General features: G+C 53.7%; 104 protein-coding genes and 2 pseudogenes (2 of these 106 running past the window's edge). 51 read left to right on the top strand and 55 right to left on the bottom strand.

The window, feature by feature from the left end; translation table 11 throughout:
• The 4 genes from AC1MDE_RS02225 to AC1MDE_RS02210 all read left to right on the top strand — a co-directional run.
• Positions 1–426 carry the 3' portion of a LuxR C-terminal-related transcriptional regulator gene (locus AC1MDE_RS02225; protein ID WP_082678133.1) on the top strand. The gene continues 177 nt to the left of window position 1, outside the view, so 426 of the gene's 603 nt are visible here — the last part of the coding sequence; its start codon lies off the left edge, out of view; the stop codon is at positions 424–426.
• Between the two features lie 134 nt (positions 427–560).
• The gene (locus AC1MDE_RS02220; protein WP_058961215.1) at positions 561–1,283 is read left to right on the top strand and encodes a YoaK family protein; all 723 of its coding nucleotides are present in this window, start codon (positions 561–563) and stop codon (positions 1,281–1,283) included.
• Positions 1,284–1,488: 205 nt separating this feature from the next.
• Entirely contained in the window at positions 1,489–3,357 is a 1,869-nt protein-coding gene (gene bglF / locus AC1MDE_RS02215) for a PTS beta-glucoside transporter subunit IIABC (protein ID WP_479400009.1), read from the top strand.
• Positions 3,358–3,372: 15 nt separating this feature from the next.
• A complete protein-coding gene (locus AC1MDE_RS02210) occupies positions 3,373–4,767 on the top strand; it encodes a glycoside hydrolase family 1 protein (RefSeq protein WP_480344174.1) in 1,395 nt (464 codons plus the stop codon).
• Between the two features lie 30 nt (positions 4,768–4,797).
• On the opposite strand, the gene licT is transcribed toward AC1MDE_RS02210, so the two are convergent.
• Positions 4,798–5,661: a BglG family transcription antiterminator LicT gene (licT, locus tag AC1MDE_RS02205; protein ID WP_058961220.1), complete on the bottom strand. Its 864-nt coding sequence runs from the start codon at positions 5,659–5,661 to the stop codon at positions 4,798–4,800.
• Between the two features lie 340 nt (positions 5,662–6,001).
• On the opposite strand from licT, the gene fliD reads away from it, so the two are divergent.
• From fliD to AC1MDE_RS02185, 4 genes are all read left to right on the top strand, one after another.
• Positions 6,002–7,420 carry a flagellar filament capping protein FliD gene (gene fliD / locus AC1MDE_RS02200; protein ID WP_058961221.1) on the top strand — a complete coding sequence of 473 codons (1,419 nt, stop codon included), beginning with the start codon at positions 6,002–6,004 and terminating at the stop codon, positions 7,418–7,420.
• A gap of 146 nt (positions 7,421–7,566) precedes the next feature.
• Complete coding sequence (locus tag AC1MDE_RS02195) at positions 7,567–8,175, top strand: ATP-dependent Clp protease proteolytic subunit (RefSeq protein WP_058961223.1); 609 nt, start codon at positions 7,567–7,569, stop codon at positions 8,173–8,175.
• A gap of 25 nt (positions 8,176–8,200) precedes the next feature.
• The gene (locus AC1MDE_RS02190) at positions 8,201–8,515 is read left to right on the top strand and encodes an ArsR/SmtB family transcription factor (RefSeq protein ID WP_034822684.1); all 315 of its coding nucleotides are present in this window, start codon (positions 8,201–8,203) and stop codon (positions 8,513–8,515) included.
• A complete protein-coding gene (locus AC1MDE_RS02185) occupies positions 8,512–8,847 on the top strand; it encodes an SRPBCC family protein (RefSeq protein ID WP_268153037.1) in 336 nt (111 codons plus the stop codon). Before AC1MDE_RS02190 ends, AC1MDE_RS02185 begins: the two co-directional genes overlap by 4 nt.
• A 70-nt stretch (positions 8,848–8,917) precedes the next feature.
• Here the strand turns inward: AC1MDE_RS02185 and AC1MDE_RS02180 are convergent, their stop codons facing one another.
• Positions 8,918–10,120: an MFS transporter gene (locus AC1MDE_RS02180; RefSeq protein ID WP_479401711.1), complete on the bottom strand. Its 1,203-nt coding sequence runs from the start codon at positions 10,118–10,120 to the stop codon at positions 8,918–8,920.
• Between the two features lie 71 nt (positions 10,121–10,191).
• Complete coding sequence (locus tag AC1MDE_RS02175) at positions 10,192–11,829, bottom strand: methyl-accepting chemotaxis protein (protein WP_479401710.1); 1,638 nt, start codon at positions 11,827–11,829, stop codon at positions 10,192–10,194.
• A 290-nt stretch (positions 11,830–12,119) separates the two neighbouring features.
• Between AC1MDE_RS02175 and AC1MDE_RS02170 the strand changes: the two are divergent.
• Positions 12,120–12,526: pseudogene (locus tag AC1MDE_RS02170) on the top strand (type II toxin-antitoxin system RelE/ParE family toxin).
• Positions 12,498–12,836: a helix-turn-helix domain-containing protein gene (locus tag AC1MDE_RS02165; RefSeq protein WP_034822694.1), complete on the top strand. Its 339-nt coding sequence runs from the start codon at positions 12,498–12,500 to the stop codon at positions 12,834–12,836. Before AC1MDE_RS02170 ends, AC1MDE_RS02165 begins: the two are co-directional and overlap by 29 nt.
• Before the next feature lie 33 nt (positions 12,837–12,869).
• Here AC1MDE_RS02165 and glgX read toward each other — a convergent pair whose 3' ends face one another.
• The 5 genes from glgX to AC1MDE_RS02140 all read right to left on the bottom strand — a co-directional run bounded on the left by glgX (position 12,870) and on the right by AC1MDE_RS02140 (position 21,522).
• Positions 12,870–14,945, bottom strand: coding sequence for a glycogen debranching protein GlgX (gene glgX / locus AC1MDE_RS02160; protein ID WP_480344173.1), 2,076 nt, complete (start codon positions 14,943–14,945; stop codon positions 12,870–12,872).
• 41 nt (positions 14,946–14,986) lie between these two features.
• Positions 14,987–17,482, bottom strand: a complete 2,496-nt coding sequence (gene treY / locus AC1MDE_RS02155; RefSeq protein ID WP_480344172.1) for a malto-oligosyltrehalose synthase — start codon at positions 17,480–17,482, stop codon at positions 14,987–14,989.
• Positions 17,479–19,263 (bottom strand): malto-oligosyltrehalose trehalohydrolase, encoded by a 1,785-nt coding sequence (gene treZ, locus AC1MDE_RS02150; protein WP_480344171.1) that lies wholly within the window; start codon positions 19,261–19,263, stop codon positions 17,479–17,481. The genes treY and treZ overlap by 4 nt, the downstream gene beginning before the upstream one ends.
• 242 nt (positions 19,264–19,505) lie before the next feature.
• Positions 19,506–20,945, bottom strand: coding sequence for a glycine betaine/L-proline transporter ProP (proP, locus tag AC1MDE_RS02145; protein ID WP_097117767.1), 1,440 nt, complete (start codon positions 20,943–20,945; stop codon positions 19,506–19,508).
• A 334-nt stretch (positions 20,946–21,279) separates the two neighbouring features.
• Positions 21,280–21,522 carry a hypothetical protein gene (locus AC1MDE_RS02140; protein ID WP_058961235.1) on the bottom strand — a complete coding sequence of 81 codons (243 nt, stop codon included), beginning with the start codon at positions 21,520–21,522 and terminating at the stop codon, positions 21,280–21,282.
• 198 nt (positions 21,523–21,720) lie between these two features.
• Between AC1MDE_RS02140 and AC1MDE_RS02135 the strand changes: the two genes are divergently transcribed.
• Positions 21,721–22,194 carry a DUF1203 domain-containing protein gene (locus AC1MDE_RS02135; RefSeq protein ID WP_479400023.1) on the top strand — a complete coding sequence of 158 codons (474 nt, stop codon included), beginning with the start codon at positions 21,721–21,723 and terminating at the stop codon, positions 22,192–22,194.
• Positions 22,195–22,528: 334 nt separating this feature from the next.
• Positions 22,529–23,869 carry an MFS transporter gene (locus AC1MDE_RS02130; RefSeq protein WP_480344170.1) on the top strand — a complete coding sequence of 447 codons (1,341 nt, stop codon included), beginning with the start codon at positions 22,529–22,531 and terminating at the stop codon, positions 23,867–23,869.
• A 63-nt stretch (positions 23,870–23,932) separates the two neighbouring features.
• Here AC1MDE_RS02130 and AC1MDE_RS02125 read toward each other — a convergent pair whose 3' ends face one another.
• Complete coding sequence (locus AC1MDE_RS02125; protein ID WP_034822708.1) at positions 23,933–24,664, bottom strand: IclR family transcriptional regulator; 732 nt, start codon at positions 24,662–24,664, stop codon at positions 23,933–23,935.
• Positions 24,665–24,832: 168 nt separating this feature from the next.
• Here AC1MDE_RS02125 and AC1MDE_RS02120 point away from each other — a divergent pair, with 168 nt between their 5' ends.
• The 4 genes from AC1MDE_RS02120 (at position 24,833) to AC1MDE_RS02105 (ending at position 28,787) form a co-directional block, all read left to right on the top strand.
• On the top strand, positions 24,833–25,525 hold the full coding sequence (locus tag AC1MDE_RS02120; protein WP_058961240.1) for an RraA family protein: 693 nt from the start codon (positions 24,833–24,835) through the stop codon (positions 25,523–25,525).
• Positions 25,525–26,475 carry a hydroxyacid dehydrogenase gene (locus tag AC1MDE_RS02115; RefSeq protein WP_058961242.1) on the top strand — a complete coding sequence of 317 codons (951 nt, stop codon included), beginning with the start codon at positions 25,525–25,527 and terminating at the stop codon, positions 26,473–26,475. Before AC1MDE_RS02120 ends, AC1MDE_RS02115 begins: the two co-directional genes overlap by 1 nt.
• On the top strand, positions 26,472–27,404 hold the full coding sequence (locus AC1MDE_RS02110; protein ID WP_479400026.1) for an SMP-30/gluconolactonase/LRE family protein: 933 nt from the start codon (positions 26,472–26,474) through the stop codon (positions 27,402–27,404). Before AC1MDE_RS02115 ends, AC1MDE_RS02110 begins: the two co-directional genes overlap by 4 nt.
• Before the next feature lie 63 nt (positions 27,405–27,467).
• Positions 27,468–28,787, top strand: coding sequence for an MFS transporter (locus AC1MDE_RS02105; RefSeq protein WP_480344280.1), 1,320 nt, complete (start codon positions 27,468–27,470; stop codon positions 28,785–28,787).
• A gap of 43 nt (positions 28,788–28,830) precedes the next feature.
• On the opposite strand, the gene AC1MDE_RS02100 is transcribed toward AC1MDE_RS02105, so the two are convergent.
• From AC1MDE_RS02100 to AC1MDE_RS02070, 7 genes are all read right to left on the bottom strand, one after another.
• Positions 28,831–29,511, bottom strand: coding sequence for a fimbrial assembly chaperone (locus AC1MDE_RS02100; RefSeq protein ID WP_167347125.1), 681 nt, complete (start codon positions 29,509–29,511; stop codon positions 28,831–28,833).
• A 4-nt stretch (positions 29,512–29,515) separates the two neighbouring features.
• On the bottom strand, positions 29,516–30,802 hold the full coding sequence (gene stbD, locus AC1MDE_RS02095) for a fimbrial usher protein StbD (protein ID WP_058961285.1): 1,287 nt from the start codon (positions 30,800–30,802) through the stop codon (positions 29,516–29,518).
• Between the two features lie 36 nt (positions 30,803–30,838).
• A complete protein-coding gene (locus AC1MDE_RS02090; RefSeq protein WP_374754042.1) occupies positions 30,839–33,403 on the bottom strand; it encodes a fimbrial outer membrane usher protein in 2,565 nt (854 codons plus the stop codon).
• Positions 33,375–34,112 (bottom strand): fimbria/pilus periplasmic chaperone, encoded by a 738-nt coding sequence (locus tag AC1MDE_RS02085; RefSeq protein WP_479401705.1) that lies wholly within the window; start codon positions 34,110–34,112, stop codon positions 33,375–33,377. The genes AC1MDE_RS02090 and AC1MDE_RS02085 overlap by 29 nt, the downstream gene beginning before the upstream one ends.
• A 60-nt stretch (positions 34,113–34,172) precedes the next feature.
• On the bottom strand, positions 34,173–34,715 hold the full coding sequence (locus AC1MDE_RS02080) for a fimbrial protein (protein WP_058961250.1): 543 nt from the start codon (positions 34,713–34,715) through the stop codon (positions 34,173–34,175).
• 18 nt (positions 34,716–34,733) lie between these two features.
• On the bottom strand, positions 34,734–35,432 hold the full coding sequence (locus tag AC1MDE_RS02075; protein WP_237449301.1) for a LuxR family transcriptional regulator: 699 nt from the start codon (positions 35,430–35,432) through the stop codon (positions 34,734–34,736).
• A 648-nt stretch (positions 35,433–36,080) separates the two neighbouring features.
• Complete coding sequence (locus AC1MDE_RS02070; protein WP_480344169.1) at positions 36,081–36,980, bottom strand: LysR family transcriptional regulator; 900 nt, start codon at positions 36,978–36,980, stop codon at positions 36,081–36,083.
• 146 nt (positions 36,981–37,126) lie between these two features.
• Between AC1MDE_RS02070 and AC1MDE_RS02065 the strand changes: the two genes are divergently transcribed.
• The 5 genes from AC1MDE_RS02065 (at position 37,127) to AC1MDE_RS02045 (ending at position 41,925) form a co-directional block, all read left to right on the top strand.
• Positions 37,127–37,846, top strand: a complete 720-nt coding sequence (locus tag AC1MDE_RS02065) for a CoA transferase subunit A (protein ID WP_058961253.1) — start codon at positions 37,127–37,129, stop codon at positions 37,844–37,846.
• Positions 37,833–38,501, top strand: coding sequence for a CoA transferase subunit B (locus AC1MDE_RS02060; protein ID WP_479400031.1), 669 nt, complete (start codon positions 37,833–37,835; stop codon positions 38,499–38,501). The genes AC1MDE_RS02065 and AC1MDE_RS02060 overlap by 14 nt, the downstream gene beginning before the upstream one ends.
• Positions 38,498–39,682, top strand: coding sequence for an acetyl-CoA C-acetyltransferase (locus tag AC1MDE_RS02055; protein WP_058961256.1), 1,185 nt, complete (start codon positions 38,498–38,500; stop codon positions 39,680–39,682). Before AC1MDE_RS02060 ends, AC1MDE_RS02055 begins: the two co-directional genes overlap by 4 nt.
• 66 nt (positions 39,683–39,748) lie before the next feature.
• Entirely contained in the window at positions 39,749–41,140 is a 1,392-nt protein-coding gene (locus tag AC1MDE_RS02050; protein ID WP_058961258.1) for a GntP family permease, read from the top strand.
• Between the two features lie 14 nt (positions 41,141–41,154).
• Positions 41,155–41,925, top strand: coding sequence for a 3-hydroxybutyrate dehydrogenase (locus AC1MDE_RS02045; RefSeq protein ID WP_058961260.1), 771 nt, complete (start codon positions 41,155–41,157; stop codon positions 41,923–41,925).
• Positions 41,926–41,929: 4 nt separating this feature from the next.
• Here the strand turns inward: AC1MDE_RS02045 and AC1MDE_RS02040 are convergent, their stop codons facing one another.
• Entirely contained in the window at positions 41,930–42,565 is a 636-nt protein-coding gene (locus AC1MDE_RS02040; RefSeq protein WP_479414974.1) for a TetR/AcrR family transcriptional regulator, read from the bottom strand.
• Positions 42,566–42,812: 247 nt separating this feature from the next.
• Here AC1MDE_RS02040 and AC1MDE_RS02035 point away from each other — a divergent pair, with 247 nt between their 5' ends.
• From AC1MDE_RS02035 to AC1MDE_RS02020, 4 genes are read left to right on the top strand one after another with little or no spacing between them, the layout of a single operon-like run.
• Positions 42,813–43,964, top strand: a complete 1,152-nt coding sequence (locus AC1MDE_RS02035) for a Gfo/Idh/MocA family protein (RefSeq protein WP_479414973.1) — start codon at positions 42,813–42,815, stop codon at positions 43,962–43,964.
• 10 nt (positions 43,965–43,974) lie between these two features.
• Positions 43,975–44,808, top strand: coding sequence for a sugar phosphate isomerase/epimerase family protein (locus AC1MDE_RS02030; RefSeq protein WP_479414972.1), 834 nt, complete (start codon positions 43,975–43,977; stop codon positions 44,806–44,808).
• Between the two features lie 59 nt (positions 44,809–44,867).
• On the top strand, positions 44,868–46,109 hold the full coding sequence (locus tag AC1MDE_RS02025) for an MFS transporter (protein WP_097117783.1): 1,242 nt from the start codon (positions 44,868–44,870) through the stop codon (positions 46,107–46,109).
• Positions 46,110–46,125: 16 nt separating this feature from the next.
• On the top strand, positions 46,126–47,295 hold the full coding sequence (locus AC1MDE_RS02020; protein WP_479414971.1) for a dihydrodipicolinate synthase family protein: 1,170 nt from the start codon (positions 46,126–46,128) through the stop codon (positions 47,293–47,295).
• A gap of 253 nt (positions 47,296–47,548) precedes the next feature.
• On the opposite strand, the gene AC1MDE_RS02015 is transcribed toward AC1MDE_RS02020, so the two are convergent.
• The 5 genes from AC1MDE_RS02015 to AC1MDE_RS01995 all read right to left on the bottom strand — a co-directional run bounded on the left by AC1MDE_RS02015 (position 47,549) and on the right by AC1MDE_RS01995 (position 52,280).
• Entirely contained in the window at positions 47,549–48,304 is a 756-nt protein-coding gene (locus tag AC1MDE_RS02015; protein WP_166934148.1) for an ABC transporter ATP-binding protein, read from the bottom strand.
• Positions 48,305–48,307: 3 nt separating this feature from the next.
• Positions 48,308–49,330 (bottom strand): FecCD family ABC transporter permease, encoded by a 1,023-nt coding sequence (locus AC1MDE_RS02010; protein ID WP_479414970.1) that lies wholly within the window; start codon positions 49,328–49,330, stop codon positions 48,308–48,310.
• A 1-nt stretch (position 49,331) separates the two neighbouring features.
• Positions 49,332–50,303 (bottom strand): ABC transporter substrate-binding protein, encoded by a 972-nt coding sequence (locus AC1MDE_RS02005; RefSeq protein WP_479414969.1) that lies wholly within the window; start codon positions 50,301–50,303, stop codon positions 49,332–49,334.
• A gap of 181 nt (positions 50,304–50,484) precedes the next feature.
• Positions 50,485–51,375, bottom strand: coding sequence for an oxidoreductase (locus tag AC1MDE_RS02000; RefSeq protein ID WP_479414968.1), 891 nt, complete (start codon positions 51,373–51,375; stop codon positions 50,485–50,487).
• A gap of 155 nt (positions 51,376–51,530) precedes the next feature.
• The gene (locus AC1MDE_RS01995) at positions 51,531–52,280 is read right to left on the bottom strand and encodes a DeoR/GlpR family DNA-binding transcription regulator (RefSeq protein ID WP_058961276.1); all 750 of its coding nucleotides are present in this window, start codon (positions 52,278–52,280) and stop codon (positions 51,531–51,533) included.
• Between the two features lie 82 nt (positions 52,281–52,362).
• Between AC1MDE_RS01995 and AC1MDE_RS01990 the strand changes: the two genes are divergently transcribed.
• The 3 genes from AC1MDE_RS01990 (at position 52,363) to AC1MDE_RS01980 (ending at position 54,026) form a co-directional block, all read left to right on the top strand.
• On the top strand, positions 52,363–52,953 hold the full coding sequence (locus AC1MDE_RS01990) for an NUDIX domain-containing protein (RefSeq protein ID WP_058961277.1): 591 nt from the start codon (positions 52,363–52,365) through the stop codon (positions 52,951–52,953).
• Positions 52,950–53,324 (top strand): NUDIX hydrolase, encoded by a 375-nt coding sequence (locus tag AC1MDE_RS01985; RefSeq protein WP_058961278.1) that lies wholly within the window; start codon positions 52,950–52,952, stop codon positions 53,322–53,324. Before AC1MDE_RS01990 ends, AC1MDE_RS01985 begins: the two co-directional genes overlap by 4 nt.
• Before the next feature lie 69 nt (positions 53,325–53,393).
• Positions 53,394–54,026 carry an alanyl-tRNA editing protein gene (locus AC1MDE_RS01980; protein ID WP_058961287.1) on the top strand — a complete coding sequence of 211 codons (633 nt, stop codon included), beginning with the start codon at positions 53,394–53,396 and terminating at the stop codon, positions 54,024–54,026.
• A gap of 29 nt (positions 54,027–54,055) precedes the next feature.
• Here AC1MDE_RS01980 and AC1MDE_RS01975 read toward each other — a convergent pair whose 3' ends face one another.
• Positions 54,056–54,598 carry a carbapenem self-resistance protein CarG family protein gene (locus AC1MDE_RS01975; protein WP_058961279.1) on the bottom strand — a complete coding sequence of 181 codons (543 nt, stop codon included), beginning with the start codon at positions 54,596–54,598 and terminating at the stop codon, positions 54,056–54,058.
• 269 nt (positions 54,599–54,867) lie between these two features.
• Positions 54,868–55,617 carry an SDR family oxidoreductase gene (locus tag AC1MDE_RS01970; RefSeq protein ID WP_058961280.1) on the bottom strand — a complete coding sequence of 250 codons (750 nt, stop codon included), beginning with the start codon at positions 55,615–55,617 and terminating at the stop codon, positions 54,868–54,870.
• A gap of 131 nt (positions 55,618–55,748) precedes the next feature.
• On the opposite strand from AC1MDE_RS01970, the gene AC1MDE_RS01965 reads away from it, so the two are divergent.
• Both AC1MDE_RS01965 and AC1MDE_RS01960 read left to right on the top strand, forming a co-directional pair.
• Positions 55,749–56,654 carry a LysR family transcriptional regulator gene (locus AC1MDE_RS01965; RefSeq protein ID WP_058961281.1) on the top strand — a complete coding sequence of 302 codons (906 nt, stop codon included), beginning with the start codon at positions 55,749–55,751 and terminating at the stop codon, positions 56,652–56,654.
• A gap of 216 nt (positions 56,655–56,870) precedes the next feature.
• The gene (locus AC1MDE_RS01960; protein WP_374754043.1) at positions 56,871–57,737 is read left to right on the top strand and encodes a DMT family transporter; all 867 of its coding nucleotides are present in this window, start codon (positions 56,871–56,873) and stop codon (positions 57,735–57,737) included.
• 43 nt (positions 57,738–57,780) lie between these two features.
• On the opposite strand, the gene AC1MDE_RS01955 is transcribed toward AC1MDE_RS01960, so the two are convergent.
• The 4 genes from AC1MDE_RS01955 to AC1MDE_RS01940 form a co-directional block, all read right to left on the bottom strand.
• A complete protein-coding gene (locus AC1MDE_RS01955) occupies positions 57,781–58,674 on the bottom strand; it encodes an SDR family oxidoreductase (RefSeq protein WP_200572755.1) in 894 nt (297 codons plus the stop codon).
• A 269-nt stretch (positions 58,675–58,943) separates the two neighbouring features.
• Positions 58,944–59,114: a KGG domain-containing protein gene (locus AC1MDE_RS01950; protein ID WP_034827492.1), complete on the bottom strand. Its 171-nt coding sequence runs from the start codon at positions 59,112–59,114 to the stop codon at positions 58,944–58,946.
• A gap of 240 nt (positions 59,115–59,354) precedes the next feature.
• A complete protein-coding gene (locus AC1MDE_RS01945) occupies positions 59,355–60,455 on the bottom strand; it encodes an ABC transporter substrate-binding protein (RefSeq protein ID WP_479401700.1) in 1,101 nt (366 codons plus the stop codon).
• A gap of 49 nt (positions 60,456–60,504) precedes the next feature.
• The gene (locus AC1MDE_RS01940; RefSeq protein ID WP_479401699.1) at positions 60,505–62,634 is read right to left on the bottom strand and encodes a TonB-dependent siderophore receptor; all 2,130 of its coding nucleotides are present in this window, start codon (positions 62,632–62,634) and stop codon (positions 60,505–60,507) included.
• A 418-nt stretch (positions 62,635–63,052) separates the two neighbouring features.
• On the opposite strand from AC1MDE_RS01940, the gene AC1MDE_RS01935 reads away from it, so the two are divergent.
• A complete protein-coding gene (locus AC1MDE_RS01935; RefSeq protein ID WP_200572759.1) occupies positions 63,053–63,940 on the top strand; it encodes a MurR/RpiR family transcriptional regulator in 888 nt (295 codons plus the stop codon).
• A gap of 2 nt (positions 63,941–63,942) precedes the next feature.
• On the opposite strand, the gene AC1MDE_RS01930 is transcribed toward AC1MDE_RS01935, so the two are convergent.
• Complete coding sequence (locus AC1MDE_RS01930; RefSeq protein ID WP_058961761.1) at positions 63,943–64,860, bottom strand: DMT family transporter; 918 nt, start codon at positions 64,858–64,860, stop codon at positions 63,943–63,945.
• A 120-nt stretch (positions 64,861–64,980) separates the two neighbouring features.
• On the opposite strand from AC1MDE_RS01930, the gene AC1MDE_RS01925 reads away from it, so the two are divergent.
• The 3 genes from AC1MDE_RS01925 to AC1MDE_RS01915 all read left to right on the top strand — a co-directional run bounded on the left by AC1MDE_RS01925 (position 64,981) and on the right by AC1MDE_RS01915 (position 67,086).
• Positions 64,981–65,526: a GNAT family N-acetyltransferase gene (locus AC1MDE_RS01925; RefSeq protein ID WP_479401698.1), complete on the top strand. Its 546-nt coding sequence runs from the start codon at positions 64,981–64,983 to the stop codon at positions 65,524–65,526.
• Positions 65,510–65,953 carry an N-acetyltransferase family protein gene (locus AC1MDE_RS01920; RefSeq protein ID WP_479401697.1) on the top strand — a complete coding sequence of 148 codons (444 nt, stop codon included), beginning with the start codon at positions 65,510–65,512 and terminating at the stop codon, positions 65,951–65,953. Before AC1MDE_RS01925 ends, AC1MDE_RS01920 begins: the two co-directional genes overlap by 17 nt.
• Positions 65,954–66,171: 218 nt before the next feature.
• On the top strand, positions 66,172–67,086 hold the full coding sequence (locus AC1MDE_RS01915; protein WP_479400037.1) for an alpha/beta fold hydrolase: 915 nt from the start codon (positions 66,172–66,174) through the stop codon (positions 67,084–67,086).
• On the opposite strand, the gene AC1MDE_RS01910 is transcribed toward AC1MDE_RS01915, so the two are convergent.
• From AC1MDE_RS01910 to AC1MDE_RS01900, 3 genes are all read right to left on the bottom strand, one after another.
• The gene (locus AC1MDE_RS01910; protein WP_097117803.1) at positions 67,083–68,264 is read right to left on the bottom strand and encodes a Gfo/Idh/MocA family protein; all 1,182 of its coding nucleotides are present in this window, start codon (positions 68,262–68,264) and stop codon (positions 67,083–67,085) included. The two genes, AC1MDE_RS01915 and AC1MDE_RS01910, sit on opposite strands and share 4 nt — an antisense overlap.
• A 10-nt stretch (positions 68,265–68,274) precedes the next feature.
• Entirely contained in the window at positions 68,275–69,198 is a 924-nt protein-coding gene (iolE, locus tag AC1MDE_RS01905; RefSeq protein ID WP_058961757.1) for a myo-inosose-2 dehydratase, read from the bottom strand.
• A 205-nt stretch (positions 69,199–69,403) separates the two neighbouring features.
• Positions 69,404–71,572 (bottom strand): TonB-dependent siderophore receptor, encoded by a 2,169-nt coding sequence (locus tag AC1MDE_RS01900; protein WP_201785690.1) that lies wholly within the window; start codon positions 71,570–71,572, stop codon positions 69,404–69,406.
• A gap of 342 nt (positions 71,573–71,914) precedes the next feature.
• On the opposite strand from AC1MDE_RS01900, the gene AC1MDE_RS01895 reads away from it, so the two are divergent.
• The 5 genes and pseudogenes from AC1MDE_RS01895 (at position 71,915) to AC1MDE_RS01875 (ending at position 78,327) form a co-directional block, all read left to right on the top strand.
• Positions 71,915–73,105 (top strand): glycoside hydrolase family 5 protein, encoded by a 1,191-nt coding sequence (locus AC1MDE_RS01895; protein WP_236699780.1) that lies wholly within the window; start codon positions 71,915–71,917, stop codon positions 73,103–73,105.
• Positions 73,106–73,433: 328 nt separating this feature from the next.
• Positions 73,434–74,330 carry an ABC transporter substrate-binding protein gene (locus tag AC1MDE_RS01890; RefSeq protein WP_058961755.1) on the top strand — a complete coding sequence of 299 codons (897 nt, stop codon included), beginning with the start codon at positions 73,434–73,436 and terminating at the stop codon, positions 74,328–74,330.
• Positions 74,327–75,250 (top strand): amino acid ABC transporter permease, encoded by a 924-nt coding sequence (locus tag AC1MDE_RS01885; RefSeq protein ID WP_034827514.1) that lies wholly within the window; start codon positions 74,327–74,329, stop codon positions 75,248–75,250. The genes AC1MDE_RS01890 and AC1MDE_RS01885 overlap by 4 nt, the downstream gene beginning before the upstream one ends.
• Positions 75,243–76,004, top strand: coding sequence for an amino acid ABC transporter ATP-binding protein (locus AC1MDE_RS01880; protein ID WP_058961754.1), 762 nt, complete (start codon positions 75,243–75,245; stop codon positions 76,002–76,004). Before AC1MDE_RS01885 ends, AC1MDE_RS01880 begins: the two co-directional genes overlap by 8 nt.
• Positions 76,005–76,039: 35 nt before the next feature.
• Positions 76,040–78,327 (top strand): annotated as a pseudogene (locus AC1MDE_RS01875) (molybdopterin-dependent oxidoreductase).
• A 37-nt stretch (positions 78,328–78,364) separates the two neighbouring features.
• On the opposite strand, the gene AC1MDE_RS01870 reads toward AC1MDE_RS01875, so the two are convergent.
• Positions 78,365–78,748, bottom strand: coding sequence for a VOC family protein (locus AC1MDE_RS01870; protein ID WP_479401694.1), 384 nt, complete (start codon positions 78,746–78,748; stop codon positions 78,365–78,367).
• 158 nt (positions 78,749–78,906) lie between these two features.
• On the opposite strand from AC1MDE_RS01870, the gene AC1MDE_RS01865 reads away from it, so the two are divergent.
• From AC1MDE_RS01865 to AC1MDE_RS01850, 4 genes are all read left to right on the top strand, one after another.
• Complete coding sequence (locus AC1MDE_RS01865) at positions 78,907–79,131, top strand: hypothetical protein (RefSeq protein WP_058961751.1); 225 nt, start codon at positions 78,907–78,909, stop codon at positions 79,129–79,131.
• 148 nt (positions 79,132–79,279) lie between these two features.
• Complete coding sequence (locus AC1MDE_RS01860; RefSeq protein WP_058961750.1) at positions 79,280–79,843, top strand: fasciclin domain-containing protein; 564 nt, start codon at positions 79,280–79,282, stop codon at positions 79,841–79,843.
• A 43-nt stretch (positions 79,844–79,886) separates the two neighbouring features.
• The gene (locus tag AC1MDE_RS01855) at positions 79,887–80,441 is read left to right on the top strand and encodes an RNA polymerase sigma factor (protein ID WP_058961769.1); all 555 of its coding nucleotides are present in this window, start codon (positions 79,887–79,889) and stop codon (positions 80,439–80,441) included.
• Entirely contained in the window at positions 80,438–81,082 is a 645-nt protein-coding gene (locus AC1MDE_RS01850) for an anti-sigma factor (RefSeq protein WP_058961749.1), read from the top strand. The genes AC1MDE_RS01855 and AC1MDE_RS01850 overlap by 4 nt, the downstream gene beginning before the upstream one ends.
• A 5-nt stretch (positions 81,083–81,087) precedes the next feature.
• Here AC1MDE_RS01850 and AC1MDE_RS01845 read toward each other — a convergent pair whose 3' ends face one another.
• The 4 genes from AC1MDE_RS01845 to AC1MDE_RS01830 all read right to left on the bottom strand — a co-directional run bounded on the left by AC1MDE_RS01845 (position 81,088) and on the right by AC1MDE_RS01830 (position 84,958).
• Positions 81,088–81,783, bottom strand: a complete 696-nt coding sequence (locus AC1MDE_RS01845) for a helix-turn-helix transcriptional regulator (RefSeq protein ID WP_479400039.1) — start codon at positions 81,781–81,783, stop codon at positions 81,088–81,090.
• Between the two features lie 171 nt (positions 81,784–81,954).
• Positions 81,955–83,271: an MmgE/PrpD family protein gene (locus AC1MDE_RS01840; RefSeq protein WP_480344168.1), complete on the bottom strand. Its 1,317-nt coding sequence runs from the start codon at positions 83,269–83,271 to the stop codon at positions 81,955–81,957.
• Entirely contained in the window at positions 83,268–84,416 is a 1,149-nt protein-coding gene (locus AC1MDE_RS01835; protein ID WP_058961746.1) for an amidohydrolase, read from the bottom strand. Before AC1MDE_RS01835 ends, AC1MDE_RS01840 begins: the two co-directional genes overlap by 4 nt.
• Entirely contained in the window at positions 84,413–84,958 is a 546-nt protein-coding gene (locus AC1MDE_RS01830) for a GNAT family N-acetyltransferase (RefSeq protein WP_200572787.1), read from the bottom strand. Before AC1MDE_RS01830 ends, AC1MDE_RS01835 begins: the two co-directional genes overlap by 4 nt.
• A 329-nt stretch (positions 84,959–85,287) precedes the next feature.
• Here AC1MDE_RS01830 and AC1MDE_RS01825 point away from each other — a divergent pair, with 329 nt between their 5' ends.
• Genes AC1MDE_RS01825 through AC1MDE_RS01815 form a run of 3 tightly spaced genes read left to right on the top strand, consistent with a single transcriptional unit; the run spans position 85,288 to position 88,906 of the window.
• On the top strand, positions 85,288–86,358 hold the full coding sequence (locus AC1MDE_RS01825) for an iron-containing alcohol dehydrogenase family protein (RefSeq protein ID WP_480344167.1): 1,071 nt from the start codon (positions 85,288–85,290) through the stop codon (positions 86,356–86,358).
• 31 nt (positions 86,359–86,389) lie between these two features.
• Positions 86,390–87,688: an LLM class flavin-dependent oxidoreductase gene (locus tag AC1MDE_RS01820; RefSeq protein ID WP_479403085.1), complete on the top strand. Its 1,299-nt coding sequence runs from the start codon at positions 86,390–86,392 to the stop codon at positions 87,686–87,688.
• A gap of 18 nt (positions 87,689–87,706) precedes the next feature.
• Positions 87,707–88,906 carry an aminotransferase class I/II-fold pyridoxal phosphate-dependent enzyme gene (locus AC1MDE_RS01815; protein WP_480344166.1) on the top strand — a complete coding sequence of 400 codons (1,200 nt, stop codon included), beginning with the start codon at positions 87,707–87,709 and terminating at the stop codon, positions 88,904–88,906.
• Positions 88,907–88,958: 52 nt separating this feature from the next.
• Here AC1MDE_RS01815 and AC1MDE_RS01810 read toward each other — a convergent pair whose 3' ends face one another.
• The 3 genes from AC1MDE_RS01810 to AC1MDE_RS01800 form a co-directional block, all read right to left on the bottom strand.
• On the bottom strand, positions 88,959–89,360 hold the full coding sequence (locus AC1MDE_RS01810; RefSeq protein ID WP_097117820.1) for an H-NS family histone-like protein: 402 nt from the start codon (positions 89,358–89,360) through the stop codon (positions 88,959–88,961).
• Between the two features lie 217 nt (positions 89,361–89,577).
• Positions 89,578–90,942, bottom strand: coding sequence for a CitMHS family transporter (locus AC1MDE_RS01805; RefSeq protein WP_480344278.1), 1,365 nt, complete (start codon positions 90,940–90,942; stop codon positions 89,578–89,580).
• A 264-nt stretch (positions 90,943–91,206) separates the two neighbouring features.
• A complete protein-coding gene (locus AC1MDE_RS01800; protein WP_058961739.1) occupies positions 91,207–92,337 on the bottom strand; it encodes an L-dopachrome tautomerase-related protein in 1,131 nt (376 codons plus the stop codon).
• A 136-nt stretch (positions 92,338–92,473) separates the two neighbouring features.
• On the opposite strand from AC1MDE_RS01800, the gene AC1MDE_RS01795 reads away from it, so the two are divergent.
• Together AC1MDE_RS01795 and fhuE are read left to right on the top strand one after the other, a co-directional pair.
• Positions 92,474–93,355: a LysR family transcriptional regulator gene (locus AC1MDE_RS01795; protein ID WP_058961738.1), complete on the top strand. Its 882-nt coding sequence runs from the start codon at positions 92,474–92,476 to the stop codon at positions 93,353–93,355.
• A 362-nt stretch (positions 93,356–93,717) separates the two neighbouring features.
• Entirely contained in the window at positions 93,718–95,913 is a 2,196-nt protein-coding gene (gene fhuE / locus AC1MDE_RS01790; RefSeq protein WP_479401685.1) for a ferric-rhodotorulic acid/ferric-coprogen receptor FhuE, read from the top strand.
• Positions 95,914–96,036: 123 nt separating this feature from the next.
• Here the strand turns inward: fhuE and AC1MDE_RS01785 are convergent, their stop codons facing one another.
• Both AC1MDE_RS01785 and AC1MDE_RS01780 read right to left on the bottom strand, forming a co-directional pair.
• Entirely contained in the window at positions 96,037–97,035 is a 999-nt protein-coding gene (locus tag AC1MDE_RS01785) for a nickel/cobalt transporter (protein ID WP_480344165.1), read from the bottom strand.
• A gap of 188 nt (positions 97,036–97,223) precedes the next feature.
• Positions 97,224–98,372 (bottom strand): acyl-CoA dehydrogenase family protein, encoded by a 1,149-nt coding sequence (locus AC1MDE_RS01780; protein WP_480344164.1) that lies wholly within the window; start codon positions 98,370–98,372, stop codon positions 97,224–97,226.
• Positions 98,373–98,583: 211 nt separating this feature from the next.
• Here AC1MDE_RS01780 and AC1MDE_RS01775 point away from each other — a divergent pair, with 211 nt between their 5' ends.
• A complete protein-coding gene (locus AC1MDE_RS01775; RefSeq protein ID WP_480344163.1) occupies positions 98,584–99,642 on the top strand; it encodes an ABC transporter substrate-binding protein in 1,059 nt (352 codons plus the stop codon).
• A gap of 119 nt (positions 99,643–99,761) precedes the next feature.
• Here AC1MDE_RS01775 and AC1MDE_RS01770 read toward each other — a convergent pair whose 3' ends face one another.
• The 3 genes from AC1MDE_RS01770 to AC1MDE_RS01760 all read right to left on the bottom strand — a co-directional run bounded on the left by AC1MDE_RS01770 (position 99,762) and on the right by AC1MDE_RS01760 (position 103,008).
• Positions 99,762–100,811 (bottom strand): PLP-dependent cysteine synthase family protein, encoded by a 1,050-nt coding sequence (locus AC1MDE_RS01770; RefSeq protein WP_480344162.1) that lies wholly within the window; start codon positions 100,809–100,811, stop codon positions 99,762–99,764.
• 105 nt (positions 100,812–100,916) lie between these two features.
• On the bottom strand, positions 100,917–101,924 hold the full coding sequence (locus tag AC1MDE_RS01765; protein ID WP_479414956.1) for an ABC transporter permease: 1,008 nt from the start codon (positions 101,922–101,924) through the stop codon (positions 100,917–100,919).
• Positions 101,925–101,934: 10 nt separating this feature from the next.
• Entirely contained in the window at positions 101,935–103,008 is a 1,074-nt protein-coding gene (locus AC1MDE_RS01760) for an ABC transporter substrate-binding protein (RefSeq protein ID WP_479400044.1), read from the bottom strand.
• 208 nt (positions 103,009–103,216) lie between these two features.
• On the opposite strand from AC1MDE_RS01760, the gene AC1MDE_RS01755 reads away from it, so the two are divergent.
• Positions 103,217–103,993, top strand: a complete 777-nt coding sequence (locus tag AC1MDE_RS01755) for an ABC transporter ATP-binding protein (RefSeq protein ID WP_479401681.1) — start codon at positions 103,217–103,219, stop codon at positions 103,991–103,993.
• Here the strand turns inward: AC1MDE_RS01755 and AC1MDE_RS01750 are convergent.
• The gene (locus AC1MDE_RS01750) at positions 103,990–104,889 is read right to left on the bottom strand and encodes a LysR family transcriptional regulator (protein ID WP_479402048.1); all 900 of its coding nucleotides are present in this window, start codon (positions 104,887–104,889) and stop codon (positions 103,990–103,992) included. The two genes, AC1MDE_RS01755 and AC1MDE_RS01750, sit on opposite strands and share 4 nt — an antisense overlap.
• A gap of 150 nt (positions 104,890–105,039) precedes the next feature.
• Between AC1MDE_RS01750 and AC1MDE_RS01745 the strand changes: the two genes are divergently transcribed.
• Entirely contained in the window at positions 105,040–105,558 is a 519-nt protein-coding gene (locus AC1MDE_RS01745) for an SRPBCC family protein (RefSeq protein ID WP_479401680.1), read from the top strand.
• A 73-nt stretch (positions 105,559–105,631) separates the two neighbouring features.
• Here the strand turns inward: AC1MDE_RS01745 and AC1MDE_RS01740 are convergent, their stop codons facing one another.
• The 9 genes from AC1MDE_RS01740 to AC1MDE_RS01700 form a co-directional block, all read right to left on the bottom strand.
• Positions 105,632–106,702, bottom strand: a complete 1,071-nt coding sequence (locus tag AC1MDE_RS01740) for an ABC transporter ATP-binding protein (RefSeq protein WP_479401678.1) — start codon at positions 106,700–106,702, stop codon at positions 105,632–105,634.
• Positions 106,695–108,464 (bottom strand): ABC transporter permease, encoded by a 1,770-nt coding sequence (locus tag AC1MDE_RS01735; RefSeq protein WP_200572819.1) that lies wholly within the window; start codon positions 108,462–108,464, stop codon positions 106,695–106,697. Before AC1MDE_RS01735 ends, AC1MDE_RS01740 begins: the two co-directional genes overlap by 8 nt.
• Before the next feature lie 73 nt (positions 108,465–108,537).
• The gene (locus AC1MDE_RS01730; protein WP_058961728.1) at positions 108,538–109,626 is read right to left on the bottom strand and encodes an ABC transporter substrate-binding protein; all 1,089 of its coding nucleotides are present in this window, start codon (positions 109,624–109,626) and stop codon (positions 108,538–108,540) included.
• Between the two features lie 527 nt (positions 109,627–110,153).
• Complete coding sequence (locus AC1MDE_RS01725) at positions 110,154–111,008, bottom strand: VOC family protein (RefSeq protein ID WP_058961727.1); 855 nt, start codon at positions 111,006–111,008, stop codon at positions 110,154–110,156.
• A gap of 23 nt (positions 111,009–111,031) precedes the next feature.
• A complete protein-coding gene (locus AC1MDE_RS01720; protein ID WP_480344161.1) occupies positions 111,032–111,403 on the bottom strand; it encodes a peptidase dimerization domain-containing protein in 372 nt (123 codons plus the stop codon).
• Positions 111,404–111,405: 2 nt separating this feature from the next.
• Positions 111,406–112,509, bottom strand: a complete 1,104-nt coding sequence (locus AC1MDE_RS01715) for an alkylhydroperoxidase domain protein (RefSeq protein ID WP_479400392.1) — start codon at positions 112,507–112,509, stop codon at positions 111,406–111,408.
• Positions 112,510–112,521: 12 nt separating this feature from the next.
• Complete coding sequence (locus tag AC1MDE_RS01710) at positions 112,522–113,526, bottom strand: putative FMN-dependent luciferase-like monooxygenase (RefSeq protein ID WP_058961725.1); 1,005 nt, start codon at positions 113,524–113,526, stop codon at positions 112,522–112,524.
• Positions 113,523–115,133: a dipeptide ABC transporter ATP-binding protein gene (locus tag AC1MDE_RS01705; protein ID WP_058961724.1), complete on the bottom strand. Its 1,611-nt coding sequence runs from the start codon at positions 115,131–115,133 to the stop codon at positions 113,523–113,525. The genes AC1MDE_RS01710 and AC1MDE_RS01705 overlap by 4 nt, the downstream gene beginning before the upstream one ends.
• Positions 115,130–115,343, bottom strand: partial view of an ABC transporter permease gene (locus tag AC1MDE_RS01700; protein ID WP_058961723.1) — the 3' portion only. 644 nt of this gene lie beyond the right edge of the window; 214 of the gene's 858 nt are visible here — the last part of the coding sequence; its start codon lies off the right edge, out of view; its stop codon occupies positions 115,130–115,132. Before AC1MDE_RS01700 ends, AC1MDE_RS01705 begins: the two co-directional genes overlap by 4 nt.

Here is a 115,343-nt window from a genome sequence, read left to right as displayed (position 1 = left end):
GAATCTTCCTATGCGTTTTTACGCCTGTTGCAGGCACTTTATCCTTGTATCCGCGTGTTGGTACTGACCGACATTAATGATGCTGCGCTGCTTAATTTTCTTGCCCATGAATTTCACTCGGTTTTATTTCTGACAAAAAGATCCTCATTAGCCAGCATTGTTCAAAACGTCAGTACACTTGCTGAGAAGAGACCGCATACATCAACACGCAGCCGTGTTCCTTCGCTCTCGCTGCAAGAATTTCACATGCTGAAATGGCTTGCCCGATACAGCAGTCAGCAGGACATTGCCTTGCGTGTCAGACTGAATAACAAAACCATCAGTCACTATAAGCGATCGATTTACACTAAACTGAATTGTGAGAATAATGTTCAGTTTCATCAACGGCTTACGCAATACGGGTTTAATCGAACCCATGTCGATTAATACCTCTACTGACTGTATCCCTTGCTCATAACTCCCTGTTATGCCCGGTCAGTAAAGGGTGCTTTTTGCCTGAGGCTTGAGAATTCCGGCCCGCAGGAGGAAGATATTCCCCTTTGCCAGGGCCGGGAATAGCCATGCTGATCACCTCCGAAAACACGCGCACTTTTAATACGGATACCCGACTCGCCTGCACGCTGGCGGCTGTGGCGGGCGCGCTGAACACAGCTGCATTTGAAACCGTCGGTTTTTTCTCTGCCAACATGACGGGCAACGTCTCGTCACTTTCCGATCATCTGGCGAAAGCAAATCTGCATGTCGGATTGTTCTTCCTGCTCATCGTGCTGCTCTTTATAGCGGGTTCTTCTGTCTCGACCCTGATTATCAACTCCGGACGCAGGCGACAAATTCGCGGGATTTATGCCATCAACATCCTGCTGGAAGGCGTGGCATTATTCGCGCTGGGCGTCATTGAGAGTTGGTTCAGCTTTAGTGAATCGGGCGTATTGCTGGTGCTCAGTTTGAGTTTTTTGATGGGATTACAAAACGCCGTGGTGACCCGGATTTCCAACGCACGCGTGCGCACCACCCATGTCTCCGGTACCGCTACCGACATTGGCATTGAATTGGCCATGTTGTTTGATGTGCTACGCCGTAAAGAATCCCCGAAAGATGCGCCGCTCTATATCGAGCGTTTAAAACTGCACTTCTTCACGGTGATGGCATTCCTGTTCGGCGGCGTGCTGGGTATTCTGCTGCTGAACGCGCTGAGCTATAAACTGTTAATTTTGATTGGTGTGATGCTATCTGCCCTCGCTTTGTCAGCATTACAACGTGCCGGGCATGCGCTGCACTCCTGAACAATGATTGACGCGCTTCACATATTTCAGCGCGATTTTTGAAAACTGCTTGCTACTTTTTGGCAATGCTAAGCAAGATAACCAGCGTTAAGGATTGTTACTGTTCGGCAGGCAAAACCTGAGGCGCGCCCTTTCTCGATAGCAGAGGGCGCGCCTCAGGTTTTTTTTTGCGCGAAATTCGAGGCGTTTTGCAGGAGAAAGGAAGATGCAATATCAGGAACTGGCAGATGACATTGTGGCTGGCGTGGGGGGAAAAGATAACATTATCAGCGTGATGCACTGCGCAACGCGCCTGCGCTTCAAATTAAAAGAGAGCCAAAAAGCGCATACCGCCGAGTTGAAAAATAACCCAGGCGTGATCATGGTGGTGGAGAGCGGGGGACAGTATCAGGTGGTGATCGGCAACCAGGTTGCGGAGGTCTACCGCGCGTTAACGGCACGCTATGCCCTCGATCATGCCGATAACGTGGAGGACACTACGCCACAAAACCTGTTTGCCCGTTTTATCGATCTGGTTTCCGGCATTTTTACACCCTTTATTGGTGTGATGATTGCGACAGGCATCATCAAGGGACTGCTGGCGTTGGCGCTGGTGCTCGGTGTGATGGACGCGAGCAGCGGCAGCTACAAAGTGTTGTTTGTCGCCAGCGATGGCCTGTTCTATTTCCTGCCGATTCTGCTCGGCTACAGCGCCGGGAAAAAATTTGGCGGTAACCCCTTTGTCAGCATGGCGATTGCCGCAGCGCTGGTACATCCGTTGATACTTGAAGCGATGCAACAGCAGCAGGCAGGAAAGCCACTGACCTTTGTCGGCATCCCGCTGGAAATACTCAATTACAGCTCCTCGGTGATCCCGATTATCTTTGCTGCGTGGGTCTCAAGCCTGATTGAGCGTTGGGTACATCCGCGTTCACCCGGTGCGGTGCGTAACTTCACTACGCCGCTGGTGTGCTTGCTAATCACCGTACCGCTCACTTTTCTGGCGATTGGCCCGGCAGCCACCTGGCTCAGCCGCTTGCTGGCGGAGGGCTATCTGTGGATTTACAGCCTCAGCCCCATGGTTGCAGGTGCGGTGATGGGCGCCATCTGGCAAATCTGTGTGATATTTGGTTTGCACTGGGGACTGGTGCCGATCATGCTCAACAATCTGGCCAACTTCGGTCACGATACCTTACTGCCATTACTGATGCCGGCGGTATTAGGACAGGCGGGCGCGACATTGGGGATCTTCCTGCGCACGCGTGATATCAAACTCAAAGCGATGGCTGGCTCGGCATTCACTGCCAGCATTTTTGGTATCACTGAACCCGCAGTGTATGGCGTTACGCTGCCACGTCGTCGTCCGTTTATCTTCGGCTGTATCGGTGGCGCGCTGGGTGCCGCCATTCTGGGCTTCTGGCACACCACCATTTACTCCTTTGGCTTCCCCAGTATTTTCACGTTTATTCAGGTCGTGCCCAGCACGGGTATTGATGCCAGCGTGCTGGCGTCCTTTGCCGGTGCGGCGGTCGCGTTAGTTTTCGCCTGTGCCATGACCTATGTGTTTGGTTTACGAGAGTCAGCGCCACAACCCGCTGTGGCTGAACCCGTTGCCGTTCCCGCGCCTGCGACATTAACGCGCCGTGAAAGCGTGGTGAGCCCGATTGCGGGTGACGTATTGCCGCTGGATAAAGTCAAAGATGAAACTTTCGCCAGCGGTTTACTCGGCAAGGGCGCGGCCATTCTGCCGCACGGGGGCCGTGTAGTATCGCCGGTCAATGGCGTAGTTTCCTCCATGTTCCGCACCGGACATGCGATTGGCCTGACGTCAGATCAAGGCGCGGAAGTGCTGATTCATGTTGGACTCGATACCGTCAAACTCGACGGGCAATATTTCCATCCTCAGGTACAAAACGATCAGCCAGTGAAAGTGGGCGATGTGCTATTGGAGTTTGATATCGAGGCGATCAAAAACGCTGGATTCGACCTCACCACACCGGTGCTGGTGAGCAACAGCGATGAATTTATTGATGTAATAACCCTGAACAACAGCGCAGTGAGTGAAGGCTCGCCGCTGCTGGCCGTGCTGAAATAACCAAGGAGCAAGTAAATGACTACACGTTTCCCGGATGCATTTTTATGGGGTGGCGCCGTGGCCGCCAATCAGGTGGAAGGCGCCTGGCAGGAGGGCGGTAAAGGGCTATCGACCTCGGATCTGCAACCCAAAGGTATTTTTGGCGCGCGCGTTGAACGCAGCGGCAATGATTTTGGCATCAAAGACACGGCGATTGATTTCTATCATCGCTTCCCGGAAGACATCAAGCTGTTCGCAGAGATGGGCTTTACCGTTCTGCGCACCTCGATTGCATGGACGCGTATTTTCCCGCAGGGAGACGAAGCTCAGCCAAACGAGGAGGGGTTGGCCTTTTACGATCGTTTGTTTGATGAGATGGCAAAGTACAACATCACTCCGCTAGTGACGTTGTCACATTACGAAATGCCATACGGTTTGATCAAAAAATACGGCGGCTGGGGCAATCGCATCACTATTGATTGTTTTGAACGCTATGCGCGCGCGGTATTCACTCGCTTCCAGCATAAAGTGAAGCTGTGGCTGACGTTCAATGAAATCAACATGTCATTGCATGCGCCCTTTACTGGCGTTGGACTACCGGAAGAGAGCGATCAACAGGCGATCTATCAGGCGATTCATCATCAGCTGGTGGCAAGCGGCCGCGCCGTACAAGCCTGCCATGAGATTGTTAAGGACGGTAAGATCGGCAACATGCTGCTGGGTGCGTTGCTCTATCCGCTCAGCTGCCGTCCTGCCGATGTGTTGGAAACGTTGCAGCAGAATCGCGAGTGGTTATTCTTTGGTGATGTGCAGGTGCGCGGTGCCTATCCGGCTTACATGAAACGCTTCTTCGCCGATCGCGGAATCACCGTCAGCATCACGGATGAGGACAAACGCGACCTGCGCAACACTGTGGATTACATCTCCTTCAGTTATTACATGACCGGTTGCGTCACCACCAATGAAGAAGAGAACCAGAAAGCGCAGGGTAATATCTTGTCGATGGTGCCGAATCCGCATCTCGCCAGCTCAGAGTGGGGATGGCAGATTGATCCGGAAGGTCTGCGTATTCTGCTTAACATCTTGTACGACCGTTATCAGAAGCCGCTATTTATTGTGGAAAATGGCCTGGGTGCCAAAGATGTGGTTGAGGCCGATGGCAGCATCAATGACGATTACCGCATCCAGTATCTCAATGATCACTTAGTGCAGGTGCGGGAAGCGATTGAGGATGGTGTGGAAGTGATGGGCTACACCTGCTGGGGAGCGATTGACCTGGTCAGCGCCTCTAAAGCCGAGTTCTCGAAGCGTTACGGTTTCATTCACGTTGATCGTGATGATGCGGGCAACGGCACGCTGGAACGCTCGCGTAAAAAGAGCTTCTTCTGGTATCAGGATGTGATCCGTAGCCACGGCGCGGCATTGAAATAAACCCGCTAACGGGCGTGCTGGCGCCCGTTTTTACGCCTCGTCGGCATCTTCCTGCAACGCTAATGTCTCTTTGCGAACTCGCTCAATATGGATGGTGAGAAACATGCGCTCTTCCGCCGAGAGGGCATAGAGATATTTTTGCTGGATATGGCTGTCGATCTTCACCGCGCATTGATAAGCAATCGGATATTTGTCGCGCACCACATCATGCAATGACTCATCTTCACTGCACACGCCGCGTTTGCCCAGCATGCGCTGGGCAAAAAACTTCAAATGGTTAACGAAGCGGTTATAGCTCAGGCTGTCGGTGCGGTAATCCAGCTGCAACCGATACTTCACGATATGCAAAATCTCCTGCATAAATTGCGTCACATGAGAGACATCGGCAAAGTTGCTGCCCAGTTGCGCGTTGACTAAGTGCAGGGCGATAAAGCCTGCTTCATCGTCAGGCAACGCCACCCCGAGGCGTTTGTTGATCAAGGCCAGTGCTTCCATGCCAATCGCGAACTCTTTGGGGTAGAGCGTTTTGATCTCCCACTTCAATACATTACGAATCGGAATGCCTTGCTGATGGCGTTCAATCGCGAAATGGCAGTGATCGCACAGCGCAATCGAGAGGCTCTCATGCAGCGGCTGACCCAACTGTTGACGTGCGCTGGCGATGATTAACTCGCTGGTTGTGATGACTTCCAGCGGGATATCAGAAAGCAACTCGCTTAGCCTTCCTGTCAGGGTGTCACTCTGCAGTGCGAAGACTTTTTCAATCTGCTGCGCATCCAGCGCATCGCCCACACGCTTCTGAAAAGCCAGCCCGCGACCCATCACGACCTGTTCTTTGCCGTTCTCGCCCAGTACGACCACGACATTGTTATTGAGGATCTTCGCGATTTTCATTTTTATCAGCCCTGAAAAAGAAAAAACCTGACCCACCGGGAGGGCGGCGTGTCAGGTTTTGCCTGCGTTTGTGCGCAGTAACAATCTGGCGTGATCATAAGCCGCTCTGTGATTCCGACAAGCATACTGACCGTTAAATGTGAGACACATCATGTTTTATTGCGTCGCGAAGTGATGGAGGAAAAACAGGGCAATGGCCCCTGAAGCCGCGTCTGCACTGATGTTGTGCAAACTGTAAGGATATTCGTAAGGAAATAGTAAAGAAATGATCAGGTTTTCTTAAAGGTTTGCGTTAAGTCGCCGATAGTACCGTAACGTCAAAATAACAGGAGTTACGTACATGGCCGGGATTTCAACTTTAGGTGTGGGTTCAGGACTGGGTTTAAGTACCATTTTGGATAAGCTGACCGCCGCTGAAAAACAGTCACTGACACCGATTTCGAAGCAGCAATCTGCCGCCACGGCGAAGCTTTCTGCTTACGGCACACTTAAAACCGCGATTCAGGCTTTTCAGACGGCTAACACCAAATTAAAGGATGCGAGTCTCTATACCGCGACCAGTACCACTTCCAGTTCGAGTGCATTTAGCGCGGATACCAATGGCAGCGCGCTGGCAGGAAAATACACCATCAGCGTGGATCATCTGGCGCAATCGCAAACGCTGACCAGCGATGCGAAAACCGATGTCAAAGCGGCTTTAGGCAGCGATGCGGCATCGCGTACCCTGAAATTTGTCACTGCGGATGGCAAAGAGAAGAGCATTTCGTTAACCAAAGATCAGACATCCCTGACAGCGCTGCGTGACACCATTAATAAGTCCGATGTGGGGATCAGCGCCAGTTTGATCAAAGTGTCAGGAACAGAATACCGTCTGTCATTAACCTCGAAGGCGACGGGAACCGACCACGCAGTGACCTCTTTAAGCGTAACGGGTGATGATACGCTGCACGGTTTTGTTGGATTTGATAAATCCGATCAAGCTAACAGTCACATGGTTCAGAGTGTGGAAGCGCAAAATGCCAGCCTGACCGTCAACAATGTGGCAATTCAAAGCAGCAGCAACACCATTGAAGACGCCGTGGAAGGGATTACGCTCAAGCTGAACGATCAGACGACCGGCACTCAGACGTTGACCGTCAGCGCTGACACCAGCAAGGCGAAAAGCGCCATCACCGATTGGGTGAATGCCTACAATTCGCTGCAAGATACGATGGGCAATCTTACCCGCTACACAGCGGTGGATGCGGGTAAAGAACCGGACAGCAAAAACGGTGCACTGCTGGGTGACGGCACGCTGCGTAACATCCAGACCCAGTTAAAGAGCATTCTTGCCAACGCCTCTGGTTCGGGAGTTTACAAAACGCTCAGCCAGGCGGGTATTACCACTGATCCCACCGATGGGAAATTGAAGCTGGATGCGGACAAACTTTCCAGTGCACTGAAAGTCAGGCCTGACGCCATTCGTGATATGTACACCGGCGATGGTAAGAAAACCGGCGTCAGCACGGTATTGGATACCACTTTTACCGCGTTTCTCAGCAGTAAAGGCGTGATTCAGGGGGCGACGGACAGCATCAGTAAAAAACTGAACCAGCTGACCGATCAGTACAACACCACCAGTAAACGCATTGATGACAAAATCGCACGCTACAAAACTCAGTTCACCAATCTGGATAAAGTGGTCAGCGTACTGAATAGCACCAGCAACTATCTCACACAGCAGTTTGATAATATGACCAGCAGCAACAGCAAAAAATAATTATTCCCCGCCAATAGCGGCGTGTCAGGGCACTTTTCGGTGCCCTACTGATTAACATCGTCATCGATTGACGTTGCATCATATTCGCCTAATGGATAAGTAAGTGCTAATGTGTCTGGTGTCCCTATCTTTTGCGGAGTGATTCCATGCGCGACAGTAACACCGAACCTTCTGAACCGGCAGCACCGCCACTTAACCCATCGCTGATGGAACATCTGATCAACGCACGCAAGATTTTCATTACCGGCACCGTGGATGAAAAAATGGCCAAAGAGGTGGTTCAGCATCTGCACATCCTCGCCGCTCTCAGCGATCGACCGATCACGATCTTCATCAACTCTCCTGGCGGTCATGCTGAATCGGGCGATATGATTTTTGATGCCATACGCTTTATCACACCCGAAGTGATCCTGATTGGTTCTGGTTGTGTGGCCAGCGCAGGTGCGTTGATTTATGTTGCCGCCAACAAAGCAAATCGCTATGCGTTGCCCAACACCCGCTTCCTTCTGCATCAGCCTTCCGGCGGCATGCAAGGCCCCGCCAGCAATATGCAGATTTACAGCAATGAAATCGTGCGCATGAAAAATCGCCTCAATCATATTTTCGCGGATGCCACCGGGCAGGCGATTGAGAGGATTGAGCAAGATACTCAGCGTGATTTCTGGTTGAGTGCGGAGCAGGCGGTGGAATACGGTTTGGTGTCGAAAGTGATCGTCACCGAGCAAGAGATCGCTGCGCATTATCTTGCTGCTTAAATAAGCCAGTGCTAATGTCATCAGTATGATTGAAAATGCGATATTCAAAGCACTGGCGGATCCGACCCGCCGTGCCATATTTGAAAAGCTGTCGGTGGGGCGCATGAATGCCACGGCATTGCGCGACGGGATGGAGATCAGCCAATCGGCGATGTCTCAACATCTCGCGGTGTTACGGGGTGCGGGGCTGGTGCGTGAAGAGCGGCAAGGGCGCTTTGTGAACTATGAAGTCGACCCGGTTGGCATGACGTTTCTGGTCAACTGGCTAGCCAAATATCGCGCGTTTTGGCCGACACGCATTGATGCCCTGAAAAGTTTGCTGAAGGATATGGACCAATGAGTAAAGCCGAAAAATCAAACGAACTGGTACAAGAGTATCAACTGGATGCGCCGCCGGAGAAAGTGTGGCGCGCTATCAGTATTGCGGAGTACCGGGAAGCCTGGCTACCCAACGCCGTATTAACGCAGGCTGAACCTATTGCCAGCGATCCTGGAAAATCGATCCGTTACCGGTTACGTGATGACGCACCACCTTACCTGAAGAGTGACGTGACGTTTCTAATCGCGCCCGATGACGCGGGTGGCACCCGATTGACTATCGTCCATCGCCTTGCTGATCTGCACTTGCAGGCCGCAAATGATGAAAATGGTCGATTGATGCTGGCGGCATAGCCTCGGGCTAATTTTTTTAGCGCGCCTTATTCCCAAACGTACATTTCTGGCGGCCCGAAGGCCGCCAGCTTTACACGGGTTGATCAGCCTTATTCGCATCACGAGATCCTGCCGCGCCCGCACAAACTAACGCCAGCAGCACCATCACCAGCACCGGCAACATCGCCATGCGCAGACCCGCGTGTTCACCAATAAACCCCAGTCCTGGCGGTCCCACCAGAAAGGCCAGATAACCAAGCGTTGCGGCGATGGTCACGCGAATCGCGCTGTTTTTGCCATCGCCCGCAGCGGAGACGGTCAGTGGGAAGCCAAGCGAAGCGCCAATTCCCCAGAACAACACCGCCGCTGCCGCCAGCCACTGGTTGTTGGAGAAAATCACCATCGCCAGACCCAGGGCGGCTGAGAATGCGCTGGCGCGTAATACCAGTACACGGCCCAGGCGATCCACCACATATCCGCCGAGGAAACGACCCACCGTCATGCCCGCAGTGAAACCCGCGTACACCAGCGTGCTTTGCGTGTGATTGAGATTATGACCATCGATCATCAGTAACGGCAGCCAGTCATTGGCAGAACCTTCTGCCAGCGCCATCGCCAAAATCACCACCCCAAGGATCAGCAGTTGGCGATCGCGCAGCTCGCGTCCGACCTGAGCGAGGAAACCGCCGCTGTGCGCCTGTTCATGTCGTTCGCTGTCGCTGGTGGCGGGTAAATGACGCAGGGCTGCGGAGACAATCAGCAGGTTCGCCAGCACCACGAAGGCAAAGTGCCAGGTGATGCTGACATCAACTGCCGTCATGGCAAGTCCTGACAGCGCGCCAATCAGCGTGCCAAAGCTAAAGAAGCCGTGAATGGTGGTCATGATCGATTTGCCAATCAGACGCTCAAACGCTGCGCCTTCAACGTTTATCACGACATCGATTAACGCTGTCCCTCCGCCCAGTAACACCAGGCTGGCGAAGACACCGTACGCGCTGTGCAGTAGAAGGGCAGCTAACATGACTGCGACGCCACTCAACAGCAGCACAAAGCCATAACGCATGACACGGCTAGTGCCAAAGTGGGTGATGAGTTTTCCTGCCAGCAGAACGCACAGCATTGAGCCACAGGAAAAGCCGAACAGGATCATGCCCATCATTTCCGTGGAAGCATGCAGAATATCGCGCATGTAAGGTGTACGACTCACCCACGAAGCCCAGGTGAAACCGGGTAAAAACATCAGGCCGTAGATCGCCCATTTACCGCGTAGCTGTTGCTGTAAATCCATATTCATCCCCATCCATAAATTATCGGAAAGGGTAACAGAAAGGCTCCCCGCGTGCGCGACGCGGGGAGAAGCAGTGATTAAAAACTCTGCCAGTCGGCGTCATTAACCACCGCTAAACGCTGTGGCTTGGGGTGCGATGGCGTTCGGATGATGGTCTGTGGAACGTCAATGACATCGCTGACATGGAATTTACCGACCAGCTGATTCAGGTTACCCGCCTGCTCTTGCAGCGATTGCGAAGCGGCCGCGGCTTGTTCCACAAGGGCGGCGTTCTGCTGGGTAACATCATCCATCTGATTAACCGCTTGCTGCACCTGAACGATGCCCTGGCTCTGCTCCACGGCAGCCGCAGCGATCTCACTCACCAGTTGACTCACCTGGTGAATGGCATCATTCATCACGTCCATATTGCGGCCCACATCACTGGCTTGCGTGGCACCCGATTCGGTTAAACGATGAGATTCCTCAATCAGCACTTTGATCTCGCGCGCTGCGTTGCTTGAGCGCTGAGACAGGCTACGCACTTCACCGGCAACCACCGCAAAGCCTTTACCGTGTTCACCGGCGCGCGCTGCTTCAACCGCCGCGTTCAAGGCCAGAATGTTGGTCTGGAAAGCGATACCTTCTATGATCGAGACAATCTCAGTCACTTTGCGCGAGCTGCCACGAATCTCGTCCATGGTCGACAGCATGGTGGTGAGCGAGGTTCCATTTTTCTCTGACAGCGCGCTGGCATTGGCTGCCAGCTGGCTCGCCTGATGGGTGTTGTCCGCCGTTTGGCGCACCGTCTCACTGAGTTCCGTCATGCTGGCAGCCGTTTGCTCCAGCGATGCCGCTTGCTGTTCGGTGCGTGAAGAGAGATCTTCATTGCCCGCTGAAATCTGCACCGAAGCGCTGCTCACGGACTGAGACGCTTTACGCACTGAAGAGAGGGCTTCAGAGACGCGCTGCATCAAAATATTGAAGGAGTGTGCCATATTGCCCACTTCATCTCGCCGGCTCTCATCGGCGCTTAAAGTCAGATCGAGGTTCTCGCTGGCTGTCAGCATGACCTTGCCTACCGCGCCCAAACTGCGGCGAATACGCATCACGGTAAACAGCGAGAACAGACCGAAGATCACCACTGTCGCCGCGACACCTGCAACGGTGGCCCAAAAGACAAAATGGAAGGTGCTTTGATTGGTGGCGCGCAATGCGTCGCCCGCAGTAATATTGAGTGCCAACTGAGTTTGAAAATCAGCGATCATCTGACGAATGGCGGCACCCACACCACTATCTCCTTCCAGCAAACTCAGGCTCACTTCATTCTGGTGAGCACGTGACGCTGTGAGAAATGCAGGTAACTGCGATGCAACGCGCTGGATATTATCAAAAGCGACATTAGTCAGGCGTTTGTCTTCCTCATTTGAAATATCGTTCGCCATGTAGTAATCGGTCAGCGCTTTCAGTCCATTGATTTGCTCATCGATCTGTTTTTCTACGGCAGGCATGTTGCTGTCGTGAATCTGGCTCTGGTGTTTGTACAGCGTAATGGCCAGCTGGTTACTTTGGTCGATCAATTTGCCGATGTCCTTAATCGAAGGAATGGCGTTGGTTTGCACAAATTCAAAACGGTCCTGAAATCCTGACAGTAGCGAGAGTGCAAGAATCGCCTGCAGGATGATGGCGCCAAACAACATGGAAAGGGTCAGCAAGAGACGCTGGGAGATGTTCATCTAATTATCCTTAATCTAAAAGCACCCCTGGTTCAGGAAAATCAGGGAATAGGGCAGATTAATAACCATCGGCAGAATGCGAGATTTAGTTAATTATTTTTTATTGCACGGTGATGGAGATCAAATCATACGTAGCGAAGGCGCAACATTTTTAGCCATTCTCACGATCTTAAATAGATCCAGTGAAATATGTTGTGCGACAGATTCAGAAATCCTAACAAGCCGATATTGTCGCGAGGTCGTAATCGTTATTATAATAATCATTACGGGCAAAGGTTAAGGGCTAAGGAATGGCGATTTATGTACATAGACGTTTTGATCGGAATTTCAAAAAGGCCAGTCTTCATGATGCTGACCTTTGCCATGCTGCTCCGGAAGTCAAAAGGGGCGAGTTTGAAGCTGACCTAGGGGAGGCGTGATTAAAAAGCGTATAGCACTGAGTAAGGGGAAAAGTGGTGGTGCCCGGTCGGTGATTTTCTTCAAAAGAGGAAACGCACTATTTTTTTATGATGGCTGGACTAAAGGCGAGTTGCATAAGAAAAATGCCAAAGAGATCGAGGATGACGTGTTGGCAACGTATAAAATCCTTGCGAAAGGGTACTTACAAGCGAGTGCGGCAGACCTGCTACAGCTTAAAAATCGTGGGACATTCAGTGAGGTAAACTGCGATGAAAACTACACCAGCAACATTGGATGAGATGATTGAAGATGCGGAAGAGTTGCGAGGATTAGGCCTACTTTCTGATGAAGATGTCTCTCAGATTGCCACGCGAATCTCTGCAAGTGAGTATCGCAAGCGTGTTGCAGCTGTACATGATATGACCGGTCTGGAAATTAAACTCATGCGTAAACAGTATGGCCTGAGTCAGGCATTACTGGCTTATACCTTAGGCATGACAGTGGATAGCGTTTCAAAGTGGGAGCGAGGAGAAATCAAGCCGAGTGGCCCGGCACTGCGTATCTTAAATACACTGGCTGCTAAAGGCCCTGATGCATTTGTTGTTTAAAGGGGAAACTGCACTCCAGTTTCCCCTTTAAAATTATGGCCTTCTAAACAGCGCCATGCTGCGGCCTTCCAGTTCAAAATCCTTCTCTTTGGTAATCACCAGCCCTTTTTTAGCGGTATCGGAGGTGGTGAGTTCCAGCACCCAGCCGCCTTCGCCAAATTGTGGGATGCGGAAGGGCACGTTGCCTTCAAACGGATTGAACAGCATCAGCACATCGTGCCAGATACCTTCTTCGGTTTGCAGATCCGGACGACCGATATAGACGCCAAGCGTGCTGCCCTCATCCCATTGGTCTTCCTGCTGGAAGCCGCCGCCAGCGTTAAACCATTTTATGTCCATACCGTCGCGCCAGTTTTCACGGCGCAGCAACGGCTGTTTCGCCCTTAACGCCAGCAGATGTCGAGTGAATTTGCGTAATGCATCCGCGGACTCCGGCAAGTTTTCCCAATGCAGCCAGGAGATTTCACTGTCCTGACAATAACCGTTGTTGTTGCCCATCTGACTGCGGCCAAACTCGTCACCCGCCAGCAGCATCGGCGTGCCGTGTGAGAACAGCAGCGTCGCGAGGAAGTTACGCTTTTGCCGCTCACGCACCGCATTGATGCCTTCGTCATCGGTCGGGCCTTCCGCGCCGTAATTGTACGAACGATTATCGTTATGACCGTCATTGTTATCTTCACCGTTCGCGTCGTTGTGCTTCTCGTTGTACGACACTAAATCGTTGAGCGTGAAGCCATCGTGTGCGGTAAGGAAATTGATGCTGGCCCATGGACGGCGGCCACGTTGATCATAGAGATCGCCTGAACCGAGCAGGCGTGCAGCAAAGTCGGTTGAGACGTTGTCGCCTTTCCAGTATTCACGCACCGTGTCGCGATATTTATCATTCCATTCGGCCCAGCCTGGCGGGAAGCCTCCTACCTGATAGCCGCCGGGGCCGATATCCCAGGGTTCGCCAATCAGTTTTAATTTCGACAGTACCGGGTCCTGCGTCATGGCATCAAAAAAGCCGCCACGCTGGTCGAAACCTTCCGGTTCGCGCCCGAGAATGGTGCCCAAATCAAAGCGAAAACCGTCGATATGCATCGATTCCGCCCAGTAGCGCAGAGAATCCATCACCATCTGCAACACGCGTGGATGGGAGGTGTTCACGGTGTTGCCAGTACCGGTATCGTTGATGTAGTAGCGATGCTGCTCCGGCAAGGTGCGGTAATAGGAGAAGTTATCGATGCCTTTGAACGACAGCGTCGGACCCAGTTCATTGCCTTCCGCCGTATGGTTGTAAACCACATCGAGGATCACTTCGATACCGGCATCGTGGAAGGCGCGCACCATGTCACGAAAGCCCTGAATGCCACGCGGGCCAAAGTAGCGCGAGGCCGGGGCAAAAAACGCCAGTGAGTTATAGCCCCAGAAGTTTTTCAGTCCTTTATCAAGCAAATGCTGATCGTCCGGGAACCAGTGCACCGGTAGCAACTCAACCGACGTGACACCGAGGCTTTTAATGTACTCGACGGTGGCTTTGTTGCTCATGCCATCGTAAGTGCCGCGCATTTCAGGGGGCACTGCCGGGTTCAACTGGCTGAAGCCCTTAACGTGTGTCTCATAGATAACGGTCTGCGACCACGGGATAACCGGGCGATTGCGGTCCTGCCAGTCAAATTCGTTGGGATCGATCACCCGACATTTTGGCGTAAACGGTGCGCTGTCACGTTCATCGAAAGTCAGGTCTTTATCTTCATGCAGCAGGTCATAGGCAAAATGCGCATCGTTCCACTGGATGTCGCCGCGCAGTTCACGAGCATACGGGTCGAGCAGCAGTTTGTTGGCGTTGAATCGATGGCCGTTTTCCGGTTCAAACGGGCCATGCACCCGGTAGCCGTAAAGTGCACCGGGCTGCAGACCGGGAATGTAGCCATGCCAGACTTCATGGGTATTTTCCGGCAGATCAAAACGCGCGATTTCGTGCTGACCGCTCTCATCGTAAAGACACAATTCCACACGCTCGGCGAACGCTGAAAACAGGGCAAAATTGACGCCCTCGCCATCATAATTTGCGCCAAGCGTTTGACCCGAACCCGCGATAATTTCTAAAGGCTTTGCGTTAGACATTCATTCCTCTCCATCCCATGAACAGAAATACAGGCTTGTTATTAACTGGCAATCAGCACCAGTGGCGCGTAAGGCGGTAAGTTATCTAAAGAAAGTTGTTCGTTAAGCGCTAAGGTTGCACCACTTAACAGATTGCGATAGTGCCGGTGGGCCAGTGACTCAGGTAAGGGAATGGACGTTTCAGCCCAGGAAGTGCCCTCCAGCATTAATCGAGGCACCACAACGATGAGGCTGTTTTCACTGTCCTGTCGCGCATAGGCAATCAGGAGCTCTGGATGCGCGCCAGTGGCGTACAACGGTTGATAATCGCCGAAACGGAATAGCTGCGGCTTATCCAGGCGCAGGTGTAATAAGCATGCGATGACCTGCTGTTTGAGTTTGCCGCTGCGCCAGTCAGAGGGCTGAGTGAAATCAGGACGGCTGCGATCAACAAGTTGCGCCTCCAGCACGGCGTAATCGGGCTCACGGCGGTTATCGGGATCGACGAGGCTGAAATCCAGCGCTTCGCTGCCCTGATAAATATCCGGGACGCCTGGTGCGGTGAGCTTAATCACGGTCTGTGACAGGCTGTTAACCAGGCCGGCATCAACGAAAGGTTGAATGGCTGTGACGAAGTCCGTCAGGAATGCTGGGTTTTCTGCGGATAGCAGATGTTTTGCATATTCCAGCACCGCCTGTTCGTAGGTTTCGTCGCCATCCGCCCAGTCAGTACGAAGCTTGGCTTCACGCAGCGCTTTCTCCACAAACGGTATAAAGCGTGCCTCAAGGGTACGCAACCCGTCGTGGTCATCTGGTCGTAAGGTCGTGGGCCACGCACCGGCCAGCGCCTGATACAGCATCCATTCTACCGCCGGTTCGGGGGCCGGGCCTTCGTTCATAGTGAGCACTTTGGATTGATTCAGCTCCCGCCAGCGCGTGACGTTCTCTGCCCAGAGTGCGGGTGCTTCGCTCAGTGAATAGAGTCGGGCACGGGCATCTTCCCCACGTTTGGTATCGTGGGTTGACGTCGTCGAAAGTGCGTCGGGTTGATGATGTAACCGGGTTTGCATCTGCTGGTGGAAGTGTTCCACAGAGAAGGGGTGCGGCAGCGGTTCCGCGCCGACTTCGTTGATGGCAAGGATGGCGTGATTTCGGAAGAACAGGGTGTCTTCCACCGATTTCGCCATCAACGGGCCGGTGAGTTGCTGGAAGCGCGTACGGAATTCAGCGGCATCCGGTTCACTTTGTTCCGAGACCGCACCGAGTAATATGGCCTGCAGGAAGCTGAGTGCAGCGGGAAAAGCACTGAACTTCACCGCTTCCAGTACCTGTTGCAGCAGCGCTTCACCCGCCAAAGGCATGCCCGCCGGGCGACCATAGGTGCGGTAAACCGGGAAGGCGATCAGCATCTCGCGCAGGGCGACATGCAACTCAGCTTCGCCAAAATTGCGCTGTTCTAAATGTGCCACCCCGGTCAATATCGCCAGCAGGCGTGAAAATTCACCAGCGAAGTTACGATCAACCATCAATTCACGGGCGGCGCGCAGACCAGCACTGACATCATTCCGCTCTTCGGTGACGGCTTCATAGGCCAGATGCAACGCATCAATCTGGGTATCGTCGATCAACGCATGTGAAAGCGCAGCGATAAACTCATAGCCAGTGGTGCCGGAAATGGGCCATTCAACCGGAATCTGCTCCTCTTCTGCCAGAATCTTCTCTACCGTGATGTAGCAATCCGCACCTGCGGCTCTGCGCAAACGCTGAAGATAACCCTGCGGATCGGCCAGACCATCAATGTGATCGACACGCAAACCACTCACAGCACCGCTGTGAACCAGTTCCAGAATCAGTGCGTGTGAGGCGTTGAACACGGCTTCATCCTCGACCCGCACGCCGACTAGCCCAGTGATTTCAAAGAAGCGTCGGTAAGAGAGATCTTTTCGTGCGTCACGCCAGTTGATCAGCTGCCAGGGCTGCTGCTGATGCAATTCGGCAATCGCTGCGCGATCGTTGATGGCCAGCACCTCATCGGCGCGTCCTTGCCAACTGGCAGGCGTCAGCGGATAGAAGCTGTCGTAGTAAGCCAGCGCCGGATGGCCAGTTTGCGGATGGGGCTTAATGCTCAATTCGTCGTTTTGCAGCACGCGTTCAAAATCATCGCCGAGGAACGGCAATGTGAGGGGACGCGACCAGTCGATATCGAAATAGCGCGCATACTGACTGTTTTCTCCATGCTCAATCACATCGCGCCACCAGGCATTTTCCAGTGATGCCGCCATATGGTTTGGCACGATATCCAGAATTAAACCGAGGCCGGCCTGCTGTAACGCCGCCGACAGTCGATTAAAGCCATCACGTCCGCCCAGCGCAGGGTCGATCTCATTGGCGTCGGTGACATCGTAGCCATGCGTGGAGTCCGTGGTGGCAGTGAAAATAGGTGAGGCATAGAGATGGCTGATACCGAGCCGCTGCAAATAAGGTAACAAGGTGATGGCGCGGTCAAAAGTCATGCCGTTGCGGAACTGAATACGGTAGGTTGCTGAAGGAATTGTCATGCTTTTTCTCCCTGTGCCAGACGCACCACAATGGCATGTTGCGGCAACACATCATTCTCCTGCGGCCAGGCAAAGAGGGTTTTGCCTGCCATAGTGGGTAAGGGCTGCGCCTGCTTGCTGATATTCAGTGCCAGCGAGAGTTCACCCTGCGGGAACTGCCAGCTCACCGCGATAAAACCTTTGGCCGTTTTCAGCACTTTGCCACTGTGACCGCCTGCCGTGGCGAGCAGCGGCACAATGTGGCGCTGACGCAAGTCCAACAATTGCTGAGTGAACGCCAGCCAGGCTTTGCCTTTCTCACTTTCCAGCTTGCTCCAGTCGAGTTTCGAGCGGGTGAAAGTTTCTGCCGCGTTGGGATCGGGCACGCTGTCGTCATGCCCTGCATGGCCGGTAAACTCTCGGGCGCGTCCTTCACGTACCGCTTTAGCCAAATCACCATGAAAATCGGTGAAGAACAGGAACGGGTTGGTTTCGCCATACTCCTCGCCCATAAACAGCAGCGGGATATGCGGTGACAGTAACAGCGTGGCCAGCAGCACTTTGGTGCGATCGGCGCCTGCCAGCGTAATCAAGCGGTCACCTTGCGCACGGTTGCCGACCTGATCGTGATTCTGGATGAAATCAACAAAGGCAACCGGAGGCTGTGCCGCACTGGGCACGCCGCGCCGTTGACCGCTCTGCGGCGAGATTTCTCCCTGATAGGCAAAACCTTCCGTCAAAATGCGCGCGATCTGCTTTTCAGGTACGTCGGCGAAATCCTGGTAGTAGGCATGGGTTTCACCGGTGGCAAACACATGAATGGCATTGTGGAAATCGTCATTCCATTCGCCGGTAAACAGCGGCGCATGGCCCTGTTTGTCACGCGGGTGCAGGAAGGTGACATTGCGTGAATCTTCCGTGGTGAGGTGGATAGGGCGGTCCGTTATCTCACGACGAATACGTTCAGCAATCTCAATCAACGCATGTTTGCTGGAGGTATCTTCGATTTGATCGATGGCATCAAAGCGCAGGCCATCGAGGTGATATTCCTGCAACCAGTAGAGTGGCGCTTCCACGATGTAACGACGTGCGGCATCAACATCATATGCGATGCCCGCGCCCCAGGGTGTCATGCGCTCTTTGTGGAAGAAATCAGGGGCCAGCAGCGGCAGATAGTTACCTTCCGGACCAAAGTGATTGAGCACAATATCGAGCACCACCGACAGGCCGTGTCCATGTGCAGCATCCACGAAGGCTTTGAAATCATCCGGCGAGCCGTAAGCGGAGTGCGGTGCGTACAGCAATACGCCGTCATAGCCCCAACCGCGATTGCCCCCAAACTGCGACACCGGCAACACCTCAATCATGGTAATGCCGAGTGCCTGCAAATAGGGCAAGCGGGTAATGGCGGCCTCGAAAGTGCCTTCGGGTGTGAAAGTCCCGATATGCAGTTCGTACACCACGGTTTCTTGCCAGGCGTGTCCGCGCCAATCCGTGTGCTGCCATGCATAATGACGAGGATCGACGACCACGGAAGGGCCATTGACCCCGGATTGTTGCGCGCGAGCGGCGGGATCGGGCACCACCGTGCCATCCGCCAGTACAAAGTTGTAAGTCGCACCAGGTTGTATGCCGCCCAGTTGCCGTTGATACCAGCCATCGTCCGAGGCTGACATAAGATGATCGCCATCGGCGAGACGCAAGGTAATCTGTTGCTGACCCGGTGCCCACAAGCGGAATAGCACGCTGCCATCCGCCTGAATCTCAGCTCCCCAGGATTTCTTAAATGATCTGAATTCCATTCAATTGCCTCGTTTAACCCTCGCAAGGGCAATGGACGACATCAAGCGGTACACGTTCCGTTTAAAGATGCTGACTGAGTACGATATACAGTGGGACGACAAGAAAGACTGAGAACAGATCATAGTCGATATTTTGCGCTTTTCTGGCGCGAACAGATGGGTTTAGGAAATTATCGACGCCTTACGCTTCGCTAATCAGGAAGGTGAATAGAAGAAAGGCGACCTGATGGTCGCCCCGAAGATTATGCTGGTTTGTGTTGCTGTACCTTGCGGCCGCGTTGCTTACGTAATTTATCAATCAGCTTATGCGCCTCCGCTTTGGTGGCGACTGCAGGTGAAGAGCCTTTCAGCGGTTTACGCGCGGTTTCACTCAACGTTAGCACGGTAATCAAGCCGACAATTCCGGCGCCCATCATGTAATAAGCGGGCATCATCGCATTGTGCGTGGTGTCCACCAGCCATGCAGTGATTAACGGCGTAGTGCCGCCGAACAGTGACACGGAGAGGTTAAAGCCTATCGCTAATGCGCTGTAGCGAATATCGGTGACAAACAGGGCCGGTAATGTGGCGGGCATGGTGCCGCTAAAGCAGGTATGCAATAAACCTAATACCGCCAGACCGGCAAATACCAGCATCATATTGCCAGAACCAATCAGCATATAGCTGGGAATAGCCAGCAATATTAAGCCCAGAGCCCCTAAGCCAATGACCGGCTTACGGCCCATACGGTCGGTTAAATGTCCCCACATCAACGTCAATGGCATCATAATAAACATAATGACCATGACTAACATGAGCCCGGATAGTTCACTCATGCCCAATACGCCGGTTAAATAGCTGGGCATATAAGCAGTCAACATATAATTGGATACGTTAAATAACAGCACCAGGCCAATACATTTCAACAGCGGTTTACTCTGTACACGCAGCATCTGCAGCAAGGTCAGTTGAGGCTTATTGTGCTCAAGCTCTTCGCGCTTGTCCATGTGCTCTTTAAATGCCGGCGTCTCTTCCAGTTTCAGGCGAATATAGAGACCAAATAATCCCAGAGGTGCGGCCAGGAAAAAGGGAATACGCCAGCCCCAATCCATCATGGCTTGATGCGGTAATAGTGCGATCATGCCGGTGACCAGACTGGCACCGAGCAGATAACCCGCCAGTGTGCCGAATTCCAGGAAGCTACCCATAAAGCCACGGCGCTTATCGGTGGAGTATTCCGCGATAAAGGTCGCTGCGCCACCGTATTCGCCGCCGGTGGAGAAACCCTGCACCAGACGTGCCACCAGCAACAGGATCGGGGCGGCAATGCCAATACTGGCATAACTGGGAATCAGGCCGATGCAGAAGGTGCCAATCGACATCATGATCATGGTGAAGGCGAGCACTTTCTGCCGCCCAAAGCGATCACCTAACGGCCCAAATACCATTCCCCCGATTGGGCGAACTAAAAACGCAGCGGCAAAGGTGCCGAAGGAGGCGATTAACTGCGCAGTGTTACTGGCACCAGGAAAAAAGACCTGGCCGATAATCACGGCGAGATAGCTATATACGCCAAAATCAAACCATTCCATGGTGTTGCCTAACGCAGCAGCACTCACAGCGCGTTTTAATAATTTGTTATCGATGACCGTAATATCATCAACGGTTAAGTCAGATTGTTTAGAAATCGTTCCGGTGCTCATAAACCTCCATGAGTAAAATTAGAGCGATCTTATAGCTTTCGCAGCCAAAAAATTCACCTATGGAAATGAAAGCTATAAGAGGCTGAAAGGCGGATACCTTAGGTAATCTCTTTAAGATGTGCAAGTTTGTGACATATATCCTTGCATTAAAGCGTAGCGATGAAGGTATATTCTGTCAAAGTGCTTGAGGGGTGAAATAATTGATTGTGTCGTGGGGGAGGGGGTGGGTTTTATTCTGCGCTATATTATGCGGTGACACTGTGCTAGTGAGTTAATTATGCTGCAGTCATTCACGCCGCATAAGATTCAGCGGCACAAGGCTGGTGAAGGAAAATCATTTGAACAGCACATTCACGATGGAGGTAAATACTGACCCTGTAACGAAAGCATGATGAATAATATTGTCTTGATTTTGAACATCCGCTAACCGCTTTAACGCCGCTTCTGGCGTCGCTGCTTCGACCTCTTCATTTAACTTTTTATAGCTTTGTGAAATGAGCATTACGGCGCTCTCGACATCTGTTCTTTCAACAGTGGCAACGACCTGATCTTTTTTATAGAAAATGTAATCTGGCATGGTCAAATTCCCGTGTAAACATGCAAGTGCAGCGCTTGATACTTGATGTCCACTACTTTAGCAAACCCTGGCTGATTGAGCTAAGGCGGTGAATGCCATTGCGGTTGCGATCAATAATTCTCTGTCCGTTTCCAGCGAGCAAGGATGGGCTCGATAACGTTTACTGCTGATGAACCCATGTTATTAGCAGGAGGCAGTATGCATTACATTATTAGCGGATTGAATAGCAGCGATTTTGCACATTTATACGGAAAGGATGATGAGTACCTGGCACAGTACAGCGCACGCCGAGTGTTAGCTAGCCAAGCCTCGGCTTTGCCAGATCGTATTGGCTTGAAGGATGTTCCACCAGGAGCTCATGCAATCTTGCTTAATCACACCTATCAACCCGCGCAATCACCATATCAGGGAAAACACGCAATTTTCATTCATGAAGGTTGTATGCAGTCCGGCATCTTCTACAGCGAGATCCCGGAATATCTCGCTAAGCGTCAACTCTCACTGCGAGCCTTCAATCTTGAGCACTGCATTATTGCGGCAGAGCTGGTGACAGGTGATGAAGTGGAGCCAACCGTTTTAGATCTGCTACAGCGGCCAGAAGCCGTGTATATCCACGCCCATAGTGCGCGATTTGGCTGCTATTTGGCGGCAATCCACAAGCATCAAGACTAACTCTGCCTTTGACGGCCTGCACCAAAGCCATAGCGCTGACGCTGGTGCGCTGGTGTGGTGTAGCCGAAAGCCAATAGCATTTTCCGCCCGTCTCCGTATTAATGACCTGCTTAGCATCCAAAGGGAGCGAAGCAGGTTTTTTCGTTTTAAAGACCTGTCTTCGATCACAATTCAATCTACAGTCACTGGCGATTTTGTGATTGGCTCCGCATCCCCAATCACCGGACAGTTTGCTTCGCAGCGTTTCTGATAGTTTATATTGTACAACCTGGTTTTACAGAATAAAACAAAGCATCTTCTCCTGATAACCATAATCAGACCCTGCGAGGAAAGAATGACTGAACAAACCCTGAAACAGACGGCGGTCTCGGCGCTGGAACGCGAAACCATGCGTCGCGTGATCTGGCGCATCCTGCCGTTCCTGGTGGTGAGCTATCTGGTGTCTATTATCGATCGCGGCAATATCGGCATGGCCGCTCTCCAGATGAATGAGGATCTTGGTCTGAGCAAGGCCGCCTTTGGTTCCGCCAGCAGTCTGTACTTCGTGGCGTATTTCCTGTTTGAGGTGCCCAGTAATCTGGCGATGCAGAAGTTCGGCGCGCGCTTGTGGGTCCCGCGCATCATGATCAGCTGGGGCATAGTTTCAATGTGTATGGCACTGGTGGAAACCTCTTCGTCTTTATATGTGCTGCGTTTTTTACTTGGTGCGGCTGAAGCCGGCTTCTTCCCTGGCGTGGTGTTGTATCTGACCTGGTGGATCCCTGCGCGTTATCGCGCGCGTATTATTGCCTCGTTTATGGTGGCGATCCCGCTGGCGAACTTTATCGGCTCACCGCTTTCTGGCTTGATACTCACACTCGACGGATGGATGGGACTGCGCGGCTGGCATCTGCTGTTCATTATTGAAGGATTGCCTGCCGTATTGCTCGGTATTGCCGCCTATTTTGTCCTGAGCAATCGCCCACACGAAGCGCGCTGGCTCAGCGGTGAGCAGAAGCAGTGGCTGGAATCCACGCTGCAGGCCGAGCGCCAGAAGCAAAAAAATATCGGTCATATTTCTACCTGGCAATTACTGAAGCACAAACATATCTGGCTGATGGCACTGATCTATTCTGGCGCATCATCAGCCGGCACCACCCTCAGCGTCTGGTCACCTCAACTGCTGAAATCATTCCATCTTGATAATCTCACCACCGGAATGCTCAATGCGATTCCTTATGGTTTGGCGTCGATATTGATGATTGTGTGGGGAAGAAGCTCAGACCGCACGGGCGAACGACGCTGGCACACGGCATTAACGTTGTTCATGATCGCTGGAGGGATTTTCGCCGCGTTTGTCAGCCTTTCGTTACCGGCAACCATAATTATCATGTGTCTGATTCTGGTCGGCGCTTATTCTATGAAAGGGCCATTCTGGGCACTGGCGGCGGGCTGGATGAGCAGTCAATCCGCTGCGGCAGGGCTGGCGGCGATAGGGGCGATCGCCAACCTGATTGGTGGCGCGGTAATGGTCAATGCTTACGGCATCATCAATGAAAAGACCGGTAGTCACACTTTGGCACTGTTGCCTCTGGCTGCGCTTTGCCTGTCAGGGGGGATTGCAGTAGTGATGATGGGGCGTAATCTTTCGCAAGGCCAGAAGGCGGAAGGTCGCTTGTCGAGTCACTCATCCTGAACTGACTCAGTGTGAGACTTCCGGGCACACTGTGGTGAGCCCGGAAGCTATCTGACACAACGATCAGTTATCGGTTGTCAGTGCGTCTTCACCGTATTGCGCACTGCAAAACGGCTTTGATGCACCCAGTTTTAAAGAGAGTCGTGCGGCACTCTGGCTCATTTGCTGCGTCAGGCCATCATCACGGCGCGATTCCACCAGGCGCGAGGCCGGGCCGGTTAACGCTAAGGCAGCAATCAATTTATCGTTCACGCCAAATACCGGCATCGCGAAGGCGGCGGTATGCGGATCGCGTGCGCCTGAGGTATATAACGGCAGGCGTGGATGCTTATCAAACAGGGCTTCATTGAGCCCCCAGAAGCGCAGCACCTGACTAATCGCAGACTGATCGAGAGGGAAAATCGTGCCGGGCAAACGGCTGTGTCGTAATCCTTCCGAAGCCTCGGCGCGGAATAAGCACATGCGCTGGCCGCCTTCAATCACATACCAACTAGCACTCTCATGGGTAGCCAGCGCCAGTTGTTGCAGCTCGGGCTGTACCACGCTGGCCAGATGGAAAGATTGCTCATACAACTTGCCCAGATACAGCAAGCGTGGTCCCAGTCCATAGCTCCCATTTTCATGGCGCACCACGTAGTTCATTCGTTCGAGAGAATTCATCAGGCGATAAACCGTGGTTTTGTGGTAACCCGACGCCTGCGACAACGCAGTCAGCGTCAGGCTATCGTCGCCTGGACGGAAACAGTCCAGTAGCGCTAGCGCCTTCTCCACCGCAATAACGCCTTCATTTCCCATGCATTCCTCCTGTTTTGAACGACAACGAGTGTACCTGAATTTTTGTGAGTCACCTCGTGTTTACGTCACAAACGCCGATAAGGCTATGGCTAAATCTGCCTCGCCCTGGCTATAGTTGTTTTATATTGTACACACGTGTTTTACAGAGTAAAACAAAGCGAGGAAGAGATGAGCATTCACACTACTGCAATGATCCAACGAAATATCAGCCGCGTGACCCCGGAAGAAGTGCAACAAGCGGCTGAGTATCAGGCGGCGATCCTGGCTGATGTTGCCGGGCGTCGCGGCACGCTGCACGGCCGAATCAAACCGCTTTCACCACAGATGAAAGTGGCGGGTCCGGCCATCACCGTTGAGGTACGTCCGGGTGACAATCTGGCCATCCATGCTGCACTGGCGATTGCCCAACCGGGCGATGTGATTGTGGTGGATGGCAAGGGCGACCTCAGTTGCGCGTTGCTGGGGGAGATTATGGCGACCCAGGCAGAGGCTTCCGGCATCGCGGGCATCATCATTGATGGCGCAGTGCGAGATGCCGATATGCTAAGCAAGCAGTCATATCCGGTGTTTGCTGCGGGATTGAATCCTTGTGGCCCCACCAAACTGATTCCGGGGCGCGTTAATCATCCTATTTCCATTGCCGGAGCTCAGATTCAGGCCGGTGATTTGGTGGTGGGTGATGTTGATGGCGTGGTGGTGATACCGCGTAATGAAGTACAGGCCATCATTGCCTTAGCGAAGAAAAAGCTGGACGGCGAAACCCAGCGCATTGCCGCTATCCGAGCTGGCGATGCGCGCGCGCCATGGCTTGAGAACGCACTGCGCCAGGCAGGTATGCTGGCAGAAGGGGAGACGCTGTGATGGCTAAAGCCCCTGTCATTCTGATTACCGGCAGCGATCTGGCTGCCGACGCGGTAGCCATACTTCGTGAGTTTGAGTTGGTCTTTGCGGGAAAACAACCCACTGAGACGCAGTTGATTGACCTGTGCCACCAGCTCAATCCGGTCGCGATTCTGGTGCGTTACGGCAAGATCAACGCCGCCGTGATGGATGCCGCACCGGCCTTGCGGGTGATCTCCAAACACGGCAGTGGTATTGATGTCATTGACCAGCAAGCCGCCACCGCACGACAGATTCGTGTCTGTTCTGCACCAGGAGCTAATGCCGCGGCTGTGGCGGAACATACCTGGGCATTGATATTGGCCTGCGCCAAATCTGTGATGCCGCTCGATGCGCGCCTGCGTGCAGGATTCTGGGATAAATCGACACACAAATCGATTGAGCTGGAAGGACGTGTATTAGGGTTAATTGGCTTAGGTGCGATCGGCAGTCGCGTGGCTCGCATCGGGAATGCAATGGGCATGCGGGTCGTGGCTTATGATCCTTTTGCGCGTGAATTCCCCCCGGCCTGTGAATTGGTTAATAGCCTTGAATCACTTCTGGCACAGGCTGATGTGGTGTCGCTGCACTGCCCACTGACAGAGTCCAATCGTGAAATGATCAACGCCGACACGCTGGCGAACTGCAAGCCCGGCGCAATCCTGGTTAACACCGCGCGCGGCGGGTTAATCAACGAGGCGGCACTCGCTGATGCGCTGCAATCAGGCAAGTTACATTGGGCAGCATTGGACAGTTTCAGCGCTGAGCCGCTGACCGCGCCGCATCGCTGGCAGGGCATCAGTAACGTGATTCTTTCTCCGCATATTGGTGGCGTGAGTGATGCTTCTTACATCCGCATGGGAACGGTGGCGGCACAGAATATTTTGCAGGCACTGGCAGATACGCCGCTGGAAGAGGGCGTGTCACCATGATCAGTCTGACTCAACCGGAAATCCGCCAGGCCGAGGTGTTCAGCCGCTTGCCCGACCGATTCAGAAAACCCGATCCGGCGAATGCCTGGTCAGCCGCCAATCGCGGTGGTCAGGCTGTTGACTCCTTTCTGGAAGGGCCTGTCTGGCATCCTTCTGGCTGCCTTTACGTCACCGATATCCCGTACGGCAGAATCTTTCGGGTGGATAGGCAGGGCGAGTGGGAGTTGATCGTTCAGTATCAGGGCGAACCCAACGGTATGAAGTTGCTGGATGAGGACACGTTGCTGATCACCGATTACCAAAACGGATTGATGAAACTCTCCCTTAATGACCGAAGTGTCACGCCATGGCTGACGCGTCGCAACAGCGAGAGTTTTAAAGGCGTCAACGATCTGACGTTTGACCGTCATGGCAATCTCTATTTCACCGATCAGGGGCAAACGGGTCTGCACGATCCGACGGGACGCGTATACCGCTTATCGGTGGATGGGCGTCTCGATTTGTTGCTGGATAATTGCCCGAGCCCAAACGGGCTGGTGCTATCGCCGGATGAGAGCCTGATGTATGTAGCGATGACGCGGGGAAATTGTATCTGGCGCGTACCGCTGCAAAAGGACGGTTCGGTGAGCAAGGTCGGGCAGTTCTTCACTTCACACGGCCCAAGCGGACCCGATGGACTCGCCATCAACACCGAAGGCGAATTGCTGATTGCCAATCCCGGATTAGGCCGTCTGTGGTTATTGAATGCGATGGCGGAACCCATCCAAATCATTATCAGCCCAGCGGGTCGCTCAACCACCAATGTCTGTTATGGCGGAGCCGAGCGCCGGCGACTGTTTATCACCGAGTCGGTCACTGGCTCAATCCTGACCTGCGACATGGCTGTTCCCGGTGCCGCGCTGTCAGGTCGTTCCACTCCAGCAAGCTAACAACAACAGGTGCCACAGAGCACCATGGAGCATCGCATGACCCTGCATACCTTACCTGACGCCATGCCAGGCGCGCCCGCTGCGCCTGAGAAAACCCTGAATCCCCAAGAAATGGATCGCAGCGAACACGCGGCGGCTAAAGCATTCAGGCGAATCCTGCCTTTCATCTTTATCTGTTACGTGATCAGTTATCTGGACAGGACCAATGTCAGCTTTGCCGCGCTGGGCATGAATGCCGATCTAGGGATAACGGCGGAGCAGTTTGGTTTTGGCGCAGGGATGTTCTTTATCGGTTATTTCCTGTTTGAGATCCCCAGTAATTTGATTATGCAGAAAACCGGGGCACGCATCTGGATTGCGCGCATCATGATTTCGTGGGGGTTGATTTCGATGGCGACGGCGTTTGTGACGGGGCCAACCAGTTTTGCCGTCGCGCGTTTTTGTCTCGGCATGGCTGAAGCAGGCTTTACGCCAGGCATCTATCTGTTTTTCACTTACTGGTTTCCCGGCACCTGGCGAGCAAAAATCACTGCTGCGTTTTTGGTGGGCATCCCGGTGGCAAACATCATCGGTGCCCCTATTTCGGGGGCGCTGATGCAGATCACCAGCCATGAACACATCCATAACTGGCAGTGGTTGCTCTTGATTGAAGGCGTGCCAGCCGTGTTACTTGGCATCGCGTGTTTGTTCTTCCTCGACGATAAACCGGCTAAGGCGAAATGGCTGACTGACGATGAAAAAAGCCTGTTGCAACGCAGATTGGATGAAGAACAACAGCGCATCGCTGACAAACATGGCGACAGCATGCGGCACGCGATGCGTAATCCGCTGCTGTGGCTGCTGGCATTGATCAATTTTTGTGGGATAGTCGGTTCGATTGGTGTCGGCTTGTGGATGCCACAGATCATCAAACAGATGGGCGTCAGTCACACAGCGACCGGTTTTCTCACTGCTTTACCGTACGTTTGCGGGGCACTCAGTATGTTGTTCTGGGCACGAAGAGCAAACCTTTCACCACATCGCATTCGTTGGATCAGTGGAGCGTTAGTGATGGCTGCCATAGCATTATCTTGCGGCGCGGTGGTGTCAGAACCGGTGCTAAAAATGCTGGCACTTTGCATCACTGTCAGCGGCATTCTGGCCTTTCAGGCATCGTTTTGGGCGCTGCCATCGGGTTTTCTAACCGGCAATGCCGCAGCGGCTGGGTTGGCCGTGATTGTTTCAGTGGGCAATCTGGGCGGTTTCTTTGGCCCTTCACTGATTGGATACGTTAAACAGATGTCAGGCGGCTTTATGTGGGCACTGTTAGCAGTATCGGCAATATTGCTATTCGGCGCACTGGCGGTGGCTCAGGTTCGCGATCCTTACAAAAACGCCTCATGAATGACACAAGATTGCCGCGCCCTTCAGGGCGCGGCAAGGTAACTTAGGTGCCGGTATGGCTCTGATATCCCACCGGGTTACCGTTGTCGTCAAACACCTCATAAATCACGCTCTCACCCACCTGAACCGGTTGCGCTATTGGGAGGGTGACCGAACCAAACGGCGCCACCAGCACATCATCCACTTTAAGCTTATTGGCAATCTGTAATCTTAAGCTCATATACCACGCCGTTGGATTCTCTAGTGTTAGCTGGCGTTCGTGCACGATAAAACGCAGCTTCTGCACATCTTCAGGCTGAGGCACGCCCAGCGCCGCCGGTCGGATAAAAACCTTAAGCCGCAACCGCAGCGGCAACAGGATTTTTTGTTCTGCGCTGCCTGTTTGCCTGCTCAGCGCGGGAATCTGATAAATATTCAGCCAGTAAAGGCTCTCACGATCCTCCGGCAACGACTGGCGTGAAGTGAGCACCAGACGAATTGCACGCTGCTCATCAGGTGCGAGTTTCATCATCGGCGGCATGGCAAAAATGGGTGCACTGCTCAATTCCGGGGACTGCATCAAATCACCGTCATCGCTCCAGATCTGTACCACGGAGGGGGTTTCCGCACCGTTCTTTATATTTAGCGCCTGGCTGCTCTCACCGGCATTAAAAATGATGCGTGTTCTATCCACATTCACCACGGCCATGGCGTGAGCAGCGAATAACAGGCTGCTCAATGCCATTGTGTTACTGAAAACTGACCACCACTTGCAACTGCGCATTGACTGTCCCTGCTGTTACTGTTTGTCCACTTATGGCTTCGAGCGAAGCCAAAAAATCACCGCTGTAAATATTGCTGCTACCGGAAGAGACCAGCGAGGTGAGATCCGTATAGGCATACCAGCCGCGCGTATTCCCGGTGCCGGTGCTGGCGAGGTTAGGTAATAAGTTAATGGCAGAACCACTGGCGTTATAAATTTTGATGCCCACACCCGAGGCCACGCCGCTGCTGCCATATTGATTATCCAGCAGCCAGGTCAATCCGCCGCCGCTGGTGGTCAAACCCAACTGTGTCGCTTGTGACACCGCGTTAGGTTGATTCACCAGTAAGCCCATCGCGACATTGGCGGCAGTGCTGGTGGATGTGCTGGTGCTGGATCGCGCGCCCGATTCGCACTGCAGCGAGATCGAAAACGGTACCTGACTGCTACCGCCTGCTTTGAGCGCGTTCACACTGATGGTTGGCAGCAGCACCACAGACGGGTAATTCTGGACTTCACACAACGCGCCCCGCACATAGGTCACGTTGCGATACGTACTCCAGGCGGCGGGCCAGTTGCCGTAAAACCCGTACCAATAGCTGGCGCTGTCCTGGCCTACTGCCAGACTGTTGGTGTCCAGACCTGGGCCTTTAAATGCAATATAGCCGCGCGGCTGCGTCCAAAGATCGCTGTAGCGATTATCGCCATTGGCGTAATAGCTGGTTGAACTGATTTTGAACATTTCGTACAACACGTTGCTAAACGCGCTGGCCGGAATGTAAAGGTAGGTGCCGTCAGAGTACCAACTGTCGGCGGTAAACTGGCGTGACTTCCAGTAGCGGCTGTAATACTCACCGGTGGTCAGATTGGTCATGCGCACTGCCACGTTTTTCGCCACGTCGTAATAAGCGCCGCTAACCTCGCTGCTGGCATACATGCCAGCATAGGCGCTGTCACCGTTGGTGGCGTACATCTCATACAAACTGCCCGCATCCGCTACTGCACAGCGGTAGAGGATCTGATTCGGGCTGTAAGCGGTGTTGCTGGCGGAGGTGAGAAACGAACCGACTGAACTGGCCAGCAACGATCCTGCGGGCTGAAAGGATGTACCGCTGTTGATGCTGATCACCGATGGCAAACCCAGGTTGCCTGAACAGGTATCACAGGCACCCGTCCAGGACGATGCGGTGTAGCCGGCTGCCAGAGCGGCGGCTGAAAGCGATGAGGTGCTGGTGACTTTGATGCAGTTTGCCCATAACGTCAGCGGCAGCATCAGCAGCACAACGAGGAGATATTTAATTTTCACGAGTTATAGCGTCCTGCAAATACCATTGAGGAGGATAAGCGCCTGTTGCGTCTTTCCGGTGATTTGATAATTGACGGCACAGCGTTGGGTTTTGCCATCCCAGCTGATTTGCAGACTGCCGGAGTCATGTGGAACGCGTGCGTAAAGCTGGTTTCCCTGACCGACAACGCCAATCACGGTGTTGGAGGCATCACGCACTTCGGCGCCCATCGGCGGTGCCATCCCCTCGGTGGTATTCAGTGAAATCAACACCGCGGTGCCGCGTAAGGTGGCAAAACTCACCTGACTCACGGCACCGGCATAAGGAACCACACGCTGGCTTCCGCCGTTTAACTCAGCATCGGCGCGCATGTGCAACGTATTGAGGCTGACCGTGTTTTCACGATAAGGGGTGAGCGAGGGCAGCAGCGCATAACCGTTGTAGTCAATGACGGCTCCTTGTCCGTTTTGTACCGTCGCACCTTGGGCGCCCTCGGCATGGATCAACGCGAACGTATCGCTGGTGTAAGGCCCCGCAGTGAGACCGCCACGATGCAGCAGTAAAGTGCCAGACGTGCCTAAACCGACCTGGCGATAGTGATCTCCCTGGCCGTAGTTGGCGTGGATGGCGCCAAAACGGGTGTTTTGCTGCAGGTTGCCCCCAAAGGAGCTGGCTTCTCCGTTGACGCCATTGCGGTAATGCTCCGTTCCTCCGTAGAGCGAATAGGAGAAATCGCGCTGTTCGCCTGCCGAACCTGTTAGTGTCGCCATCGAAGACTGGCTCTGTTTTGACTGGTTGTAGTTGTAGGCCACAGATGAAAGACCCGCACCCCAGTTAAGCGGTACTGAAATATTCACTGAAAGGGTATTTTCGCTGTAGCGCTGCTGACGGCTGCTGTTGAGATTATCGTTGACGCTCACATTGCCTTGCTGGGTATTCCACCAGGTGCGTTGACGCGCCACATTGATACCGTAACTGATATTGCGCCAGCTGTTGCTATAGCCGAACTGCAACTGGGTGATACGCGACTGGTTGTTGTAATAGTCGGCGGTGCTGGCGCTTAAACTGACCAGGCCATACGCATCCATTGATTGGCTGAGTGTCGCCGATAAGCGATTACGCTGGTTGAGCGAGTCTGAGTAGTAGTTGATTTCCGCTTGTTGCTGGCGTCGAACCCCTAAAACATCCTGCAGGTCGCGAAATCCACGAGTCGAATATCGATAAGCGGCCAGGACCAGGTTGGTGCCAGTTTGAAAGGTTTTGCTGTAGCTTAACTCTGCGCGCCAGCCCGAGGTGCGCTGGTCATTTTCGGCCTTTGCCTGGGAAAACGTGGTGTTGAGACCAAATGCACCTGCGCCGGTTGCCCAGACACCTCCCAGAAGCCACGCCTGGTAATCTTCCGCCAGCCGTGAACCGACGGTTGCCGTCAAACTATTACTGACGCCGCGCTGCATCACACCCTCAAAAAAAGCGTTATTCACAGCGTAATATTGGCGCACACGGCCCAGCGCCAGCGAGTAATGCCAGTTGCCCGGACGCACCGAATCAGGAACCGAGGAGTAGGGCACCGTAAAGGTGGCGATTTTACCGTTGGCTTCAATTACCTCGACTTCAAAATCCCCCTGACTGCGGGTGTTGTTCAAATCATCAATGATAAACGGGCCAGGCGGCACCACGGTTTCATAGATGACCTTGTTCAACTGTTTCACAATAACACGGGCGTTAGATGAGGCGATGCCTCGAATTTCAGGGGCATAACCGCGTCTGCCTTGCGGCCACATACGTTCGTCAGTGGCGAGTTTTACGCCATTAAACGGCAGGCTGCCAAACAGCGAGCTGTCTGTGTAGCTATCGCCAAGGGAAAGCTGGCTATTGATCGACGTCAGTGGCCGTTGCACCCAGGTTCGTACCTTGTTGTAGCGATAGCTGCTACCACCCACACTGCTGCTGAGATAGCGAAGATTGCCCTGATGACGCAGCTGCCAGTTGGCGACATTAGTGCCTGCGGTGATCCCGCTCCACAAATATTGATAGCGGTAGGCAGCCGCGCTGTTTTCCGTCCAGGTGTAATTGGTGTTGTGGCGCAGAAATAACGCGGTCATCCCGCCATCCCACTGTTCGGGCGGAATATAACCACGCGGCGTGCGCTTAAGCGCTGACAGGGGCAGCGTGATATTCAGGCGTAACGCGGCGGCATCAAAAGCCCAGCTCCCTTGTGGCGTCCAGTCAGCAAGCGGGGCGCACTCGCGATTTATTGGCTGTGTTGGAACCTTTTTTAACGGCAACATTTTCACCAGGGAAAAGGGTAAGCATGGCTCGACCTCTTTTCCTTGTGCCGGGGGCAAAAATTCCAGCTTCACGCTGGATGACACGAGGGCATTATTGACATAAACATCGACCAGATAATGCCCCGCGGGCAACTCGCTTTGGTTGAATTGCGCGATGTTCTGACCGAAAGCAGAGCCTTTAAACAGCGACGGATCGAAATAATATTCTTCACTGTGCACGGCTGTTGAGAAATAGAATGAAACGGTCAGAAAGAATAAGGGGAATTTTAATTCATTGGGAGTTGATGGGGTAATTTTCACTTATTCTGGCTCCCTGATCGTTAATCGCGTCGAGTCTGACGCTGCCTACACCCTGTAAGCGTTGTTTGGTATGACTGAACCAGCAGGTATGCATGGAGAACGGGGCAACCATTACAGGTTCACACTCATAATTTTTTCCCGCGATACGCAGGGAAATAGCGACGAATGAAGCATGCCAGGGCTGCGCATTATCGATCTGTAATCCGCTGCCTTTTTGGGAATCGATTAGAGTGCGGACTTTAATACCCGATAAAATATTGCCCGGTTTGCCTATTGCCGCAGGGCGATAAAACAATTTCACCCGATTGCGCAGCATGACCGTCATGGCATTCTTATCGGCGGCAGCCTGTGATGCAGGCGGAATTTGCAGCATGTTAAACCAGTATACGGACTCTCGATCCTGAGGCAGTTTGTCTGGCTGGCTGACGACAATACGCGCGACCTGCCCTGATTTCGGCTGAATACGAAATACCGGCGGCGTAGTAATAAAGGGCACGCGATTAATCTGCTGTGGTTTGGCATCCATATCACCCTCATCAAACCAGGTCTGAATAACATAGGGAATGCTATCGTCGTTTTTAAATTGGATATTGATGGAGCTGGCGGGTGCCGGATAAATAATCCGACTGCCCAGCAGCGTGACGCTTGCTGTTGCCGTCGCTGACATCACGCTGATAAATAACGCGCCCAGGGCATTGCGTAAATACATACAGACAATCTCATGGCATGCAGCGCACGCCCGGATTTCCGAACGTACGCTGATTAATTATTACTGGTAAGTCACAGCGTATTGTAATGAAGCAGCCACGGTTCCGGCAGCGGCGACACCATTGGCATAATATTGTGCGTTATAAGTGGCCGAGGATTCGGTCTCATCGGCGGCAAGCGTCAGGTCGCCATCACCGGTATAGCCGCCCGTTAGGTTAATCACCGCGTCTTTACTGTCCACCAGTTGGACCTCCACATTTTTTGCGGTGCCGGTGTTCGCCAGGTTGCCATTGGCCGTCACGTTATTGCCGACAAATACCGTTGAAATTTTTGTTGAGGAAGCTGAGTTGCCGGTACAACCGGTCAAACCAACGGTAAAGGCGGTTTGCCCGGCGACATCACCGCTGGCAGCCAGATCGGATTTACTCACGGTGGGCATCAGCACCACCGGTGAGGCCGCATTGCCATTCACCGAGATGGAACAGGTTTCATCAGCCACTTCACCCTGGAAATTAATGGTGTTATCGGACGCTGCAACCGCAGAGGCCGAGAAAAGGGCACCGGTAATAACCAGTGAAAGCAGTGTTTTATGTGTTTGCGTCATTTCGTGTAATCCTTTTACTTAGTGACCCGAAATCAGCTGATTAAGGCTGGTACCGGTCTTTCGTCGAATCGAATCTTTGATGTTGTAAATTTTTTTCATCTCATGGTTCATTGCTATCGAAATGGCAGAAAGTGAATTCCCTTTTAAGGCTAAATCCAGAAAGGTCACTTCCTCATTCGACAGTGCATTAACTCTCCTTGTTGCGCCTCCTTTTAAACCATAATAGGTACTGTTAATCACCTTCTTGATATCCTCTAACCGGTCTTCACAATAAATAACGGAGTGGATTCCCTCTCTCTTTATCCAGTGTGCAGCCAGAGCGGCCAGCGGACGATCGGAGACTAAAACGATCGTTAGCCCGGTGGATTTCAGATAATCAATCCAGTTTTTATTGGTGAGATAACGTAAGTTTTCTCGCGAAAAATCAACGAATATACATCCCCGGCAAAACACACTTTCATAGCGGCCAGCGACTAATGAAAGTACACCTTTAATCAGGAAATGATTGTTCCCCGGCCAAATCGCAATTTTTTGTATTGGACAGCGATTAAGAATATCGTTGTTTCGGTTCGTCAGCTGGCAGCCATATTTGCAACTGGCACAGCGTAAGTCCTCTCGTGTGGTATTTTTCATAACAAACTCATCCGCTCCTGTAAGAGCTGCGGATATCCTGGCAGGATAATTGTTTTTATTCAACGAGTTAAGAAAATCAGTCATTTCTTACCCTCAGAAAAGTCTTAGGTTGTACGGGATGGTGATTTTTAAAATTCCATTGTCTTTTCTCAACTTGGCATGATCGTCATCGTTTCATACCCCTATAGAGTTAAGAACTTTCTAAATCCCCCAGGATTAATGGTGAAAATCGGCTTTTGGGATCAAAATTTAGATAGCATTAATTGCTAAATAATTGGATGTTCGTCAGTGTTGAGCCTGATTATCTTTGGTGTGAAAAGTGAGAATTCAGGATTTTTAATTTTTATTTGATGTAATGAAAACTGCCTCTGGTCTGTGGGTTGTGATGCGGCGAGGTAATTGAGTAATGAAGTTCACCTTGCGGAAGGGGATATTTATTTCTCTTAGGATTATTCTTACACCTAATGCAGGGTGGATTTGATCTTAAAATGTCCGCGCGGAGAAGATTTTTACATATCATTAGCAATCTTGTGACCGCTTTGATTAGTGCAATTAATCAAAGCGGATGAGGGTTCAGCTTACTGGCTATGATTTATCTACGAAATATTTTATTTGGCTAAATCAATTGTTAATGTCTGGTGTTTATTTAATTGATAAAAAAAGATTGTGCATTTAGGAAGACCAGGCGACAAATATTGTCTGGTTGAGGTTACGTTGTGAATTAACGCTGAATTATGAGTCGGGCCAGCGACATTCGTCACTCATGGTTTGTGCCAGTGCGGCGGCAGCATGGGAGAGCTGGTGCTGCTTCAAGCGCAAAATGCCCACTCGCCGCTCAATCAGTGGTGAGACCAGCGGCACACAGACCGCACCCAACTCGCGCATCTGCTGAATGCAGAGTGCAGGTACGGCGCTGGCCCCCAATCCACTGGCGACCATTTTTCCAACGGTGACCAATTGATGACTTTCGTAAGCGACGTCGAGTCTTCTTCCTGCCTGTGCCAGTGACTGCTCAAGCAGCAGACGCACCGCCGAAGGACGCTGCAAGGTAATGAAATCCAGATGCAGCAGTTCACGCCAGCTCAGCTGTGGCTTATCCGCTAACGGGCTATCAGCGGGCACCACGGCAACAAAGAGGTCGCTACCCAGCGGGGTGAAGTGCAGCGCATCGGCCAGTTCGGGTTCAAAGGCGACACCCATCTCCACGCGTCCCTCCTGCACCATCTCCAGCACCGTTTCATTGATCACGTCATGCACCGCGATATTGACGCCGGGATAGCGCTGGCGAAAAGCCTTCAGCACCGCAGGCAGCAGGTTGCCAGCAAAAGAGGGCATGGCGGCAATCGACACTTTCCCCAGTTGCAGCGTAAAACGCAGATGCATCGCCTCTTCGGCATTTTCCCAATCCGCCAGCAGCCGTCGTGCCATGGGAAAAAAGATCTCACCTTCCGGCGTCAGTGATACGTGGCGGGTGGTGCGCATAAACAACGGTCCACCCAACGCTTCTTCTAATCCGCTGATCGCCAGGCTCAGCGCCGGTTGCGAAATCGCCAGACGTTCGCTGGCCTGGGCAAAACTCAAAGTGTGAGCGACCGCTAAGAACGCGCGTAACTGCTTGATAGTCATTTTCATTTTTCTTTTTGTTAACTTTATGTAAAACAAAGATTAACAGAATATTAATAAGAAAAGTAAATGAAAGGCCAATAAAAACAAAATTAACAAATCATTTTTGTGACGCGAGGATGGCTTTATTCGGTGAGCTGAGGAGATGTACAGCAATGGCAGGATTAGACAAACGCGTCACCAGTTATCAGCAGGCGCTGGCTGGATTGCAAGACAACATGACGCTGCTGGCGGGGGGATTTGGCCTGTGCGGTATTCCAGAAAATCTCATCGCCGAAATTCGTCAGCAGGGCATTAAGGGGCTGACCGTGGTCTCGAATAACTGCGGGGTGGATGGCTTTGGCCTCGGGCTGCTGCTGGAGAATCGGCAGATCAAAACCATGATCGCCTCTTACGTCGGTGAGAACGCGTTGTTCGAGCAGCAGATGCTCAGCGGTGAACTGGAAGTGATTCTCACGCCGCAGGGTACGCTGGCGGAAAAAGTGCGCGCAGGCGGCGCGGGTATCCCCGCATTTTATACGGCCACCGGCTATGGCACGCCAGTCGCAGAAGGTAAAGAAGTCAGAGAATTCGATGGGCGCCACTACATTCTGGAACAGGCGATACGCGGTGACTTCGCCATCGTCAAAGGCTGGAAAGCGGACTGGTACGGCAATGTGATCTATCGCCACACCGCGCAGAATTTCAACCCACTGATGGCAATGGCTGCCCGTGTCACCGTTGTTGAAGTTGAAGAGATTGTGGCGCCAGGTGAACTGGATCCAGCAGCTATTCATACGCCGGGCATTTATGTCGATCGCCTGATACAGGGCAACTTCGAGAAACGCATTGAGAAACGCACCCTGAGTGAAGGAGGCGCACATGCTCACGCGTGAACAGATGGCGCAGCGCGTGGCACAGGAGCTACGCGATGGTGATTACGTCAATCTCGGCATTGGTATGCCGACGCTGGTGGCCAACTACGTACCTGAGGGCATGGACGTAATGATGCAGTCGGAAAACGGTTTGTTGGGCATGGGGGCGTTTCCCACCGAAGCCGAACTGGATGCCGACATGATCAATGCCGGCAAACAGACGGTGACCGCAAGAAAGGGTGCGGCAATCTTCGATTCGGCACAGTCTTTCGCCATGATCCGCGGCGGCCATGTTGATCTTACCGTGCTGGGCGCGCTGGAAGTGGACGTCAGCGGCAACATCGCGTCGTGGATGATCCCCGGAAAAATGGTCAAGGGCATGGGCGGTGCGATGGATCTGGTGGCGGGTGCGGAAAACATCATCGTGATGATGACGCACGCATCAAAGCATGGCGAATCAAAACTGCTGTCCGAATGCACTTTGCCGCTTACCGGCGTCGGCTGTATTCGTAAAGTGATTACTGAACTCGGCTGGCTGGAGATTGAAGAGGGCGCTTTTGTGCTGCGTGAGTATGCGCCGGGCGTCACGCCCGATGAGATCCGTGCAAAGACGGCCGGGCAATTACGCATCGCCGATGATGTCCGTGAAATGCGTTTTTCCCAGGAGGCATCATGAACGAATGTGTGATTGTGGCAGCCACCCGCACGCCCATCGGCCGTTTTCACGGTGCGCTGGCGTCTCTTACTGCTGCAGAACTGGGCCAGCAGGTGATTGCCACACTGCTGAAACAAACCGCGCTCGATCCCACGCTAATCGATGAGGTCATTATGGGGCAGGTACTCACCGCTGGATGCGGGCAAAACCCTGCGCGCCAGGCGGCTGTGGCGGCGGGTGTGCCTTACAGCGTGCCAGCCAGCACGCTGAACATGGTATGTGGCTCAGGGCTGAAAGCGGTGATTCAGGCCGCGCAAGCCATTCAAAGCGGTGCCGCCGAGATCATTATCGCGGGCGGTCAGGAGAGTATGAGCCAATCCCCTTATCTGCTGCCGGAGGCGCGTGGCGGCTGTCGTTTGGGTCACAGTCAACTGATGGACAGCGTGATCCACGATGGTTTGTGGGATGCGTTTAACGACTACCACATGGGGATCACTGCCGAGAATCTTGCCGACGAATACCACATTAGCCGTGCCGATCAGGATGCCTTTGCCTTGCAATCCCAACAGAAAGCGGTAGCGGCACAGCAGCAGGGCGCCTTCCGTGCAGAAATCACGCCCGTCACGGTGGCGCAGGCTAAAGGCGAGACATTGGTGATCGGTGAAGATGAACAGCCACGCGCGGACAGTTCAGCCGAGCGGCTGGCGCGTTTGCATCCCGCCTTTAAAAAGGACGGCAGCGTGACCGCAGGTAATGCTTCCAGCCTGAATGATGGCGCGGCCGCCGTGCTGTTGATGTCAGCATCACGCGCCGCCGCATTGGGGTTACCGGTGCTGGCGCGATTGACCGGAAGCGGCATTGCTGGCGTGGATCCGGCGGTGATGGGTATCGGCCCGGTGGCTGCGACCAACAAAGCCCTGAAACAGGCTGGTTGGGAGCTGGATCAAGTGGACTTAATCGAAGCTAACGAAGCCTTTGCCGCTCAGGCTCTGGCGGTAGGCAAAGCGCTTAACTGGCAGCCGGAACGGGTCAATGTCAACGGCGGTGCCATTGCGCTGGGTCATCCGATTGGTGCCTCCGGCTGCCGCATTCTGGTGACGCTCATTCATGCCTTGCAGCAGCGTGAGCTGAAGCGCGGTCTGGCAACGCTGTGTGTTGGCGGCGGCATGGGCGTCGCCCTGGCGGTTGAACGCCCGGATTGAGGCGGACCGATTCAAATTATTGGCAATGTCTTTACCTTCAACCCTACAAAATAATAAGGAAGCAACATGAGTGTCGTTATTGCCCTCGCTGCGCTTGGGTTGCTGATGTTAGCCGCCTATCGCGGCTATAGCGTAATTTTGTTCGCCCCGATTGCCGCGCTGTTAGCGGTGCTGTTAACCGAACCGGCTGCGGTCGCGCCGGTGTTCAGCGGTCTGTTTATGGATAAGATGGTGGGCTTTGTGAAGCTCTACTTCCCGGTGTTTCTGCTGGGTGCCATCTTTGGCAAGTTGATTGAGCTATCCGGCTTCTCACGCTCGATCGTCACGGCGGCCATTGCGCTGCTAGGGCGTCGCCATGCCATCCCGGTGATTGTACTGGTGTGCGCACTGCTGACGTACGGCGGCGTGTCGCTGTTTGTGGTGGCCTTTGCCGTTTATCCGTTTGCCGCAGAACTGTTTCGTCAGAGCAATATCCCTAAGCGCTTGATTCCGGCAACGGTGGCTCTGGGTGCGTTCTCCTTCACCATGGATGCACTGCCCGGCACACCACAAATCCAGAACATCATTCCCGGTAGTTTCTTCGGCACTAACGCCTGGGCAGCACCGTGGCTGGGATTGATCGGATCGCTGTTTATTATCGTGGTGGGCTTGCTGTGGCTGGATCGGCAACGCCGTCGGGCACAGGCCAACCAGGAACCCTATGGCACTAACCTGAAGAATGAGCCAGAAACGGCGGAAGATGTTCGTTTGCCGCATCCGCTGATCGCCATTCTGCCGCTGATTCTGGTCGGAGTGCTCAATCTCTGCTTCACCTGGTGGATCCCGTCGTGGTACGGCGCGCAGAGCAGCATCACGCTACCGGGAAATCCCACGCCGATCCTCACCGATATTAAGAAAACCACCGCGATTTGGGCAGTACAGGCGGCGCTGCTCAGCGGCATTCTGGTGGTGCTGATTTTTGGCTGGCGCAACATTCGTGGTCGTCTGGCAGAAGGCAGTCGTACGGCGGTCGCCGGTGCGTTACTGGCGGCGATGAATACCGCCTCCGAGTACGGTTTTGGTGCGGTAATCGCTGCGTTGCCGGGCTTTGTCGTGCTGTCTGGCGTGCTGCAGGCGATTCCCAACCCGCTTCTCAATGAAGCGATCAGTATTACCGTGCTGGCGGGGATCACCGGTTCGGCATCGGGTGGGATGAGTATTGCGCTGGCAGCGATGGCAGAACACTTCGTGCAGGCGGCGCAGGCCACGGGGATTCCGATGGAAGTGCTGCACCGCGTGGCGGCGATGGCCAGCGGCGGGATGGACACACTGCCACACAATGGCGCGGTGATCACCTTGCTGGCGATCACCGGGTTAACACATAAAGAAGCGTATGGTGGCATCTTCGCCATCACCATTATCAAAAGTCTGGCCGTGCTGTTTGTGATTGGGGTGTTTTACCTCACCGGCATTGTCTGAAGGAGGATGAATCGATGCAATTAACGGGAAAAGTGGCACTGGTGACCGGGTCTACCAGCGGTATCGGATTAGGTATCGCGGAGCAACTGGCACTAGCGGGCGCCACGGTGATACTCAACGGTTTTGGCGAAGTGGAACACGCGAAAGCGATTATCACGGCCACCGGGGCAACAGTGGACTATCACGCGGCAGACATGTCCGATCCGCACCAAATCGCCGCGATGATTGAGTGGGCAGAGGCACACTATGGTGCGGTAGATATTCTGGTAAATAATGCCGGTATTCAGTACACCGCGCCGGTGGAATCTTTCCCGGTAGAGAAGTGGGATGCGATTATTGCCATCAATCTCTCTTCGGTGTTCCACACCAGTCGCGCCGTATTACCCGGTATGCAGGCACGTCACTGGGGGCGCATCATTAATATCGCCTCCGTGCATGGGCTGGTAGCATCGAAAGAGAAAGCCGCTTATGTCGCTGCGAAGCATGGGGTGGTAGGGCTGACAAAAGTGATTGCGCTGGAGAACGCGCAATCACCGATCACCTGCAACGCCATCTGTCCGGGCTGGGTGCTAACGCCGCTGGTGCAGCAGCAGATCGATAAACGCATTGCAGCCGGCGAGGATGCCGAAACCGCGCGCCTGGCGTTATTGTCAGAAAAACAACCTGCTCAGGCTTTTGTTACACCTGAGCAGTTGGGAGCATTGGTGCTGTTTCTGTGCAGTGAGGGCGGTGCGCAGGTGCGCGGCGCGGCCTGGAACATGGATGGCGGCTGGCTGGCGCAGTAATGCATCACGGCTTTATCCACGCGGCAATACACTCTTTCATCACGCGCAGGCGCTCATCCAGCGCCGCTTTGGCACTGAGATCCTGCTGGTAGATAATCGACAGCGTTGACTGATTGATCAGATAGAAAAAGCCCAGCGCGGAGATATTGATGTTGAGTTGCATCACATCGATATCCTCGCGCACGTTTCCTTCGACGCGTCCTCGTTGCAGCAATTGCTGGGTGATACTGCTCCAGCTCTTATTAATCTGCACGGTGATGTCAGAATCTTTGAGATGCCGCGCCTTGAGCTGATTTTCGCTGTTGAGTAGGCGAATGAATTCGGGATTTTTCAGGTAATAGTGCCAGGTGAACTCCACCAGCTGCAAAATTGCCTGATCGGCGGGGAGGTGATCGAGCATTAAGGCTGCTTCCTGCTCGCGAATGTCACGATAGGCTTCTTCCAGCACGCGGGTAAACAGTATGTCTTTGTTAGTGAAGTAGTAGTAAATCAGTTGCTTATTGGCATGAGCGCGTTCGGCGATGCTATCAACGCGTGCACCGTCGAATCCTTTCTCAGCGAACTCTGCGCGCGCGGCCATCAGTATCCGCACCTGCTTATCCGTGACATCCTCAATGTTACTCGCAACACGATCAACCAAAGCAGAATCCCCACATATCACTGTTTTACTGAGCATTATAGTGCCTCTTTTTGCGCATAAAACAAGGGCAAAAGATTTTCAACTAACTAGTTGGTTATGTGAATTCGATCAAAGTCAGGTCTCTTTCTGCCCATTATAGTGACGTCATCAACCAGTTAGTTGATTGATTATGAATCAGCGAACGGCGGAGCGTTGAAATAGATGTTGAACGTGTTACTTCCATCACAAACGACTTTGAGGTGAATACATGGCGCAGATTCCAGTGGGCATCATCATGCACGGCGTGACCGGGCGAATGGGTAAAAATCAACATCTCATCCGTTCGATTGTGCAGATTCGGCAGCAGGGCGGTGTGGCGCTGGCCAATGGCGACCGATTGATGCCCGATCCGATTCTGATTGGCCGCAACGCGGAAAAAATGGCTGCGCTGGCGCGGGAATTTGGTATCGAACGTTGGGGAACCAACATTGATGAAGCACTGAATAATCCGCATGACATCATCTTTTTTGATGCAGCCACCACCCAGGCACGTCCGGCTTTGCTGAAGAAAGCCATCAGCAAGGGGAAACACGTTTATTCGGAAAAGCCGGTAGCGATGGGGCTGGATGATGCGCTGGATCTATACCATTTCGCACTAGAAAAAGGCGTGTGTCACGGCGTGGTGCAGGACAAGCTATGGCTGCCGGGTCTGCAAAAGCTGCGTTTGCTAAATGAATCCGGCTTCTTTGGTCGCGTGTTATCGGTGCGCGGTGAATTTGGTTACTGGGTATTTGAAGGCGATCGCCAACCGGCCCAGCGTCCATCCTGGAACTACCGCAGCGAAGATGGCGGCGGCATTATCCTCGACATGATTTGCCACTGGCGCTACGTCATCGACAACCTGTTCGGTGAAATCAAAAGCCTGAGCTGCATCGGCGCAACCCACATTCCACAGCGCTGGGATGAACAGCAGCAACCTTATGACGCCACGGCGGATGACGCGGTGTACGCCACCTTCGAACTGCACAACGGCGCGATTGTTCAGATCAACAGTTCATGGTGCGTGCGCGTGCGCCGCGATGATCTGGTGACATTCCAGGTGGATGGCGTCAACGGTTCAGCGGTGGCTGGCCTTAGCGATTGCTTTACGCAGGCTAGCGTCAACACGCCAAAGCCGGTGTGGAATCCGGATATCCGTCAAACCCATAGCTTCTTCGATGACTGGGCCAGCGTGCCGGATACCCAGGTCTATGACAATGCATTCAAAGTGCAGTGGGAGCTGTTTTTACGCCACGTCTGGGGCGAAGGGGAATATCGCTGGGATCTGCTGGAAGGAGCCAAAGGTCTGCAACTAGTCGATCTGGCTCTGAAAAGCTGGAAAGAGCGCCGCTGGGTTGATGTGCCATCGCTGGAACGCTAAGGAGCTGAACATGAGTCGTCCCCATTCCGAACAACTTTCCCTGAACACCGCGACCGTGCGCCAGCAGTGGGATTTGCGGCAAATTATTGAAGGTTGTGCGCGCCATGAGATTCGCGGCATCTCGCCGTGGCGCGATCAGGTAGCAAATATCGGTTTAGCAGAAGCGGCGCGGCTGATTCGTCATCACGATCTGCGGGTGAGTGGCTACTGCCGGGGTGGCATGTTTCCCGGCGTTGATCAGCAAGCACGCCAGGCGACCCTGGCCGACAACCAGCGAGCGGTGGATGAAGCGCTGGAATTGGGCGCAGAGTGCCTGGTGCTGGTGGTCGGCGGTTTACCGGCAGGTTCGAAAGATCTGCCGGGGGCGCGACAGCAAGTGCGTGATGGACTCAGCGCACTGCTGGAGTACGCCCGCGCGGGTGGCATGCCGCTGGCGATTGAGCCGCTGCATCCCATGTACGCAGCGGACCGCGCCTGCATTAACACGCTGAAGCAGGCTAACGATCTCTGCGATGAATTGGGTGAGGATGGACTGGGGATTGCCGTCGATGTCTATCACACCTGGTGGGATGCTGAGTTTTATCAGGAAATCGCCCGTGCGGGTCTGAAACGGCTGCTGGCGTTTCATATCTGCGACTGGCTCACGCCTACGCGGGATCTGCTGGAAGATCGCGGCATGATGGGCGATGGCGTTATCGATATCCGCGCGATGCGGGAAGCGGTAGAAGCCCAGGGTTATCGCGGACTACATGAAGTGGAAATTTTCTCCCGCCTGAACTGGTGGACTCAGGATCCAGATGAGGTGCTTAAGACCTGCAAGGCTCGCCATCTGGCGCACGGTTAACCGTATCTGACAGAGCTGAAAAGCTGTTTTCGTCGGTCACAGACATTGTCGAGGAAAAGATGAATACAGATACCCGCAAAATGATTCTGGTCACCGTGCTGTGCGGCCTTGGCTACATGATGTACTCGGTGGATCGCATGACGGTGTCATCAGCCATCGGGCTGATCGCCGGAGAGTTCGGTCTCGGTAAAGCGGAGAGTGGCATTCTGCTCTCCTCCTTCTTTTTTGGCTTCATCGTCTTTCTGTTCATTTCCGGCATTATCGCCGACAAGTTAAGCGGTAAACCGGTATTGATTCTCGGCCTGATGATGTTTTCACTGGCGACACTGCTAACCGGTGTTGCGGGCAGCATGACCAGCCTGATTTTTTACCGCGTGATGACGGGCATCGGTGAGGGCATCTTCTGGCCTGCCGCCTCGCTCGAAGTGGCCAACGTGACCAGCGAAAAACAGCGCACCACCGTGATGTCACTCTATTGGATGGGGTATCCGATTGGCGGATTCCTCGGTACATGGATGGGCGCCATGCTCGGTCCGATCTTTGGCTGGCGCGTGGTGTTCTACGTGGCGGGCGCGATGGGCATGCTGGTGGCGCTGTTGTATCTGGTGCTGGTGAAAAATGATCGTAAACCTGCCGAGTTGATTGCACGCCAGGCAGCGGAAAAAGTGCCATTAAAAACCTTGTTCCGCCATGCGCCGGTGTTGCTGATGGCTGCGTTCTATTTCGTGCTGCTGGCAGGCTGGTGGATTGTGCTGCTGTGGGCACCGAGCTATTTGATGCAGGTAAAAAATCTGTCGATTGGCACTGCAGGCACCATCGCCAGTCTGCTGGGCATTACAGGTGCGCTGGGCGGTTTTGTATTGGGGCGCTACTGCGACAAGGGCGATTTCAAACGTCGTCGCACCATTCTGATGACCATTACTTTTATCAGCGGGCTGGTGATGGCCGCCATGGCATTCAATCTCTCGGTGCCGTTGGTGATTGTGCTGGTGCTGATCCTCGGTTTCCTTGGCTATCCGATTACACCCATTGTTCTCTCGCTCACCGCTGAACTGGTGCCGCCTTCTCTGCGTGGTTCCGCCATCGGCTTTGTGATGAATATGGGAATGGCGGCGGGCGGCATCTCGCCGATTGTGGCGGGTTATTACGCGCAACATTACACCTTGCAACCGGTCTGGCTGGTCGCCGCCTGCGTCATTATCTGCAGCAGCCTGGTATTGCTGGGGGTGCGTCGCCTGCCTATCGGAAGCCACAACAGTTCGCAGAATGTGATGCCGTCCGGGCATCTGGCAAAACACTGAAATAAGGAACAGAACCATGTCTGTGAGCAATAAAGTGCGTTTACTGGATCGCAACGGTCAGCCCTACAGCTACATCATGCAGGGTGAGCGCCACTGGAGCGTACCGGTGAAACCGCTATTTAACCGTGACGTGTATGCCGCTGCGCATGTGGTTGCCGACCCGCAGCGCATGCAAAATCCACATAGCGATATGGCGATTGACTGGGACAGCACGCTGGAATATCGCCATCATTTAATGTCGCTGGGATTGGGCATCGCGGAAGCCATGGATACCGCGCAACGCGGCATGGGGCTGGATTGGCCAACCGCGCTGGAGCTTATAAAACGCAGCGTTGAGCAAGCGAAAACTTATCCGGGGGCACGGGTCGCCAGCGGGGCTGGCACCGATCATCTGACGGACTTTTCCCAACTGACTCTACAGGATGTGATTGCCGCGTATGAGCAGCAAATCTCAGCAATCGAAGCCTGTGGCGGCCGTATTATCTTAATGGCCAGTCGCGCGCTCGCTGCCATTGCTAAGGGGCCAGAGGATTACATCACCGTTTACAGCACGCTTCTGCGCCAGGTGCGTGAGCCGGTTATTTTGCACTGGCTGGGGGACATGTTTGATCCCGCACTACGCGGTTACTGGGGGGGCGCGACGATTCACAGTGCGATGGAGGTCTGTCTGGCGGTGATTCGCGAAAATGAGGCAAAAGTAGAGGGGATAAAGATCTCACTGCTGGATAAAGATCGTGAAATTGAGATGCGGCGCCAGCTGCCGGCTTCCGTCAAAATGTATACCGGCGATGACTTTAACTATCCCGAACTGATCGCCGGTGATGAGCAAGGCTTCTCGCATGCGCTGCTGGGCATTCTCGACGGCATTGCACCGGCCGCCACCAGCGCACTGCATGCATTAGCACAGGGCGATCGCGCCAGCTTTGAACGGATTCTGGCACCGACAGTGCCGCTGGCACGCCATTTGTTCTCGGCACCCACGCAGTATTACAAGGCGGGCATCGTGTTCCTGGCCTGGTTGAATGGCCATCAGAAGCATTTCACCTTGCTGGGCGGCATGCAGAGTGCGCGCAGTCTGACGCACTACTCTGAAGCCTTTAGACTGGCGGATGAGGCTGGTTTGTTGAATAACGCGGATGTGGCTGCTGAACGCATGTGGTCGCTGGCGAAGTTGCACGGCATCTAACTCATCGTCCTAATCGCAATTAGACGCTAATTAAGCCGCCTGACTTTTTGACGGAAAAAAAGACTGACTCAGTTAGAGTGAAAAAAAGCCCGCCATTGGCGGGCTTGATAGCAGCGGCTATCGAATAATCTCGTAGGTGACGCGCGTGTATGTACTGCAACCACGATTGTGGCATTCCATTATTGCAGGAATATTTTGTTACTGAACATACCGTTTCCTGATGGCTGTATAGCCGTGGGCTTCAAGCGCTGACTCATACGTATTGAATATTGAGCGCCCCCTGTGCTGATGTCGTGATCTGCGCCTGAACCCGCCACGTTGTGTGTATGCGTTCGGGTGTGAGGACGGCTTTGGGCTTACCCGTTGAAACCACGCGACCCTGATCGAGTACCACAAGGTGTTGGCAATATTTTGCCGCCAGATTCAGATCGTGAAGAGCAATCACCACCGTCACGGGCAACGAAGAGATAAGACGCATCAATTCAAGCTGGAATTGGATGTCGAGGTGATTGACGGGTTCATCCAGCAGTAAAACATCCGGTTTTTGCGCCAAGGCGCGGGCGATTTGGCAACGCTGGCGCTCACCGCCGGATAATCGTTGCCAGCAGCGGTCGACCAAATTTTCCAGTTGCATTAACGCCACCGCCTCGTCAACGGCGCTGGCATCCTCTGCCGTCCAGAACTGGAATGCGCCACGATGAGGTGTGCGCCCGAGACGAATAATGTCAATCACCGTGAGTTCATCATCGGCCTCGGCGTGTTGCGGGACAAAGGCCAGTTTGCGCGCCAGCTGATTGCGCGAAAGTTGGTTCAGCCTCAGTTCGCCGAGCGTTATCTTCGCGCCTGTATCAGGCATTAGCCCAGCCAGCGCACGCAGTAGCGTAGATTTTCCTGAACCGTTGGGCCCAAGCAAACCTACGGTTGCAGACTGAGCTGCGTCGAAGGAGACCGTGGTGAGGATGCGACGCGCTTGAAGTTGGACGCTGAGGTCACTGACCGATATCGTCATCGTTTAGTTGCCCTTTCGTTGATAGAGAAGGAAGGCAAAAGCAGGGGCGCCCAATAATGCAGTCACCACGCCAATGGGTAAAACCTGATGTGCGATCAACGTTCTCGACATCAAGTCGGCAAGGATCATGAAATGGCAGCCCGACAGGAATGTCACGGGAAGGGTGATAAGGTGTCGCTGTCCAACCAGCATGCGGGTCACGTGCGGGATGACCAATCCGATAAATCCCACCGCCCCAATTGAGCTGACAATCACCGCCGTGATGAATGCCGTAATCAACAGCAACACCACCCGCACTTTCACAACCGGAGTACCTAACGTTACCGAGACATCGACACCAAATGAAAACGTGTCCAGCGTGCGTGCATAGCACATGATCACCCCAAATCCGCTGACGATGACGATGGCGCACAGAACGGCATCTGGCCAGCGAACGCCGCTTAAACTGCCTAAGAGCCAAAACATCACACCGCGCGATTGCTCCGCATTGGCTGATGTGCTGACGATGTAAGACGTGAGCGCATTGAACAGCTGTGTTCCGGCAATCCCGGCCAAAATGATGCGCCCGGTGTTTTCCCCCATCCCTCGTGAGAGCAATATGATCAAGCCAAATGCCAGGCAAGCGCCGGCAAAGGCACCACTGCCAACCGTCAACACGCCGCTGCCAATACCCAGCAGCATCACCATTACGGCCCCGGTGGAAGCACCCGCAGAGATACCCAACAGATAGGGTTCCGCCAGCGGGTTTCTTAACAACGATTGCAACACCAGGCCACATATCGCTAAGCCACCTCCACTGCAGGCGGCCATAAAGGCCCGGCTCATCCGATATTGCCAGACGATGCCAGCTTCAACGGGAGGGAGATCATAATGCGTCAAGCCCACCCCGTTGGTGATCGCCTGGAAAGTGGCGCTCAATGAAATGGACATATCGCCAATGCTGGATGAGAAGATCATCATCACGGGCAAGCTGATAAGGCCCGTGATGAAAATAAAGCCGATCTTAAATGGGTAAGCCCGATTCATACTATTTAAACGCGGCAATCTTCTGACCGATCAGTTCAACCGCATCGACATTGCGCAGGGACGGATTGAGTGACATCGCAGGCACGACCACGATATGACCCTGCTTAACCGCGTTCATTTCTCGTGTGACGGGATCGCTTTTGAGAAAGGCTTGCTTTACCGCGACATCATCGGCCGGATACAGCCTTCTATCCATGCTGGCGATGACGATGATATCGGGCTGAGACTGTGCGATATGTTCCCAACTCACGGCGGGCCATTCATCGGAGGAATCAATGATATTTTTGAGGCCTAGAGTCTGAGTGATCCAGCCTGGCGCACCATCACTGCCTGCGATCCACGGATCGCCTTTAAGGCGTGTGCTTGAGAACCAATACACCACCTTAAGGGGTTTGCTGGTGTGAAGCGCCGCCTGTTGTTGTGCCTGAGCGATTCGTGCAGATAACTTCTCCTTTAAAGCATCGCCACGCTCCGTCACATCGAAGATGTTGGCAAGCGCGGTGATTTCATCATAAATCACCTCAATCGAGTAAGGTTTCACGCGCGCACCGTCGCCGTTTGAAGTGGCGGTGACCGATTTGCCCTGACAATCAGCAGGTGAAATCCAGCTTTTGATGCCAGGTTGTTCAAATTGATCGCGAGTAGCGACTTCACCCTGAGGCCCAACATGCCAACTGTACTGCGCCAAAACCAAATCAGGTTTTTGCGCGACGACGGCTTCAAAGCCCGGTGAGTTGTCCGCGAGGCGTTTAAGGCCACTGCCAGCCTGTGCTAATTCAGGGGGGAGAGGGCCGAACCAGACGGCGGTTCCCGCGATTTTACTCTCCAGGCCAAGTGCCAGAAGGAGTTCTGTTTCATGCTGACCAATGGTCACCACGCGTGCAGGTGGTCGTGAAAAGGTTTCCGTTTTACCGCAGTTTTCAATGTTGAGTGGAAAGGCGGAAGCCAGTGCGGCTGAACTGCTGAATACCATTATGAGTGCTAAAAGGCGGGTCGAAAAAGTGCGCATGATTTACCGATTACGTAGTGTTATGTTATAACGTAACATAATGGCAAGTCTGATGTATTCATGTCAATTGATTCTGATACCCATTGTGAGTGTTAAGTGTTAAGGCTATTGAAGCGAAGTCCGTGGCCCGGACTTCACTCTGATCTTAACCCGGACCATCACTTCCTGCCGCCAGCAGAGGCACCACCACATCACTGATCGGTGTCGCGATGCCTTGTGCTTTGCCGCGTCGCTGCACCACGCCATTACGGATGTCCCACTCAAGCGGGCGATTGGCCTGACGATCCGCCAGGATCGAGGTGCCTAAATCTGCCGGGGCGCGATGGAAGCCAGCCATAATTTCCTGCGGCACGTTGTCGCTCAGATTGGCGCCTTCCGCACGCGCCACAGTCAGACACTCCCGCAGATAGGCCAGACCCAGCTCGGTGATATCTTCGCGCTGAAACATCCCGGCGCGGCGATTGGCGAGCACCATTAAACCGGCGACGGCGTTTTGCAACAGTTTGCGCCAGGCAATGGTGAGGAAATCTGCCTCCAATTCGACCGCACAGCGCGAGTCTTGCAGTGCTTGCACAATACGCTGTGCTGGCGCGACGTCGGGCACAGTCAGGCGCGGCTTCGCGCGTAACCACACCGAGGCATCAGGCTCGCGCTGAGCCGGGAACCACACCACAGAAGGCAGTACCGTTGCGCCATTGACTAATGGAGACAGCTGTTCAAGTTGCTCCACGCCATTTTGCAGCGCGCACACCACCGTATTCTCATCGCACAACACCGCCAGCCAGGGTGCAATTTCCGCCACCTGGGTAGTTTTGACCGCCACAAACACCAAATCAAAGGGCCTGGCGATCGCTTCAGGATTGCTCAGCACCGGGCCAGGCACCACAACCTCACCGTCTCCGTGGCGCAGCAGCAATTGTGTATGTGCCGTACGCCCACACAGTGTTGGCGTGCGATTCATTTCATGCAGCGCGGCAGCCACAGTGGTGCCGATGGCGCCGGGTCCGACAAGGGCGATGGTTGGAAACTCAGTCATGCAGCTATTCTCCTGTTTATCCAGTGCTGCCCTCAGGGTCAGCGAAAACTCTCTATTACAGCCTGGCATTGTGACTGAATGATGTGCGTTCCATCGGCCAGATAGAAAAATCATAGCGCGGGATAATCACTCAATGCCTGCATTGAAAGGGCGAATTACAGCAGGGCTATCTGTTTCTGTTGCAGCAGTTGCTGCATCTCAGCATCAGGTTCTCCATCAACAATCAGTGTGCTGGCCAGTGACAGATCGCCAATGGCGAACGCCGATGCTGAGTTGAGTTTCTCTTTAGAGACCATCACCACCGTTTCCGCCGCACGCGCCGCCAGTGCACGTTTCACACCGGCTTCTTCGTAATTACCCGTGGTTAACCCTGCGGTTTTGTGTACTCCGGTGACGCCCATAAAGAACAGGTCTGCATTGATGTGTGCAATGGCTTCGATCACCGCTGATCCCACGGCAACCACCGAGTGACGATACAGTTGGCCGCCAATCAGAATCACCTCAACCAGAGGAAAATCAACCAGGGCGACGGCAATACTCGGACTGTGGGTCACCACGGTAAAAGCCAGTTCTTTGGGCAGCAGTTGCACCATTTCCGCTGTGGTTGTACCGCCATCAATAATCACCACCTGACCCGGTTGAATCAGTTGCACCGCTTTTTGCGCGATCAGGCGCTTAGAACTGATTTGCACGTTTTTGCGTGTTTCGAAAGGGGCAATAGCAGCAGAAACCGGCAGCGCACCCCCGTGGACACGTTGCAGTAAACCCTCGCTGGCCAACTCCCTTAAGTCACGGCGAATCGAGTCCTCAGAGACGCTAAAGCGCTGGCTGAGCTCGCTTGACATCACTTGCTGCTCATCGGCAAGAATCGTCAATATCTGCTGTTTACGTTGACTGGAAAGCATAATTCTCTCATTCGTGTTTTTGCTTGTATGTGCACGATTATGCATGATAACGTCTGTTTTGTCAGCCATCGGGAGACCAAACATGCAGCATAAAGTGCGCAATATTCGTGAGCAGTTGTTATCCGACAACTGGTACACCTTAAAAAAATACACCTTCGATTTACAGCGTGCCGACGGCAGTTGGCAACAGCAAAGCCGCGAAGCTTACGACCGTGGCAATGGTGCGGTGATCCTACTTTATAACCGCCATAAACAGACAGTCGTCCTGACACGGCAATTCCGCTTTCCCATCTTTATCCATGGGCATGATGGCTTTTTGATCGAGGCCGCAGCCGGTTTGCTGGATAACGCCTCGCCGGAAACGCGCATTATTGCCGAGGCAGAAGAAGAAACTGGTTACACTGTCACAAATATTGAGAAGGTGATGGAGGCTTATATGAGCCCGGGTTCGGTGACGGAGAAGTTGTTTTTCTTTATCGCGGAATATCACGATGGCGACCGAAAGCATGCTGGCGGCGGTCTGGAGGAAGAGGGGGAAGATATCGAAGTACTGGAGTGGCCTTTCGCACGCGCGATGGACGCGATCCGAAACGGTGAAATCGAAGATGCCAAAACCATCATGTTGCTGCAACACCTGGCATTAAACATTCAATTTGAGGAGAAAGTGCAATGATGATTCTGATCGCAGGTCCGGTTCGCAGTGGCACTCACGGTGATCAGCAACTGATTGAGCAAAATATGCAGAAACTTGATCACATGGCGTTGCAGGTTTATCAAAAGGGCCATACCCCGGTGATAGGTGAATGGCTGGCGTTACCGCTCGCCAATGCGGCGGGTTCGCAGCGGATCGGGGATGAAATCAGCGAAGCCTTCCTTTATCCCGTTGCGCATCGTCTTATTCAGAGTTGTGATGCCATTTTACGCATGCCTGGCGCATCAACGGGAGCGGATCAGGATGTGCAAGTTGGCAAGGATTTGGGTTTGAGTATTTTTTACGATATCGAACAGATCCCCTTGGTTCAGGCCCAGGCAGGATACATATAGACAGATAGGGCAAGCTCTGTTTTGCCGATTTGAACACCAAGGGCGGAGGATAGTGTTATGGAGGAAGTGATGACGGAGAGAGCCTACTATTTCAGCGATCTGCTGGAGATGGATACGGAAGTGTTGCGTTGTGAAGTGCAGGAAGACGGCCAGTTTCGTGTACAGCTGGCGGCAACACTATTTCATCCGCAAGGCGGTGGGCAACCCGCTGACAAGGGCACGATAGGCGATGCCAACGTGCTTCAGCTCATCCAGGACGAGGGTGAGTTAATCCATATCACTGACCGCGAAGTGGCGCTGGGCTGCGTGCATATCCAAATTGATGCGGCACTGCGTAAGCTGCATACCCGTTACCATTCTGCAGGGCATCTGATTGCTTATGCCGGAGAGAAGTTTGGCTGGTTAGGTTACAAAGGCGATCATCGGCCCGGCAATGGACGTATCGTTTTTAAACCGCAGGGCGAACCACAAGCCGTTGATGAAGCGATCATCGCTGAGGGTGTAGATGCACTAGTGGCGCAGGATTTAGCACGCGTGCTGCAGGATGACGCCGGACGCAGAATGGTCAGCTGGGGCGATCTCAAACCTTATGCCTGTGGCGGCACACATGTGCAGCGCACCGGTGACGTTGGCGATATTGTCATTACCCGAGTGAAAGAGAAGAAGGGCGAACTTTCGGTGCAGTATGAAGTGCGGGATTGATGAGCAGGCGGATTAACGCCTGCACTGCGCTACTTAAATTCATCTATTTTTAATTGTGCGAAAGCCTGATCAACATCGCTATACGCTTGTGAGGTGGTATAAGTGCCAGACAGCTGCCAATAAAAAACCGGAGCGCCAGGTTCTTCGCTGCTTTCCGCTACCCGATAGCGAGAGAATTTTATTAGCGCGGCTTCAGTCAGATCATCATTGTCCTGATTTGACGAGAATTTCATCGCGCGGATCAGGTAATAAACGCCCTGGATATTGTGCAGTTCAAAACCAATGATTTTGTCAGAGGAACCCGCAAGACGAAAATCAGACCAGGTAAAACCATCATCATCCGGAACCGGTAAAATAAACCAGTTGCCGTTTTTATTGATGAAGGCAGATAGCGTCTGGCTGGGATGCGAGGTGTTATTGTCAAAGGTCGCTGAGACCAGCAAATCCGGGATGCCATCCTGATTAAGATCGATATTATTCGCCCCTGCCAGCAACCCGACCCGCGTAGCACCCTGCGCACCGAAAACGGTACTTAATGACAGAACGATAAACGCGAAAGTTTTTAATTTCACTGCACGCTTTCCTCACTGGTTAAGACAATATCAGGGATTAACACCTGAATATTGAAAGACAGCATGGTATTGCTGCCTGATGGCCATCATGGCGTATTTTAAAAATTTTGCTCTCCAATCGCGCTGAATTATGGGTGTTTTTTCTGTGATGTGAAAGGGGGAACGGAATAATTAAAAGAAAAGAGATTAACCGACGAAGTGCGTCATCCATTACGCACTTCGTTAGAGGAAAACAGACCTAATGTGAACGTCTTTCCTGAACCATCAACTCATACTTGCGCCATGCCGCCATCCACGAACAGTTCGGTGGCATTAATAAAGCTCGAAGCATCGGATGCGAGAAACGCGACAACCTGACCAATCTCACCGGGTTCACCCAATCGGCCCAATGGCACCTGGGCAGCTAATGCATCGAACAATCCCTGACGTTGATCTTCGGGCACTAAATCGCCCAAACCCGGCGTGCGCACCGGACCAGGGCTCACCACGTTGACACGAATTCCGCGATCTTTCACATCCAGCGCCCATGAGCGGGCAAAGTTGCGCACGGCGGCTTTACTGGCGCTGTAAACACTGAATCCTGCGGTGCCCTGAACCGAAGTGGTGGACGAGGTCAAAATCACCGAGGCTTTGTCGCTCAGCAGCGGTAACGCTTTTTGCACGGTAAACAGCACGCCTCGCACGTTGGTGCCAAAGATACGGTCAAAGTGCTCTTCAGTAATCGCACCGAGCGGTAACATATCGCCGCCGCCAGCATTGGCGAACAGGATATCGAGCCGGCCTGCCTGGCGTGCAATCTGGGCATACACCGCATCCAGATCGCTCAGCACAGAAGCATCAGCGCGGATACCGGTTGCCTGCGCGCCAATCAGCGTCACGGCGGCATCCAGTTCCGGCTGGCGACGACCGGTGATAAACACCCGTGCGCCCTGTGCTGCCAGCGCCTGGGCAGAGGCTAAACCAATCCCGCTGGTGCCGCCGGTGACTAATGCAATTTTACCGTTTAATGATGTGTTCATGAGTGTTCTCCCAAATGGATTTAAGTGTGTAATGACTGCGTTGCAGTGCATGGGAGGCAATGTAACCCTGCGCGGTTTAGTGATAAATGGTGTAAAATCGAAATCACTATTCCTCTGCATGGATAATAAAAATGGACCAGCTGTTGGCGATAAAGGCGTTTGCGCGCGTGGTGGAAGCGGGGAACTTCACCCGTGCGGCCGATTCACTGGATATGCCGAATGCCACGTTGAGCAAACTGGTGCAGGAGTTAGAGGGGCATCTGGGCGTGCGCCTGTTACAGCGCACCACGCGTCGCGTCACCGTCACGCCTGAAGGACGAGATTATTACGATAAAGCACTGCGTATCGTGCGTGACCTGGAAGATATTGATGGCGCATTTAACGCGGTAAACGGAACGCCTCGCGGGTATCTGCGCATTGATATTGGCGGCTCAACGGCGCGTGACGTCCTCATCCCACTGTTACCTGATTTCGTCGCGCGATTTCCTGAGATTAGCCTCGATCTCGGCGTATCAGACCGGGCTGTGGATCTGATTAGCGACAATGTCGATTGCGTGATTCGTGGCGGTCCGCTCGGTGATTCATCGCTGGTGGCGCGTCATCTTGGTAATGCTGAGATGATCACCTGCGCGGCACCCGCTTATCTCAAAACTTACGGCGTGCCAGCCTATCCGCAAGAGCTTAAAAATGGCCACCGCTGGATTAGCTATTTATCCCCGCAAAGCGGACGCGCTTTTCCCCTGCGCTTCATGCAAGGGAATGAGAAACAGGAAATGAAAATCGAGCATCGCATTGGCATCAATGAGAGCAACGCGCATCTGGCAGCTGCAGTGGCAGGATTAGGCATCATTCAGACATTCCGGTACGCAGCAGCGGCAGATTTAGCGTCAGGCGCGCTGGTGGAGATACTGAAGGATTGGCGGCCCGCCAGCTATCCGTTTCACGTGGTGTATCCGCAAAACCGCCATCTGACCCAGCGTTTACGGGTGTTTATCGAATGGTTGCGTGAGGTATTTCCTGCGCGACTCAATGGATGACAAGCACACAGCGATCTGTTAACTTTTTGTTTCTTAACTCCCCCATTTTCACTACAGGCCAGCGTAAATGACACATTCAGCTGCATTTTCCCCGTCATACGAACATGGCCTGTATGCGATCTGCTGTCCGCCACCGCCTCCTGCACGCGTTGTGGTTCATTAAGAACCGGAAGTCTTCACGCTTAAATTTCCAACGTTTGTTTTAGGAGCATTTTCATGCGTTCTTCGTCTTTGGCGTCGCAAGCGGCGACGTCGGGCTTCGTGCTGCTGTGGGGCAGTGCGGCCATCTTCTCTCGCCTTGGTTTAGACAATGCCTCACCGATGGCGCTGTTGATCGTGCGCTTCGGTGTGGCGCTGGTTGCATTAATGCTGGTGGGCATTTTTCGGAGTGGCTGGTTACCCGATGCGGGCAGCCGAAAAACGGTGATGTTTACCGGTCTGATTTTGATTGGTGCCTATTCAGTGTGTTACTTCCAGGCGATGGCCGAGGGGGTGACGCCAGGTTTAATCGCCACCATCATGGGCATACAACCTATCCTGACGCTCTGCATTGTGGAAAGGCGCATGCAGGGCACGCGATTACTGGGATTACTGATCGCGTTAGCAGGATTGATACTGCTGGTGTGGCGCAGTCTGGCGGCATCGCAGTTGCCGTTGAGCGGCATAGTCTTCGCTCTCGGCGCACTGCTGTGTATGACGTTTGGTGCCATCATGCAGAAAAAGGTGTCCCAGCATCCCGCGCAGGTACTGCCGCTGCAATATGCGGTGAGCCTGGCGCTGTGTGCTCTTCTGCTTCCGGTTAAAGCCTTCCATATCGACTTTACGTTGCACTTCTGGATTTCCGTGCTGTTTCTTGGGGTGATGATCTCGGTGGTGGCGCAGCTGCTGCTGTATCGGCTGCTGAGTGCGGGAAGCATCGTTAACGTCACCAGTTTGTTTTATCTGGTTCCAGTGATAACGGCAGTACTGGATTACCTGTTGTTAGGTAATGCGCTGCCGTGGTCGGGGATGATGGGAATGCTGGCTATTCTGCTCGGCATTATGCTTGTATTCCGCGCTCCGCGCCTGAAAACCTTGGGCTAAGATCGAATAGGGCGCATCAATCGTGATGCGCCCTTCATCGGGATTAAACCGTGCCGGTGCCGCCATCAGAACACCAGACTTGTCCGGAGGTGAAGCTATTGGTGGTTTCCGCAAACGTCACGTAGAGCGGCGCGATTTCAGCAGGCTGACCGGGCCGACCCAGTGGTGCGGAAGCACCAAATTTCTCCACTTTCTCCTGCGGTTGGCCGCCACACACCTGCAATGCAGTCCAGTAAGGGCCGGGTGCCACGGCGTTGACGCGGATTTGGTCTTTACCCAACTGCTTGGCTAAAGCTTTAGTAAAGGCCGCAATCGATGCTTTGGTCTGGGCATAATCCAGCAGGATAGCGCTGGGATCGTAGGCCTGCACTGATGACGTGTTAATGATCGATGAACCCGCCGGTAGGTACTCCAGCGCCGCCTTCGTGATCCAAAACATGGCATACACGTTAGTCTTAAAGGTCGCATCAAAATCTTCTGTCGAGAGGGTACGAATCGATTCATTGAACTGCTGACGACCGGCGTTGTTGACCAAAATATCCAGACCATCAAGTTTCGTCGCCGCTTCCTTTACCAGCTGCTGGCAAAAGGATTCGGAGCGAATATCTCCCGGTATGGCAATCGCTTTACGACCTTCCGCTTCAATCAGTTTTATCACCTCTGCCGCATCCTGTTCTTCGTCGGGCAGGTAATTTATCGCCACGTCGGCGCCTTCTCGCGCGTAAGCGATGGCCACTGCACGACCAATACCGGAATCGCCGCCAGTAATCAGCGCTTTACGACCGGTTAAACGGCCGGTGCCACGATAGCTGGTTTCACCATGATCCGGACGTGGTTCCATTTTGGCGGCCAGTCCAGGGAAATCCTGTAATTGTTTTTTGAAGGGAGGTGTCGGATATTGATGGGTGAGCAGCGTTTTATTGGTAAATGAACTCATCGTAATCTCCATGTTCTTTGCTAATGATAAATTAAGCCTGGCATAAATGTGATATATGTCACGTCAAAAAGTGAGCAGTTGAAATTTTGCAGCTTAAGCGAGGCGTTATTATGACTGCTGTGATGAAAATAAAAGGCGTGACTGGAATGAGAGGGAGAAAGCAGAATAAGCGCAAGACGTCAGTCATATATCGTCATTGCACTTATTCAATTGCCAGTAGAACGTATTGGCATCCTTGTCGTTGAGGCGACTAGCGCGCCCGCTGCGGGTTAGGAGCCTTTGTTACTGCTTTTTCCGCCTTTTTTCCCGGCTTCGGAGGCTTTCTCGGGGTTGTCTTTAAAACTACCGCCGCCACTGCTTTGCCCACCTTTTTTACCCGCTTCAGATGCCTTTTGTTTATCATCTGCGAAGTTACCGGAACCGCCTCTATGCTCGGCCATAAAATGCCCTCATTCATGCATTGCGATTACATAATCGTGGATAGCGTCACACGTTATGTCCAGACTGCAGAATTAAGGTTAGTGCCACTGTGAATATTAACAAGCGCGGCGGCAGCGTATAAGTGGATTATCGAGTATTTTTTCGTATCTTATTTTTTAAGTAAATGAATTATGGAAGTTAATAATTAATTATTAATATAATCGAAGCGTATTTAACGCTTCGATTATAAATAAGGCCGATTAACTCGCAGGGATTTGAGTGAAATAGGTCCCGCTATAAGGTATGGGCAGGAAATCATGGAAGATTTGCTTTAACGTTTGCTCGGGTTCGACATCCGCGAACAGCTGAGGATAAAGTGTTTTTGCCATAAATTCCGTTGCCGCGATGTGCCAGGGGCTGAGGTAAAAATTCATCCAGATGACGGCGGAGTGGCCGTTACGTAGCGCGGCTAATTCACGCAATCCGTTTTGCTGCGAGGTCAGTTGGGCGAAGCTGCTTTGCACCGCTGGCAATGCCACTTCTGGCCCCAGCTTCAGCAAACCCTGCGCCTCGTTACCGCCAAATCCGGTGGCGAAGTAGTAATCCGGTTGCGCCGCGATCACCATTTCTTCACTCAAGCGACCAAACACACCGTGCTGCGTTTTAGCCGCGATATTGTCGCCGCCCGCTGCATTTAACAGTTCGCCAAGGCTGCCGTTGATGGCGGTGACGCAACATTCATTGCGACGACCAAGATGCAGCTGCAACAACACTGAAGGCTTCGCGCCATTATAACTGGCCAGCCGTTCACGAATCACCTGCATATGTGCGTCATAAAAACGGTTAAAGGCCTGCGCGCGAGCCTGCTGATTCAGCACCTCGCCAAAAATCTCCACGCTGCGACGGGTATTCTTCAGCAGATGCACGCGCAGATCGATTTTCACCACCGGAATATGGGCGGCTTTCAGCATACTCACCAGGCGCAGATCGGCATCATCGTAGCGCGCAAGGCTCGGCAGGATCACCACATCCGGTTTGAGTGCCAGGATCTGCTCAGGATTGATGGCATTCGGGCCGCCTGAACCGAGGGAAGGGATTTTTAACATTTGCGGGAACTGACGCGCAAAACTGTTCCACGTCTGGCTATCGTACTTTTTCAAATCCTGAGGCCAGGCAACGATATGCTGAAAAGGATTGCCCGGTTCCAGCAGCGCCAGCGTGTAGAGCATGCGACTTTCGCCCAGCACAATGCGCTGCGGATGGTCAGGGATATCCACCTGATTACCGTCAATATCCGTGACGGTTTTTGCCAGCGCGGCGCTACTAAGCACCAGTAAGAAGCAGGCCAGAACAATCAGCATTGGCCCCCAAAGGGAAGGGGCGCGCCGGGCGCCCGCTTTAACTACAGAATCAGAACTCAACGCTGGCCTCGAGCATTAGGTTACGGGTTTCACCCTCACGCACGCGCAAATTGCCGCCGCTGGAGGTGTAATAGTGCTTGTTGAACAGGTTGTTCAGATTCAGCTTAAGCTGTGTTTTTTCACCAAACAGCTGATTGTTCCAGGCGATAAAGCTGTCCGCCACCACGTAATCCGGCATGGTGAAGCTATTTTCAGGATCGCCCGCTCGCGAGCCGACATAGCGCGCGCCGCCACCGACGCGGAAATCACCGGGAATGCCGTTGATACTGAGGTTGTGGCTGAGATAGAGTGCGCCCGAATGACGCGGTGCATTTTGCAGCCGATTGCCATTGTTAGCAGAATTTACGCCATCATCAACAATCTCAGCCTTATCATAGCTGTAGTTAGCGCTGAGATCCCAACCCGGCAACACTTCGCCGTTCAGCTCAAACTCTGCGCCGCTGGAGCGGGCTTTATCAATTGCCCGCGTTGAACCGTTAATACTGAGCGACATGTCGCGTTCATCAATGCGGTACAGCGCGACGCTGGCAAATAGCTTTGGCGAGATCTGCCATTTACTGCCGACTTCCCAGGTCGTGCCCTGTTCGGGCTTACCGACATTGCCGTCATCGTCCACATCGGTGGAAGGCGTAAAGGATTTGCTGACGCTGCTGTAAAGCGAGACATCAGGGGTGATTTTATAAATTAGCCCCGCTTGTGGCAGGAATTTATTGCCTTCACTATTCAGTGTTTCCACCACCGGATCGAAGCCTTTGGACGCACGCTGCTCGTAATGCTGATAACGTCCGCCAAATACCGCAATCCACTGTTCCGTCAGTGAAATACTGTCTTTAGCGTAAACCGAACGGCTATGAATGCGGTTCAGGTTATTGGCGTTGGCGGTGTTTTCTGTGGTGCTATTGGTCACCGGCGATAGGATGTCGTATTGCGGATCGGTAAAGTTAAACCCGGTGTTGGATTTTCCTTGATACTGATGTGCACGGTAAGTCTGATTCATCTCATAATCAGTCCCGATCACCACATCGTGGGTCATGCCCAACAACTGTTGTGAACCGAGCAGATCCCATGAAACGTATTTCGTTTTGTGGTTAAAGCCACGGTTAGCATCGGCACGACGCGTCACGACGCCGGTGGTGGGGTTAATGGCGGTGACGCGCACTTCATTATTGTCATATTGACGCTGATTCCAGCCAAAAGTGACGCGCGTGCTCCAGTCATCATTAAACTGCCAGTCATAGTGCGCATTAAGGGTTTTGTTGTGACCCCAGGCATGATTCGCCTTGTCGTCGAGACGATCTTTGTAGCCGATATCCAGCGGCTTGCCATTGATAAAGGCGGTGCCACGATCGTAGGGGATATCGTATTGATAATCTTCATAGCTCACGAGGAAGCTGGCTTTTTCACCGTACCACTGCAACGAAGGCGCGATCAGCGTATGTTTGTCGCTGCCAAAATTGCGCCAGTAATCCTGATTCTGCTTTTCGGCAATCAGGCGAAAGGCAAAGCCGTTGCCCAACGGGCCGGTGATATCAACGGTACCAGCGCCACCACCTTCACTTGAGGAACGGCCGCTGACTTTGGTGTGCCAGTCATATTGCGGTTTTTTGCTCACCACGTTGATCACGCCGCCCGGATTTTGAATGCCATAGAGCAGGGATGCCGAGCCTTTTAGCACTTCGACGCGTTCGATGGTGGCATCGAAGTTCAACCCCTGGCTGCTGCGAATGCCATCACGATAGATTGACCCATCAGAGTTGCTGCCAAATCCGCGACGCACAAAGCCATCTTCGGTGCCTGCCAGAGTATTGCCCTCTGTGACACCACTGACAAAGCGCATCGCATCAGTGAGACTAGCGGCCTGATAGTCTTCAAGCTGTTGTTGGGTCACCACACTCACCGATTGCGCTTCGTTCAGACGCGGCGTGGGCGTTTTGCTGGCGACGGAACTGCTGGTGGCGTTATAGCCTTGCGGGCGACTTTCCTGCGCGGACACCGTCAGGGTATTACTGCTCTCCGCTGCCAGACTGCCTGCTGCAGTGAAAACGCTGACACCGTATATAGCGGCGATAATAGCCGGATGGCATTGTGCTTTAACAGCGAAACTCTTGTTGTTATTCATTTAAATAAACCTGGTGTTGGTGCGGAATTAATCTCGTCCATGAAACGAAGCTAGGATTAAATTATTTTCAGCAGAGAAAAGTGCATGAAATAAGCATTCTCTGTGGATCGTGCGCCTTAAACTGAGATGGCGTGATGTTATTGAGAATCATTCAAACATGAAAGAATGTAGTAGTAAACGGAAATAATGGCGTGGATACTACAGCAGGAATAGAGTCCATCAGCGCCATTTCCATTTGAGGTTTAATTGTTATAAATGCAACAAAAACAGTGATATAAATAGATTTCTTGCTGTAATCAAACGTTCCACCCCAAAGGAGCGATAGCGATCAGGGTGCTGAATTAAACAAGAAATATCACTACAATACCGTGCCTAAATGGGGGACGAAATCACGCCCTGAAGACAAACAGGTAAAAAGATGGCCGTAAATAAAATAAAAAATAGAGTTGATGTATTAGGTGAGCGCTATCGCGCACGTGCGCCGTCATTATCGTCCAGCCTTCAATCCGTCGCGCGATATATCCACGATAATCGTGAGGCAATATTAGATGCCACCGCCATGGAAATAGCGGATGCGACTCATACCTCAGATGCCACCGTGGTGCGTGCCGTTCAGGCATTGGGATTTGCCGGTTTGCGTGATTTGAAAACCACGTTGAAAGCCTGGTTCGGCCCGGCGATGAATTCAGAAGAGAAGATGAGCGCCACCGTCAGCGAACTGTCGTGTGACATCAATTCGGGGATCGATTTCGTACTGGGTGGCCATAAACGTGCCTGCGATGCCCTCTCGGAACCTCACAATCGGCAAGCGGTCGCGCAGGCTGTCGCGATGTTGATCGACGCGCGTCAGGTCGCGCTGTTTGGCATTAATGCTTCAGGGATTCTGGCGGATTACAGTGCTCGGCTGTTCACGCGCATTGGCATTCCTGCCGTCACGCTCAATCGTTCGGGTATTGCCCTCGCTGAACAGTTGATCACCTTACAACGTGGTGATGTGCTGATTATGATGGCGCAGAAATCTGCCCATAAAGAAGGGCTGACTACCCTGAAAGAGGCGAAGCGGCTGGGGATGCCGGTGATTTTGCTGACCAATGCCTTAGATTCAGCCTTCGCTAAAGAAGCGGATGTGATTATCAACGTGCCGCGCGGTGGGGAAAACGGCCGCATGCCGCTGCATGGCACCGTGCTGGTGTGCTTAGAGATGTTGATTTTATCAGTGGCTTCAGCGACTTCTTCGCGCACGGTAAAAACCATGAAGCGTATTCAGGATCTCAATCGGTCGCTAAAGCCCACCAGTAAAAAATAGCGCTATTGACTGCCAGTGGTAGTCGGCCTGGCAGCTTTGACCATTCCGCTGCGCGTGACAAGCCATACCGCCAGCACTATCAACAATGCACCGCCCATAAAGCCCTGGTTGATCTGCTCGTCCAGCACTAACCAGCCCCACAGGATGCCAAAAGGCGGAATCAGGAAGGTGACGGTGAGGGTGCGCAGCGGGCCAATATCGGCCAGCAAGCGGAAATAGATGATGTAGGCCAGCGCGGTGCAAATAAAGCCGACGGCCAAAATACAGGCCCAGACTTCAGGTATTTGCCAGTTCGCCGCCGGCGTTTGCGGGGCGCTGAAGGCAAAGAAAGGCAGCAGGAAAAGCGAGGCGCCCAACTGGCTGCCGAACGCGACTTTCGTGGCATCAAGCCCACCGCGCGACCCAATCCAGCGCTTAGCGAGAAAGCCAGCAAAACCATAACAGGTGGTGGCGACCAGACAAGCCGCGATACCGAGCACCAGCGCGTGCGAGAGTACGACTTCGCCAGTGGTGCTGATTAACATAATGCCGACAACACCGGCCACCATACCCAGCACTTTACTCACGGTCAGTTGTTCATTGAAGAACGCCGCACCAATCACGACACCCATTAACGGCGCAGTAGCGTTGAGTATTGCGGAGTAGCCTGCGGGCAGCACGCGAGCGGCAAGGCAATACATCAGGAAAGGTAATCCTGAGTTAATCACACCCAGCAACATTGCCCAACCCAGTTTGCCTTCGAAGCGACGCGGAATGCGCAGTACTGCCATCACAATGATTAAACCCAATGCGCCACATAACACGCGCAAAAAAGCCGTATTTATCGCACCCAGCGCGGGAACGGCAATACGCATAAAAAGAAAACTGGCTCCCCAGATAGCCGCCAGCAGCAAAAGTCGCAACGAGTCCGATGTTCGCATGGTTCAGATTCAATCATTAGCAAGATGGGCTGACATCATAGCAAAAATTCTTAACACTCAAAGCGATGTCGCGGTGCTATGTTACTTCACTGCATCACAAAACAAACGGCGAGGAAATGAATGCATTGGGAGTCTGAAAGGCTGCTGTATCGGCCGATTGAGCGCACGGATTTGCAGGCGCTTTTTCGCATCTATGGAGATGCACGAACACATCAATTTAACCCACGCGGGCCTTATCCAAGCCTTGATCATGCGCGAGAAGTGTTATTACGCAGAATCAAAGACCGCGCTATTCATGGTTTCGATGACTGGGTCATCATGGAGAAAAGCGATCCTCAACACGTGATTGGTTTCGGTGGCGTTTTCGTTAGCGAATTTAACGGTCGCAGAACCAATAATCTCGGTTACCGTTTTGAACCGGATGCCTGGGGAAAGGGCTATGCGACAGAACTCGCGCATCGCGCTATCCGCCACGGTTTTGAAGATCTAAAACTGAAAGAAATTGTCGGTGTGGTGAGAGAAAACCACACCGCATCACGCCGCGTACTGGAAAAGGTCGGGATGACTTTCCTCGAAAGGGTGTTTAATCCGCAAGATCCGCCCGCCAGTTTGATGTTCACCATCACACGCCAACAATGGAGAGAAAGAAATGGAACAGGTGATTAGAAAACTCACTGCAGAGGATTACGCACAGTGGAAATCGCTGTGGTTGGGCTATCTCGACTTTTATGTCAGTGAGGTCACGGAAGAAGTCATCAATACGACATTTCAACGATTGGTTGCGGAAGGCGAACCGATGCATTGTCTGGTGGCGGAGGAGCAGGGCAAATTGACTGGGCTGGTGCATTTTATTTGCCATCGCAGCACCTGGACCCAGGGTGACTATTGTTACCTGCAGGATCTGTTCGTCAGCCCAGACGGGCGTAAACAAGGTACGGGTCGCGCGTTAATCGCAGCGGTGAATGCTGCCGCTGAGGCGTTGAACTGCTCGAAAGTGTATTGGATGACGCGCGAGAATAATTACCGAGCCCGGGCACTGTATGATCAGGTCGCGACGAAGACGGATTTTGTGCAATACCGTGTTGCACCCTAATCAGCAATTTCACTCACACCGCTTGTCAATTCTTCCTACCATCCTGTACCATTTGGGAATCGATCATTTCCTAAATGGTATTTCCCCTACCGCAAACTCAAATCTTGATACGAGAACGCGGCCAACCATGCCAGCCCAGGAACGATTATGATTTCGACCTATCCAACCAAAAATTTGACCAATTAGGAAGTAACCATTTCCAATTTTAGGAGTAACGGATGAATGCCTCAGAATTAAAAATAACATCGCGCTGGTCACAACCTGTCACCAACCTGCCTGATTTTTCCCATCATTACGCCACCGTAGACGGTGTTCGCATCCACTACGTTAGCGGCGGCAACCCACAAGGTGAAACCCTGGTGCTGTTAGCCGGGTTCCCACAAAGCTGGTTTGCGTGGCGCAAGGTAATGGCTCTGCTTGGCGATCGTTACTTCATTATCGCGCCCGATCTCCCCGGTCAGGGTGATTCCGATAAGCCTTACAGCGGCTATGACACCACTTCTCTGGCAGAAAAAGTACAGGGCCTGCTGCTGCAACTGAACATCCATCACTACTATCTTGCGGCGCATGATGTCGGTGCGTGGGTGGCCTGGCCGTTTGCCCTGCGTTATGCCAATCAGATAAAAAAACTGGCACTGCTTGATGCCGGCATTCCGGGCGTCACCTTGCCGGATGCGCTGCCTGCCACGCCCGATAAGGCCTGGAAAACCTGGCATTTCGCCTTCCATCTGCTGCCGGATCTGCCTGAAGCCTTAATTGCCGGGCGCGAAGAGATCTATCTGGATTGGTTCCTGAAACGCAAAGCCGTCAGCCCAATGGTTTTTGACGCGGAAGATATGGCGGAATATGTGCGCTTGTTGCAACAGAACGGGGCATTGCGCGCAGGCATGGCGGCCTATCGCGAAGTGAGCGCCTCGGCGGAACAAAACCGTGCATGGCTGCATGATAACGGCAAACTGACGGTGCCGTTGCTGGCGGTCAGTGCCGATCAGGGTTCGATCCCCGATATGGCGATTCCGTTTCAGGAGTTTGCGGCTGAGGTTTCAGGCATCAAAATCGCGCACTGCGGTCACTTCATCCCGGATGAGCAACCGCAGGCGCTGGCTGAAGCACTGCGCGAGTTTTTTAGTTAGTTGCGCAGACTGGCGATCTCCACACGTTGACCACTGGCAGATGAGCGCACCATCGCTTCAATGATCTGCTGATTCTCCAGGCCAAAGCGGAAATCCGGGAAACAACCGGCTTCGCTGCTGAGGCCTTTAATCAGGTCGTAAATTTCGATCACTTTCACATCGAAGTATCCCAGGCCACCGCCAGCGAAATCGAAGCCAAAGAAGCCTCCAAACTGCTCGACCTGAGAACCGGCATAAATGGTTTTAAAGCCGCGATCGTGTTTCGCATCGCCATAACGTGCAATCTTCAGTTCGTTAAAGCGCTCACCGTCCATGATGATGGTGCCTTCGGTGCCCGAGATTTCCCAGGCAATGCCGAACACTTTTCCTGCGGAGATGCGTGAAGATTCAATCACGCCACCGGCGCGGTTCTCGAAAGTGACGAGCGCCTGGAACTGATCGTCGTTTTCCACTTTCAAACGCGCCGCCTGTTTATCTGCCTGGGCCCCATAGCCTGAACCACCACCTGCAGCAGGACGCGTGTCAATAAACAGCTGCTCCTGTCCTACCACGCTCTTGATCGGCCCCATCAAATATTGCGCCACGCTCACCACGTGTGAGCCTAAGTCACCGAGTGAGCCAGACCCGGCCTGTTCGCGCGAGCAACGCCAACTCCATGGCAGCTCGGGATCGTTGAAAAATCCCTGATCGAACCAGCCACGGAAGCGTGTCGGTGTGCCGATGTCACCGCGATCGATCATCTGCTTCGCCAACTGCGCTGCCGGCGTTTTGATGTTATTGAACGCCATGATGGTTTTCACACCTGCTCGCTCAGCTTCCTGGGTCAGGGTTTGCGCTTCCTGCAACGAAACGGTGAGCGGCTTTTCGCAGTAGACGTGTTTACCTGCACGAATCGCGGCCAGCGCCATGTCGAAGTGCATGCTATTAGGCGTGGTGATATCAACAATATCGATTTCAGGGTTGTTCACCAGCGACTGCCAGTCCGCCGTGCTGTGTTGAAAGCCGTAGCGTCGAGCCGCTTCTTCGGCCAGTGCGGGCGTGACATCTGCCAGCGTATGCAGAACGGGTTGCAGCGCCAGGTTACGATACAGTAAACCCGCGCGGCGCCATGCATCGGCATGTGCCTGGCCCATAAAGCCTGAACCGATCAGGCCAACATTCAGTGTTTTTCCAGCCATCAGCGGCTCCTTAAGCGTTTGCAGGTAAAATGTGTTGGGCAACAAAACGTTGTGCGCGAGTCACGGTCTCCAATGGGGGCGCTTTCGCCGGATCCTGCTCGGCTTCCACCACCATCCAGCCCTGATAACCGCTGCGAGCGATAAACTCTGCCAGCGGTCGATAATCAATGCCGCCGTCGCCTGGCACGGTAAACATCCCTGCGAGCACGGCTTCGTTGAAAGTCATACCGCTGGCTCGCACCTGTTGCAGGCGATCCAACCGCACATCTTTTAGATGGATGTGGCAAATGCGGTCAGCGAATTCCTCAATAAGTTGCGTATAGGAGAATCCGGCAGCGGTGGCGTGACCGGTATCCAGTAACAGGCCAACGGCGGGCGAACAGGCATTTAACAGCGCACGAATTTCCGGCAGCGTTTCGGCCACCATCATGAGATGGTGGTGATAGGCGAGGCGTAAACCGTATCGATCAAACAGGGCTTCGGCAAAGTGGGAAAGGCGATCGGCATAGTCGGCGACCTGACTCTCCGGCAACAAACGTCGGGTGCTCAGTGGCACATCCAGCGCGTTGTCAGCCATCCAGCCGCATTCGCCGTACACCATCACGTTGGCGCCATTTTCCTGCAGCAGGGCGGCATGGTTGTGCACCGCATCCAGCTCCTGCTCAACGCTGCGTTCGGTGAGAAATCCGTCATGCCAGCCTGACACCAGTTGCAGTTGATGTTGTGCCAACAGCTGCTTCAATGCACCCGGTTCACGCGGGAATATGCGACTTAGCTCGACGCCCTGAAATCCGGCCTGTTTCGCTTCTTTCAAACAGTGTTCGGCCGAGGTCCCTGCGCCGAGGTATTGCAGCACTTCATTGACCCAGGAGAGTGGGCTGACGCCGAGTTGAGGTGCGGGGTGACCTGTGCGATAAAACGCTTCTTTGATCATCGGTTATATCCTGTAGGGGAGATAGCGATGAAATTAGCGGATGCGATGTGCAGCGGCGAGCGGTTATTTGACGTAAAACCATCAAAATTTGCAGGCTAAACGTCAAAAAAATATTGATGTGATTTTGGATGGAAATTGATGGGTTAACAGGGAGATAGGAATGCAAGTCATTAGAGGTGGCCCTTAGAAGGCCACCCATCAGGACTCAGAACGACAGGGTGACGCCAGCGTAATAGGCGCGGCCCGGTTCGTTGTAAGTTGAAGCACCTTCATCTTCACGATAAATGCGCTTATCAAACAGGTTGTTAATACCCGCATTAGCACGCAAATTTTTAGTGATGTCGTAATTGAGGTTCAAGCCGACGATGGAATATGGCTTGATTTCACGTTGTGAAAGACCTCCAGGTCTTCCCTCAATAACTGTTTCTGCATTTTGGCGCGGTTTTTGGCGGCCATACTGCGTCCAGTTGATATTGGCGCTAAGGCTATCAGTTGCTTGCCACTCTAATTGTGAGTTGATAGTAAATTCAGGAATGACCGATAGAGGATTTCCGGTCTTCTTACTTTCTGAACGGAACATGTAAGTCGCATTAGACCGCCACTCAAGTGTGTCCGCAATCAATGGAATAGTCAGGTTCCCTTCCAGCCCCTCTACAATGGCTTTGCCTCCATTCTCCCACTGAAGCACGTTGTAAGTACCATTGGTGTAGACAACATCAGTACCGGATACAATTTTGTTTTTGTAATCGTTACGGAAGTAGGTGATACCAGCGACATAACCCGCGTGGTTAAACTCTAGTCCCACTTCTTTATTGACGCTCACTTCAGGATCGAGATTGTCATTCCCTAATAAATAACATTGGGATAGGCCAATTGGGCAGCCATTGCCACGTGTTGATAGTAGGTAGCCGGGAGTTGATTGATATAAGTTAGGCGCCTTGAATGCCCTCGCAATACCCGCTTTGAGCGTAAAATAGTCGCCCAATCCTTGCGAAATATTCAGGCTTGGACTCCAGTTAGCACCAAAAGCATCATGATAATCAAAGCGTAAACCCGGAATAATTTCAGTGCTGTCAGTGGCGGCAATATTATCTTCAAAATAAAGAGAACTTATCGTGGCGGAGTTAGTACTGCTGCGCTGAGACGGATCGCCTGAACTACCTGGCAAGTAAAGGTTTGTACTTGCAGATTGCATTGACGCAGGGTCATTAAGCTCATCGTGGTTCCATTCCGCTCCCAACGTCACGGTTTGGTCCACCAATAATTCCAGTGGGAAGTTTATTTCTCCGCCAGCACGATAACTTTCCAGACGACTGGTCGAATAAACATTACTGTTAATCATCCCTTCAACACTTCCGGCAGTGCCTTCTTTCAAGCGAGTGTTATTGGTCTTCTCGTAGTTGAAATTAAGTTTGGATGTGCCCCAATCCCAGATACCGTTATGAGTGACGCCATAGCTCTGACGATATAAGCGGTTTGTTTCACTGCCGTACAGAGATTCAACTAAACCACCTGCACTGCTATTTCCATTGCTGTTCTGCGTGTCGCCCGCATAGATATTGCCCTGACGGCTATAGCCGTAGGAGAAATCAACGATCTGAGTAGGGGTGATTTTCCATGACAGTACACCGTTAATATCTTTATTACGTACCCCTTCCCGTCCCGCAGCATAAGAGCCGTTTTGAGCGGTATTGATATCATAAGCATCCGCATCGGTGCGGTTGATATTGCCATACAAACGCATGGTTAATGCATCGCCAGCCAGTGGGCCACTCAAATTGAAGTTGGCGCGACGCGTGTCACCCTCTTTACTGTTTTCGGGCTGATTGGTGAACAGTGACAGCGATCCATGCCAGTCATTGGTCGGGCGCTTTGTGATGATGTTCACCACGCCGCCAGCCGCACCGGAACCGTAACGCGCGGCGGCTGGGCCGCGAATCACTTCAATACGTTCTACCATCTCCGCGGGCACCCAGTTGGTATCACCACGCGAGTCACGTTCGCCGCGCCAGCTGTAACGCACGGAGTTACGCGAACTGACCGGCACGCCATCTATCAGGATTAAGGTGTTTTCCGGGCCCATGCCGCGAATATCAATCTGACGGTTGTTACCACGACTACCGCTGGCCCCGTTACCGGTCAGGTTGACGCCCGGCATTTTGCGGATGATATCGGAGAGGTCGTTAACCGGTGGACTTTTCTTAATGTCCTCAGCGGTAATGGTGGAAACGCCAGGCTGTTGTTTCAGACCCTGTTCTGCAGTGACGATCATCGATTCATCGTCAGCCAGTTTTTCCGTGGGTTCTGCGGCATAAGCAGGTGAGGTGAGCAAGGCTGCCACAATCAGTGCAAGAGGGCGCTTCCTGACATACAAAGTTACATTCACTTAAATCTTCTCCCTGAAGTATTAACATATGTAAGCAAATGCGCATGATAATGAGAATGTTTCTCATTGTATATGCGACAAACCGGCGTCTCCTTTTTTTCTCCATGATTGGTGCTAAATGCGGGGGAAACGTGAAGAAACGTAAAGCCAGAGTGACGTTTGTGCTTAAAAAACGTTGCGGAGGAAAAGCGTTCATCAAACTGTCATCAATTCCTTGCAAATCAGTAGACTAAAATCAGTGATAACGCACAGTAACTACATGGGAATCCGTTTAGCTTCGAGCCTGCACCAAAAAGGGTGCCTGGGACTCTCATAAATCAAGGAGAAAGTGTGCGCCAGATCATACAAACCTTTACATTCCTGTTACTGATTTCGTTCACTATTTCTGTTGCCAGAGCCGCCGATAAGATGGATTTCTGGCTGCAACCTCAACATGGCGGCAACAGTTTTAATCGCATTCCACCCAATACTGCTTATTTTAATGCTCTCCACACTTACGGTGCCTCTTGGGTGCGGCTCTCCTGGGATAAATGGCCCACCAAACAGCGTGATTTTCTGCTGGGCAGTGCGGATCGCTACCAGGGATTAGTGGCGGAAGATGTCGCCACTTTGAGAAATGTGCTGGATAACGCTGAGGCAGCAGGGTTGAAAGTGGTGATTACGCCGCTTTCCTTACCCGGCATGCGATGGTCACAAAATAACGGCGGACAGTTCGACGACCGGCTGTGGCAAGACAACGCTTTCTGGCAGCAAAGTGCCCGTTATTGGCGTGACCTTGCGGCTGCATTGCAAGACCACCCTGCAGTAGCGGCATACAACATCATTAATGAACCCGCACCGGAGAAAATGGGCGGTCTGGACGAACATGCGTCTGCCGCAACCATGAAAAGCTGGTATCTGCAGCACAAGGGTACCGCGCGGGATTTACCGGAGTTTTACCGCACCGTGATTGCGGCGATTCGCGAAGTCGATCAGCAGACGCCGGTGATGGTCGACAGTGGCTGGTACGCTGCCGCCGATGCCTTCACGTATTGGCCACAGCCGCTCGAAGATAAACGGGTGTTATATAGCGTGCACATGTATGAGCCTTATTCCGCCACCAGTGCACCGAATGCCAAACGCAAAGCGCCCTGGCCTTACCCGGGTAAAGTCCCGTTTGCGGGATTGCAGCAACAGTGGGATGCACAACGCGTGGCAGAATATTTAGCGCTGCCGTTTGAGTGGGCGAAAGCGCGCGGCGTGGCTCGCCATCAAATGGTGGTAGGGGAGTTCGGTTGTGTGCGCACCTTGCCAGGCTGCACACAATATCTGGAGGATGTATTAACGGTATTGGATCAGCAGCAGGCACATTGGGCGTTCTACAGCTTCCGTGAAGACAGCTGGGATGGTATGGATTACGAACTGGGCGACAAGAAAGTGTCGTGGCAATACTGGCAGGCAGCCGAGCAGAATTTACCCGATATCGTTCCACGCCATGCGACTAAAGAGTTTGAGCCTATACGCAAACGCTTAGAACAATAATGTCTTGCTAAGAAGAATACGTTCATAAGCCATGGCAAAAGCAGGCTGCCGAATACCTGACTAAATCTGAATACCTCACCTGAAACCGCGCCATCGCTGGCGCGGTCATCCCCGGCACCACGGGCACTACGTTCTATTCCCGAATTATGGCAATAGATATCCGTTTTTCGCATTTGTGATCGCTGCACATCTTACTGAGAATGGCTCCGGGACGTTCAGAGGATGAAAATTTCTTTCCGCCGTAAGGTGAGAAAGAAGAAAAATACATCGCTACCTCAACGCCTTTTCCCTACAGGGAAACATTTATATATATCAGGAGAAGGTTCCAGTGAAACTCGCCAAAGGTATCACCTTGCTTGCACTTGCATTGAGTGCGCACACCGCGTTTGCCGCCGATCAATCCGTCCCAACTGACAGCTCACTCCATGTTAAGGCCGACCCGGCACTGAAAAGCTTGCTGCCGGCGGATGTGGTTAAGCGCGGCTACATCGTGGCAGGAACCAACCCAAACACGCCGCCGACCACCTTCTATAAAGAAGACAACAAAACCCTGGCCGGACGTGAAATTGACGTGATGAACGCCGTGGGCGAACGCTTAGGGATCCAGGTCCAGTGGCGTGACACCGGCGGTTTCGACAACATCATTCCCGGCCTGAAAACCGGTCGTTACGATGTTGCGCTCTCGAACATTAATGCCACCGCGACCCGCGCCAAAATTATCGATTTCGTGAGCTATTACGATGCCAGCCTGTTGGGCATTATCTCGCGCAAAGATGCCAATGTGGCACCGTTCAAAACCCTGGACGCCGTGTGCGGCCTGGAAGTTGGCGCAGGTTCAGGCACTACGCAGGTGACGCGTCTGGAAGAAGCCAGCAAAGCCTGTGAAGCAGCGGGTAAAAAGCCGATCAAAGTATCCGTATTCCCGGATCGTCCAGCCGGTGTTCAGGCTGTCGTCAGCGGTCGCGTGCCGATGTTCCTTGGCCCGTACGAAGGTCTGCTGTGGCAGGCGAAAGTGATTAAACCTATCACCCTGAGCGGCGAAATCACCGTGCATGACGCGCCTGTTTCTGTGGCTTTCCCGAAAGATTCTGCGCTTGAGCCTGCGGTGCAAGCGGCACTTAACTCGCTGATCAAAGATGGTAGCTACCAGAAGATCCTCGACAACTGGGGCATCGGTTTTGGCGCGGTTAAAGAATCCAAACGTAACCAGGAAATCTTTCAATGAGTGATGTACGTGACCACACCGATGATTTGAAAATTGTCGGCAAACGTTACTACGGACGCTGGCTGAGTGCGCTGGTGGTGCTGTTGTGCGTCGTGGCAATGGCGCACTCGATGATTAACAATCCACGCTTCGAATGGAGCGTGATTGCGGAAAATTTCACCGGCGAATCGATCTTGCAGGGCGTATTAATGACGCTGCAACTGACGGCGATTTCGGTGGTGCTGGGCTTTGCGTTTGGTACGGTGCTGGCGCTGATGCGCCTCTCATCCAACCCCGTGCTGGTGGGCGTGAGTTGGTTCTATACCTGGTTCTTCCGGGGTGTGCCGATGCTGGTGCAGCTGTTCCTGTGGTACAACATTGCCGCACTTTATCCGACGATTTCACTCTCAATCCCAGGCCTGGGCGAGCTGTGGAGCACCCAATCTAATGCGCTGGTGAGTCCATTCAGTGCGGCGGTGATCGCGCTGGTGATGCATCAGTCTGCCTATGCCGCTGAAATTGTGCGTGCCGGTATCCAAAGCGTAGGAAACGGACAACTGGAAGCCGCACGTGCGCTGGGTTACCGCCCCGCGCAGATTTTCCGACACACGGTGTTGCCACAGGCGATGCGCGCCATCATGCCACCTGCTGGTAATGAAATTATCGGTCAGTTGAAAACCACTGCCGTCGTCTCAGTCATTTCGCTGCAGGATGTGCTGTTCTCCGCGCAGATCATTTATCAGCGTACTTATGAAGTGATTCCGCTGCTGCTGGTGGCGACGCTGTGGTATCTGCTGATGACCTCGGTACTGTCGATTGGTCAGTTCTACGTTGAACGCTATTTTGGTCGTGGCGTTACGCGTCGTGAAAAACGCAGTCTGTTTAAATCCTTGCCGGGCTTTAGCGCGCAAAAACCTGAAAGGAGCGTAAGCAATGGCTGAAGCGATCGCCTTACGTAAAGTCACTAAACGCTTCTCTGGCGTCACGATTCTGGATGAAGTGAATCTGGATATTCCCGCTGGTTCGGTGACGGTGATCCTCGGGCCTTCTGGTTCGGGGAAATCCACCTTGCTGCGCTGCATTAACCACCTGGAAAAGCTGGATGGCGGCACCATTCGGATTGGTGGCGAAATCATTGGCTACAAACAAAAAGGCCAGGCGCTGCATGAGTTAAGCAGCAGTGAGATTGCGCGTCAGCGTGCGCAAATTGGCATGGTGTTCCAGCAGTTCAACCTGTTCCCGCATCGCACGGTGTTACAGAACATCGTTGATGCACCGATGCGCGTGAAAAAACAGAACCGCCAACAGGCGACCAGCAAAGCGCTGTCACTGCTTAAGCAGGTGGGGCTGGCAGGGCGCGAAGAGGAGTGGCCGCAGAATCTTTCCGGCGGACAGCAACAGCGTGTGGCCATTGCGCGCGCGCTGGCGATGGACCCGGGTGTGATGCTGTTCGATGAGCCGACATCGGCACTGGATCCAGAACTGGTGGGCGAAGTGTTGCAAGTGATTAAGCAACTGGCGCACTCCGGCATCACCATGGTAATTGTGACGCACGAGATTGGTTTCGCGCGCGAGGTTGCCGACAACATTGTCTTTATGGAAGACGGCAAAATCGTGGCAGCTGGACCCACTCAACAAGTCCTCGACGACCCGGAAAACGGGCGCGTAAGAAACTTTATTGCAACGGTGCTCTAAGCACCGTTTTTCATTTTTGACAGCCAGGAACAGTGATGACGCAAAAACCGGTAATACACAGCGCCCACTGGGGCGCTTTTCATGCCCAGCAATCGGGCGACCAGCTCACTATCGAACCCTTTAAAGGCGATCCCGATCCCAGCCCGCTGCTGCAAAATTTCCGCACCGCTTTAAATCATCCGGCACGCGTCTCGCGCCCGATGGTGCGTCGTGGCTGGCTGGAAGAGGGCCCCGGCCCCGATCAGCGCCGTGGCAATGACGAATACGTTGCTGTTAGCTGGGAGCAGGCTTACGAACTGGTCTCGCGTGAATTGAAGCGCGTGGGCGACACTCATGGCCCGGAAGGCATTTTTGGCGGTTCTTATGGCTGGTCGAGTGCCGGGCGATTTCATCATGCGCAAAGCCAGGTACACCGATTCCTGAACACCACGCTGGGCGGCTATGTGCGTTCGGTAAACAGCTACAGTTCGGGCTCTGCTTCGGTGCTGCTGCCACATATCGTCGGCGACATGAACGAGATTGCGCGACGTGGCGTGAGTTGGGAAGAGATTGCCCAGCACAGTAAAATTGTTATCGCCTTGGTGGTCTGGCGCTGAAAAACTCGCAGGTGGCGAGCGGTGGATTAAGTGAACACACCGAGCGCGGTTTTATGCATCAGGCCGCGCAACGCGGCACACGTTTTATCTCAGTAAGCCCATTGAAAAGCGATCTGCCCGACGAAGCCAAAGGGGAGTGGCTGGCCTTGCGTCCAGGCACCGATGCCGCTTTTATTCTCGGTGTTCTGTCCGTATTGATTGAAGAACAGCTGACGGATGAAGCCTTCCTGAGTCGCTACACCGTGGGTTGGCCGGAAATGGTTGCCTATATCCGTGGTGAAGAGGATGGCACACCGCGTGATGCCGCCTGGGCAGCAGAGATCTGCGGCGTCAGCGCGGCATTTATCACTGATTTTGCCCGCCAGCTACCCGGTAAACGCGTGCTGGTGACCGTTGCGCATGCGCTGCAACGTTCGGAACACGGTGAACAACCCGTGTGGCTCGGGCTGGTGCTGGCCGCCGCGCTGGGCCAACCGGGTTTACCGGGCGGCGGTTATACCTATGCGCTGGGTGCGTTGGGTCACTACGGTAAGCATCACAACCTGGTGAGTTTCCCGGCTTTGCCGCAGGGTAAGAATGGCATCGATCGTCTCATCCCGGTGGCGCGTATTTCGGACATGTTGCTCAATCCTGGCAAACCGTTCGACTACAACGGCCGTCGTTTAACCTATCCACATATCCGTCTGGCTTACTGGGCGGGCGGTAATCCGTTCCACCACCATCAGGATTTAGCGCGACTCCGTCAGGCATTTTGCCAGCTGGATACGCTGATTGTGCATGAGATTGCGTGGACGGCCAGTGCACGCCATGCCGATATCGTGTTGCCCGCGACCATGACACTGGAGCGAGAAGATATCGGCGGTGCGCCAACCGATCGCCATCTGTTTGCTATGCAGCCGGTCGCGCAACCGCACGGCGAAGCCAAAGACGATTACGCCATTTTTGCTGAGCTGGCGCGCAGGCTGGGACATGAAGAGGCGTTTACCGAAGGTCGCGATACGCGTGGCTGGCTGAAACACCATTACGCGCAATTGCAGCAAAAGCTGGCAACGCATCAGGTCGACATTCCCGATTTTGAACAGTTCTGGCAGCAGGGCGTGCTGGAATTGCCGCAGCTCAAAGACGGTGGACGGATGATGAACGCCTTCCGTGCCGATCCGGATGCTTCACCACTGCCAACACCGAGCGGAAAAATCGAAATCTATTCGGCGACGATTGCCAGCTTCGATTATGAAAACTGTCCGGGACATCCAGTGTGGCGAGAGCCGCAGCAAAAGCCCGATGCCGACCATCCGTTCTGGCTGATCGCTAACCAGCCCGCGACGCGTCTGCACAGTCAGTTGGATTTTGGTGATTACAGCCTGAGCGGCAAACGTGATGGGCGTGAAGTGTGCAGCCTGAATTCGGATGATGCGGCATCTTTGGGTATTCAAGATGGCGAGATTATTGAGCTTTATAACCAACGTGGTCACGTACTCGCCAGCGCGCGTGTGACCGACACGGTGATGCCGGGCGTGGTGCAGTTGCCGACCGGTGCCTGGTACGATCCCGTCGATCCCACCGCGCTGCGGCCGTTATGCCGTCACGGCAACCCGAATGTGCTGACGCTGGATATTGGCACCTCGTCTTTGACTCAAGGCTGCAGTGGCCAAATCACCGTAGTGCAGGTGCGTAAATACACCGGGGAACTGACGCCGGTGCAGGCATTCATCCCGCCGCAAAGTTAGCGTTCTCAATGGGCGGCCGCATGGCCGCCCCAGAACATTAATCTTCTAACTGCAACCACATTACGCGCAGACGATGCCCATCAGGATCGATAGCCGCGAAGGTGTAGCCAAAATCCATCTCGGTCGGTGACTGTACAATGGTGATCTCCCGGAAAGCACCCCATTCGTTGTAAAGGAAATCGACGTCGGCTTTGTGCTGCACTTTAAAAGTGATTTCACCGTTGGCCGTAAAATGTTGCGTCTCCACCGGCGGTTGAACGGTGTATTTCGACCACAAACCCAGTTTGAATCCATTCTCAAAAACAAACATCGCAAAAGTGGGCGCGACGTTAATTGGCTTGATATCAAACAGCGATGCATAAAAGTCGGCACTCTTCACAACGTTGGGAACGTAAAGAATGGTCATATCAGCAGTGAACATGGTTTTTTCTCCTTGTGTGTTTACCGCTGTAGATTACGAGAGAGCTGTGACAGAAACTGTCAGGAGTGTGGTGTAAACTTTTAGTCGCACTCGCGCTCAATATCCTGATAATGCACGCAGGTTTTATTTTTATTGAACGCTGTAAATGGAGAGATGAAATGGTCAATGACTACTTTGCACCACCCCCAATGGGCATGACGCCGGAACAACACAAGCGGACCATCGCTGTGGCGGCCGCTTTAACTGTGGCGAAGGAATCCGTCAGTGCCTCAACCTCCGCCAGCGGTTCAAAAGCGTCATGGGATCTTCAGGCGGTTGCTAATGAGATCTCCAACCTGGCGGATGCGATTCAGGACGCGCTCGAGCCAGAAGACCAGATTTAACCGCAGGTGACTGCACACATGACGGCTGTTTTGGCCGTCTTGTGATTTTTTTTAAAAATATTTTCTCCAGCCTGCATCCAGTTGTGACCCTCCTTACGTATATCCCGTTGTGAGCAACTCCTTCGCTCCCCTACAACGAGGATTTATGATGAAAAAGCTAATCACCACTGCAGTCATCTCAGGCGCGTTAATGTTCACTGCCACCACCTTCGCAGCCATGAATTCTGATTCTGTCATGGTCGGCGGTGCCGCCATGTACCCGCAGAAAAACATCATTGAAAATGCCCTCAATTCTAAAGATCACACCACTTTGGTAGCAGCAGTAAAAGCGGCGGGATTAGTCGACACGCTGCAGGGTAAAGGTCCGTTCACGGTGTTCGCGCCAACCAATGCCGCGTTTGCGAAATTGCCTGCTGGCACCGTGGATAGTCTGGTTAAACCGGAAAACAAAGCTAAGTTGACCAGCATCCTGACTTACCATGTTGTGGCGGGTAAATACGACATGAAAGCGCTGGAAATGAAAATCAAACAAGGTGGCGGCCATGCTGAACTGAAAACCGTCAACGGTCAGCCGCTGTGGATTATGAGCAACGGTCCTCACAATATTCAGTTAAAAGATGGCATGGGCAATGTGGCCAATATCAGTACTTATGATGTGAATCAGAAAAACGGTGTAATCGATGTCATTGATACCGTCCTGATGCCTAAGTAATTGTCTATACTCGGAAGGCATTTCAATGCCTTCCGGGAAAAACATGGATAACGTTTTGGCTGAACAGCAGGTGAAATTAATGCGGGCGATTGCGCAAGGCGATCGCCAGGCATTTGAACAATTGTATCGACTCGCTTCGCCTCATCTTTTCGCCCTGGCTTTGCGCACATTACGCCAGCGAGCCTGGGCGGAAGAGGTGCTGCACGATTGTTTCCTCACTATTTGGAATCGAGCCGACAGCTATGATGCCGCACTTAGCGCCCCCATGACCTGGATGACGCATATCGTGCGCAATCGCTGTATTGACTGGCTGCGCAGTGGACAGGCGCGTGATGCAATCCTGTCTGAAGAATACACCGATAACGTTTCAGAGGGCGAAGTGGAAGGGCCAGATGAACCCTTTGATGATTCACAGACCGCCCGATTACAACATTGCTTGCAGCATCTCAGCAGTGAGCAGCGGCAGAGTGTGACGCTGGCTTATTATCAGGGGATGTCGCACAGCGATATTGCTGCCTGGATGCAGCAACCGGTAGGGTCAGTAAAAAGTTGGATCCGTCGTGCGATGGAGCATCTTCGGGAGTGCGTGGGCTTATGAAAAACAATAAACATGATGATGCGCTCGCCGCCGAATATGCCCTGGGAACATTACGCGGCAATGCACGGTTGCGTTTCGAGAGGCGGCTGCAACAAGAGCCGGAACTGGCTGCGAAAGTGGCAAGCTGGCAGACAATGCTGGCAGGAATGGACACCCATTTGCGACCTGAAGTCCCGCCTGAACGCGTGTGGAAAAAAATTGCCTTGAGTCTTCCGGCTAAAACCCCGGTGAAACGCGCCAATCCTTATGTTGGCTGGCTGGTTGCTGCGGGTCTTGCGGCATTCACCCTGGTATCGTATTACAACCATCGTCCTGATGAATTCGCACCGTTGGTGATTCTGGGGGATTCGCAGCATCAGGGGCAATGGGTCGTGAGCCGCAGCAGCGATCGCCGTTATCTGCAATTATCGCCAATTAAACCTGTCGCCATTAATGCGTCCAGGAGTTTGCAACTTTGGCTGATTCCTGCGGGGCAATCCCCGGTCTCGCTGGGTTTACTGGCAGACCATGCGGCAACGCAAATTGAAATGGATAATCGCGCCCTGGAAGCAGGGGCAACCCTTGCCATCAGCCTGGAACCGCAGGGCGGTTCGCCAACGGGGCAACCCACCGGACCGGTGCTTTACAGCGGTATGCTGTAAAGCCATTATCGGGCATCGGGATAGCGTGCTTGCTGATAATCCTTCCAGCGCTTAAGCAACTGATGGCGCGTCCCGGGATAGTTTTCATCCTCAACCACAATCTCTTCAATGCGGTCGACGCGGAAATTACGAAAATCCTGGCGCAGTTCGCACCAGCCACACAGCAGACGCACGCGGTCAAAATACCCCAGCACCACGGGCCAGATGACACGAGTGGATGACACGTCTTTAAGATCTTTATAACGCAGCGAGATTTTGTTGCGGGTATGGATTGCCTGACGCAGTTCCGGCAGATGCTGCTCAAACAGGGCTTCTCCCCGTGAAGCGATCAGCAGTGATTGATGATCGATGCCTTGCGATAAATGCGCTGGCATTACGGCATAGATTTTTGCCAGCGCGTGTTGTGCTGCGGATTTCAATTCAGCATCAGTGTGGCGGCTGACCCAGTCAAGGCCCAACGCCAGCGCATCAATCTCATGACGGGAAAACATCAAGGGCGGTAAATGACCGTCGGATTTCAGCAAATACCCCAGTCCGGCGCTGCCCTCGATTTCCACGCCTTGCTGCTGCAGGCAGATGATGTCGCGATAGACGGTGCGCACGCTAATGCTGAGTTGCTCCGCAAGATGCTGCGCAGTCACCGGATAGCGGTGACAACGTAACAATTGCACAAGCTCCATCAGTCGCTGGGTTTTGGTCATGGTGTGTGCCTAAGCTAAGAGTCTGGCAGTCAGGAGCGGTCCAGCCGCACGCACCAGCGTTGACTCCAGCGCAAGTGCGGCGACCTGTAGTTTAATACGGCACTCGACATCCCGATAGACGCAACTTCGTCTGTAATGTGGTGAACTAAAAGCGCTGCAACGAACGTGATATTAAACGCGTAATAACTGCTGCAGCATCGCCAGATCAGCGGTTGTCTGCAATGCGCTGCTTTGCTGCACCTGTTGCCATCGCTCGCCCGATTCCTGACGCAGTGCAAGACGCAATTTACCTTCAACGTCCACGCCATCGGCCAGCGATTGCTGACGGGTGCGTCGCTGTTGCAGCCGAGTGCCATCGCGCAAGTTAAGAGTGACCAGATGAAAACGCAGTGCGGGATTAATGGCATCTGGCGGAGCGGTGTCGTCAGGCACTCGTCTTACTTTGGCTGCCAGTGGCATCACAGCATGATTAAGATCGCCTTCCTTAAAATCTTCCAGCCGCAGATCGTTATAGATCAGCATTGCGGCAATCACGTATTCCAGACTGAAACGCGCTTCAATCCCATTGGTGGGCGATGTGACGGAAGCGGCAATATCGCCACCTGGTGGGAAAGCTACGCTGATAACGGTGATGTTATCCAGCAGCGCTTCCAGCGAATTGCCGCTGGCTAACCAGCCATCACGCAGAATGCGCGCGGCTTCCGCTGCGCTATGCGTTCCGGCGCAGGTCGGGAAGGGTTTGTACTCCAGACCCGGCGTCACGACGCGCCATGGCACGCCCCAATGCGCGACCAATTTTTCAGGTTGAGCTGCGCCGTTGCTGCTGGCCGCAAGGAAAGCCTCAATCACGCCCTCCTGTTTGCCATCGAAACCAGCCAGCGTCAGCTGTGCCGCCGTAACTGCACGTTCCGCCGCTAAACCCGCGTGGAGCGGTTTGACAGCGGAACCGAATTGCGCACGCAGCCCGCTGGCCTGAGTGGTGGCGATGCCGAGCATGTTGGCCGTTGCGCCGACATCCAGTTTTAATAGACGAGCCAGCGCGGCGGCGGCGGCAATGGTGCCCAGCGTTGCGGTGTTGTGATAACCCAAAGCGTAATGCTGCTGGCTGGCAGCTAAGCCAAGCCTTCCGGCCATTTCCACACCGATGGCGTAAGCATCAAGGAAATCATCAATCGCTGCCGCCTGTTGCTGCAGCCAGGCAATCAGCGCAGGCAAAATCACCACGCTGGGATGACCGCGAAAATCAGCGTGGAAATCATCGTAATCCAGCGCGTGAGCGGCATAACCAAGCAGCAACGCCTGAGAACGTAGGCCGCCGTCGCCATAAACGGTTCGTAGTGCCGGCAAGCCGCTATCCGGCACCTGGCCTTTCAGCACCGGCCAGCTGACAGCGAGAAAATCCTTTACCCCTTCGCGCGCGGCTTCACGTGCAGCGGCATCGGGTTGGCTATGGACGATAAGCTCAGCGAGGGCAGCGGTGATACTCATTGCGGCGCCACACTGTTCAGTGCTGCCACAGCCAGATTGGCCAGATAGCGTGATGTTGGCAGCAGTACATCATCATTGATGCGAAACGCCGGATGATGCAGCGCGTAAGGTTCGCCGGTGCCAATCATCATAAACGCACCTGGCAACTGCTGTTGATAGAAGGCAAAATCTTCACCGATTGGGCTGGCTTCAACGACGCGCGCTTCAAAGCCGCTGGCCGCTGCCTGTTGCAGCGCGAAATCGGCCCAGTGTGCATCATTCACCACCGACGGTGGACCTGCATGCCAGTTGAACTCAACGTTGGCAGCAAAGGCCGCGCCAATTCCCTGCACGATCTCGCGGAAGCGTTGCTCCAGTCGCTCGCGCGTCTCCTGTGAGAATGAACGCACCGTGCCTTCCAGCCACGCGCTGTCCGGGATGACGTTCCAGGTACTGCCGCTGTGAATCTGGGTAATCGAGACCACCGCATTGTCGCCGGAAGGGGCATTACGGCTGATCAGCGTTTGCGCGGCAGAAACAATCTGCGCGGCGATCACAATCGGATCGTTGCCCTGATGCGGCTTCGCAGCGTGGCTACCGGTGCCGATAATTTTGATATCAAAGCGGTCGACGGCGGCGGTCAGTGGGCCGGCTTTGCTGCCAATCACGCCCGGTGGTAATGAAGGGTCGTTATGAATGCCGAAAATAGTTATCGCATCCTGCAGTGCACCGGTAGCAATCACATCCGGCGCGCCCTGGCCGGTCTCTTCGGCGGCCTGGAACAAAATACGCACGCGGCCCGCTAAGCTCGCTTCCTGCTGTTTCAGCAGAATCGCCGCGCCTAAGGCTGCGGAACTGTGGAAATCGTGGCCGCACGCGTGCATCACGCCCGGACGCTCAGAACGGAACGTCACATCAGACTGCTCTTCAATCGGCAGTGCATCAATGTCGGAACGCAGCACGATCAGTGGCCCATTTTCGGGGCCAACTTCCGCCACCAACCCGGTTTTCAGCGGCAGATCCAACACGCGGATCTGGTGCTGATCCAGTTGCTGGCGAATACGCGCGGTGGTTTCAAACTCTTCATTAGAGAGTTCAGGAAAACGGTGTAACTCATGGCGGAAGGCAATCAAATGCTGGCCCAATGCGCTCTCATCAAAACTCATGCTTTGCTTCCTTGTTGTGCGGCCTGACGTGTCATCCACGCATCATGCGCGCTGTCATCCAGCACTTTCTTCATATATTGGGTGATGTGGCCTTTGCCGAGATCGGTGGTGTGCATCAGCTGGAAGCCGCGCTTTTTATACATCTCGATCAGCCAGGGATGGCTGGTGGCGGTACCCAGTGATACCGCTGGCGCCCGCAATTTACCCAGCAGGATCTCCTGTTCCAGCCGATCCTGCACCTGGCGGCCATACTGTTTACCGGGATAGTCGGGATGGGCACCGAACCAGCCAATATGCGGCAGGCCAAACGGCCCAGGCAGCGGTCCCCATGGATAGCGCACGGTGACCGAGGAAACCATCACGCCTTGTGCGTAAAGCGCATAAACGCCGTGACTTTGCAGGTGGCGCAGCGTCTTTTCGCGATCTGCGGTGGCGGCATCAAATTTGATGCCCAGTGCCAGCGTTGGCGCATAGGCGGCGTGCATCAGCGCCTGATAGGTTTCAACCTCATCTTCTCTAACCTGACGAAATTCAAGTGACATAACTATCCCCGGAAAAACCGCATAGAAGCGGTAAATTGAATGCAGATTGAGCAGCGCATAGCGGTTGAAAAAGCGCAATTTAAAGCGCTAATTCAAAATACCCAGCGTGCTAAGCAACTCAGAATATCAGTAATGCCTTGTGCTTCTATATGTGAAAAATGACTAAGCTAATGCGAATTTGTGAAAATGAAATGGCGGCTTTTCCATTGCTTATATCGCGATTTACCGTAGTATGCATAAATTACATAGCGCTATAACTATTTCGCATTAACCCCATGAAATAAAATAACTTTTCTCGTTATAGCCTTATTCTTAATCAGGGTGACGACGTGTTAGCGATCAAATCTCCGCGTGCTTATGCACATGAAGCTGGCCTGCGTAAGCGTGCCGGTGAATTTATCAAACCTTATGCCACACATATCCGCATTTTCACTTCTCCCAACGCCTGGCAAGCCGTTAATCCGGAATTAAGCCAGAGTTTAGAAGCCAACGGTATCCGCTGGGAGTTGGAGTATCTGCACGGTGAATGCACCGATGTTGCCATCGAAACGCTGAAAAACAACGTTGAGCAACAGCAAACCGAGCTGCTGTTTGCCGTGGGCGGTGGCCGCGTGCTGGATGCTGCCAAAGCGGTGGGCAGCCAGTTACCGGATCTGCAAGTGATTAACTTCGCTACTTTGGCGGCGACCTGCGCTGCGTGGTCACCGGTTGCCATCATTTATAACGAGCAGGGCGGCCACGTGCGCAGCCAGCCACTGGGGAAAATGCCGGAGCTGGTGCTGGTGGACAGTGAAGTGATCGCCTGCAGCGATGTGCGCTATCTCAAAGCGGGTATCGTTGATGCGCTGGCGAAGTACTACGAATTTGCCCCTTACCTGCGCAGTAACCCGCACGATCTGGCGCTCGATCTCAAAGTGATGACGGCGCAACGTGCGCTGGATGTTTATCGCCAACTAGGTGAAGCCGCCGTCAGCGCCAATGAAAAACAGCAAGTCACGCCGGAGTTGGTGAAGGTGATTGATGCCAACATCGTACTGGCAGGCCTGGCCAACAGCGTGCGCGATCAACTTCCCACCCCCGGCTTTGCTCATGCGATTCATAACCGTCTCACTCACCAGCCCGAGCTACATCATTGGCTGCACGGCGAGAAGGTTGGCTATAGCCTGCTGGTGCAATCGCTGATTGAAAACCATGGTGTGCCTGATGCAGAACTGCTGGCACTGCTGCGTCAGTACGCGATGCCATTGACGCTGGCGCCGCTGACTGGCGACCGCGCGGTGGCAATTCGCACTATTGCAGAACAGATTAAATTCCCGGCGGCCAGCGCTGAACGTCTGCCGTTCCGTATCCATGCGGATGCGTTAGAGCAGGCGCTGCTGGCAACCGAAAACCGTTTCTAACTTTTACTCTTTTATCGACCAGGACAACTTCATGGCTACTGCACAAACACAACGCATCCGCTTAGGACTCTTTGTACAACCGGTCGGGCAACACGTCAGCGGCTGGCGTCTCACGGAAAAGCTCGGCGATCCCACTGACATTGACTGGTTAATCACCATCGCGAAGAAAGCCGAAGCCGGTAAATTTGACCTGTTCTTTGTTGGCGATGCGTTAGCCACCAGCATGTACCGTTTGCCTTCGACCATGGCACGCCTTGAGCCGCTGACCATGCTGTCGGCGCTGGCGGTGAATACCAAACGTATTGGCCTGGCAGCGACGGCATCCACCACTTTTAGCGATCCATTCACCATGGCGCGCAGCTTCTCGTCGCTGGATCACATCAGCCGTGGTCGCGCAGCGTGGAACGTGGTGACGTCATTCTCCACCGACGTGGCGCGTAACTTTAGCCGCAGCGATATGCCAAACCACGCCGAGCGCTATGCGCGTGCGCGTGAGTTCCTCGAAGTGACCAACAAGCTGTGGGAAGGTTGGGAAGCGGGGGCCGTGCAGCCAAACAAAGAGACCGGTGAATACTTCGTTAATGACAAAATTAAGTCGATTGATCATGACGGCGAGCACTTCCAGGTACAGGGTCCGCTGAACATCACGCGTTCTCCGCAGGGACGTCCGGTGATCATCGAAGCGGGTTCATCAGCAGACGGTCAAAAACTGGCGGCTGAAACCGCCGAAGTGATCTTCACCGCTGCCGCCAGCCTGGAAGAAGCGCAAACCTTCTATCGCTCGCAGAAAGATCAGGTGATCGCCGCCGGACGTAACCCGGATCATGTGGTGATCATGCCGGGCGTGATGCCGATTGTCGGACGTACCCGTGAAGAAGCCAAAGCGCTGTGGAAAGAGCTGAACACGCTGGTGGATATCGAAAACGGTCTGCGTCAGCTGTCGCTGCGTTTCAGCATGGATCTGAGCCAGTATCCGCTGGATGGTCCGGTTCCTGAAGTGCCGCTCGGCGAAGGTAATCAAAGCCGCGTCAAGCTGATGACGGATATGGCGAAGCGCGAAAACCTGACCTTGCGTGAGCTGGCCGCCGTGGCAGCCGGTTCGCGTGGCCATCGCGTGATTGTCGGCACCGCAGAAGACATCGCCGATGACTTTGAGCTGTGGCTGAAAGAGGGCGGAGCCGATGGTTTCAACATCATGCCTGCCATTATGTCAGAGCAACTGGATCTGTTCGTCGAGCTGGTGATCCCGGAACTTCGTCGCCGTGGTCTGTTCCGCGATGATTACGAATTCGCCACGCTGCGCGAGAACCTCGGTTTGCCCGCGCTGTAAACCTTTTAGGAGCTGAACATGGTCACCTTATCAAAGCGTGTGCAGTCTGTGTCGCTCTCTGCCAATGCGGCGGCGCGCCAGTTGACGCGCCAGCTGAAAGAGCAGGGCGTTGATATTCTGGATCTCACCACTGGTGAGCCGGATTTTGATACGCCCCAGCACATCCGTGATGCTGCCGTTGAAGCTATGAATAATGGTGAGACGCGCTATACGCCGACCAATGGCACCACGCCGCTGCGTAAAGCGGTGCAGGCCAAACTGGCACGTGAAAATCAGCTGGATTATGCGTTGGGGCAGATTTGTATCGCCAACGGGGCGAAGCAGATCATCTTCAACGCCTTCGCCGCCACCTTGAATGACGGCGATGAGGTGATTGTGCCGGTGCCATACTGGCCGACGTTCCCGGATAGCGTGCGTTTTAACGGCGGCGACGCGGTGCTGCTGGAGTGCCCGCTGGAGCAAGAGTACAAGCTGCAGCCGCAGCAGCTGGCGCAAGCGATCACCGACAAAACCCGCTGGCTGGTGCTGAATAATCCCGGCAATCCATCCGGTGCGGTGTATAACGCAGCAGAATTAACTGCACTGGCGGCGGTGCTACGTGACCATCCCAACGTATGGATCATGCTGGATGAACTGTATGAACACGTTCTGTTTGATGGACGTGAACACGTCAGCCTGTTGCAGGTAGCGCCAGATTTAGCCGAGCGCATTCTGCTGGTGGGGGGCGTGTCGAAAACCTATGCCATGACCGGCTGGCGCATCGGCTTTGGTGCCGGTCCGCAAGCGCTGATTGATGCCATGGTGGTAGTGCAGTCGCAGAACAGTTCTGGTGCCTGCGCCATCAGTCAGGCGGCAGCGGTAGCGGCGCTGAACGGCGGCCTGGATTTCCTGCCACCGCAACGTGCGGCCTATCAGGCGCGTCGCGATGCGATTATGGCGCAGCTAAGCCCGGTTGAAGGCATTGAGGTGCTGAATCCCGAAGGGGCGTTCTTTATCTTCTGTCGCTGTGCTGGCCTGTTGGGCAAATCGCGTGCTGATGGACGTACGCTGGAAAGCGAACAGGATGTGCTGAATTATCTGCTGGAGAGCGGCGTATCCGGCGTTGCCGGCAATGCGTATGGCTTGTCACCGTATTTCCGTTTGTCGATTGCCACGGATATTGAAAGCGTGCGCGAAGCCGCAAAACGCATTGCGGCAGCCTGTGCAGCGTTGAAATAGGGATTTAATCGGTCGCCAGGATTGGCGACCCTACAATATCCATGCGGATCGTTTAAATCAGAAACTCATCCATCGAACCGCCCGCATCTAATACGGATTTGATCGGTGAAGGCGTACGACCCTGGCCAGTCCAGAATTTTTCCTGACCGTTTTCGTCGGTGAACTTATATTTCGCCGGACGTGGAGCGCGTTTCGCTTTCGGTTTGGTTTCGCTCTGGTTTAATTTCGTTAATTCACTAATATCGATGCCATCATTCAGCAGCATCTCTTTATACAGCGCCAGTTTTTCTTCTTTTTCGCGCTGAGCGGCATTATTCGCTTCCGCTTCTTCACGGCGTTCTGCAACCACCACGGCGAACTTTTCCAGCATTTCGTCTAATACCGCAATCTCAACATCACGCGCATGGGCGCGCAGTGTACGAAGATTGTTCAATGCTTTGAGTGCATCGCTCATGAATAACCCTTATTACTTTTATAACGAAGATGAAAGGGCGCATTCTACGTCAATTTTAATCAAATGAAAATATTACCCATAATGCAGAATTGTCCGGAAAATAAGCTTTCAGCAGAGTGGTGTCAATATCGAACAATAAGACATAAAGCAGATATTTCACTCAAGCCAGTCGAGGTGTAGCCGCGGAAAATAGCGGCTACAAGGGGATAAATATATTCTATAGACTGCGATAAAACGGGAAGCAACCGGTGATCAGTGCGACCACTAATAATACAATTGAGGTGATAAACGACCAACGCAGCGTGGACCGTTGTGTCTGTGCATAATCCAGTTTCAGCATGCCGACCAATAAATAGGTCGAGGCGACCAGTGGGCTGAGAATATGAACCGGTTGACCGACCAGGGCGGCGCGAGCCATTTCAATCGGTTCGATACCATAATGTCCCGCAGCCTGCACCAGCACCGGCAGCATGCCGAAATAGAACACATCGTTCGATACCATCCAGGTGACGGGAATACTGATCAAGGCAGTAATCACCGCCAGATAAGGGCCGAGTGCAGCGGGAATAGTCTGCACAATCGCCTGTGCCAGGGCGTTCGCCATACCGGTTTCAGCAAAAATGCCGGTAAACACCGCCGCAGCGAAAATCAATCCGGCTACGGCAAGGATGGCGGGCGCATGGCGGCCGATCTGCTCCTGCTGTTGGCTCAGTTGCGGATAATTGACAACGAACATGATGGCGGTGGCCAGCATAAACAGGTACGCCATGGGCATCACATCCAGAACCAGGAAGGTCATCAATGCAATGGTCAGCGCCCAGTTAAACCAGAAACGCCAGGCCACGCAGCGTTTCTCTTCAAACTGCAGCACGGCAGGTTCCACCGGGACATGCGGCTGGAAACCCAGACGTTTGCGTTCACTTCTGCCGAGCATCACCGCCAGGATAAAAGTCCATGCCACGCAGGCCAGCAGCGGAATCAGCAGCGGGACAAACAGAGCAGAGACGTCAGCCTGAACGGCGGCGGCCGCACGCGCCGTGGGTCCACCCCACGGAAACATATTGCCCAGCCCGGTGCACTGTAATAGCAGAGCGGCAACGCTGAGCTTTGATAATCCAATGCGTTCATATATCGGCATAAACGCGGAAAGCACGATCATATATACGGTCGCGCCATCACCATCCAGGGCAACAATAAAGCCAAGCAGTGCGGTGCCGACAAATATCTTCACCGGATCGCCATCGACTGCAGAAACGATTCTTTTAATAATCGGATCAAACATCCCGGCATCCGTTACGCTCATAAAATAGAGCATCGCGAATATCAACATGACGCCAGTGGGCGCAACGGTACGCAATCCTTTAATCACCATGGCGCCCATATCCGCGCCATGGCCAGATAACAATGCGAATAGCGTGGGAATCAGGATTAATGCGGTCAGAGCGGAAAGCTTTTTGCTCATTAATAAGCCAATAAAGCAGATTATCATAAGCAGACTGATGATCAGCAGCATGACGAAAGTTCCTGTCCAGAGGGATAGAGCACGTTTGTGGGTAGCAAACGCAACGTATTCGGAATAAATAAAAAACAGCGAATGATTATTTATTGTTCAAATTAACCTTCTGCAACCTCGTCAATCTGGCAATATTATCCAGTTTTTTTTTCGGCAGGCACAAGGTTAGGTTTACGCGAAAGTTGTGCGTAACCTCTTAGTTTTAATAAATTTAAAATAGCGTACGGTGATGATTTATCCTGGTGTTATTTCCTCCTGTTTATCAATAGAGAGATCGTTGAATAAGCGCGGCGTGACTACCGCGCTAAATAGCTTTAATGGGCACGTTATGGCTTATTGATGATCCCGCGGCGAAGGCTTAATCGGTAACGGCAGACGGTACAGCTTCACCGGATATTCCACGGTTGACGGTTTGCCGCCGGTGGTCGCGGGCGTGCGATTGATCTGTCCGGACGGCATCCACAGTGCGCCGTCGGATACCCACATTGCGTCAATCCATACCAGGCGGGGATCCTGCACCACGGTGGTCACTTTGCCATCAGGCGCGATGCGTTTAATGCTGCGGGTATTGATATCCGACGCATAAATATTGCCTTCGGCATCAATGGCTGTTCCGCCGGTGCTCCAGGTTTCGCGCACTTTCTCCGCATGCTTCGCCACTTCCGCCGCTGAAAGGGCGCTGTCGTTCAGATAACGGGTTTCAATGCGAGCCAGAGGACCCGGAATCGCCTGGTAATAGAGCCATTTGCCATCCGGCGAAACTTCCAGCTGATCGAGGCCGACGCGTTTTTCGCGGCCATCGCGCAGAATCAACTTCTTGCCATCCGCGTAAATTGGCTGGTGATCAATGGAAAGAGGATGGTTATCAAGCACCCGCCAGCTTTTGCCGCTTTTCAGGTTCAGCACCACTAATCCCACCGCGCCGGGATCGGTGATATAGGCGAAATCGCCATTAAAACGCACATCATCCAGATAGCTTGTGGGTTGCAGCGTTGGTGCCTTAAACACATAGCTGTTCACCACTTTGCCAGTGGCCAGATTGATGTGGACCAGCTTGGCGCCACCAGCCACGGCCTGATCGCCGGTACCAATCCCTTTGTTGCCCGAATCCATCACCCATAGATCGCCATCCGGTCCGATACGCAGCGCATTCACGTGGTAAAAATGATGCTCCGGATCGTTAGCGTTCCACTGATTCCAGCTGTCATCGGGAAAGGCTTTCAGCTGATTATTGATCACTTCCGCCAGCTGCAAACCCGCACCTTCCGATTGCGTTAACGAGGCGAACAGGCGGTTGTCATGACTCACGGTAATGCCATTCCACACGCGTGGCGAGGTGGCGACCTGCTCCAGACGACTGTCCTGTTGCGTCGGTAACGTCACGGGCAGCGTGTCTTGTGCCAAAACCTGTGCGCTGCTGGCCAAAGCGATCATCGTAACCAGTGCTTTCAGTGAATGTTTCATCCTTTACTCCCTTGTTAAGCGCCACAAGGTGACGCGAACGGCGTGTTGCTCTGTTGTTAATGTCATTCCATCCTGGCAGCGTAGAGTGATAAATTATATTCTCTGAATTTTATCAATTGATTCCTGGTGGGAATGAATGGAACTGAAAGATCTGCATTATCTGCTGGCGGTGAAGGAAACAGGACATCTGGGTAAGGCGGCGCAATCCCTTGGTATCACTCAGCCCGCCTTAACCAAATGTCTGCAACGTCTGGAGAAGTTTTACGCCACGCGGTTAATTCTCAAGGTGGGGCGTGGGATGCAACTCACCGAAGCGGGACTACTACTTTGTGAACGTGCTCAAAAAGTCGTGCACATGATGCAGGTCACCCGACAGGATTTACAGGCGCTGGGTGCGGGAACGGCGGGCGTAATCCGGTTGGGCGTGGCGGCCACGGCAGCGGAATTTATGCTGCCAGTGCTGAGTAAAGACCTGTTGCACAAAGCCCCCACCGCCAGACTCGAAGTGACGGTCGGGATGAATGATCTGCTGCAAAAACTGCTGCGCGAGAACAAGGTTGATTTGATTCTGGGTTTTCTACCGCAGGGGAACAGCGAATTTATTACCCGCCCGCTGATTGAGGATCCGGTGGTGATTGCCGCCAGCCGCCATCATCCACTGGCCAATATACATCCGACGCCTGAACAGCTTGATGAATACAACTGGTTATTGCCCTCGGATAATGTCGCGACGCGTCAGTGGCTGGAACAACGCCTACGCAGCGGTGGCTATGCGGCGCCGCGTGCACAAATGGAAAGCAATACGCTGTCACCCCTGCGTGCCGTGCTGGCACAAACCCAGTTATTGAGTTTTATTTCCCGCCGATTATTAAAAGGTGAGGGCGGCGAGTTGATTGAAATTCCACTGCCGTTGGTCATGATGCCGCGTACCTTCGGCTGGCAATTCCGCTCACTCAGTGAACTTTCCCCCGCGTCACGTCTTCTGGTGGATTTGGCGGAAAAACGCTGGCCCTGGTGATCCGTTGAATACCATCACGACGAGAACCTGTGATTTATCACAGGTTTGCTCCAATAATCTGCGTGATAATGTCCGAAAATAACCCACCTGTATTATTAATCATTGAAGAATAAGGAAATATCCAAATGTAAAATTGCCGGATAACCGGTAACAATCTCTTGCAATAGTAATCTTAATGCGTATATTTCTCATTTGCTTTCTTAACGGCATCTTTACGGTCGTTCTGTTTGTGCCAGGACGGCACGGTCGGGAAATACCTCATCCTGATATTCCTTTTCAGCACGTTATTTATGGCTGGATCTAACAGACGTCAGCAGCTATGCCGCCAACACAAAATAACGATAAGTTGATTGAGGAATATTATGTCTTTCAAAGAAAAGCGCGTCAGGGAATCTGGCCGTGCGCCGCAGCGAGCATTGCGTATCTCTGTGCTGGCAATGATGGTGGCGTCAGGTATTGCCCAGGCCGCAGATAGCACCAAAACAGAACAAACCCTGACCGTGGATGCCAGCGCCAGCAGCGATATGCAAGAGCAGGCAGCAAAAGATTACAGCGTCCCGGTCACTCGTGCCGGTACCAAAATGGCATTGACCGCGCGTGATATTCCGCAATCGGTCAGCATTGTCAGCAAGCAGCGTATGCAAGACCAGCAGCTGCAATCCCTGAATGACGTACTGTCGAATACCACTGGTATTCGAGGCGTCAGCAGCGATATGGATCGTACGAATTATTATTCACGCGGTTTTATCATCGACAATTACATGGTTGATGGCATCCCTACCGCTTTCGCTTCTCGCTGGAACCTTGGCGATGCGCAAACCGATATGGCGTTATACGAGCGCGTTGAAGTGGTGCGCGGTGCCACCGGCCTGTTGACCGGCCCAGGTAACCCGTCAGCTTCCATCAACATGGTACGTAAACACGCTGACAGCAAAGAGTTCACCGGGAATCTGGAAGCGAGCTACGGTAGCTGGGACAAACAGCGCTATGTCGCCGATCTCTCTGCGCCGCTGTCGCCCGAAGGCAACGTGCGTGGCCGCGTAGTGGCGGGTTACGAAGATAAAAACAGCTTTATCGAGCGTTATGGCTTCGAGAAGAAATTCATCTACGGTGTGGTGGATGCTGACCTGACCGATAAAACCAAGCTGTCTGTGGGCTATGAATTTACTCAAGTCGACACTGACTCCCCAATGTGGAGTGGTTCGCCGCGTTGGTATACCGACGGTTCACAAACGCATCTGCGTCGCGGGTATAACACCTCACCGGAGTGGGCTTACAATAACAAAGAAAATAAAAAGGTCTTTGTTAACCTGCAGCAGAACTTCGATAACGGCTGGAATATCACCCTTAACGGTACTCATAACGAGATGCTTCTCGACAGTAAGCAACTCTACATCGATGGTTACTTCGATAAGAACACCGGTATCGGCACCTCGCCATATGCTAATTACCCTGTCGTAGGTGGCACTGGATACAACACCGGTAAACGTAAAGTCGATGCCGTCGATGCGTTCGCCAGCGGCCCGTATGAATTGTTAGGTCGCCAACATGAACTGATGGTGGGTGTGAATTACAGCCGTCAGGATAATAAATACTACAGCGCGTGGGCAAATATTTCGCCGGCCGAGCTGGGCAATTTCAATAACTTCAATGGCAACTTCCCGGAAACCGACTGGAACCCTCGTGAGCCGGCATCAGACACGCAATTGGTGCGTCAGAAATCCGCTTATGTCGCCACTCGCATTTCACTGGCCGATCCGCTGCATGTTATTTTAGGTGCGCGTTATACCAACTGGAATCGTGAGACGCTGAGTTCAGAGATGGAGAAGAACAACACCACTCCTTACGGCGGTGTGATTTGGGACTTCTATGATAACTGGTCAGCTTACGCGAGCTATACCTCAGTATTCCAGCCACAAGATTATCAGGATGCTTCGGGTGGTTACCTTTCACCTGTCATTGGTAAGAACTATGAAGCTGGTGTTAAGTCTGATTGGTTGAACAGCCGTCTGACCACTTCAATTTCAGTATTCCGTTCAGAACTGGACAACGTTGCGGAAGCAACTGGGGCGACCAACCCGGATACCGGTAATGCCATCTACGTTGGTAAGAGTGGCGTAGTCAGCCGTGGCGTCGAGTTCGAAGTGAACGGTGCGCTGACGGATAACTGGCAGATGACCTTCGGTGGCACCACCTATGTGGCTGAAGACCGTGATGGTGAGAACTACAACTCACAGCTGCCACGCACCTCGTTCAACCTGTTCACCAGCTATCGTCTGCCGATGCTGGATCAGCTGACGCTGGGCGGCGGTGTGAACTGGCAGTCGAAGACGTACAAAGACGTTGGCGCACCGGACGGCAATGGCACCTGGCGCGCACGTCAGGGCAGCTATGCGTTGGTTGATCTTTTCGCACGTTACGACGTGACGAAAAACCTGAGCGTGCAGGGAAATCTGAACAACCTGTTCGACAAAGAGTATGACGAAAACGTCGGTAGTGGCGGCATCGTTTATGGCGAACCTCGTAGCTTCTCGGTGACTGCGTCTTACCGTTTCTGATTTCAACCAACCGGGCGCGCAGCAATGCGTGCTCTGCCGGGGTTCACGCTGATGTTCGTGAGTCACTGGCAGGGACGGCAAGGATGCCGGCCCGGCGTTGTTCGCATCAGACTTGAAAAATTATTAACATCCCGCCGCAATATAATCCCCGTTCGCACTGATCGGCACCACGGTTAAAAACAGTACCAGCGCACATAAGATCAGCAACGCGCCTCCGGCAATACGTACTATCCCCAGTATTTGCTGCGTGCGTGGCGATGACTCAGCCAACCATAACTCTCCCGCGCGATGACGAAAATGACGTACGAAAAGAGCCAGCGCGACCAGTGCCATACCGGTGCCGAGTGCCATGGTCATCACCGCAAACATGCCCCAACGGGTGATGCCAATCACGCTGGCAAACAGCAGCACCGTGAGTGAGCCGCTGCAAGGCCGCACGCCCGTGGCAATAATAATGCCGATCCACGCTTTCCAGTTATCCACTGAATCCGCAGTAATGCCGTGATGATGGCCGCAGCCGTTATGATGCTGTTCATGTTCATGTTCATGTTCATGTTCATGTTCATGTTCATGTTCATGTTCATGTTCATGCTCATGTTCGTCTTGATGCTGATGCTGATGTTGGTACAGATGCTTATTGCGGCCTCGCCAGGCTTGCACCATTATCATCACGCCGAGCGCGGCAATAAACAGCGCGCTGGCTTTTTCCAGATACCAGCGACTGGTGCTGAGATCGCCGGTTGTCAGGTTAAAGCCAACGGCCAGGATAAACACAAAAGCGATGGCGCTGAGGCCCTGCACCAGGCTGCCAAGAAACGGCACGCTGAGCGCGACACCGCGCGGCGGTTGATGAGTGGTGAGCCAGGTGGTGACGATAAATTTGCCATGGCCGGGGCCAACCGCGTGCAGGATGCCATAAAGAAAGGTCACGCCAATCAACCACAACCCCGCGCTGTATTGCCCGCTATTGATTTGCAGCAGATGCGTCACCAGCAGGCGGTGGAGTTGGATCTGCGTTTGCAGTGACCAGGCGAGAAACGCCGTCCAGTGGGAAAACAGCAAGGCGAGCGCGGCAAAAATTGCCAGCGCTACAAGAGTAAATCCAGTTTTAGTGGCAGTCATAGCTATCAGATATCGCGGCCCTAAAAACGGACAGCATGCAGGATTTTAGTGCGATTTTATAGGGTGTAAGGCGGAAGTAATCTGGGCGCTGCAATAGCCATTAAACGTGAAAACACAGGTTGGCGATGCTGGAAGCTGCAACCTGGCTCAAAAGCATCAGTGCCCATGTCACCTCCGCAAACGTAACGTTATGAAGTATTCCTCGCAGCAGCCAGGGCGGTTTTGCCCACGGAAGTGAAAATGGCGTCACTCTGCGGAGTGTGAATGCGACCGCAAAGCACATTACGATAGTGACGTTGTAACGGATGATGACGCGTTAACGCATGATTACCAATGCTTTCCACCATCAGTTCAACGGCACGAATGGCATTTTCTGTCACCACTTGTTTGATCTGAGCCGTATGGCTGCTGGCAACCTGACCGCGTGCGGCACTGTTAAGCAGCGTGTGATTGGTGAATAGCAGCGTATCAATCCGTCCGACTAACTCCTGAAAACGTGGCAAGGATGCCAGCGGTGCACCGAGGTTGGCAGGAGCGCGCTGTTGTAAAAAGCCAATAAACCAGTCGCGTGCACTTTGGGCAATGGCGTCATACAGCGAGCCGAGCAACACCGCCAGCCACACAGACTCTTCTTCATTTAGCCCGGCTTTCGGCGTGCTCCAGGGTGCAACGCTGACTGCGTGATTGAGCGGAATCAACACCTCATCTAACACCACGCGATGGCTACAGGTGCCGCGCATTCCCAGATGATCCCATTCATCGACGATTTGGATGCCTGGCGCATCGGCGGGCACCAGATAACCGCCGACCAGCGGATCGACATCATCACTGATGGCCCAGACGAGAAACCAGCTCAGCCCATAGCTGCCGGTGGAGTAAATCTTCTCGCCACTGATGCGCCAGCCCTCGGCGGTTCTTCGCGCTCGGGTTGCGGGCAAACCGCCACGCGCAGGCGTACCCAGTTCCGGCTCGACGCGCAGCGCATTGATTAACGCGCCCTCGGTTGCCACGCTGCTCGCCACCGTCGCGCGCACACTTACGGGCCAATCAGATTCCTCACTCAGCCTCCGCGTATTGAGATACTGCATGATCAGAATCAGTGCTGCGGAGGGTTCGCCGCGCGCGACTGCCTGAATGATCGCCTGACAATCGCGTAAATCGCCACCACCGCCGCCTGCGGAGACGGGCAAAGCGAAATACAACAATCCAAGTTGTTGCAGATGAGCAAAAGCCGCGCGCGGAAATTCACCGCTTCGATCAACTTCTTCAGCATGTTCAGCCAATCGTTCGGTGAGGGCTGGCAATAATTCAGCGAGAAAAGGCGTGTTATTTGCCATTAAGAAAACCTTGTTTATCGATGAATAACATAGGGTCGATTGTTTCCTGATATGGCAAGGCTGTAAAAGCAATAAAACCGCTTAACACATGCGTAATCGGCATAATTACACAGCTGGTTGCGCTGTTAATTAACGATTAATCTGCCTGCTCCTGAAATGAATTATTACAACGCTCACTCTTTCACCTGTATATATTTTTGGGAGTAAAATCATGCCAGAAAATTATTTACTTTCGCGTCGTCGCTTTCTTGGGTATTCCGCCGCAGCGATGATGGCGTCTACTTTACCAGGGCGCAGTTTCGCCGAAGATCAGATGCACAATATGCCGATGTCCGGCGACCTGTTGCAGGGTGGTGCGGGTAAGTGGGCACTGGCGAAACCCACGCACATTCGCCTCGCGGTGAACCTTAATGCCATTTGCCTGGCACCGGTTGTGGTGGCCGATCAACATAATTTCTTCAAAGCTCACAACCTTCAAGTGGAATTCGTCAACTTTGGCAATTCCACCGAATTATTGCTGGAGTCGATTGCCACGGGGAAAGCGGAAGCCGCCATCGGCATGGCACTGCGCTGGTTAAAAGCGCTGGAGCAAGGCTTCGATGTGAAACTCACCGCAGGCACGCACGGTGGCTGCATGCGCTTATTAGCGCGCAGTGACGGTCCCGCCACGCTGGAGCAGCTAAAAGGCAAAACCATCGGCGTTACCGATATGGCGGGCGCAGATAAGAACTTCTTTTCACTGATGCTGAAAAAGCACGGCGTCGATCCCAATACCGACGTGAACTGGCGTGTATTCCCCCAAGATTTGCTGCCAATGGTGTTGGAGAAAGGGGAAATTCAGGCCGCCAGCGGTTCAGATCCGATTATGTGGCGCCTGGCGCAGAAGCCGGGCTATCGCGAAGTCGGTACTAATTTGATGGATGAGTACGCCAACCTGAGTTGCTGTGTGGTGGGCACGCGTGGCAGTTTGATTCGCGAACAGCCAGAGGTGGCTGCCGCGATTACCCATGCCATCCTGCAAGCGCACGCCTATGCTGCGCAGCATCCCGTAGCGATCGGTAGCGAGTTCAACGGTCAGGCGCTGAATACCACGCCGCAGGAGATCGCCAGCGTACTGAAAACCCATACCCATGGGCACTATTCGGTGGGCAATGCCTTCGTCAAAGAGATCGATGTTTATGCGCGGGATTTGAAGGCTATTAACGTGCTGCGGCCAGAAACCGATCCGCTGCTGTTCGCTAAGGGTATCACCAGCAATGTGCTGGTGTGAGGGGCGATCTTATAACGCGCAATTTGATGTGGCGGAGTGATTTATCGCGCATTCATCGAGCAGCGTTGTTGCTCAGGAATGCGCCATAAATGACATCGTGATAAAGAAAACCCGGCGAATCAGGCAATCTTTTGTGATGTCTGAATCGCATTTGCTAGCTTGAAGGTCTCAGCAGGCACCTGATGCGCAAATAACTGCGTCGACAGGTAGCTGCTGCCGCCATCTGCCAACAAAACCACGATACGCTTGCCGTGATTCTCCGGCCGCGCCGCCACCTGTTCTGCCGCCCACAATACGGCCCCGGAAGAGTCACCCACCAACACGCCTTCGCTGAGCGCCAGTTGACGTGCCGACGCATACGCTTGCCAGGTTTCTACGGCGATCACTTCGTCATACACGCGGTGGTCCAGATTCGCCGGGATGCGTTCGGGCGGCTGATTGCTAAAGGCGTGCACCCCGGTGATCTCCAGCGGTTCCGGACGCAATTCGCTGGGTTGTGAACCCACGCCAGGCTCCACCGCGATCACCTGCAGGCTTGGGTACTGCTGTTTGAGATAGCGTCCGGTTCCCGACAGTGTGCCGCCGGTTCCCACTGCCGCAATAAAGATATCCAGCTTGCCGCCGCTGTCGCGCCAGATCTCTGGCCCGGTAGTCTGAACGTGCACGGCCGGGTTGGCGGGATTCTCCAGCTGTAACAAAAAATGGACTTCCGGCTCCGCAGCGGTGACCTTTTCCGCCAGCCATTTGGGGGCGGCGACAAAATCGCCATTGCTGGCTTCATAAAATTCTCTGAAGCCCTCAATGGTGCTGAACGGCACCACTTCAGCACCATACGCCTGAATCAGTTGCGTGCGTTCGATGCTGACAAAATCATTGATATAGACGCGGAATTTGTAGCCCTTGGCCGCTGCAATCGCCGCTAATCCAATCCCGGTATTGCCGCTGGTGGTTTCTACCAGCGTGTCGCCAGGCTGAATGGTGCCGTTGCGTTCTGCGGCTTCGATCATGCTGAGCGCAATGCGATCCTTGACGCTGTGATTAGGATTAAACAGCTCCAGTTTGGCGATCACTTCGGCCTTAATCTCTTGTTGCTGAGCATAACGTGAGAGCCGCAGCAGCGGCGTATTACGAATCAGTTCGGTGATTGACGAGGAAATTTTTGCAACCATAGTTCACCTCTGTGGTGGAGTAGCCTGCCTGGGCGCCATGATTGACGCCCCTTGAGATGTGGCAACGTTTCTAAAAGGTGCGCCTTCAGGCGCATCACCATGCCGTTACCATTTCACCGCGCTGCGTTGCCACGAAAGCAAACGGTCACGCACCAGGAATAACAGGGAGATCAGGGAAGAGAACAGCAGCGCCATCACGATCAGCGCCGCATACATATTGGCGTAGGCCGCCCAGCCCTGTGCCCACTGGAGATACCAACCCAGGCCCGATTTCACTCCCATCATCTCTGCGGCAACCAGCACCGAGAACGATGCGCCCAGCCCCATAAATAGGCCGACAAACAGGTGCGGCAATGCGGCGGGTACCGCCACGCGCAGCACCAGGAACATCGAATTGGCGCCCAGCGTGCGCGCCACATCGTAGTAACGGGTATCGACGCTGGAAACGCCGGACCAGGTCAGCACGGTCACCGGGAACCAGGTGGCCAGGGCGATGAGAAACACCGCAGCGGAGAAACTGGAGGGGAAGAAGTAAAGTGACAGCGGCAGCAACGCCGTGGATGGCACGGGACCCAGGAAGCGTAAAATCGGATGTACCCAATAACCGAGTCCTCGCGACCAGCCTATCGCCACGCCGGTCACAAAGCCCACCACGCTTCCGTAGAGAAAACCAAAGGCCAGCAAACGCAGCGAATTGAGCACGCTGTCCAGCAGACGTGGCCAGTCAGTGGCGTAGGCTTCGACCAGTGCGCGCGGCGGTGCAAAGAAGGGCGCGGGCAACAGCGCCAGTTTAACGGTCACGGTTTCCCACACGCCAATCAGCAGCGCCAGCACAATCAACCACGGCCCGCTACGTTTCAACGGAGCCAGCAGCGCCAGACGCGGAAACACGCCAGAGGCTATTGCCAACACGGTGAGTAACAACGCAATCCCGGCAAACAGTTCATGGGTTTGATCGACAAAGCGCGGGGCAGCAAAACCCTGCGGCTTATCCGGTACCGCCACCATCAGCGCCACTAACGCCCACCACAGCAACAGCGCGCCCCAGACGGCGGGTTGCAGGCGGCGCGGTGCTGCACGGTGTTGGGCAATCGTGAGGGTTTCACTGGTCATGACTCTCTCCTTAACTCGACATATTGCTCATGTGCGCCATGTTACTGGCGTGCTGATGGGCGGATTCGGCGGGCAGCAGTTGCGGCACATAGTGTTCGGCAAACTGCTGCGCATCGGTATCCGGGCGAATCACGTTGATCTTCTTCAACTCCTCAACATAGGTCGCGACTTCACTGCGCAGCTGGGCGCCGGTGGAGTGGTGGTGATGAGTGTGCTCTTTGAGCATCGCGGTGATGTCCTCTACCGGCACCGAACCCGGCACAAACGGCTGGAAGATTTTGGCGGTTTCGGCGGGATGATCGGCGGTCCACTGCTGTGCATCCACAATTGCCTGGGTAATGGCCCGCGCGGTGGCAGGATCGTCACGCACCAGCGAACCGCGCAGCCCCAGCACGCAGCAGGTCATGCTGGCGTATTCGCCTTTGAGGTTGTTGTCGACTTCCAGCAGGTTGTGCTGTTTCTTCAGCAGCCAACCCTGTGGGTCATCGGTGGCCAGTGCCTGTACTTCGCCTTTACGCAGCGCCTCGCCAAACAGATCGGGCGGATACTGCAGCCAGTTGATTTGTTTATCAGGATCGATGCCCTGTTTCGCCAGCTGCACCGCGAAGAAATTACGAATCGGGCTGGCCTGATCGCTGACCGCGACAGATCTACCCACCAAATCTTTTACATCGCGGATGCCGCTGTTTTGCGGGGTCAGTAAACGCATGCAGCCGCCGTGCGTGCCGACGGTCAGGTCGACGTCAAAGCCTTGCTCAAGCGGTTTTAGCCAGCGCAGCGCCATGCCAATACCACCATCGGCCTGCCCGGTCGCGATCGCTTGCAGCAGGGCATCGGTCGGGCCGCTGAAGTTAACCGGTTCAACGTTAAGGCCATATTTTTTGAAGAAACCCTGCTTCAGGGCAACGGAAATCGGCGCCTGACACACCGCCGTTTGTCCCCACGCCAGTTTGATGGTTTTAAGCGGTTTGTCGTCGGCGAACACATTGCTGCTCAACAATGGATTCACCGCTACACCAGCGCTGAATAAACCCAGGCCGCGCAATAATGCGCGCCGGCTCAGAAAGTATTTTTGCATTGCCATTCTGCTTTCCTTGTCATTAAAGATCACGGGCACTATCGCTTAGCGATTTCCCACCACCAAATAACAATCCCGCATGAGGTCATGCAGTTTTTCTTTATGAAAGATGACGGATAGGTTTGCCGAAAAGGCTATTTCAATCAGGAGAGAGAGACGCTTATGGTTATTTGCTGATAACTGTCGGCACACTCTTATTTAGCAGGAGCGAAATATGGCCATGACCTCTGCAGGCGTGAATATTGCTATTGAAAAAGTGAATCACCATTTTACGCTTGAAGGCAGTGATTTACCGGTGCTGGAGAACATCAATTTACAGGTGAAGGCCGGTGAATTTGTCGCTCTGCTAGGGCCTTCCGGTTGCGGGAAATCGACTTTATTACGTTTGCTCGCCGGGCTGGAACCTCCAGCCAGCGGTTTGCTCGCGGAAGAGGGTAAAGCCATTACAGCCCCCGATCCTTCACGCGTGGTGGTGTTTCAGGATCCCACGCTCTATCCATGGCGCACGGTGTATGACAACGTCGGTCTGGGATTGCAGATTCGCGGCGAGAGCCGCGCAGTTAAAGAGCAGCGAATTAACGCAATGTTGGATCGTGTCGGCTTGAAGGATTTTGCTCGCGCCTGGCCGCATCAGCTGTCTGGCGGTATGGCCCAGCGAGCAGCATTGGCTCGCGCGTTGGTGAATGTGCCACGTCTGCTTATTCTTGATGAGCCTCTGGGTAAACTTGACTCCCTTACGCGACTGCGCATGCAGCAGGAGATTGTTGACCTCTGGCAGGAGCAGCAGTTCACCACGCTGATGGTAACGCATGACGTTGAAGAGGCGCTGGTGATGGCGAATCGTGTGGTGGTATTCAGCCCAAGACCGGCGAAAGTGGTGGATGTGATTGAGGTGGATCTGCCCTGGCCGCGCCGACGTGATGACCCTAAGCTGGTGGCGCTGCGCAGCCATATATTGAATCTGCTGGGGAATGAACAGGCGGCCGCTTAAATCGCCGTAGAGAAGAGTAATTCACGCAACCAGCGGTGCCCGGCATCGCGGTGCGTGCGTTCATGCCAGACCACAATTTTGTTGAACCCCTGGATCGTTAACGGAGGAGGCAAGACCTTCAAACCGGGTAAATCGTGCGTTAACCGGCGTGGCACCACGCTAATCAAATCACTGACGCGTAAGATCTCTGGTAATACTAAAAAGCTGCACACCGAAAGCGTCACACGTCGCGAACGTCCAACCGCGGCTAACGCCTCATCCGTGACGCCCTTGAAGTTGCCTCCTACGTAGGAAACTAACGCGTGGTCCTGCGCGCAGAAACTGTCGAGCGTTAAACCTGTCTGCACAGACAGTGGATGGTCCTCGCGCATGAGACACACATACTCTTCATCGTACAGCGAGCGGGCGTGTAGATCGGGTGGGGCACTGTCTGGCGTGATCAACGCGATGTCGATGTCACCCCGTTCAAACTGCGCAGATAACTGCTCGTTGTTAACGGGCAATACCGCCACGCGGATACCCGGTGCCTGTACCCTTAACGCGGCCATAAAGGGCACAATGACCGCACGCAGGGCATAATCGGTGGCCGCGATTTTAATGGTCATTTCGGCGGTTGCAGCGTCAAAGGCTTTGGGCTGCAACAGTTCTGACACTTCCGCCAGAATGGACTTCACGGGTTGAGCCAACTCCAGTGCGCGCAACGTCGGGACAACGCCGCGCTGCGCCCGCGTGAACAGCGGATCATCAAAACACTCCCTCAGACGCGTTAACATGCCGCTGACTGCAGGTTGCGTCAGGGCTAAACGTTCAGCCGCGCGGGTGACGCTGCGCTCATCCAGTAAGGCATCCAGCGCTTTGAGCAAATTGAGGTCGAGGTTGCGGATATCGGTTTTCATCATCTTCCGGCGATGGCGTGGCAGTGCCTCATCATACGCTGCCACCAGATATCACGAAAACGTATATTAAAAATAAATAATGGCGATTGGTCTTATTTCACTGAGAGTCAGATACTTTTGCCACGATTTATCCACGCTGAGACGAATGAAATGAAAATGAACGCGATTAACTGGCCAGAAGGTTTTGTACCGGGCTTTAGCGATAACTACTGTTCCAACGAGGTGATTGTGGCGGGCTTAAGCACCCAGAATATCTGGCCGCTACTGAATACGCCGTCACTCTGGCCGACTTATTATCAGAACTCGGCGAATGCGCGTTTCTATGACAACAAAGGCCCCGAACTGGAGCAGGGCGTACGCTTCTATTTCGAAACCTTTGGCTTCCCGGTGGAAGCGCAGGTCACCGAGTACGTGGCACCCGTAGTCGGCGAAGCGGCCCGTGTTTCCTGGCACGGCTGGGCGGGTGAAGTGGGCAGCGACGACCGATTAGATGTTCTGCACGCCTGGCTGATTGAAGATCTCTCTGACAATCGCGTGCGTATCCTGACTCAGGAAACGCAAAACGGTAAACCGGCCGTTGAGCTGGCAAGCGCGAAACCCAATCCGATGATCAACGGTCATCAGGATTGGCTGGATGGACTGGTTGCGGCTGCGAAGGCGCGCAAATAATTAATGCAGGGTCAAAACCTCAATAAAGCGGCCGAAAGGCCGCCTTCTCCATAATCGACCCTGCTGCTAGCAATCAATCTTTAGCGAAAATCCACAGATCCTCTTGCGGCAGTGAGACGCGGAAGCGCTGATTCCCGCGGAACTCCTTGCCATACGCGCGCAGCGCAAAATCATCCCCCTCGGTTCGGAACAGATATTCCCAGCGATCGCCTAAATACATACTGGTGAGCAAGGGCAGCTCAAGTGCGTTGTCATCAGTGGTGTCAGCGATATTCATACGTTCGACGCGTATCACCGCTGTTCCTTCCTGTCCAACCTGCACATCGCCACTCGGTTTACCCCACAGCGCCCATTTTGCCCCGGCAATACGTGCCCGGCCGCCTTCAACGTGGGTGATTTTGCCGTGCAGACGGTTATTGCTGCCCATAAACTCAGCGGCAAACAGCGTTGAAGGCTGGCTGTACATCTCTTGTGGTGTGCCTTGTTGTTCAATCACGCCGTTATTCAGCAACAGAATACGGTCAGAGATCGCCATGGCTTCGTTCTGGTCATGCGTCACCATTAAGGCAGACAGTCCGAGACGAATAATCAGCTCGCGCAAGAACACGCGCGCCTCTTCACGCAGTTTGGCATCGAGGTTAGAGAGCGGTTCATCCAGCAGAATCACCGGCGGGTTGTAGACTAGTGCACGGCCAATCGCCACGCGCTGTTGCTGTCCGCCGGAAAGCTGATGCGGATGGCGTTTGCCGAGATGCCCGAGCCCTAATTGATCCAGCACCGCTTGCACGCGTTGATTGATTTCTGCCTTATCCACTTTGCGCAACTTCAGCGGGTAGGCCACGTTCTCAAACACGGTTTTGTGCGGCCACAGTGCGTAAGACTGGAACACCAGACCGAGATTGCGCTCTTCAGCCGGAATCTCGCTTTTAGGCGTGCCGTCAAACACCACATTCTTGCCGATATTGATACGCCCCTGAGACGGTTTTTCCAGACCGGCTACGGCACGCAGCAGGGTGGTTTTGCCGCTGCCTGATGGGCCCAGCAGTGAAACTACTTCGCCTTTTTTCAACTGCATCGATACGCCTTTCAATACAGGATTATCGCCGTACATCAGATGCAAGTTATCTACCGATAATTCAATCATGTAATTTCACTCCAAAGCGTAAAGCGATGCCGAGGCCGATCACCACCAGCACGATATTAATCAGGGAGAGCGCAGCCACGATATCAATGGCGCCCGCTGACCACAGTGAGACCAGCATTGAACCGATGGTTTCGGTGCCGGGTGATAGCAGATATACACCGGTTGAGTATTCACGCTCAAAAATCAGGAACATCAGCAACCAGGAGCCAATCAGGCCGTGGCGAGACAGCGGCACGGTCACGTGGCGCGTGGTTTGTCCCGGGGTGGCACCCACGCTGCGTGCAGCTTCTTCCAGTTCAGGGCCGACCTGCAACAGCGTTGAGGAGATCAGGCGCAAGCCGTAAGCCATCCACACCACGGTATAGGCCAGCCAGACGCTAAAGATGGTTTGACGCAGGGAACGCAGCCAAACAATAAAGTTTTCCCGCAGCCAGTCAGCAACTGGCAGGCTGGAGAGCCAGCCGTTTTTCAGGGACTGATCGAGCCACATCGGAATGAACAGAAACACCCAGAGAAAAGCCAGACCGGCTAACAGTCCCGGCACGGCACGCGGCACCAGCACGCTGTAATCCAGGAAGCGTGTCACCTGATCCTGCTTGCGATGCATGGCGATGCCGACAAACAAATAACAGATCACCGCCACCGCGCCGCCGATCACCCCAATCAGCATCGAGTTGACGATGGCACGCAACAGATTGGGTTGATCCCAGATACTGCGGAAGGTCGCGAAGGATATTTCATCCCACAGTGAGACGCCGACGCCCCAGTGCGAGATAAACGCACGCATCACCACGCCCAGTAGCGGCACGCCGATGGTGATGGTCAGCCAGGCCAACACCACCGCACCAGCGATCCAGCGCCATTTACCCAACGGCAGGGCGCGCGCTTGTGACGCTTTGCCTTTCATGGTGACAAAACGGTTGGCGGTGCGCATCAGCCAGCGCTGCAGCATCACCAGTGGCACGGTAAAACAGATCAGCACCACGGCGACAGCGGCCATCAGGTGGTAGGAAGGCGTGCCGAGCTTGTTGGTCAGCTTATACAGGTAGGTGGCGAGCACCATGTTGCCTTCGGGATCGCCCAGTACCAGCATCAGGCCGAACACCTCTAATCCCAGGAAGAACAGCAGCACACAGGCATACAGAATCGAAGGGCGCACCATCGGCAGGCTAACGGAAGTCATGACCTGCAACGGTGAAGCGCCGACCGTGCGCGCGGCTTCCTCCACATCGGAGCTGACGCTGCGCAGTGCCGATGAGATGTAGAGATAGGCGTGCGGCACGTGAGTGAGTCCGGCGATCACCACGATGCTGGTCATCGAGTAGATGTTCCACGGCACCACGCCAAACAGTTGATTCGCCCATTGCGACAAGAAGCCCACCGGGCCGGCGGCAACCACATAGCCAAAGGCCAGCACCATCGGCGAGACAAAGATCGGCACCAGAATCAATGGCTCAATCAGGCGGCGTCCTGGCAGGTTGGTTCTGACCATCAGGAAGGCCAAAATACCGCCGAGTGGAATAGCAATGATCACCAGACCAAACGCCAGAATAAAGCCCGACTCCAGCGCCTTATAAAAATCAGGATCGGAGAAAATAAATCCAAATGAACCGAGCGTCAGCTCTTTCTTTTTGGCAAAGAACGGCGCGGAGAGAAAACTCTGCACCACAATAAACATCAGCGGCACGTAAATAACCAATGCCGTGATCAGAACAATCAATGCACGTGGCAAACTCTGCCACTTTTTTAGTAACCTGCTCATATGCCAACCCTATCAAACACCGGAGGCGAAAGGAGATGTTATGCGCCGCGACGGGCGCATAACGTGGGGAGCATTATTTCCCGGCGGCGGTACGCCACTGTTTAATAAATTCCAGGCGTTTTGCCGGTTCCAGATATTCCAGCAGTGATTCATCCACCGGAATCGGCTTCAGAGCATCGCCCAGCATTTTGGTCATACCGTCAATATCGTTTTTGCCTTCAATATCATTGCGCAGGGAAGGGATGTCCGCCTGATTTGCCAGGATATTCTGTCCCTTTTCTGACAATACATAATCCAGCCACAATTTAGCGGCGTTCTCATGCTCACCATCTTCGGTGATAAACGAAACGCGAGACAGCACCAGGATATAATCTTTCGGGTAAGCGATGCCCAATGCCGGATCGTTCTTCGCTCGGGCTTCGGCATAAGAACCGAGAATATTAAAGCCAATCAAATTCTCACCTGAAGAGACGCGCTCCATCATCGTGCCAGTCGAAGATTGTACCGTCAGACCCCCTTTCGCCATCCCCGCCAGGTTTTCTTTGTATTGCGGATCCACTTTGCTGTCCTGAACCGTCAGCATGAAACCTAATCCTGATTTTTCAATATCGTAAGTGGTCACTTTATTTTTGAATTTAGCCGGATCGGCTGCAATCATTTTAGCCAGTGCGGTGTGAGAGTCAGGCGCGGTGTCTTTTGGGATGAGTTTATTGTTGTAAATAAACACCACCGGTTCGTAGGTCGTGCCGTAAGCTTTATTTTGCCACACTGCCCATTTTGGTATTTTGCTTTGCTCAGGCGAGGCATATTCCGCCGCATATTCCGTGGCCAGCTTTAGCGCGGTATCCATGGATGAACTCCATACCACATCACCGCTGCCGCTACCCGAGGCCTGCTCACTGATGTAACGGTTATAGAGTTCGGTGCTGTTCATGTCGTTATATTCAACTTTGATGCCCGGATACAGTGACTCAAAGCCTTTGATCAACGGGCCCGCTGCTTTGGTGTCAGTGGTAGAATACACCACCACTTTGCCCTCTTTTGTCGCTGCATCAATGACTTTCTGATACTCAGCGGGATAACCTGCAGGTACAGCCGCAAACGCAGAGAAGGAGAGTCCTGCCAGTACAGAGGTTGTTAAAAAACGCAGAGAGGTTTTCATACGGATCCTTTTGGTTACATTTGTTACAAGAATTTAACAGTAACCCATTGCGACCCCGATGCAATCAGAGTGTCAATTTTTTTCAGGATCTGTGAAGTTAGTTAGGTTATTAATCTGATGTTTAAATGGGGGGCTACTTGATTGGCGTTATAAATTAAACAAGCTTTTAAAAGGTGTTATTAATATCTACGATGGAATGATTAAATGCATGAGTGATGTTAAAATGCCCAGTGATAAAATTCATTGATGTTGTTAGGTTGAAAACCAAATAATAAAAAAGGCTGTAATGGTAAAAACACTCATCAATATGGCAATCCATCCATCAAACTGAAAAAAAACGATTTCATATCATTCATACCCTCATGTTAGTGAGGGCATATTGAGGTTTAAAGATTAACAGAACCTTAGGGAAGTGACGAAATGGCATAAAGGGGCAATGGGTAAAGATCTTCTGATACCAGGGTTAGCCGCGATCACAGCTCAAGAGCGCTATTTAAGAGGTGCGGCCCATGGGCCGCCCGCAAAGCTCAAGCTGACTGCTGAAACCGCAGCGCCACGCCAAAAGCATGCTCAGCGCTGACGATAAGCGCGGATTCCTCTTCGTGGAACGGGATATCGCCCAGTAATAAGCTGGCTTTCACCTTGCGCAGATCCACGCTGCGTAAGCTTAACGCCGCCATGCGTGCACTGCCGTTGTAATCGGGTGGTAATCCAGCGAAACGCTGTGTGACATAGCCGGCAGCCGCGAAGCGCACCGTCGCCACGCCAGCTTTTAATACGAAGGCACCTTCCTGGCAGGCGGTGAGCGCATTAGCCCCAAATAACCGACTGTAAGGTTGTGCTGCCGCCGCAGGATCCTGTGCCACCACCACAAATTCGACAATATCGGTCACGCCGTTGGGATGCTGACGCCATGCATCCTGCCACACCGCGTGTGGCGTCTCGTGCTGGCAAAAGAAACTGCGCCCATTCGGCACCAGCGCCGGTCGTAACGGCACGGTGCGGAAACGCGCCTGATCCTCATTGCCATCCGGCAACTGTACCGGACGGAAGAAGCTGGCAGGCACAGCGCCATCAATGTCCTGGCTCTCAAGATAACGCCATACCGCATCGGCATCGTCGGTCTTCCACACCAACCCGCTCAGGCCAATGGGTGACTGCCACACATCCTGACGTAAACTGGCGCGCCCCGGCTCGAAGCCGAGCAGCTCAAGATAGTTATCACCAAACACGGCCAGATGGTTACTGGATCCGAGTGAATGATGGCCGCGTTCGGTGAGCTGAAACCCCAACCGACGAAACAGCGCACTGGCCTCATCTAACTGATCGGCCACGTTGATCACCACATGACCCAGACGGGGAATCGGTACGGAAATCGCCATCGCTTTCCTCCTTGCTCTCATAGTCACTGCGCCCATGTTGGCGCGTCCGGTTCGGATGCTGACAGTGGCTGCCAGTTGACGTGCGTTTCCGCGCCAAAACCGGCGGCAATGCCGGCAATCAGGGTGGTGATTTGCCTATCGGTGTGCTGATCCAGACTGCGCACGATGCCCTCGATCTCCGCCGTCTGAGGCAGCACATTCCAGCTGTTACCGGCCGTTAAGCGCGTGATGCCCAGCGTCCATTGGCGATGACGACTGGGGAGTGCATAGAGCGCGGAAACGATATGGCTGCCGATCACAATCACATCAATGCCTTCATGTGGCCGTGCGGCATGCGCGCCTTTACCGGTCAGGGTGATGTGAAAACGCTGCGTGGAGTGGGTTTGCCCGGTCATGGTCATCCTTGTGATTGTTCAGGTAAAAATGGCTCGCCCAGTGTCAACATCAAACGGTTTGCCCAGGCAAAGAAAGCGGCGGACTGGATCACATCAAGCAGTTCCAGCGTACTCAAGCCCTGATCGCGTAACGTCTGCACCTGCTGCAGGCTGGCGGCAGCGGGGGTAATGGAAAGCGTCGCGACCAGGTCAATAATCGCGGCCCAGCGTGGTGACTGGCCGTGTGCCAATTCTGCGCCCGGTGCAACATTCAGCAGCTTTTGTACTGCCGCATCGTCTTTTGATAATTGGCTGGCTTTACGCGCGTGGACCGAAGCGCAGAAGATGCAGCCATTCACTTTACTGACCACGGTGGCTGCCAGTTCACGCTCGGCACGCGGCAATCCGCCAGCGGTGTAAAAGATGCCCTTGTCGGTCAGCGTACGCTGTTCCAGCAGCGGCAGATGACGTGCCAGCAGACGGAAATAATCGGAGTCGCTGTGGCCATTTTTCTTCAAGGTAGCCTGTTCATCGGCGGTGAATTCGTGGAGCGGTTTGGCTGCCAGCCAGGGTTCCCAGCCTAACTCTTGCTGGGTAAAGGCGGTGAGGGCGGTTTGGCCACTCAACGTCAACGGTGCATCGTGCCACTTGCCAGCCACGGCGTGCGCTTGCACGTCACTCTGCTCGCCGTTGAGCAGGCGTAAGCCGGTCAGTAAACGACTTTGAAAGCTCACAAATGCGATTAACTGTGCGAGGGTGACGATGCCACGTGGCGTCCAGCCAGCGCTTTGCAGGTTTTGAATGTGTTTGGGCGCTGCATCCACCGGGTGCAGGCTGAGCAGTTCGGCAAAGGCGTGACCGGCCGCAAAGCGCGCGTCATGTGCCTTGTTGTTCACCTGTTGCTGATAATGTGCCTGTAAGCGGGTGGCGCCGTGCCAGTCGGCGACCTGCGCGGCGAAGGCAAACCGCCATTGCAGCGGAAGGTCCGCATCATCTTCACCAAACAGCACCTCATAGCTGCCTTGCGTGTGTTGAGTGGCAGCGTGGCGCTCATTGCGTGCTAACGCGAGTTCTGATGCGGGATCGATATCCGCTAAGGCGGCAAGTAAATCAATGGGTTGAGACATCATATTCTCCTGTTAAGCCTGTTCCAGAGCACGTAGCTCTGGGGCGATGTGATCAGCGATTAATTCAATGGAACGCAGAATGTCGGCGTGTGGCGGATCGATTGAGTGCACCTGGAAGGTGATATCGGTGACACGTTGCAAGGTCGAGTCGGCGCGTAATGACGCCAACACCGCAGGTGCATCGCCAAAGTGCGCATCAAGCTGGCGCGCATGGCTTTCCAGCGAATGGCCGGTGATGACGTGGCCAGCAGCCTGGAACTGCTCAGCCTGGCGCCGCAATCCTGGCTCTGCGAGACGACGCGCATAGTCATTTGAATCGGCAACAAACGCGGTGCGTGAGGCGAGGATGCGCGGTGCAATACCGGCCGGCAGCGCGGCCAGATAGGCATCGATCATCGGATTTTGTATCGCCTCCAGCGGCAAATCAGGCTGGCCTGGCGGACGCGGTTGCGTGCGTGACAACATCAAGCCATGGCCAGCGGCGCCCGCTCGCGCCGCACCCTCAACTGAGAATGTGGCGATCCACACGCGCTGTGCCAGCGTTGGCGCGGGCGGGTAGAGATGATTGTCCGGGTGCGCGAGGGTATCGCCTCGCCAGGCGCTAAGCAGCGTGTGCAGCTGGTCGGCAAACACACTGGCGCGTTGATCGATGGTCAAGCCAAAGGGCAGGAAAGAGGTTTTTGTGCCGCCCGATCCCAATCCGACTTCCAGCCGCTCATGACTGAGCAGGTCTAATACGGCGGCGTCCTCTGCCACGCGCAGCGCGTTTTCCATCGCCAGCGTAATAATGCCAGTGCCAAGACGAATCGTGCGGGTGTGCGCGGCCACGTGGGCGAGGAAAACCAGTGGCGCAGGCAGACCGCCTTCCTTCTCATGAAAATGATGCTGAGCGATCCAGGCGCTGTCGAATCCCAAACGTTCGGCGTGCTGAATCTGTTCGGTCGCAAGGCGATAACGCTCTTGCGCCGATACCTCATCCAGCAGGCGAGTGAAAAAGCCAATGCGTTTACGCGTCATGCAGACTCCTTAATCAGCGGACGGATAGCGGGGATGGCGTCAATCAGTGCACGGGTGTAAGTATGCTGAGGTGCGTTAAATAATGTGACGGTGTCATCTTGCTCGACCACTTCGCCCGCTCTCAGTACGGTCACGCTATGCGCAATGCGGCGTACCGTAGCGAGATCGTGGGTGATAAACAGATAGGTTAATCCCAGTTCCTGTTGCAGCTGTTGCAACAACTGCAGGATTTGCGCCTGTACGGTGACATCCAGTGCCGAGGTGGCTTCATCCAGCACCAGTATCGCCGGTTGCAGGATCAGTGCGCGCGCAATCGCCACGCGCTGACGTTGACCCCCGGAGAGTTCACGCGGTTTACGCGTGAGTAATTCCACTGGCAATGCCACTCGCTGAGCCACGGCTTCAACCCGCTGACGACGAACATCGGCACTGAGTTTTTCGAAATTACGCAGCGGTTCTTCGATAATGGCAAACAGCGTCTGGCGCGGATCAAGTGATGCAAACGGATTCTGATACACGAACTGGATTTTGCGTCGGAGTTGGCGCAGCGCTTCACCGCGCAGCGCACTGGCATCAATGCCGTCGATCACCACGCGTCCACTGTCAGCCTGTTCAAATCCCATCAGAATGCGCGCCAGCGTGGTTTTACCGGAGCCGGATTCACCGACCAGTGCGTGCGTGGTGCCGCGTGGCACTGTCAGGCTGACCTGTCTGGCGACCTGTAACTGCTGCTGTTTACCGAGTGAGAACTGCTTGTTGATGGCTGAAAGCTGGATCGCGGGTGTCGAAAACTTTGCTTCAGGTAAAATCGCCAGCGCCGTGTGGTCTGGTGAAGCATCCTGCAGCAGCTGGCGCGTGTAGGGATGTTGTGGCGCGTTAAACACCTGAGCGGCTGGCCCTTGTTCCTGAATCTCGCCGTGACGGAATACCAGCAACCGGTCGGCTCGTTCAGCCGCCAGCGCCAGATCGTGCGTGACAAACAACACCGCGGTGCCCGACTCACGGCGCAGCACATCCAGCAGATCCAGAATGCGTTTCTGCACCGTGACATCCAGCGCGCTGGTGGGCTCATCCGCGATGATAATTTGCGGTCGCAAGGCGAGGGCGATCGCAATCAATACCCGCTGCTTCATGCCGCCAGAAAGCTGATGCGGATACTGCGTCAGTCGCTGTTGCGGATGGCTCAACCCGACTTTTTCCAGCAGTTCCAGTACACGCTGCTGGCGCTCAGACTTGCTGATTTTCTGATGCAGTTGCAGCATCTCACCCACCTGATCGCCGATGGTTTTCACCGGGTTGAGTGAGTTGCCGGGATCCTGCGGCACCAGGCTGATACTGACGCCGCGCAGGCTGTCCATACGTTTGGCTGACCAGTCGGCAATATCGGTGCCGTTTAACACGATCTTGCCGCTGTCGCGACGACCATTTTCGGCCAGCAGGCCAATAATCGCCTGTGCGGTGGTGGTTTTACCGGAGCCGGATTCGCCGACTAATGCCACCATTTCACCTGCCTGCAAGGTGAAGCTCACGTTGTGCACCACTTCACGCCACTGCCCGCGCTGTTGATAGCTCAGGGAAAGATTTTCTATTGCGAGTAATGCACTCATGCGCCACCTCCGGCGATCTGTTGACTAATGCGATTCGCCGCCAGCACCACGGCCACCACCACGATGCCGGGGAAAGTGGTGAGCCACCAGGCGGTGGCCAGGTAGTTACGCCCTTCAGCAATCAGTAATCCCCATTCTGGTGAAGGTGGCGGTGTGCCGTAGCCCAGGAAACTGAGGGTGGAGAGCGCCAGAATTGCCTGACCAAACTGC

Source organism: Pantoea folii (assembly GCF_056678875.1).
This window is presented reverse-complemented; position numbering and strand designations above follow the sequence as displayed.

Bases quoted from the DNA above. Each gene is read 5' to 3' on its own strand.
- AC1MDE_RS01925 (WP_479401698.1), top strand. From the start codon at position 64,981: ATGCATTGGGAGTCTGAAAGGCTGCTGTATCGGCCGATTGAGCGCACG.
- AC1MDE_RS02035 (WP_479414973.1), top strand. From the start codon at position 42,813: ATGGCGCAGATTCCAGTGGGCATCATCATGCACGGCGTGACCGGGCGA.
- AC1MDE_RS01980 (WP_058961287.1), top strand. From the start codon at position 53,394: ATGACGGAGAGAGCCTACTATTTCAGCGATCTGCTGGAGATGGATACG.
- AC1MDE_RS01795 (WP_058961738.1), top strand. From the start codon at position 92,474: ATGGAACTGAAAGATCTGCATTATCTGCTGGCGGTGAAGGAAACAGGA.
- AC1MDE_RS01735 (WP_200572819.1), bottom strand. From the start codon at position 108,464: ATGAGCAGGTTACTAAAAAAGTGGCAGAGTTTGCCACGTGCATTGATT.
- AC1MDE_RS02075 (WP_237449301.1), bottom strand. From the start codon at position 35,432: ATGACTGATTTTCTTAACTCGTTGAATAAAAACAATTATCCTGCCAGG.
- AC1MDE_RS02190 (WP_034822684.1), top strand. From the start codon at position 8,201: ATGATTGAAAATGCGATATTCAAAGCACTGGCGGATCCGACCCGCCGT.
- AC1MDE_RS02065 (WP_058961253.1), top strand. From the start codon at position 37,127: ATGGCAGGATTAGACAAACGCGTCACCAGTTATCAGCAGGCGCTGGCT.
- AC1MDE_RS02165 (WP_034822694.1), top strand. From the start codon at position 12,498: ATGAAAACTACACCAGCAACATTGGATGAGATGATTGAAGATGCGGAA.
- AC1MDE_RS01840 (WP_480344168.1), bottom strand. From the start codon at position 83,271: ATGAGTATCACCGCTGCCCTCGCTGAGCTTATCGTCCATAGCCAACCC.
- AC1MDE_RS01720 (WP_480344161.1), bottom strand. From the start codon at position 111,403: ATGACCGGGCAAACCCACTCCACGCAGCGTTTTCACATCACCCTGACC.
- AC1MDE_RS01740 (WP_479401678.1), bottom strand. From the start codon at position 106,702: ATGATTGAATTATCGGTAGATAACTTGCATCTGATGTACGGCGATAAT.
- AC1MDE_RS01770 (WP_480344162.1), bottom strand. From the start codon at position 100,811: ATGGTTGCAAAAATTTCCTCGTCAATCACCGAACTGATTCGTAATACG.
- AC1MDE_RS02125 (WP_034822708.1), bottom strand. From the start codon at position 24,664: ATGGGAAATGAAGGCGTTATTGCGGTGGAGAAGGCGCTAGCGCTACTG.
- proP (WP_097117767.1), bottom strand. From the start codon at position 20,945: ATGAGCACCGGAACGATTTCTAAACAATCTGACTTAACCGTTGATGAT.
- AC1MDE_RS02045 (WP_058961260.1), top strand. From the start codon at position 41,155: ATGCAATTAACGGGAAAAGTGGCACTGGTGACCGGGTCTACCAGCGGT.
- AC1MDE_RS01855 (WP_058961769.1), top strand. From the start codon at position 79,887: ATGGATAACGTTTTGGCTGAACAGCAGGTGAAATTAATGCGGGCGATT.
- AC1MDE_RS01815 (WP_480344166.1), top strand. From the start codon at position 87,707: ATGGTCACCTTATCAAAGCGTGTGCAGTCTGTGTCGCTCTCTGCCAAT.
- stbD (WP_058961285.1), bottom strand. From the start codon at position 30,802: ATGCTGCCGCTGACGTTATGGGCAAACTGCATCAAAGTCACCAGCACC.
- AC1MDE_RS02050 (WP_058961258.1), top strand. From the start codon at position 39,749: ATGAGTGTCGTTATTGCCCTCGCTGCGCTTGGGTTGCTGATGTTAGCC.
- AC1MDE_RS01835 (WP_058961746.1), bottom strand. From the start codon at position 84,416: ATGAGTTTTGATGAGAGCGCATTGGGCCAGCATTTGATTGCCTTCCGC.
- AC1MDE_RS01850 (WP_058961749.1), top strand. From the start codon at position 80,438: ATGAAAAACAATAAACATGATGATGCGCTCGCCGCCGAATATGCCCTG.
- AC1MDE_RS01960 (WP_374754043.1), top strand. From the start codon at position 56,871: ATGCGTTCTTCGTCTTTGGCGTCGCAAGCGGCGACGTCGGGCTTCGTG.
- AC1MDE_RS01860 (WP_058961750.1), top strand. From the start codon at position 79,280: ATGAAAAAGCTAATCACCACTGCAGTCATCTCAGGCGCGTTAATGTTC.
- AC1MDE_RS01705 (WP_058961724.1), bottom strand. From the start codon at position 115,133: ATGAGTGCATTACTCGCAATAGAAAATCTTTCCCTGAGCTATCAACAG.
- AC1MDE_RS02195 (WP_058961223.1), top strand. From the start codon at position 7,567: ATGCGCGACAGTAACACCGAACCTTCTGAACCGGCAGCACCGCCACTT.
- AC1MDE_RS02130 (WP_480344170.1), top strand. From the start codon at position 22,529: ATGACTGAACAAACCCTGAAACAGACGGCGGTCTCGGCGCTGGAACGC.
- AC1MDE_RS01950 (WP_034827492.1), bottom strand. From the start codon at position 59,114: ATGGCCGAGCATAGAGGCGGTTCCGGTAACTTCGCAGATGATAAACAA.
- AC1MDE_RS02120 (WP_058961240.1), top strand. From the start codon at position 24,833: ATGAGCATTCACACTACTGCAATGATCCAACGAAATATCAGCCGCGTG.
- AC1MDE_RS02105 (WP_480344280.1), top strand. From the start codon at position 27,468: ATGCCAGGCGCGCCCGCTGCGCCTGAGAAAACCCTGAATCCCCAAGAA.
- AC1MDE_RS02020 (WP_479414971.1), top strand. From the start codon at position 46,126: ATGTCTGTGAGCAATAAAGTGCGTTTACTGGATCGCAACGGTCAGCCC.
- AC1MDE_RS02070 (WP_480344169.1), bottom strand. From the start codon at position 36,980: ATGAAAATGACTATCAAGCAGTTACGCGCGTTCTTAGCGGTCGCTCAC.
- AC1MDE_RS01970 (WP_058961280.1), bottom strand. From the start codon at position 55,617: ATGAACACATCATTAAACGGTAAAATTGCATTAGTCACCGGCGGCACC.
- AC1MDE_RS01745 (WP_479401680.1), top strand. From the start codon at position 105,040: ATGAAAATGAACGCGATTAACTGGCCAGAAGGTTTTGTACCGGGCTTT.
- AC1MDE_RS02000 (WP_479414968.1), bottom strand. From the start codon at position 51,375: ATGACTGAGTTTCCAACCATCGCCCTTGTCGGACCCGGCGCCATCGGC.
- AC1MDE_RS01820 (WP_479403085.1), top strand. From the start codon at position 86,390: ATGGCTACTGCACAAACACAACGCATCCGCTTAGGACTCTTTGTACAA.
- treY (WP_480344172.1), bottom strand. From the start codon at position 17,482: ATGACAATTCCTTCAGCAACCTACCGTATTCAGTTCCGCAACGGCATG.
- fliD (WP_058961221.1), top strand. From the start codon at position 6,002: ATGGCCGGGATTTCAACTTTAGGTGTGGGTTCAGGACTGGGTTTAAGT.
- AC1MDE_RS01930 (WP_058961761.1), bottom strand. From the start codon at position 64,860: ATGCGAACATCGGACTCGTTGCGACTTTTGCTGCTGGCGGCTATCTGG.
- AC1MDE_RS02210 (WP_480344174.1), top strand. From the start codon at position 3,373: ATGACTACACGTTTCCCGGATGCATTTTTATGGGGTGGCGCCGTGGCC.
- AC1MDE_RS01725 (WP_058961727.1), bottom strand. From the start codon at position 111,008: ATGGCGATTTCCGTACCGATTCCCCGTCTGGGTCATGTGGTGATCAAC.
- AC1MDE_RS01755 (WP_479401681.1), top strand. From the start codon at position 103,217: ATGGCCATGACCTCTGCAGGCGTGAATATTGCTATTGAAAAAGTGAAT.
- AC1MDE_RS01760 (WP_479400044.1), bottom strand. From the start codon at position 103,008: ATGGCAATGCAAAAATACTTTCTGAGCCGGCGCGCATTATTGCGCGGC.
- licT (WP_058961220.1), bottom strand. From the start codon at position 5,661: ATGAAAATCGCGAAGATCCTCAATAACAATGTCGTGGTCGTACTGGGC.
- AC1MDE_RS01800 (WP_058961739.1), bottom strand. From the start codon at position 92,337: ATGAAACATTCACTGAAAGCACTGGTTACGATGATCGCTTTGGCCAGC.
- AC1MDE_RS01870 (WP_479401694.1), bottom strand. From the start codon at position 78,748: ATGTTCACTGCTGATATGACCATTCTTTACGTTCCCAACGTTGTGAAG.
- treZ (WP_480344171.1), bottom strand. From the start codon at position 19,263: ATGGAATTCAGATCATTTAAGAAATCCTGGGGAGCTGAGATTCAGGCG.
- AC1MDE_RS02060 (WP_479400031.1), top strand. From the start codon at position 37,833: ATGCTCACGCGTGAACAGATGGCGCAGCGCGTGGCACAGGAGCTACGC.
- AC1MDE_RS02180 (WP_479401711.1), bottom strand. From the start codon at position 10,120: ATGAATATGGATTTACAGCAACAGCTACGCGGTAAATGGGCGATCTAC.
- AC1MDE_RS02100 (WP_167347125.1), bottom strand. From the start codon at position 29,511: ATGGCATTGAGCAGCCTGTTATTCGCTGCTCACGCCATGGCCGTGGTG.
- AC1MDE_RS02185 (WP_268153037.1), top strand. From the start codon at position 8,512: ATGAGTAAAGCCGAAAAATCAAACGAACTGGTACAAGAGTATCAACTG.
- fhuE (WP_479401685.1), top strand. From the start codon at position 93,718: ATGTCTTTCAAAGAAAAGCGCGTCAGGGAATCTGGCCGTGCGCCGCAG.
- AC1MDE_RS01880 (WP_058961754.1), top strand. From the start codon at position 75,243: ATGGCTGAAGCGATCGCCTTACGTAAAGTCACTAAACGCTTCTCTGGC.
- AC1MDE_RS01830 (WP_200572787.1), bottom strand. From the start codon at position 84,958: ATGTCACTTGAATTTCGTCAGGTTAGAGAAGATGAGGTTGAAACCTAT.
- AC1MDE_RS02140 (WP_058961235.1), bottom strand. From the start codon at position 21,522: ATGCCAGATTACATTTTCTATAAAAAAGATCAGGTCGTTGCCACTGTT.
- AC1MDE_RS01995 (WP_058961276.1), bottom strand. From the start codon at position 52,280: ATGCTTTCCAGTCAACGTAAACAGCAGATATTGACGATTCTTGCCGAT.
- AC1MDE_RS01730 (WP_058961728.1), bottom strand. From the start codon at position 109,626: ATGAAAACCTCTCTGCGTTTTTTAACAACCTCTGTACTGGCAGGACTC.
- AC1MDE_RS01935 (WP_200572759.1), top strand. From the start codon at position 63,053: ATGGCCGTAAATAAAATAAAAAATAGAGTTGATGTATTAGGTGAGCGC.
- AC1MDE_RS02220 (WP_058961215.1), top strand. From the start codon at position 561: ATGCTGATCACCTCCGAAAACACGCGCACTTTTAATACGGATACCCGA.
- AC1MDE_RS01985 (WP_058961278.1), top strand. From the start codon at position 52,950: ATGATGATTCTGATCGCAGGTCCGGTTCGCAGTGGCACTCACGGTGAT.
- AC1MDE_RS01765 (WP_479414956.1), bottom strand. From the start codon at position 101,924: ATGACCAGTGAAACCCTCACGATTGCCCAACACCGTGCAGCACCGCGC.
- AC1MDE_RS02080 (WP_058961250.1), bottom strand. From the start codon at position 34,715: ATGACGCAAACACATAAAACACTGCTTTCACTGGTTATTACCGGTGCC.
- AC1MDE_RS02015 (WP_166934148.1), bottom strand. From the start codon at position 48,304: ATGACGATATCGGTCAGTGACCTCAGCGTCCAACTTCAAGCGCGTCGC.
- AC1MDE_RS02010 (WP_479414970.1), bottom strand. From the start codon at position 49,330: ATGAATCGGGCTTACCCATTTAAGATCGGCTTTATTTTCATCACGGGC.
- AC1MDE_RS01775 (WP_480344163.1), top strand. From the start codon at position 98,584: ATGCCAGAAAATTATTTACTTTCGCGTCGTCGCTTTCTTGGGTATTCC.
- AC1MDE_RS02055 (WP_058961256.1), top strand. From the start codon at position 38,498: ATGAACGAATGTGTGATTGTGGCAGCCACCCGCACGCCCATCGGCCGT.
- iolE (WP_058961757.1), bottom strand. From the start codon at position 69,198: ATGATCAAAGAAGCGTTTTATCGCACAGGTCACCCCGCACCTCAACTC.
- AC1MDE_RS01715 (WP_479400392.1), bottom strand. From the start codon at position 112,509: ATGTCTCAACCCATTGATTTACTTGCCGCCTTAGCGGATATCGATCCC.
- glgX (WP_480344173.1), bottom strand. From the start codon at position 14,945: ATGTCTAACGCAAAGCCTTTAGAAATTATCGCGGGTTCGGGTCAAACG.
- AC1MDE_RS02115 (WP_058961242.1), top strand. From the start codon at position 25,525: ATGGCTAAAGCCCCTGTCATTCTGATTACCGGCAGCGATCTGGCTGCC.
- AC1MDE_RS02005 (WP_479414969.1), bottom strand. From the start codon at position 50,303: ATGGTATTCAGCAGTTCAGCCGCACTGGCTTCCGCCTTTCCACTCAAC.
- AC1MDE_RS01920 (WP_479401697.1), top strand. From the start codon at position 65,510: ATGGAACAGGTGATTAGAAAACTCACTGCAGAGGATTACGCACAGTGG.
- AC1MDE_RS02030 (WP_479414972.1), top strand. From the start codon at position 43,975: ATGAGTCGTCCCCATTCCGAACAACTTTCCCTGAACACCGCGACCGTG.
- AC1MDE_RS01810 (WP_097117820.1), bottom strand. From the start codon at position 89,360: ATGAGCGATGCACTCAAAGCATTGAACAATCTTCGTACACTGCGCGCC.
- AC1MDE_RS01865 (WP_058961751.1), top strand. From the start codon at position 78,907: ATGGTCAATGACTACTTTGCACCACCCCCAATGGGCATGACGCCGGAA.
- AC1MDE_RS01910 (WP_097117803.1), bottom strand. From the start codon at position 68,264: ATGGCTGGAAAAACACTGAATGTTGGCCTGATCGGTTCAGGCTTTATG.
- AC1MDE_RS01990 (WP_058961277.1), top strand. From the start codon at position 52,363: ATGCAGCATAAAGTGCGCAATATTCGTGAGCAGTTGTTATCCGACAAC.
- AC1MDE_RS02025 (WP_097117783.1), top strand. From the start codon at position 44,868: ATGAATACAGATACCCGCAAAATGATTCTGGTCACCGTGCTGTGCGGC.
- AC1MDE_RS01845 (WP_479400039.1), bottom strand. From the start codon at position 81,783: ATGACCAAAACCCAGCGACTGATGGAGCTTGTGCAATTGTTACGTTGT.
- AC1MDE_RS01750 (WP_479402048.1), bottom strand. From the start codon at position 104,889: ATGAAAACCGATATCCGCAACCTCGACCTCAATTTGCTCAAAGCGCTG.
- bglF (WP_479400009.1), top strand. From the start codon at position 1,489: ATGCAATATCAGGAACTGGCAGATGACATTGTGGCTGGCGTGGGGGGA.
- AC1MDE_RS01785 (WP_480344165.1), bottom strand. From the start codon at position 97,035: ATGACTGCCACTAAAACTGGATTTACTCTTGTAGCGCTGGCAATTTTT.
- AC1MDE_RS01955 (WP_200572755.1), bottom strand. From the start codon at position 58,674: ATGAGTTCATTTACCAATAAAACGCTGCTCACCCATCAATATCCGACA.
- AC1MDE_RS01915 (WP_479400037.1), top strand. From the start codon at position 66,172: ATGAATGCCTCAGAATTAAAAATAACATCGCGCTGGTCACAACCTGTC.
- AC1MDE_RS02175 (WP_479401710.1), bottom strand. From the start codon at position 11,829: ATGAACATCTCCCAGCGTCTCTTGCTGACCCTTTCCATGTTGTTTGGC.
- AC1MDE_RS01940 (WP_479401699.1), bottom strand. From the start codon at position 62,634: ATGAATAACAACAAGAGTTTCGCTGTTAAAGCACAATGCCATCCGGCT.
- AC1MDE_RS01945 (WP_479401700.1), bottom strand. From the start codon at position 60,455: ATGCTGATTGTTCTGGCCTGCTTCTTACTGGTGCTTAGTAGCGCCGCG.
- AC1MDE_RS02110 (WP_479400026.1), top strand. From the start codon at position 26,472: ATGATCAGTCTGACTCAACCGGAAATCCGCCAGGCCGAGGTGTTCAGC.
- AC1MDE_RS02085 (WP_479401705.1), bottom strand. From the start codon at position 34,112: ATGTATTTACGCAATGCCCTGGGCGCGTTATTTATCAGCGTGATGTCA.
- AC1MDE_RS01965 (WP_058961281.1), top strand. From the start codon at position 55,749: ATGGACCAGCTGTTGGCGATAAAGGCGTTTGCGCGCGTGGTGGAAGCG.
- AC1MDE_RS01710 (WP_058961725.1), bottom strand. From the start codon at position 113,526: ATGACGCGTAAACGCATTGGCTTTTTCACTCGCCTGCTGGATGAGGTA.
- AC1MDE_RS01780 (WP_480344164.1), bottom strand. From the start codon at position 98,372: ATGGCAAATAACACGCCTTTTCTCGCTGAATTATTGCCAGCCCTCACC.
- AC1MDE_RS02135 (WP_479400023.1), top strand. From the start codon at position 21,721: ATGCATTACATTATTAGCGGATTGAATAGCAGCGATTTTGCACATTTA.
- AC1MDE_RS01885 (WP_034827514.1), top strand. From the start codon at position 74,327: ATGAGTGATGTACGTGACCACACCGATGATTTGAAAATTGTCGGCAAA.